Annotated in this window: 106 protein-coding genes, 1 tRNA gene, 1 other RNA gene and 1 riboswitch (2 of these 109 cut by a window edge); of the genes, 49 read left to right on the top strand and 59 right to left on the bottom strand. The window is 64.2% G+C overall.

What is annotated here, in order from left to right; genetic code table 11:
• The 8 genes from AC0IXR_RS05115 to AC0IXR_RS05080 form a co-directional block, all read left to right on the top strand.
• On the top strand, positions 1-311 hold the final stretch of the coding sequence (locus tag AC0IXR_RS05115; protein WP_471759922.1) for a peptidylprolyl isomerase. The gene continues 1591 nt to the left of window position 1, outside the view; the window shows 311 of its 1902 coding nt (coding positions 1592-1902); the start codon falls outside the window, past its left edge; the stop codon is at positions 309-311.
• A 7-nt stretch (positions 312-318) separates the two neighbouring features.
• Positions 319-1839 (top strand): anthranilate synthase component I, encoded by a 1521-nt coding sequence (gene trpE, locus AC0IXR_RS05110; RefSeq protein WP_471759921.1) that lies wholly within the window; start codon positions 319-321, stop codon positions 1837-1839.
• A gap of 99 nt (positions 1840-1938) precedes the next feature.
• The gene (locus tag AC0IXR_RS05105; RefSeq protein WP_471759920.1) at positions 1939-2859 is read left to right on the top strand and encodes an alpha/beta hydrolase; all 921 of its coding nucleotides are present in this window, start codon (positions 1939-1941) and stop codon (positions 2857-2859) included.
• 76 nt (positions 2860-2935) lie between these two features.
• Positions 2936-3550, top strand: coding sequence for an anthranilate synthase component II (locus AC0IXR_RS05100; protein ID WP_461224977.1), 615 nt, complete (start codon positions 2936-2938; stop codon positions 3548-3550).
• 34 nt (positions 3551-3584) lie between these two features.
• Positions 3585-4598 carry an anthranilate phosphoribosyltransferase gene (gene trpD / locus AC0IXR_RS05095; RefSeq protein WP_471759918.1) on the top strand — a complete coding sequence of 338 codons (1014 nt, stop codon included), beginning with the start codon at positions 3585-3587 and terminating at the stop codon, positions 4596-4598.
• Between the two features lie 11 nt (positions 4599-4609).
• The gene (trpC, locus tag AC0IXR_RS05090; protein WP_471759917.1) at positions 4610-5467 is read left to right on the top strand and encodes an indole-3-glycerol phosphate synthase TrpC; all 858 of its coding nucleotides are present in this window, start codon (positions 4610-4612) and stop codon (positions 5465-5467) included.
• A complete protein-coding gene (gene moaC, locus AC0IXR_RS05085) occupies positions 5464-5949 on the top strand; it encodes a cyclic pyranopterin monophosphate synthase MoaC (protein WP_471759916.1) in 486 nt (161 codons plus the stop codon). The genes trpC and moaC overlap by 4 nt, the downstream gene beginning before the upstream one ends.
• A complete protein-coding gene (locus AC0IXR_RS05080; RefSeq protein WP_471759915.1) occupies positions 5946-7175 on the top strand; it encodes a molybdopterin molybdotransferase MoeA in 1230 nt (409 codons plus the stop codon). The genes moaC and AC0IXR_RS05080 overlap by 4 nt, the downstream gene beginning before the upstream one ends.
• 15 nt (positions 7176-7190) lie before the next feature.
• Here AC0IXR_RS05080 and AC0IXR_RS05075 read toward each other — a convergent pair whose 3' ends face one another.
• The 4 genes from AC0IXR_RS05075 to AC0IXR_RS05060 all read right to left on the bottom strand — a co-directional run bounded on the left by AC0IXR_RS05075 (position 7191) and on the right by AC0IXR_RS05060 (position 9499).
• The gene (locus AC0IXR_RS05075; protein WP_311276462.1) at positions 7191-7649 is read right to left on the bottom strand and encodes an FUSC family protein; all 459 of its coding nucleotides are present in this window, start codon (positions 7647-7649) and stop codon (positions 7191-7193) included.
• Between the two features lie 253 nt (positions 7650-7902).
• The gene (locus AC0IXR_RS05070) at positions 7903-8580 is read right to left on the bottom strand and encodes an alpha/beta hydrolase (protein WP_471759914.1); all 678 of its coding nucleotides are present in this window, start codon (positions 8578-8580) and stop codon (positions 7903-7905) included.
• Between the two features lie 83 nt (positions 8581-8663).
• Positions 8664-9032 carry a YybH family protein gene (locus AC0IXR_RS05065; protein WP_471759913.1) on the bottom strand — a complete coding sequence of 123 codons (369 nt, stop codon included), beginning with the start codon at positions 9030-9032 and terminating at the stop codon, positions 8664-8666.
• 23 nt (positions 9033-9055) lie between these two features.
• Positions 9056-9499, bottom strand: coding sequence for an OsmC family protein (locus tag AC0IXR_RS05060; protein WP_056452135.1), 444 nt, complete (start codon positions 9497-9499; stop codon positions 9056-9058).
• A gap of 419 nt (positions 9500-9918) precedes the next feature.
• Between AC0IXR_RS05060 and AC0IXR_RS05055 the strand changes: the two genes are divergently transcribed.
• Complete coding sequence (locus AC0IXR_RS05055; protein WP_311276465.1) at positions 9919-10362, top strand: PAS domain-containing protein; 444 nt, start codon at positions 9919-9921, stop codon at positions 10360-10362.
• 125 nt (positions 10363-10487) lie between these two features.
• Positions 10488-11738 carry a formyl-CoA transferase gene (gene frc, locus AC0IXR_RS05050; protein ID WP_056427099.1) on the top strand — a complete coding sequence of 417 codons (1251 nt, stop codon included), beginning with the start codon at positions 10488-10490 and terminating at the stop codon, positions 11736-11738.
• A 159-nt stretch (positions 11739-11897) separates the two neighbouring features.
• On the opposite strand, the gene AC0IXR_RS05045 is transcribed toward frc (AC0IXR_RS05050), so the two are convergent.
• From AC0IXR_RS05045 to oxlT, 3 genes are all read right to left on the bottom strand, one after another.
• Positions 11898-12491, bottom strand: coding sequence for a DUF2867 domain-containing protein (locus tag AC0IXR_RS05045; RefSeq protein WP_471759912.1), 594 nt, complete (start codon positions 12489-12491; stop codon positions 11898-11900).
• A 22-nt stretch (positions 12492-12513) separates the two neighbouring features.
• Positions 12514-12831 carry a hypothetical protein gene (locus tag AC0IXR_RS05040; protein WP_471759911.1) on the bottom strand — a complete coding sequence of 106 codons (318 nt, stop codon included), beginning with the start codon at positions 12829-12831 and terminating at the stop codon, positions 12514-12516.
• Between the two features lie 107 nt (positions 12832-12938).
• Entirely contained in the window at positions 12939-14255 is a 1317-nt protein-coding gene (gene oxlT, locus AC0IXR_RS05035) for an oxalate/formate MFS antiporter (RefSeq protein ID WP_471759910.1), read from the bottom strand.
• A 578-nt stretch (positions 14256-14833) separates the two neighbouring features.
• Between oxlT and AC0IXR_RS05030 the strand changes: the two genes are divergently transcribed.
• The 4 genes from AC0IXR_RS05030 (at position 14834) to AC0IXR_RS05015 (ending at position 18159) form a co-directional block, all read left to right on the top strand.
• Positions 14834-15250 (top strand): CBS domain-containing protein, encoded by a 417-nt coding sequence (locus AC0IXR_RS05030; protein ID WP_471759909.1) that lies wholly within the window; start codon positions 14834-14836, stop codon positions 15248-15250.
• Between the two features lie 470 nt (positions 15251-15720).
• A complete protein-coding gene (locus AC0IXR_RS05025) occupies positions 15721-15861 on the top strand; it encodes a hypothetical protein (RefSeq protein ID WP_246748011.1) in 141 nt (46 codons plus the stop codon).
• A 67-nt stretch (positions 15862-15928) separates the two neighbouring features.
• Positions 15929-17749: a DEAD/DEAH box helicase family protein gene (locus AC0IXR_RS05020; RefSeq protein ID WP_471760241.1), complete on the top strand. Its 1821-nt coding sequence runs from the start codon at positions 15929-15931 to the stop codon at positions 17747-17749.
• 248 nt (positions 17750-17997) lie between these two features.
• Positions 17998-18159: a hypothetical protein gene (locus AC0IXR_RS05015; protein WP_200919169.1), complete on the top strand. Its 162-nt coding sequence runs from the start codon at positions 17998-18000 to the stop codon at positions 18157-18159.
• A gap of 134 nt (positions 18160-18293) precedes the next feature.
• Here the strand turns inward: AC0IXR_RS05015 and frc (AC0IXR_RS05010) are convergent, their stop codons facing one another.
• Entirely contained in the window at positions 18294-19568 is a 1275-nt protein-coding gene (frc, locus tag AC0IXR_RS05010) for a formyl-CoA transferase (RefSeq protein WP_056430911.1), read from the bottom strand.
• Between the two features lie 91 nt (positions 19569-19659).
• Positions 19660-21399: an oxalyl-CoA decarboxylase gene (gene oxc / locus AC0IXR_RS05005; protein WP_471759908.1), complete on the bottom strand. Its 1740-nt coding sequence runs from the start codon at positions 21397-21399 to the stop codon at positions 19660-19662.
• Positions 21400-22186: 787 nt separating this feature from the next.
• Between oxc and AC0IXR_RS05000 the strand changes: the two genes are divergently transcribed.
• Positions 22187-22879, top strand: a complete 693-nt coding sequence (locus tag AC0IXR_RS05000) for a GntR family transcriptional regulator (protein ID WP_056430919.1) — start codon at positions 22187-22189, stop codon at positions 22877-22879.
• A 366-nt stretch (positions 22880-23245) separates the two neighbouring features.
• Complete coding sequence (lexA, locus tag AC0IXR_RS04995) at positions 23246-23983, top strand: transcriptional repressor LexA (protein WP_471759907.1); 738 nt, start codon at positions 23246-23248, stop codon at positions 23981-23983.
• Here the strand turns inward: lexA and AC0IXR_RS04990 are convergent.
• A complete protein-coding gene (locus AC0IXR_RS04990; RefSeq protein ID WP_471759906.1) occupies positions 23977-26247 on the bottom strand; it encodes a ComEC/Rec2 family competence protein in 2271 nt (756 codons plus the stop codon). The two genes, lexA and AC0IXR_RS04990, sit on opposite strands and share 7 nt — an antisense overlap.
• Positions 26248-26425: 178 nt before the next feature.
• Here AC0IXR_RS04990 and gltX point away from each other — a divergent pair, with 178 nt between their 5' ends.
• Both gltX and gltA read left to right on the top strand, forming a co-directional pair.
• Positions 26426-27853 carry a glutamate--tRNA ligase gene (gene gltX / locus AC0IXR_RS04985; protein WP_471759904.1) on the top strand — a complete coding sequence of 476 codons (1428 nt, stop codon included), beginning with the start codon at positions 26426-26428 and terminating at the stop codon, positions 27851-27853.
• A gap of 229 nt (positions 27854-28082) precedes the next feature.
• Entirely contained in the window at positions 28083-29372 is a 1290-nt protein-coding gene (gene gltA / locus AC0IXR_RS04980; protein ID WP_471759903.1) for a citrate synthase, read from the top strand.
• Between the two features lie 254 nt (positions 29373-29626).
• Here gltA and rpsD read toward each other — a convergent pair whose 3' ends face one another.
• On the bottom strand, positions 29627-30244 hold the full coding sequence (rpsD, locus tag AC0IXR_RS04975; RefSeq protein ID WP_056430930.1) for a 30S ribosomal protein S4: 618 nt from the start codon (positions 30242-30244) through the stop codon (positions 29627-29629).
• 204 nt (positions 30245-30448) lie between these two features.
• Complete coding sequence (gene murI / locus AC0IXR_RS04970; RefSeq protein ID WP_471759902.1) at positions 30449-31327, bottom strand: glutamate racemase; 879 nt, start codon at positions 31325-31327, stop codon at positions 30449-30451.
• A 194-nt stretch (positions 31328-31521) separates the two neighbouring features.
• Here murI and egtB point away from each other — a divergent pair, with 194 nt between their 5' ends.
• Together egtB and egtD are read left to right on the top strand one after the other, a co-directional pair.
• Positions 31522-32796: an ergothioneine biosynthesis protein EgtB gene (egtB, locus tag AC0IXR_RS04965; RefSeq protein ID WP_471759901.1), complete on the top strand. Its 1275-nt coding sequence runs from the start codon at positions 31522-31524 to the stop codon at positions 32794-32796.
• Positions 32797-32855: 59 nt separating this feature from the next.
• Positions 32856-33830 (top strand): L-histidine N(alpha)-methyltransferase, encoded by a 975-nt coding sequence (egtD, locus tag AC0IXR_RS04960; RefSeq protein WP_471759900.1) that lies wholly within the window; start codon positions 32856-32858, stop codon positions 33828-33830.
• A gap of 3 nt (positions 33831-33833) precedes the next feature.
• Here the strand turns inward: egtD and AC0IXR_RS04955 are convergent, their stop codons facing one another.
• The 4 genes from AC0IXR_RS04955 to AC0IXR_RS04940 form a co-directional block, all read right to left on the bottom strand.
• The gene (locus AC0IXR_RS04955) at positions 33834-34109 is read right to left on the bottom strand and encodes a hypothetical protein (protein WP_056430939.1); all 276 of its coding nucleotides are present in this window, start codon (positions 34107-34109) and stop codon (positions 33834-33836) included.
• A 336-nt stretch (positions 34110-34445) separates the two neighbouring features.
• The gene (gene clpA / locus AC0IXR_RS04950) at positions 34446-36935 is read right to left on the bottom strand and encodes an ATP-dependent Clp protease ATP-binding subunit ClpA (RefSeq protein ID WP_471759899.1); all 2490 of its coding nucleotides are present in this window, start codon (positions 36933-36935) and stop codon (positions 34446-34448) included.
• A 23-nt stretch (positions 36936-36958) separates the two neighbouring features.
• The gene (gene clpS, locus AC0IXR_RS04945; protein ID WP_461225495.1) at positions 36959-37366 is read right to left on the bottom strand and encodes an ATP-dependent Clp protease adapter ClpS; all 408 of its coding nucleotides are present in this window, start codon (positions 37364-37366) and stop codon (positions 36959-36961) included.
• 351 nt (positions 37367-37717) lie between these two features.
• A complete protein-coding gene (locus tag AC0IXR_RS04940; protein ID WP_471759898.1) occupies positions 37718-38062 on the bottom strand; it encodes a phasin family protein in 345 nt (114 codons plus the stop codon).
• Between the two features lie 299 nt (positions 38063-38361).
• Between AC0IXR_RS04940 and AC0IXR_RS04935 the strand changes: the two genes are divergently transcribed.
• Positions 38362-39852, top strand: coding sequence for an SPOR domain-containing protein (locus AC0IXR_RS04935; protein ID WP_471759897.1), 1491 nt, complete (start codon positions 38362-38364; stop codon positions 39850-39852).
• A 146-nt stretch (positions 39853-39998) separates the two neighbouring features.
• Here the strand turns inward: AC0IXR_RS04935 and AC0IXR_RS04930 are convergent, their stop codons facing one another.
• The 3 genes from AC0IXR_RS04930 to AC0IXR_RS04920 all read right to left on the bottom strand — a co-directional run bounded on the left by AC0IXR_RS04930 (position 39999) and on the right by AC0IXR_RS04920 (position 42186).
• Positions 39999-40712, bottom strand: coding sequence for a J domain-containing protein (locus AC0IXR_RS04930; RefSeq protein ID WP_471759896.1), 714 nt, complete (start codon positions 40710-40712; stop codon positions 39999-40001).
• Positions 40709-40966, bottom strand: a complete 258-nt coding sequence (locus tag AC0IXR_RS04925; RefSeq protein WP_311275121.1) for a hypothetical protein — start codon at positions 40964-40966, stop codon at positions 40709-40711. The genes AC0IXR_RS04930 and AC0IXR_RS04925 overlap by 4 nt, the downstream gene beginning before the upstream one ends.
• A gap of 86 nt (positions 40967-41052) precedes the next feature.
• Positions 41053-42186, bottom strand: a complete 1134-nt coding sequence (locus AC0IXR_RS04920) for a S1C family serine protease (protein ID WP_471759895.1) — start codon at positions 42184-42186, stop codon at positions 41053-41055.
• A 423-nt stretch (positions 42187-42609) separates the two neighbouring features.
• On the opposite strand from AC0IXR_RS04920, the gene AC0IXR_RS04915 reads away from it, so the two are divergent.
• Positions 42610-42825 (top strand): hypothetical protein, encoded by a 216-nt coding sequence (locus AC0IXR_RS04915; RefSeq protein WP_018044781.1) that lies wholly within the window; start codon positions 42610-42612, stop codon positions 42823-42825.
• Positions 42826-43044: 219 nt separating this feature from the next.
• Here the strand turns inward: AC0IXR_RS04915 and AC0IXR_RS04910 are convergent, their stop codons facing one another.
• Both AC0IXR_RS04910 and AC0IXR_RS04905 read right to left on the bottom strand, forming a co-directional pair.
• Entirely contained in the window at positions 43045-43245 is a 201-nt protein-coding gene (locus tag AC0IXR_RS04910; RefSeq protein ID WP_056430960.1) for a hypothetical protein, read from the bottom strand.
• Positions 43246-43319: 74 nt separating this feature from the next.
• A complete protein-coding gene (locus AC0IXR_RS04905; RefSeq protein ID WP_311275119.1) occupies positions 43320-44225 on the bottom strand; it encodes a DUF817 domain-containing protein in 906 nt (301 codons plus the stop codon).
• 92 nt (positions 44226-44317) lie between these two features.
• Here AC0IXR_RS04905 and AC0IXR_RS04900 point away from each other — a divergent pair, with 92 nt between their 5' ends.
• The 3 genes from AC0IXR_RS04900 to AC0IXR_RS04890 all read left to right on the top strand — a co-directional run bounded on the left by AC0IXR_RS04900 (position 44318) and on the right by AC0IXR_RS04890 (position 48660).
• Entirely contained in the window at positions 44318-44737 is a 420-nt protein-coding gene (locus AC0IXR_RS04900) for a hypothetical protein (protein WP_471760240.1), read from the top strand.
• A 148-nt stretch (positions 44738-44885) separates the two neighbouring features.
• Positions 44886-47051: a methylmalonyl-CoA mutase gene (scpA, locus tag AC0IXR_RS04895; RefSeq protein WP_056431563.1), complete on the top strand. Its 2166-nt coding sequence runs from the start codon at positions 44886-44888 to the stop codon at positions 47049-47051.
• Positions 47052-47226: 175 nt separating this feature from the next.
• A complete protein-coding gene (locus AC0IXR_RS04890) occupies positions 47227-48660 on the top strand; it encodes a mannose-1-phosphate guanylyltransferase/mannose-6-phosphate isomerase (RefSeq protein WP_471759894.1) in 1434 nt (477 codons plus the stop codon).
• An 18-nt stretch (positions 48661-48678) separates the two neighbouring features.
• On the opposite strand, the gene AC0IXR_RS04885 is transcribed toward AC0IXR_RS04890, so the two are convergent.
• The gene (locus AC0IXR_RS04885) at positions 48679-50214 is read right to left on the bottom strand and encodes a YifB family Mg chelatase-like AAA ATPase (RefSeq protein WP_311275116.1); all 1536 of its coding nucleotides are present in this window, start codon (positions 50212-50214) and stop codon (positions 48679-48681) included.
• A gap of 146 nt (positions 50215-50360) precedes the next feature.
• Here AC0IXR_RS04885 and AC0IXR_RS04880 point away from each other — a divergent pair, with 146 nt between their 5' ends.
• From AC0IXR_RS04880 to AC0IXR_RS04865, 4 genes are all read left to right on the top strand, one after another.
• Entirely contained in the window at positions 50361-50624 is a 264-nt protein-coding gene (locus tag AC0IXR_RS04880) for a PepSY domain-containing protein (RefSeq protein WP_056430974.1), read from the top strand.
• Between the two features lie 56 nt (positions 50625-50680).
• Positions 50681-50777, top strand: an RNA gene (ffs, locus tag AC0IXR_RS04875) — signal recognition particle sRNA small type.
• Positions 50778-50845: 68 nt separating this feature from the next.
• Entirely contained in the window at positions 50846-52798 is a 1953-nt protein-coding gene (locus AC0IXR_RS04870) for a DNA polymerase III subunit gamma/tau (RefSeq protein WP_471759893.1), read from the top strand.
• Positions 52799-52864: 66 nt separating this feature from the next.
• Positions 52865-53185 carry a YbaB/EbfC family nucleoid-associated protein gene (locus tag AC0IXR_RS04865; protein WP_056430980.1) on the top strand — a complete coding sequence of 107 codons (321 nt, stop codon included), beginning with the start codon at positions 52865-52867 and terminating at the stop codon, positions 53183-53185.
• A gap of 67 nt (positions 53186-53252) precedes the next feature.
• On the opposite strand, the gene AC0IXR_RS04860 is transcribed toward AC0IXR_RS04865, so the two are convergent.
• Positions 53253-54869 carry a phosphoenolpyruvate carboxykinase gene (locus AC0IXR_RS04860; RefSeq protein WP_311275113.1) on the bottom strand — a complete coding sequence of 539 codons (1617 nt, stop codon included), beginning with the start codon at positions 54867-54869 and terminating at the stop codon, positions 53253-53255.
• A 336-nt stretch (positions 54870-55205) separates the two neighbouring features.
• Here AC0IXR_RS04860 and recR point away from each other — a divergent pair, with 336 nt between their 5' ends.
• From recR to AC0IXR_RS04835, 5 genes are all read left to right on the top strand, one after another.
• On the top strand, positions 55206-55811 hold the full coding sequence (gene recR, locus AC0IXR_RS04855; RefSeq protein WP_056430987.1) for a recombination mediator RecR: 606 nt from the start codon (positions 55206-55208) through the stop codon (positions 55809-55811).
• 121 nt (positions 55812-55932) lie between these two features.
• Positions 55933-56451 carry a peptide deformylase gene (locus AC0IXR_RS04850; protein WP_471759892.1) on the top strand — a complete coding sequence of 173 codons (519 nt, stop codon included), beginning with the start codon at positions 55933-55935 and terminating at the stop codon, positions 56449-56451.
• Positions 56452-56479: 28 nt separating this feature from the next.
• On the top strand, positions 56480-57409 hold the full coding sequence (gene fmt, locus AC0IXR_RS04845; protein ID WP_471759891.1) for a methionyl-tRNA formyltransferase: 930 nt from the start codon (positions 56480-56482) through the stop codon (positions 57407-57409).
• A gap of 25 nt (positions 57410-57434) precedes the next feature.
• On the top strand, positions 57435-58208 hold the full coding sequence (gene truA / locus AC0IXR_RS04840; protein WP_471759890.1) for a tRNA pseudouridine(38-40) synthase TruA: 774 nt from the start codon (positions 57435-57437) through the stop codon (positions 58206-58208).
• Between the two features lie 88 nt (positions 58209-58296).
• Entirely contained in the window at positions 58297-59682 is a 1386-nt protein-coding gene (locus AC0IXR_RS04835) for a hypothetical protein (RefSeq protein WP_471759889.1), read from the top strand.
• A 6-nt stretch (positions 59683-59688) separates the two neighbouring features.
• Here the strand turns inward: AC0IXR_RS04835 and dapE are convergent, their stop codons facing one another.
• Positions 59689-60894 carry a succinyl-diaminopimelate desuccinylase gene (dapE, locus tag AC0IXR_RS04830; protein WP_471760238.1) on the bottom strand — a complete coding sequence of 402 codons (1206 nt, stop codon included), beginning with the start codon at positions 60892-60894 and terminating at the stop codon, positions 59689-59691.
• Positions 60895-61006: 112 nt separating this feature from the next.
• Between dapE and AC0IXR_RS04825 the strand changes: the two genes are divergently transcribed.
• Positions 61007-61783, top strand: coding sequence for a HesA/MoeB/ThiF family protein (locus tag AC0IXR_RS04825; RefSeq protein ID WP_471759888.1), 777 nt, complete (start codon positions 61007-61009; stop codon positions 61781-61783).
• A gap of 121 nt (positions 61784-61904) precedes the next feature.
• Here AC0IXR_RS04825 and AC0IXR_RS04820 read toward each other — a convergent pair whose 3' ends face one another.
• The 12 genes from AC0IXR_RS04820 to AC0IXR_RS04765 all read right to left on the bottom strand — a co-directional run bounded on the left by AC0IXR_RS04820 (position 61905) and on the right by AC0IXR_RS04765 (position 72858).
• On the bottom strand, positions 61905-62108 hold the full coding sequence (locus AC0IXR_RS04820; RefSeq protein ID WP_207412793.1) for a hypothetical protein: 204 nt from the start codon (positions 62106-62108) through the stop codon (positions 61905-61907).
• Between the two features lie 63 nt (positions 62109-62171).
• On the bottom strand, positions 62172-63203 hold the full coding sequence (locus AC0IXR_RS04815) for a formate dehydrogenase subunit gamma (RefSeq protein WP_471759887.1): 1032 nt from the start codon (positions 63201-63203) through the stop codon (positions 62172-62174).
• 47 nt (positions 63204-63250) lie between these two features.
• Positions 63251-63847, bottom strand: coding sequence for a formate dehydrogenase FDH3 subunit beta (gene fdh3B / locus AC0IXR_RS04810; RefSeq protein ID WP_056431009.1), 597 nt, complete (start codon positions 63845-63847; stop codon positions 63251-63253).
• Between the two features lie 12 nt (positions 63848-63859).
• Positions 63860-66802: a formate dehydrogenase subunit alpha gene (locus AC0IXR_RS04805; RefSeq protein ID WP_471759885.1), complete on the bottom strand. Its 2943-nt coding sequence runs from the start codon at positions 66800-66802 to the stop codon at positions 63860-63862.
• Between the two features lie 7 nt (positions 66803-66809).
• Entirely contained in the window at positions 66810-67034 is a 225-nt protein-coding gene (locus AC0IXR_RS04800) for a formate dehydrogenase (RefSeq protein WP_056431015.1), read from the bottom strand.
• A 44-nt stretch (positions 67035-67078) separates the two neighbouring features.
• Positions 67079-67666, bottom strand: coding sequence for a TorD/DmsD family molecular chaperone (locus tag AC0IXR_RS04795; protein ID WP_405030596.1), 588 nt, complete (start codon positions 67664-67666; stop codon positions 67079-67081).
• Between the two features lie 155 nt (positions 67667-67821).
• Positions 67822-68496, bottom strand: a complete 675-nt coding sequence (locus AC0IXR_RS04790) for a DUF3306 domain-containing protein (protein WP_471759884.1) — start codon at positions 68494-68496, stop codon at positions 67822-67824.
• The gene (locus AC0IXR_RS04785; protein ID WP_419951784.1) at positions 68493-69035 is read right to left on the bottom strand and encodes a DUF3305 domain-containing protein; all 543 of its coding nucleotides are present in this window, start codon (positions 69033-69035) and stop codon (positions 68493-68495) included. The genes AC0IXR_RS04790 and AC0IXR_RS04785 overlap by 4 nt, the downstream gene beginning before the upstream one ends.
• On the bottom strand, positions 69032-70042 hold the full coding sequence (locus AC0IXR_RS04780) for a DUF6352 family protein (RefSeq protein WP_471759883.1): 1011 nt from the start codon (positions 70040-70042) through the stop codon (positions 69032-69034). The genes AC0IXR_RS04785 and AC0IXR_RS04780 overlap by 4 nt, the downstream gene beginning before the upstream one ends.
• Positions 70039-70617 (bottom strand): DUF6505 family protein, encoded by a 579-nt coding sequence (locus tag AC0IXR_RS04775; RefSeq protein ID WP_471759882.1) that lies wholly within the window; start codon positions 70615-70617, stop codon positions 70039-70041. The genes AC0IXR_RS04780 and AC0IXR_RS04775 overlap by 4 nt, the downstream gene beginning before the upstream one ends.
• A 151-nt stretch (positions 70618-70768) precedes the next feature.
• A complete protein-coding gene (locus AC0IXR_RS04770; RefSeq protein ID WP_471759881.1) occupies positions 70769-72052 on the bottom strand; it encodes an OprO/OprP family phosphate-selective porin in 1284 nt (427 codons plus the stop codon).
• Between the two features lie 77 nt (positions 72053-72129).
• Positions 72130-72858, bottom strand: coding sequence for a biotin/lipoate--protein ligase family protein (locus AC0IXR_RS04765; RefSeq protein WP_471759880.1), 729 nt, complete (start codon positions 72856-72858; stop codon positions 72130-72132).
• Positions 72859-72986: 128 nt separating this feature from the next.
• Here AC0IXR_RS04765 and AC0IXR_RS04760 point away from each other — a divergent pair, with 128 nt between their 5' ends.
• A complete protein-coding gene (locus AC0IXR_RS04760; RefSeq protein ID WP_471759879.1) occupies positions 72987-75029 on the top strand; it encodes a 4Fe-4S binding protein in 2043 nt (680 codons plus the stop codon).
• Between the two features lie 287 nt (positions 75030-75316).
• Here AC0IXR_RS04760 and AC0IXR_RS04755 read toward each other — a convergent pair whose 3' ends face one another.
• Positions 75317-76579: a c-type cytochrome gene (locus tag AC0IXR_RS04755; protein ID WP_311275137.1), complete on the bottom strand. Its 1263-nt coding sequence runs from the start codon at positions 76577-76579 to the stop codon at positions 75317-75319.
• 218 nt (positions 76580-76797) lie between these two features.
• Here AC0IXR_RS04755 and AC0IXR_RS04750 point away from each other — a divergent pair, with 218 nt between their 5' ends.
• From AC0IXR_RS04750 to AC0IXR_RS04730, 5 genes are all read left to right on the top strand, one after another.
• Positions 76798-77880, top strand: a complete 1083-nt coding sequence (locus AC0IXR_RS04750) for a molybdopterin-binding protein (protein ID WP_471759878.1) — start codon at positions 76798-76800, stop codon at positions 77878-77880.
• Positions 77877-79871: a molybdopterin biosynthesis protein gene (locus AC0IXR_RS04745; RefSeq protein WP_471759877.1), complete on the top strand. Its 1995-nt coding sequence runs from the start codon at positions 77877-77879 to the stop codon at positions 79869-79871. The genes AC0IXR_RS04750 and AC0IXR_RS04745 overlap by 4 nt, the downstream gene beginning before the upstream one ends.
• Before the next feature lie 11 nt (positions 79872-79882).
• Positions 79883-80422 carry a molybdopterin-guanine dinucleotide biosynthesis protein B gene (gene mobB / locus AC0IXR_RS04740; protein ID WP_471760237.1) on the top strand — a complete coding sequence of 180 codons (540 nt, stop codon included), beginning with the start codon at positions 79883-79885 and terminating at the stop codon, positions 80420-80422.
• Positions 80406-81659: a molybdopterin molybdotransferase MoeA gene (locus AC0IXR_RS04735; protein WP_471759876.1), complete on the top strand. Its 1254-nt coding sequence runs from the start codon at positions 80406-80408 to the stop codon at positions 81657-81659. The genes mobB and AC0IXR_RS04735 overlap by 17 nt, the downstream gene beginning before the upstream one ends.
• 163 nt (positions 81660-81822) lie before the next feature.
• Positions 81823-82524 carry a TerC family protein gene (locus AC0IXR_RS04730; RefSeq protein WP_056431049.1) on the top strand — a complete coding sequence of 234 codons (702 nt, stop codon included), beginning with the start codon at positions 81823-81825 and terminating at the stop codon, positions 82522-82524.
• 78 nt (positions 82525-82602) lie between these two features.
• Here the strand turns inward: AC0IXR_RS04730 and AC0IXR_RS04725 are convergent, their stop codons facing one another.
• From AC0IXR_RS04725 to AC0IXR_RS04710, 4 genes are all read right to left on the bottom strand, one after another.
• Entirely contained in the window at positions 82603-83151 is a 549-nt protein-coding gene (locus AC0IXR_RS04725; protein WP_471759875.1) for a hypothetical protein, read from the bottom strand.
• A 139-nt stretch (positions 83152-83290) separates the two neighbouring features.
• On the bottom strand, positions 83291-84127 hold the full coding sequence (locus tag AC0IXR_RS04720) for an ABC transporter substrate-binding protein (RefSeq protein ID WP_471759874.1): 837 nt from the start codon (positions 84125-84127) through the stop codon (positions 83291-83293).
• Positions 84100-84831, bottom strand: coding sequence for an ATP-binding cassette domain-containing protein (locus AC0IXR_RS04715; protein ID WP_056431055.1), 732 nt, complete (start codon positions 84829-84831; stop codon positions 84100-84102). The genes AC0IXR_RS04720 and AC0IXR_RS04715 overlap by 28 nt, the downstream gene beginning before the upstream one ends.
• Positions 84828-85523, bottom strand: a complete 696-nt coding sequence (locus AC0IXR_RS04710) for an ABC transporter permease (RefSeq protein WP_056431059.1) — start codon at positions 85521-85523, stop codon at positions 84828-84830. The genes AC0IXR_RS04715 and AC0IXR_RS04710 overlap by 4 nt, the downstream gene beginning before the upstream one ends.
• A 74-nt stretch (positions 85524-85597) precedes the next feature.
• Between AC0IXR_RS04710 and AC0IXR_RS04705 the strand changes: the two genes are divergently transcribed.
• Positions 85598-86578: a substrate-binding domain-containing protein gene (locus tag AC0IXR_RS04705; RefSeq protein ID WP_056431061.1), complete on the top strand. Its 981-nt coding sequence runs from the start codon at positions 85598-85600 to the stop codon at positions 86576-86578.
• Positions 86579-86643: 65 nt separating this feature from the next.
• Here the strand turns inward: AC0IXR_RS04705 and AC0IXR_RS04700 are convergent, their stop codons facing one another.
• From AC0IXR_RS04700 to AC0IXR_RS04650, 11 genes are all read right to left on the bottom strand, one after another.
• Positions 86644-87372, bottom strand: coding sequence for an amino acid ABC transporter ATP-binding protein (locus AC0IXR_RS04700; protein ID WP_196805484.1), 729 nt, complete (start codon positions 87370-87372; stop codon positions 86644-86646).
• A gap of 53 nt (positions 87373-87425) precedes the next feature.
• Entirely contained in the window at positions 87426-88118 is a 693-nt protein-coding gene (locus tag AC0IXR_RS04695) for an amino acid ABC transporter permease (RefSeq protein WP_056431063.1), read from the bottom strand.
• Positions 88119-88175: 57 nt separating this feature from the next.
• Complete coding sequence (locus tag AC0IXR_RS04690; protein ID WP_056431064.1) at positions 88176-88898, bottom strand: amino acid ABC transporter permease; 723 nt, start codon at positions 88896-88898, stop codon at positions 88176-88178.
• 28 nt (positions 88899-88926) lie between these two features.
• On the bottom strand, positions 88927-89805 hold the full coding sequence (locus AC0IXR_RS04685) for an amino acid ABC transporter substrate-binding protein (protein ID WP_311275136.1): 879 nt from the start codon (positions 89803-89805) through the stop codon (positions 88927-88929).
• A 403-nt stretch (positions 89806-90208) separates the two neighbouring features.
• Entirely contained in the window at positions 90209-91810 is a 1602-nt protein-coding gene (locus AC0IXR_RS04680; protein ID WP_056431069.1) for a porin, read from the bottom strand.
• A gap of 458 nt (positions 91811-92268) precedes the next feature.
• Entirely contained in the window at positions 92269-93774 is a 1506-nt protein-coding gene (locus tag AC0IXR_RS04675; RefSeq protein ID WP_471759873.1) for an aspartate ammonia-lyase, read from the bottom strand.
• A 563-nt stretch (positions 93775-94337) separates the two neighbouring features.
• Positions 94338-94955 (bottom strand): bifunctional 4-hydroxy-2-oxoglutarate aldolase/2-dehydro-3-deoxy-phosphogluconate aldolase, encoded by a 618-nt coding sequence (gene eda, locus AC0IXR_RS04670; protein WP_471759872.1) that lies wholly within the window; start codon positions 94953-94955, stop codon positions 94338-94340.
• A 95-nt stretch (positions 94956-95050) separates the two neighbouring features.
• Complete coding sequence (edd, locus tag AC0IXR_RS04665; protein WP_471759871.1) at positions 95051-96874, bottom strand: phosphogluconate dehydratase; 1824 nt, start codon at positions 96872-96874, stop codon at positions 95051-95053.
• Positions 96875-97023: 149 nt separating this feature from the next.
• Positions 97024-97110 (bottom strand) — tRNA-Leu (locus AC0IXR_RS04660).
• A gap of 37 nt (positions 97111-97147) precedes the next feature.
• Positions 97148-98365 carry an FAD-dependent monooxygenase gene (locus AC0IXR_RS04655; protein ID WP_471759870.1) on the bottom strand — a complete coding sequence of 406 codons (1218 nt, stop codon included), beginning with the start codon at positions 98363-98365 and terminating at the stop codon, positions 97148-97150.
• Between the two features lie 33 nt (positions 98366-98398).
• Entirely contained in the window at positions 98399-98653 is a 255-nt protein-coding gene (locus AC0IXR_RS04650; RefSeq protein ID WP_056431078.1) for a zinc-finger domain-containing protein, read from the bottom strand.
• Positions 98654-98924: 271 nt separating this feature from the next.
• On the opposite strand from AC0IXR_RS04650, the gene map reads away from it, so the two are divergent.
• The 6 genes from map (at position 98925) to AC0IXR_RS04620 (ending at position 104762) form a co-directional block, all read left to right on the top strand.
• Positions 98925-99755, top strand: coding sequence for a type I methionyl aminopeptidase (gene map / locus AC0IXR_RS04645; RefSeq protein WP_056431081.1), 831 nt, complete (start codon positions 98925-98927; stop codon positions 99753-99755).
• A gap of 25 nt (positions 99756-99780) precedes the next feature.
• Positions 99781-100500, top strand: coding sequence for a RadC family protein (gene radC / locus AC0IXR_RS04640; protein ID WP_471759869.1), 720 nt, complete (start codon positions 99781-99783; stop codon positions 100498-100500).
• Between the two features lie 138 nt (positions 100501-100638).
• Positions 100639-102078, top strand: coding sequence for a circularly permuted type 2 ATP-grasp protein (locus tag AC0IXR_RS04635; RefSeq protein WP_056431086.1), 1440 nt, complete (start codon positions 100639-100641; stop codon positions 102076-102078).
• Positions 102079-102146: 68 nt separating this feature from the next.
• Positions 102147-103091: an alpha-E domain-containing protein gene (locus tag AC0IXR_RS04630; protein ID WP_056431088.1), complete on the top strand. Its 945-nt coding sequence runs from the start codon at positions 102147-102149 to the stop codon at positions 103089-103091.
• Positions 103092-103127: 36 nt separating this feature from the next.
• Positions 103128-103955, top strand: coding sequence for a transglutaminase family protein (locus tag AC0IXR_RS04625; RefSeq protein ID WP_056431091.1), 828 nt, complete (start codon positions 103128-103130; stop codon positions 103953-103955).
• A gap of 57 nt (positions 103956-104012) precedes the next feature.
• The gene (locus AC0IXR_RS04620) at positions 104013-104762 is read left to right on the top strand and encodes a proteasome-type protease (protein WP_056431094.1); all 750 of its coding nucleotides are present in this window, start codon (positions 104013-104015) and stop codon (positions 104760-104762) included.
• Here AC0IXR_RS04620 and AC0IXR_RS04615 read toward each other — a convergent pair.
• The 5 genes from AC0IXR_RS04615 to AC0IXR_RS04595 all read right to left on the bottom strand — a co-directional run bounded on the left by AC0IXR_RS04615 (position 104759) and on the right by AC0IXR_RS04595 (position 109149).
• Entirely contained in the window at positions 104759-105391 is a 633-nt protein-coding gene (locus tag AC0IXR_RS04615) for a thiamine phosphate synthase (protein ID WP_471759868.1), read from the bottom strand. The two genes, AC0IXR_RS04620 and AC0IXR_RS04615, sit on opposite strands and share 4 nt — an antisense overlap.
• Complete coding sequence (gene thiG, locus AC0IXR_RS04610) at positions 105388-106182, bottom strand: thiazole synthase (protein ID WP_056452111.1); 795 nt, start codon at positions 106180-106182, stop codon at positions 105388-105390. The genes AC0IXR_RS04615 and thiG overlap by 4 nt, the downstream gene beginning before the upstream one ends.
• Positions 106183-106198: 16 nt before the next feature.
• Complete coding sequence (gene thiS, locus AC0IXR_RS04605; protein ID WP_471759867.1) at positions 106199-106411, bottom strand: sulfur carrier protein ThiS; 213 nt, start codon at positions 106409-106411, stop codon at positions 106199-106201.
• A complete protein-coding gene (gene thiO, locus AC0IXR_RS04600; RefSeq protein ID WP_471759866.1) occupies positions 106408-107628 on the bottom strand; it encodes a glycine oxidase ThiO in 1221 nt (406 codons plus the stop codon). Before thiO ends, thiS begins: the two co-directional genes overlap by 4 nt.
• A 74-nt stretch (positions 107629-107702) precedes the next feature.
• A riboswitch (TPP riboswitch) is annotated at positions 107703-107833 on the bottom strand.
• 65 nt (positions 107834-107898) lie between these two features.
• On the bottom strand, positions 107899-109149 hold the full coding sequence (locus AC0IXR_RS04595) for an adenylate/guanylate cyclase domain-containing protein (RefSeq protein WP_056431106.1): 1251 nt from the start codon (positions 109147-109149) through the stop codon (positions 107899-107901).
• Between the two features lie 162 nt (positions 109150-109311).
• Here AC0IXR_RS04595 and AC0IXR_RS04590 point away from each other — a divergent pair, with 162 nt between their 5' ends.
• Entirely contained in the window at positions 109312-109701 is a 390-nt protein-coding gene (locus AC0IXR_RS04590; protein ID WP_471759865.1) for a hypothetical protein, read from the top strand.
• Positions 109702-109841: 140 nt separating this feature from the next.
• Here AC0IXR_RS04590 and rpoD read toward each other — a convergent pair whose 3' ends face one another.
• Together rpoD and dnaG are read right to left on the bottom strand one after the other, a co-directional pair.
• A complete protein-coding gene (gene rpoD / locus AC0IXR_RS04585; protein WP_056431109.1) occupies positions 109842-111842 on the bottom strand; it encodes an RNA polymerase sigma factor RpoD in 2001 nt (666 codons plus the stop codon).
• Between the two features lie 197 nt (positions 111843-112039).
• Positions 112040-113748, bottom strand: the 3' portion of a protein-coding gene (gene dnaG, locus AC0IXR_RS04580; RefSeq protein ID WP_471759864.1) for a DNA primase. It continues 214 nt past the right edge of the window; 1709 of the gene's 1923 nt are visible here — the last part of the coding sequence; its start codon lies off the right edge, out of view; its stop codon occupies positions 112040-112042.

Genomic DNA, 113748 nt, shown 5'->3' with positions numbered 1-113748 from the left:
CCTCCACGGACATCGCCCGCAGCCAGTCCAAGGACGGCCTCTCGGCCGACGTGGTCAATCGCCTCTTCGCCATCCCCGTGGACAAGGCCGTCTCGGTCGAATCCGGCGAGTCGCGTGTGGTCGCCAAGGTCACGGCGGCGACGATGCCCGCCTTCGTGTCCGGCAGCCCCTCCGACGAGGCGATCTCGAAGCGGTTCCAGGCGACCCTCATCGATGACATCCTCGGCGAGTACATCGCCGACGTTCAGAAAAGCGTGGGGATCACCGTCAACCAGACGGCGTTCCGGCGCGCGATCGGCGGCGAGTACTGAACCGACCATGTTTCAGGAGCCGGATTACGCCGCGTTCGCGGAGGCCTACGAGGCAGGGCGGCCGACCCTCCTCAACCTGACCCTGGTGGCCGATCTGGAGACTCCGGTCGCGGCTTTCCTCAAGCTGCGGGCGGTCCATGCCGGGCCGGCCTTCCTCCTCGAATCCGTCGAGGGCGGTGCGGTGCGCGGCCGCTACTCGATGATAGGCCTCGACCCCGACCTCGCCTGGCGCTGTCGCGACGGCCGGCCGGAGACCGCACGGGGCAGCGACCTGTCGGTGTTCGCACCCGACGACGCATCGCCGCTGGCAAGCCTCCGGTCCCTCATCTCCGAGAGCGCCATCGGAGCCGATGACGATGTCGAACTCCCGCCCATGGCGGCGGGCCTCTTCGGCTATCTCGGCTACGACATGGTCCGGGCCATGGAGCGGCTCGGGGTGTCGAACCCGGATCCCCTTGGCGTTCCCGACGCGATCCTCGTCCGGCCGCGCGTCATGGTGGTATTCGATGCCGTGCGCGACATCATCACCGTGGTCGGCCCGGTGCGCCCGAGCGCAGGGGTTTCGGCGCGTGCGGCCTACGAGGGCGCGCTCGCCCGTCTGGAGCGCGTGGCCGATGTCCTGGAAGGTCCGCTTCCGGTGGAATCGCGGATCGACCCCCTCACCATCGCCCATCCCGAGCCGGTCTCGAACACGACGCCCGATGCCTATCTCGACATGGTCGCGCGGGCGAAGGAGTACATCGTCGCCGGTGACGTTTTCCAGGTCGTACTGTCCCAGCGTTTCGAGGCGCCGTTCACGCTGCCGGCCTTCGCCCTCTACCGGTCCCTGCGGCGGACCAACCCGGCCCCCTTCCTGTGCTACCTCGACTTCGAGGATTTCCAGGTCGTGTGCTCGTCGCCCGAGATCCTGGTGCGGGTGCGAGAGGGGCGCGTCACGATCCGCCCCATCGCCGGCACCCGCCGGCGTGGCGCCACGCCGTCCGAGGACAAGGCACTGGCCGAGGAACTGCTGGCCGATCCGAAGGAACGCTCCGAGCACCTGATGCTGCTCGATCTCGGCCGCAACGATGTCGGCCGGGTCTCGCGCATCGGCAGCGTGACAGTAACAGGGTCGTTCTTCCTCGAATATTACAGCCAGGTCATGCACATCGTCTCGAATGTCGAGGGCGATCTCGATCCGAGCCACGACGCACTCGATGCCCTCTCGGCCGGGTTTCCGGCCGGCACGGTCTCCGGCGCGCCGAAGGTCAGGGCGATGGAGATCATCGACGAGCTCGAACGCGAGAAGCGCGGCCCTTATGGCGGCTGCATCGGTTATTTCGGCGCACGCGGCGAGATGGATACCTGCATCGTGCTGCGCACCGCCATCGTGAAGGACGGGCGGATGCATGTTCAGGCCGGCGCCGGCATCGTCTACGATTCTGATCCGGCCTCCGAACAGCAGGAATGCGTGAACAAGGCCAAAGCCCTGTTCCGCGCCGCGGAGGATGCGGTGATGTTCGCGAGCCGGGCGCGGCGGGGGCAATAGTCCTTCCGCGCACCAAGGCAGTCCTTCCGCTTGGCCCGCGATTGCCGATAGACATCGAATCGGTCGTATATCGACGGGTTGCAATGGTGGAGGAACGTGATGGCTGGGACCGAGATCGATGCCATCAGGGATCTTCTCGCCGCCAGTCCACGGTCTTCGAATCTCGCCGAGCGCCGTGAACGGCTCGACGGGTTCGGCGCGCATTATCCAGTTCCCCCCGACGTGACGGTCGTGCCCGTCGATGCGGGCGGGGTGTCGGCCGAATGGACCGGGAGCCCGGGGGCGGACCCGACCCGCGTCGTCCTGTTCCTGCATGGCGGCGGATACGTGTCCGGCTCGCTCAACAGTCACCGGCACATGATGGCCGAGACGGGCCGCGCTGCCGGAGCACGGACGTTGGCGCTGGATTACCGGCTCGCGCCGGAACATCCGTTTCCAGCGGCCCTCGACGACGCCCTGGCGGGTTACCGCTTCCTGCTCGAATCGGGTGTCAGCCCCCGGAACATCGTCTTGTCCGGGGAGAGTGCCGGCGGCGGGCTTGCCGTCGCGACGGCCTTCTCGCTGCGTGATGCCGGTCTGCCGCTTCCGCGCTGTCTTTGGCTCACGTCGCCCTGGGTCGATCTGGAGATGACCGGTGCCAGCATGGACACCAAGGCGGCGGTCGATCCCCTGATCCAACGGGAATACCTGATGGAACTCGCGGAGGCCTATTGCGCAGGAAAGAATGCTGCGACCCCGCTGATCTCGCCGCTTCACGCCGACCTCGGCGGACTGCCGCCGATGCTGATCCAGGTCGGCAGCGCCGAGACCCTGCTGGACGATTCCCTGCGCCTCGCCGGGGTGGCCGCCTCGGCGGACGTCGCCGTGACGCTCCAAGTCTGGCCGCACATGATCCATGCTTGGCACATGTTCTATCCGCAGCTTGCCGAGGGGCGACAATCGCTGGCGAGCGCCGGTGCCTTCATCCGCGCGCATCTGGGGGACGGAACCGACGGCCGGCATCCGACGATCGGGGTCTGAGAGCGGACGCGGCGCGAGAACGCTTGACCCTCTCGGCTCACCTCGTCACACGAGGGGGATCAAGAGAAGCGCGATCATGGCCAACGTCCTCGTCATCGACAACTACGATTCCTTCACTTGGAATCTCGTCCATCTCATCGGGCCGCTTTGCGGATCGATCGATGTCGTGCGCAACGACCAGGTCACCATCGACGAGATCCGCGAGCGCGCGCCCGATGCGGTGGTGCTGTCTCCGGGGCCGTGCACGCCCAACGAGGCCGGTATCTGCCTCGACGTGGTGCGCGACCTCTCCGGCGAGGTGCCGATCTTCGGAGTCTGCCTCGGACTCCAGGCGATCGGGCAGGCCTTCGGCGGCGACGTGGTGCGGGCGCCAAAGCCCATGCATGGCAAAGTCTCGAGCATTACCCACAGGGCAACGGGGGTCTTTCGCGGGCTGAACGGCCCCTTCGATGCCACGCGGTATCACTCGCTCGTAGTGGAGCGCGGCGGGTGTCCGCAGGATCTCGTCGTCACGGCGGAAGCGGACGGGCTCATCATGGCGCTGGAACACGCGACGCTGCCTGTCCACGGCGTGCAGTTCCACCCGGAGAGCATCCTCTCGCATCACGGCTCGCAGATCCTGCGCAACTTCCTCGACATCGCCGCGGCGTGGAACGCGGGACGTGACAAGCGCGGGTCCGGCGTGCATTGACGCATCGATCGATTTTGATTGACGCTTCCGACCCATGGACACCTTCAAGCCGCTCCTCGCGAAAGTCGCGGCCGGGTCGAGTCTCGACCGGGCGGAGGCGCGCGCCGCCTTCGACGACCTGCTCTCGGGCGAGGTGACGCCGGTCCAGGCCAGCGCCTTCCTCATCGCCCTGAAGGTGCGTGGCGAAGCCGAGGACGAGATCGTCGGCGCGGTGGAGGCCATGCGGGCGCGGATGGTGCGCGTGGCCCCGGTTCCCGGCGCCATCGACATCGTCGGCACGGGCGGCGACCATTCCGGCAGCTACAACGTCTCGACTCTCGCCGCGATCCTCACGGCGGCCTGCGGCGTGCCGGTGGCCAAGCACGGCAACCGCGCGGCCACCTCGCGCTCGGGTGCGGCCGATGTCCTCGTTTCCCTTGGCGTGAAAATCGGTCTCGACCCAGACGGGCTGGCCCGCTGCCTCGCACAGGCCGGCCTCTGCTTCATGTTCGCCCAGACCCATCACGGCGCCATGCGCCATGTGGCGCCGGTGCGCTCCGAATTGCCGACGCGGACGATCTTCAACCTGTTGGGGCCGCTCTCGAATCCGGCCGGTGTCGAGCGCCAGCTTCTGGGCGTCTCCACCGAGGCCTGGGCCGAACCCCTGACGCGTGTATTGGGCCAACTCGGCAGCACGCGGGTCTGGACGGTGCACGGGTCGGACGGGCTCGACGAGATCACCGTCACCGGGCCGACGCCGGTGGTCACCCTGGAGGACGGGCGGATCGGCCGTTTCACCATCGATCCGCGCGACGTCGGCCTGCCGCTCTGGACCCTCGAGGATCTGCGCGGCGGCGATCCCGACCATAATGCGCACGCGCTGAATGCCGTCCTGTCGGGCGAGCGCAACGCCTATCGCGACATCGCCGTTCTCAATGCGGGGGCCGGCCTCGTCGTCGCCGGTTCCGCGCAGACCTTGAGCGAAGGTGTGGCCCGTGCCGCTTCCGCGATCGATAACGGCGCAGCGAGAGCAACCCTTGCACGCCTCGTGGCGGTCTCGAACACATGAAAGAGGCCCCGATGAGCGAGGCGAAACCCATTGCGGACGTGGTTGCGGCACCGGCCACCACCGACCGGCGAGACGTGCTCTCGCGGATCGAGGCCTACAAGCGCCGTGAGATCGCGGAAGCCAAGCTGCGCGTCCCCCTCGCCAAGCTCGAGAAGCGCATCGAGAAGGCCGCGCCCGTCCGCCCCTTCGCCGACGCCATCGCCGCCCATATCGCGCAAGGGCGTCCCGCCCTCATCGCCGAGGTGAAGAAGGCCTCTCCGTCCAAGGGCCTGATCCGCGAGGATTTCGACCCCGCCACCCTCGCCGCCGCCTACGAGGCGGGCGGCGCCACCTGTCTCTCGGTGCTCACCGACGCGCCCTCCTTCCAGGGCAAGCCGGAATACCTCACCGAGGCACGGGACGCCTGTTCGCTGCCGGTGCTGCGCAAGGACTTCCTGTTCGAGCCGTACCAGGTGTTCGAGGCGCGCGCCTGGGGCGCCGATTGCGTTCTGGCCATCATGGCGTGCCTCGATGACGACGAGGCGCTGGCCATCGTTGAGACCGCGCACGATCTCGGCATGGATGTGCTGGTCGAGGTCCATGACGAGGAGGAACTCGCCCGCGCCATTCCGCTCGGCACCCGGCTGCTGGGCATCAACAACCGCGACCTCAAGACATTCGAGGTCTCGTTCGATACGGCCATCCGCGTTGCCAAGGGCGTGCCAGAGGACCGTATCGCTGTCGCGGAGAGCGGCATCACCGGGCACGACGATGTCCTGCGCCTCGAAAAGGGTGGACTTCGGACGATCCTCGTCGGGGAAAGCCTGATGCGCGAAGCGGACGTGACCAAGGCGACGAAACGCCTGCTCTTCGGCAAGGCCGGCAAATGAGCAGCCTCACGCATCTCGATGCGGCCGGCGCCGCCAATATGGTCGACGTCTCCGACAAAGCCGCCACCACCCGTACCGCCCGCGCCGAAGGCGTGGTGGTGATGCTGCCCGAAACGTTGCGGCTGATCCGCGAAGGCGATGCCAAGAAGGGCGACGTGATCGGCACGGCGAGGCTCGCGGGCATCATGGCGTCGAAACGCACGCATGAACTCATCCCGCTGTGCCATCCGCTGCTGATCTCCAAGGTCCGGGTGGAATGCGAGCCGGACGATTCCCTGCCAGGCCTTCGCGTGACCGCAGAGGTCAAGGTGATCGGTCCGACCGGCGTCGAGATGGAGGCCCTCACCGCCGTCTCGGTCGCCTGCCTCACGATCTACGACATGGTGAAGGCGGCCGATCGCGCCATGCGGATCGAAGGCATCCACCTAATCTCCAAGGATGGCGGAAAGTCCGGCTCGTACCGGGCCGAGGGCGCTTCGTGAGCAAACTCATTCCGGTGGAGGAGGCGCTCGCGCGCATCCTTGCGAGTGCCGCCGAGCCGGTGGCAGCCGAGATGGTGGGGGTGGCCGACGCCTACGGCCGGACCCTGGCCGAGGATGTGGCCGCCCTACGGACCCAGCCGCCCTTCCCCGCCTCCGCTATGGATGGCTATGCGGTGCGTTCCGAGGATGTGGCCGCCGTTCCGGCAAAACTGACGCTCATCGGCATGAGCGCTGCCGGCCACGGTTTCTCCGGTACGATCGGCCCCGGCGAGACGGTACGGATTCTCACGGGGGCTCCAGTGCCCACGGGGGCCGACACGATCCTCATTCAGGAGAATGCCGACGTCTCGGACAATGTGGTCACGGCGAAGGAAACGGTCGCCGCCAAGCGCCATATCCGCGTTCCCGGTCTCGATTTCCGGTCCGGCGATCTGCTTCTGCGGGCGGGGGAGTGCCTGGATGCGCGCCGGCTTGCCCTCGCGGCCGCGGGTGGTCACGCTACTCTCCAGGTTCGCCGCCGGCCTCGGGTCGCGATCCTCGCCACCGGCGACGAACTCGTGGCGCCGGGAGAACCGGCCCGCTGGGACCAGATCGTCGCCTCGAATGGATTGGCGGTGGCGAGCCTTGCCCGCGAGGCAGGCGCGGAACCCATCGATCTCGGTATTGCCGGAGACAGCCTCGCCTCCCTCGAAGCCGCACTGGGCCGGGCGCGGGACGCGAAAGCAGACCTCCTGGTGACCCTGGGCGGCGCCTCCGTGGGTGATCACGACCTCGTCCAGGCGGCTCTGCATCGCGAGGGGCTGGAACTTGGTTTCTGGCGAGTGGCCCTCCGCCCCGGAAAGCCACTGATGCATGGGCGTCTCGGTCCGATGATGGTCATCGGTTTACCGGGTAATCCCGTCTCCGCCGTAGTCTGTGGCCTGCTCTTCGTCGTGCCGGCGATCCGGGCTCTTCTTGGCGACCCCAAGGCCGGGGCCGACCGCAGCGAGCCGGCCCTGCTCGGGGCGGACATGCCGGCCAACGATATCCGCCAGGACTATATGCGGGCGCGGATCGAAATCGCGGATGACGGCCGTCCGATGGCGTACGCCGAAACGCGCCAGGATTCCTCGATGCTCTCGGTCCTCGGTCAATCTGAAGCGCTGCTGGTTCGCCCACCCGGCGCTCCGGCCGCGAAGCGCGGCGATCCGTGCCGGATCATTCGCCTCGATCGAGCGCTGCTCTGAACAGATCCGGTTTCGTCATTTTCCGGTGACGTCAGGGGTCGATCTAGCCAGTCGCGTGGCGAGCCAGCCGACGATGATCGCTACGGTGACGCCCCAGCCCACCTCCATGACGCGCGAGCCGAAGATATGCTGCGCCGTTCCGTCATGGGGGACGAGCAGGATGATGGTCGCGGTGATCCCGGCGAGCCGGGCCGCACTCGCCACGTTCAGCACCCAGCAGGCCGTGAGCGACAGGATGACTGCGAGGGCATAGGCAGCCAGATGCTGCCCGAGGCCGAGCCAGATACCAAGGCCGATGAGGCCCCCCGTGGCCGCACCGAGCAATTGGTCCCGCCCGACTTTCCGTGTCGCGCGGAACTCGGTCTGGAGTACGGCGATGGCAGTGATCGCCGACCAGAACCCCTCACGCTGGTTCAGCGCCTGGGTCGGCAGATAAGCGATGATCGCCGCGCCAGCGGATAAAAGGCCGTGCACCAAACCATCGATGAGGCGGCGTCGTAGCGGCAGGCCCTTGCGAAGGCGCGCGATACGTTCGCCGAGCCGGCTGATCCTGGCCTCGTCGCGCCCTCCTTTTTCGGTTCCTGGAGGGTGTGCCTGCGCTCGCCACCCAGGGCTTCCCGGTTGCTGCTCCACGATGACACGGTCGCTCGAATCCATGATTTTTGAACGCGAGCCGAGCCTGCTTCGATCCGCCGGCGATCTTCCGGTTTCACGCTTGCCGGCTTGGTCAGCCGAACACGAACTCCACCGCCTGCGTTACGACCTCAGGCTGGTAGGCGTGTGGCCCATCATACTCCACAGAGGTCACATCGTAGCCAACGTCCCTCAGTTTGGAAGTGTGCACCCGTGCGCTGCGATCGATGGGTATCTGCTCGTCCCGTGTCCCATGTGAGATGAAGATGCGTGGTGACCCGGCCTGCAGATGTACCGACAGGAACCCGGCCGAGGAGATGATGAGGTGGGTGACCACATGGCCATTGGCGAGGCCGGAGGAGAGAGCGTAGCTCCCGCCATCGGAATGGCCGGCGAAGACGATGTGCAGCGGATCGAGCATGAAGCGTGACGCTACCTCGGTCAAAGCGAGGTCGAGCCGTTCGCGGTCCGGCCCGTGACCGCCGATGACGAGATCCCAGGTCGGGAATACAGATTGTGGAGCGAGGAGCAGAAATGCGCGCGCCTCCGCATGCTTTTCGAGCATGGGAAGGATCTTCTCCGCACTCCCGCCGCCGCCATGAAAGAGTACGACGAGGGGAGTCGGCCGTCGCGGATTGATCCCCGGCGGCACGATCAGCATGGCGTCGCGCCCGTCGAAGAGGCCGAGCGGATGGCGGCCCGGAGGCATGGGCTCCCTCGTCGGCAGACGATGCGCAAAAGCGAGACGTCCTGCGAGTTTAGGGTCGATCATGCGGCGAGCCTCGCGTCGTTCGGTGACATGGTGCGGGCGTCGGTCGTTCTCTGCGGACGGCGCCCCTTGCCTAAGCTGCCGCGTCAATCCGGCTTGGCTTCGCTCAAAGGCTTGATCTTCAGTTGATCGATGATCCACAGCCAGCCGCCGGCCTCCTGCTTCCGTGCCGTCTCCACCGAGATCGTTCCGTTCGGCAGGCGCGCGAAGGTCATCGCAATCCCCCCGTTGCGAATATTCGGCAGCGTCTCCGCGGCCGGAAACTCGGAGCGCCGTGCTAGAAGGTCGGTGTAGAACGCCCGGATCTCCTGATGTCCCGTCGCGACCACCTTTCCGGCAGCCAGCACAGCATCCGGTTCGTAGAGGGCGACCAACCCCTCCACATCGCCGGCATTGGCCCTTTCGTTGAAGAGACGGGCAAGGTCTTCGGGGGTTTCTGCTAGCACGTGGTCCATCGCGTTTTCCTCTTGTTACACGGCTACTTCAGCAGCGTACCAGCCGAGTCGCGCACCGCTACGGTGACCGGTATCCCCGCTTTGACGCTCTCGGAGACGGTACAGAAGCGCTCGAACTGCTCGAGAACCTTGTCGAGCCGTGGCATCGTTTCCGCCGGAGCGCCCAGCGCGATGCCGACTTCGATCCCGCTGATCCTCAGGCGACCATCCGCGTTGCGTTCCACGCGAAAGCTCGATCGCGCTGCGAGCCCGGTTGCGTCCTGTTTGAATTTGCCGAGGGCGAAGACCAAGCTCGCGCACAGGCAGTTGGTGACGCCGGCGACCAGGATCTGCTCGGGGTAAGGCCCCTCCCCGCCGCCATAGGGTGGCGCCTCGTCAACGGCGAGGTTCGGGAAGGCTTCCCCAAAATCGATCTCGAACCGATAGCCCTCGATCTGCCTGATCGTGATGCTGCCGTCACTGCCCATCCGGGACGTCTCCTCTCGGCTCGCCTAGCCGCCGCATGCGCACTGAAGCGGCAAAGCAACGACTGGCAAGGCAACGAACGAGAAGCGAAGGCGAGTTCCATCTCATCCCCCTCCTTGCCCGCGTGTTGACAGCCCGCCCTCATTGGCATACCAAATACCAACAGTAGACGCACAGAAAAAGCAAGTGCGCGGAACATCTCACGGACGGGGTTTGACCTTTCCGCGAAATGGAGGAAGCGATCACGATGATGCAATGCAGCATTCGCAACCGCAATATATTCCAGACGGAAGCCGAAATCGCGACCACGACTGCGGACGAAGCATCGCGCGTCTCAAGTGAAATCCCTCATCGCGTTTGACGGCCGTACCTGCTGCCTAAGTCGATGGACGACGTTTCACTCGAAGACGCGAAACAAGCCATGTCGGATCAAGCCAATTTCTTCGGTATCGACGTCTCTCAACTGATCGAAGCCGCCGGAGATGCCATCGTCGTCTCCGATCCGGACGGTGCGATCGTCGTGTGGAACGCGGCGGCGGAGAGGATCTTCGGGTTCTCGTCATCCGAGGCGCTCGGCCAATCCCTCGATCTGATCACCCCGGAACGCCAGCGCCAGCGTCACTGGGATGGTTACGCCAAGACAATGCGGACCGGCATCACCCGCTACGGCACCGAGGTGCTGCGCGTGCCGGCGCTTCACAAAGACGGCCGATCACTCTCGATCGCCTTCACCGTCGGACTCCTTCACGGTTCTGACGGCGCAGTGACTGGAATCCTCGCCATCATCCGCGATGAGACCCGGCGCTGGAACGACGAACGTCAGATGCGCAAGCGTCTGAGCGAGCTCGAAAGCGCTTCCGTTTAAGTGGAGGCGCGAAAATCTAAAGGTTTCGCCAGAATACCGGCCAACACGAGTTCCGGATCAGAACCGGACATTCGAACTATCCGATCCATTATTGTTGCATGACGATCGAAAGGGAGAACGTCGAGATGAGCAAGCCGCTTGAAGGCACCAAGATCATCGATTTCACTCACGTCCAGGCTGGCCCTGCTTGCACGCAGCTTCTCGCCTGGTTCGGCGCCGACGTCATCAAGGTCGAGCGTCCCGGTGCCGGAGACGTGACACGGACGCAGCTGCGCCACGTGGAGGATGCCGACGCCCTTTACTTCACCATGCTGAATTCGAACAAGCGTTCGCTGACCCTCGACACCAAGACCCCCGAGGGCAAGGAAGTTCTCGAGAACCTCATCAAGCAATCCGACGTGATGGTCGAGAATTTCGGTCCCGGTGCCCTCGACCGCATGGGCTTCTCCTGGGCCCGCATTCAAGAACTCAACCCGGGCATGATCCTGGCTTCGGTGAAGGGCTTCTCGGACGGCCACCATTACGAGGACCTGAAGGTCTACGAGAACGTCGCCCAATGCGCCGGCGGCGCCGCCTCCACCACCGGCTTCTGGGACGGCCCCCCCACCGTCAGCGCCGCCGCTCTCGGTGACTCGAACACCGGCATGCATCTCGCCATCGGCATCCTCACGGCGCTCCACCAGAAGAACAAGACCGGCAAGGGCCAGAAGGTCGCCGTGTCGATGCAGGATTCGGTGCTGAACCTCTGCCGTGTGAAGCTGCGCGACCAGCAGCGCCTCGACGCCCTCGGCTACCTCGAGGAATACCCCCAGTATCCGCACGGCGAGTTCACCGACGTGGTGCCGCGCGGCGGTAATGCGGGCGGCGGCGGGCAGCCGGGCTGGGTGCTGAAGTGCAAGGGTTGGGAAACCGACCCGAACGCCTACATCTACTTCACGATCCAGGGCCATGCCTGGGCGCCGATCTGCAAGGCGATCGGCCGCGAAGAGTGGATCGACGATCCGGCCTACAACACCGCCCGTGCCCGCCAGGACAAGATCATGGACATCTTCGGCACGATCGAGGAATGGCTCGCTGACAAGACCAAGTTCGAGGCCGTCGACATCCTGCGCAAGTTCGACATCCCGTGCTCGCCGGTGCTGTCGATGAAGGAACTCTCGGTCGATCCGTCGCTGCGCGCCAGCGGCACCATCGTCGAGGTGCAGCACCCGAAGCTCGGCTCGTATCTCACCGTCGGAAGCCCGATCAAGTTCTCGGACATGCCGGTCGAGATCAAATCTTCGCCGCTCCTCGGAGAGCACACCGACGAAGTGCTGCTCGACCTCGGTTACACCCAGCAGCAGATCGAGCGCCTGCACCAGGCACGCGCCGTCTAAGACAGATGCAAAGCGGCCCGTCCTCGGACGGGCCCTGGATTGAGGAAAACGGCGTGCCGCGAGGCGCGCCGTTTTCTTTTGGGATGAGACAAGGCCGCAGCAGGACGGCTGCGTCGTCGGCATCGTTGATTGAGCGCCGGCCCTGTTCGAACGAACGACCTACGTACCGGGACGCACGGCTTCCTGCCCCAACGAGTTCGTCAAACGCCGAAGGTCGGCGGCGAGGATCAAGCGATGGATCGGCGCGACCGGCACCATGTAGACCCAACCAAAGGCATTGTGGACGACGACCGACGAGGTGATCGTGAGACGGCGACCGGAGGTCGCGAGACAGATCATGACGTCGAGGCGGCGGTCCCGCACGGTGAGAACCAGCATATCCGGGGCGCTGTGTTCCACCAGGAAGAAGTCCAACGTTTCACCCGCGCGCGCTTGGATCCGGCGTTCACCGGAAAGGCCGCCGATCGCCTTCACGCCGAAACGTGCCGCGATCGAATCTCCCATGCGGAAGGCGAGCGACATGAGCGGTCGTGGCTCTGTCGTGATGAAATTCCAGTCCTGTATCGGAGTCATCGCCGAGGGGAGTACGACCGATCGCGAGTCGTCATAATCGAGTTGATCGCTCGGGCGCAGAATCCGAACCGGCAGATCGACAGGCAAGGACTTTTTCCCATCCCGTTGAGAGGACAGCCCTAGCATGACCGGCGCGGATAACCGGCGGCGCGATAGGTGAACGAGCGCGGCCTCGGCCATACCGGACCCGGTAGCCGTGCGTTTATCCTCCTAAGGAGTTGGTGCGGTCCTGTTGCCCTGCGACGGGATGCGTAACCGGGAGGCCGTGAGGCGAGACATCCAGCGAGGCTGCGTCTTTCCCCTCCGTCGCGAGTGCCTCGTAGGGTAGCCAGCCGGCGAAGGGTTCCAGATTATCCTGCCCAGCGGGGCGATACCAACGCCAGACTTGGCGTGCCGCACTCGGGGCGTACCAGCGACCGGGGCGACCCTCGGCCAGGATCGGACCGAGGGTCAGGTGGTTGAGCCAGATCCGCTCCACGATCTGCGGGGCCGTGTGCATTGGGCGCCAGGTCGGTGGCATCGGATATCTCCTGCGAAGGCGATCACGGAGGGCTGAAATGGGTGCGGGGGCCAGGACTTGGCGTCCGGCCCCCGTACTCTGTTCGTGGTCGGTGGCTCAGCCTCAGTTCACGCAGCCACTACGCGGGGGGCAGGCTTGGTCTCGTCGGTGACGGCCAGCGCCTGGGCCACCACCCGCTTGCGCCAGGGCTTCAGCACGGCGATGGCGAGGAGGGATGCGAGGATGTTGGCGCCTGCAGCGACGAGGAAGACGCCGTCCCAGCTGTTGGTGGCCTGCTGGAGGTAGTTGGCGACCGGGACCAGGAGGGCGGCGGTGCCCTTGGCGGTGTAGAGCAGGCCGGCATTGGTGGCGGCGAACTTGGTGCCGAACGTGTCGGTGCAGGTGGAGGGGAAGAGGGAGTAGATCTCGCCCCAGGCGAAGAACACGAACCCTGAGAGCAGCACGAACCACAGCGGGTCGTGGCCCCAGAGGTAGAGCATGTAGATGCCGAAGCCTTCCATGGCGAAGGCGATGAACATGGTGTTCTCGCGGCCGATCTTGTCGGAGACCCATCCGAAGAACGGGCGGGTCAGGCCGTTGAGCACGCGATCGATGGTGGCCGCGAAGGTGATGGCCACCATGGTGATGCCCATGATGGTGACCGGCACCTTGTCGACGCCGATATCGGAGGCGATGGGCTTGAGGTTGGCGGTGATCATCAGGCCGCCGGCGCCGACGATGACGAACATGAAGTACATGAGCCAGAAGATCGGCTGGCGGGCGACTTCACCGGGGGTGTAGTTGCGCCGGGTCTGGATGATGTTGGCGTTGGCCACGACCTCCGGCACCTGGCCCTTCTTGGGCGAGGTGAAGAAGAAGGCGAGCGCGCAGACGACGAGGCCCTGGCCGATGCCGAAGTTGAAGAAGGCGGCCTGGAAGCCGTGGTCGGCGATCATCCACTGGATCGGGGCGACGGTCAGCGCCGAGCCGGCGCCGAAGCCGGCGGCGATGATGCCGGCGGCCAGCCCGCGCTTGTCGGGGAACCACTTCAGGGCCGAGCCGACGCAGGTGCCGTAGACGGCGCCGGCGCCGATGCCGGCGACGACCTGGCCGAGATAGAACATGTTGAGCGAGGCGGCGTAGGAGTTGATGACCCAGCCGATGCCGCAGAGCGCGCCGCCGAACAGCACGACCACGCGCGGGCCGTACTTGTCCACGAACCAGCCCTCGATCGGGACCAGCCAAGTCTCGAACAGCACGAACAGGGTGAAGGCCCACTGGATCGCCGCCCGGTCGAAGCCGAACTTCTTCTGGATGTCGGGGACGAAGAACGTCCAGCCGTATTGCAGGTTGGCGATCATCACCATGCAGATCACGCCGATCACCAGCTGACCCCAGCGGTATCCATCGGATACTCGCCCACTCGTTGTTTCCGCCCTCGTCATTGTCGTCCTCCGCGTTGTTCTGTTTTGCTTCACTCGAGGCGTAGGAGCCGGTTGCCCGGTTTCCAGTCTTGGCGAATGCCGACCCTTGGCGTCGTCAGCATTCTGGTATGTGGAATACCAGCCTCTCTCGTACGTATCAGCCCGTCAAGACCGAGATGCAGAAAAATCGTCGCCGCAATGCAGCAAACAGGGATTAAACTCAAGATCTCGTACAGGCGATGAAGAATCTGTCTGAGCTATGCGAAAACAACATCTCGCCGACGCAAATACGGGTCTGCCATGCCCCTAAGTGCATATTGTTGCATAGGCGCAAATTTGCCGTGGAAACGAGGGGTACACCCCTCAACCACCGGGTTTTTGCTGATAAATCTGAAATCTGTACGCGATGGCGTTGCGCATGCCTTCGGGAACAGGCAATGCCATACCGGCCACGCAGTGACCGAGCCAAGCCGACGTGGACGTACATAGCCTACCCGCCTCGCCCTGGTCCGGCACCATAGTGCTCTTTCATTCATTGACAACCGGTATTTTGCATACCAGGGTCTGAACTCAGGAAGCGATCCGGAAGGGGCGACGTCATGCCGGTGAGGCAGCAGACGGGCACTGTGGCAAGTCGCCTAAACTATATCCGAATGGATCGCTCGGTTCGCGATGCATTGAACATGTTGCAGAATCCCGGGGTCGACGCTCTCGTCGTCATCGACGGTGTCCCTCTCACGGACGGTTCCATCGTCGGCATCATTACCGAGCGCGAGATCTTCCGTGCCATGGCATCGCGTGGCCTCGAAGTGCTCGACAGCCTTGTCTGGATGTTGGCGAAGCAAGATTTTGCATCTGTCGACGTCAGCACGTCAAATGCCGACCGGCTTAAGCTGTTCTGTGCATATCAGACCGACCATATCGCCGTGACCGATGGTTTCGTCCTGACGTCGATCCAGAGCATTTGGAGCTGCGTCGACGCCATGTCTGATGGGAGTACATCGGCTCACTCATGATGATCGACCAGGCATTGGGGGTGTTACAATCGAATGTAACGTCAGGTCGTCCAGAGGTTGCCGAGAGATTAAATGATGCGCAATCGATCTCGATCCTTCGTTGTTGCGCTGCGACGCGCTCTCACCGCAGGTGCAGGATAAGATATCCCGCTTCTGATCATTGACCTCCATCGTTTTTGCATTCAAAATTTCGACACGATACCCTGGTGTTTCGGCCTTCTCGAAAGGTTCGATTCAAGCCGGGGGTCGAGGCAAGGAGACGCTACGGGGCAGCGATCGTCGGTGCAACGCCGACCGCTCGCATCTCGTGGCCAACAGGGTTAGCAGCAATGCGTTACTTGGCCATTCTTGAATGCCCGGTCATCTTCAGCGGCGAATCCCCCAACGGGATGACCAGCATGGACATGTGTCCCTCGGCCGGGATTACGCGTGGACTGATCAGCCGCCATGTCAAAGTCATCGATTCAAGGGTGATCGCTGTCTGCATCTGGCAGAGCGAGTTCTGCGCCAAGCTCTACTTCAACGCGGAATGGTACGAGAAGGCCGAGGCACTCTGGGGTGACCGCTATCAGTTGCGGCTCGAGGCCATCGATGAGGAAGCGGTCGCCTGAGGCGTTCGAGGTAGCCGCCGCGATGCATGGCCGCCCTGGAATTCACTGACTCTTGGAGGGGCCGGCCATGTCCATCATGGTGCCCCCGGCTACCGGCCAAGCTGATTTGCCTCCTTGCCCGGAGTTCGGCCCCTGGAATCCGGGGTTGGAATCGACGTTGCCCAGGGCGTTTCTGTCCCTCGAGACGCTCTTCAGGCCGGACAACGTAGAAACCAGCCTCGACGATGCCCGCGAGATGAGTGACGTCAGTGGTCTGCCACTGACGCAGCTCGTACTCTTCCGTGCTCAGCGTCTCGTCGTGCACGAAGTGCTTATCAGCGTCATGGCCGATCTGTCGGTGCCGGTCGGGCGCACTTATGGCGATCTCGGCGTCAACTTTCGGGCCATCGTCAGCACAATCCTGGACACCGGGATTGCGTCTCACGCGAATGAGATCGCTGACCTGCTCGTTCAGATCCGGAGCGACGCCGCGCTCGTGCTCCAACGCGAACTGTCCGAGATGTTCACCCCGAAGGTTGTCGGAGAACCGGCCCGCGGACAACCCTCCCTCTGGCAGCTGATCCTTGGCTCTCCCGAACCGGCCAGGCGGCAAAGGGAGCACGGTACGCCAGAGCAATGGGCCCTCCACCATCTCGACGCGTGGTACGCGCGTTGCGCCACACCATCAGACTCCCTCGAAATGGCGGTTTGTGTCGCCCTGCGACAGGTGGTGACAAGCATCATCCGGCGTCGCGGCTTCCTGATCCGCGACACCGCGCTTCTCCACCGTCTCGTCTGCATCCTGGTCTCAAACCAGTACGGTAGCAGCCGGATCGGCCAGCTCATTGAACCATGGTTCCGCGAGGTCGTCGCACGGGAAGGCTACCGCTCATTGAGAGCCCAGACGCAGCCGGTGGTGATGAACGTCAAAGGTGCATCAGCTTCCGGCAAAAGCACGATCCGGCCATATCAGCGTGCGCTCGCCGGGCAAGTCGGCCTCGACGAGTCGGATTTTGCTGTCATCACACCCGACGTCTGGCGCAAATTCCTGCTCGATTACGACAGCCTCGGTGCGGCCCGCCGCTATGCCGGTACGCTGACAGGACGCGAGGTCGAGATCATCGATCGCAAGCTCGACCGTCACATGGCGGTGAAGGCTGCGGAGGGGCGCATCTCACATCTTCTGATCGACCGGTTCCGGTTCGACAGTTTCACCGTCGATCCCGGAGCAGAGGATGGCAGCCAACTCCTGACCCGCTTCGGCCATTGCGTCTACATGCAGTTCATGATCACGCCGCCGGAGGCAACCGTCGAGCGGGCGTGGAAACGCGGCGAACAATTCGGCCGTTACAAAGCTGTCGAAGATCTGCTCGCACACAACGTCGAAGCCTATACCGGCATGCCGCGGCTCTTTTTCACCTGGGCACTCAGGTCGGACAAGCGGGTCCATTTCGAATTTTTGGACAATAGCGTACCGGAAGGTGAACGTCCCCGAACCGTTGCCTTCGGCATCAACGGCACGATGAATGTCCTCGACCTGAAATTTCTCTTCGATATCGATCGGTACCGCAAGATCGATATCTCCGCGCGGTCCGCGCAGGAGGTCTATGCCGCTGCCGGTTCGATGGCGCCTTCGGACAATATGAGCTTCCTGCGCGACTGTATCCGCCGGATGACCACGATCTGCTTTGCGGATTTCGGGACGGGACACGTCTACGCCAAGCTTCACCAGGGGCGCCTGACCCATCTCGCCGCGGATATCGCGGAGCGGGCGGTCGAGAACGCGGAATTAAAGGCGACTCTCGGAGCGATAGGCGTATCGGGAGTTTCACCTCCCATGCCCGAACCCTGCGAGATCCTTCGTCGGGAAGAGGCTCAGACATTGGGCCGCTGGGGTGACGCATTCTAGGCTCTTATGGCCCTGAACGCGTATGCAACGCGTGCGATAGACGCGGCCAAGGCCTAAGCAATGCGGTGAATATAAAGTCCGTTGGGCTAGGTCCACCCGAACGGGTTGGCGGAATGAACTCAGCGTCTGCCCGAGTCCCCGACCCGCTCCGATATGCGCTAGCGACATGAGTGGTCGAAGGAATGTGGTATATCAGTTTGCGGTGCAGCATGGCATCAGGGTGATGCAATGTCCTCCGGGAGCCCGCCATGTTCGCCACTCTCTTCGCCGCCGTGATCGTCATGATCGCGCTTCAGGTCCTTCTCGTAGTGAAGGCCGCCGACCTCCTCTCGGCGCGCGCAGACAAGAGCCGCGTCGAAAACCGCGATTACGTTCCAGGCTCGGCAGGTCGCTTCACCGGTATCGCCTAAGGGATCGTCTTCGCCTGAAAGAGCGCGGCATCGAGCCTATCCGGCCGACACCGCGCTGAGTCAGGAGGAGCTTCACGTCATGCGCGCAAGCCGAGATGTTGAGACAGGCGGCCCGCGCTTCGTTCAGGGACAGATCATTCGGCTGCAATCCTCTGGATGGCGCCGATCGCCCCTGATTCCGAGATCTTGAGGCGGTCGCTCTCGGAATAACCGAGGACATCTCGCAGGATCTCGTCCGTATGCTCGCCCAACAGGGGCGAGCGCTTGACCTCGACCTGGCTCGCCGAAAGCCGGATCGGGTTTCCCACGGTCAAGTACTTGCCGCGCTCCGGATGGTCGACTTCGACCACCGTGCCGGATTTCCTCAGCGATTCGTCCTCGGCGATCTCCTTCATCGAAAGGATTGGACCGCAGGGGACGTGAAGCGCGTTGAGCGTTTCCATCGCCTCGAACTTGGTCTTCGACATCGTCCAGGCTTCGACCCGGGTGAAAATCTCATTCAGATGCGGCAGCCGCGCTTTCGGCGTCGCGTAATCGGGATGCGTCTTCCATGTCGGCTCGCCGATGACATCGCAGATCGGCTCCCAGACCGCGCCTTGCGCGATGAAGTAGATGTAGGCGTTGGGATCGGTCTCCCAGCCCTTGCACTTCAGGATGCGGCCCGGCTGGCCACCGCCGGAATCGTTACCGGCACGCGGCACCGAATCGCCGAAACCGATCCCCTCCCCGTACTGGCTGTATTCCTTGAGAGGTCCGCGCTCCAGCCGCTGCTGATCGCGCAACTTCACCCGGCATAGGTTCAGGACGCCGTCCTGCATGGCGCAATCGACCTTCTGGCCGACGCCGGAATGCGTCCGTTGGTAGAGCGCGGTGACGATGCCAAGGGCGAGATGGAGGCCGGTACCGGAATCACCGATCTGAGCGCCTGACACCATCGGGATATCGGTACGGAACCCAGTGGTGGAGGCCGCACCTCCTACGCATTGGGCGACGTTCTCGTAGACTTTGCAATTCTCATAGGCGCCCGGCCCGAAGCCCTTCACCGAAGCGAGGATCATGCGCGGGTTAGCTTCATGAATCGCCTCCCAGGTCAGTCCCATCCGGGCAAGCGCGCCGGGAGCGAAATTCTCCACGAGAACGTCACACTCCTTCACCAACCGCCACATCACCTCGATCCCCTTGGGGTTCTTGGTGTCGAGCGTGATGGAACGCTTATTGTGGTTCAGCATCGTGAAATAGAGGCTGTCCACATCGGGAATGTCTTGGAGCTGTTGGCGTGTGGCATCGCCGACGCCCGGACGCTCGACCTTGATCACGTCCGCGCCGAACCAAGCCAGGAGCTGGGTACAGGTCGGGCCGGACTGGACATGAGTGAAGTCGAGGATCTTCACGCCTTCGAGGGCATTCATAGGACTCTTCCGCGTTGAAGGGCGTTCGGCGGATATGGGCGCCGGCCGCCCCGGCGTCGCTGACGCTGGAGCGGCCGGACGGACCGACGGCCTACTTCTTCTTTTTGACTGCGCTCTGCGGGTTCAGGCTGCCGATATTGCCGCTTTCGGTGCCAGCCTCCGGGTCGATCACCGCGTTGATGAGGGTCGGGCGGCCCGAATCCATCGCGGCGTTGACGGCCTGAGAGAGCTCGTCCGGCGTCGTCGCGTTGACGCCAACACCGCCGAAGGCTTCCATCATCTTGTCGTAACGGGAATCCCGGACGAAAACGGTCGTTCCTGGATCGCGGCCGGTCGGATCCGTATCGGTGCCGCGGTAAATGCCGTTGTTGTTGAACACGACGATGCAGACCGGCAGGTTGTAGCGGCAGATCGTCTCCACCTCCATGCCGGAGAAGCCGAAGGCGCTGTCGCCCTCCACCGCGAGGACGGGCTTACCGGTCTCGACAGCGGCGGCGATGGCGAAGCCCATGCCGATGCCCATGATGCCCCAGGTGCCGACATCGAGGCGCTTGCGCGGCTGATACATGTCGATGATGCCACGGGCGAGATCGAGGGTGTTGGCCCCCTCGTTGACGAGGATGGCGTCCGGACGTTCGGCGATGATGGTCTTCAGCGCGCCGAGTGCGCCGTGGAAATCCATCGGCGTCGAATTCTTGCGGAGCTTCGACGCCATCTTGGCGAGGTTCTCTTCCTTCTTGGCAGAGATGGCATCGGTCCAGGATGCCGGCGGGGCCTGCCAATCGCCCTTCATCCCTTCGAGAAGCGCGGTGACACAGGAGCCGATATCGCCGACGACGGGCGCCACGATCTCGACATTGGAGTCCATCTCTTTCGGCTCGATGTCGATCTGGATGAACTTCTTCGAGCCGGGGGCGCCCCAGGTCTTGCCCTTGCCGTGGGAGAGCAGCCAGTTGAGGCGCGCGCCCACCAGCAGGACGACATCGGCCTCCTTGAGGACGAGCGAACGGGCAGCACCCGCCGATTGCGGATGGGTGTCGGGCAGGAGGCCCTTGGCCATGCTCATGGGCACGTAGGGGATGCCGCTGGTTTCCACGAGAGCCCGAACCTCGTCGTCGGCCTGCGCATAGGCCGCGCCCTTGCCGAGCACGATGAGGGGGCGTTTGGCGCTCTTCAGGACATCGAGTGCGCGCTTGATCGCGGAGGGGGCCGGCAGCTGGGCCGGGGCCGCATCGATGACCTTGACCAGCGATTTGGTGCCGGCATCGGCCTCCATCACCTGAGAGAAAAGCTTGGCAGGTAGATCGAGATAGACGCCGCCGGGGCGGCCCGAAACGGCGGCCCGGATGGCCCGTGCGACGGCAATGCCGATATCGGCGGCGTGAAGAACGCGGAAGGCGGCCTTGCACAGGGGCTTGGCGATGGCGAGCTGGTCCATCTCCTCGTAATCGCCCTGTTGGAGATCGACGATCTCGCGCTCCGACGAGCCGGAGATAAGGATCATCGGGAAGCAGTTAGTCGTGGCGTTGGCCAAGGCCGTGAGGCCGTTGAGGAAGCCAGGCGCGGAAACCGTGAGGCAGATGCCGGGCTTCTTCGTCAGGAAGCCCGCGATGGCGGCGGCGTTGCCGGCATGCTGCTCATGGCGAAAGGAGATGACCCGCATTCCTGCGGCCTGGGCGAGGCGACCGAGATCGGTGATCGGAATGCCGGGCACGCCGTAGATCGTGTTGATGTCATTGAGCTTCAGCGCGTCGATGACGAGGTGGAAGCCATCGGTGAGTTCCGGCTCGGCCGAAACGTCGACATCGATTCTCTGGGCCAAAGCTGACATCGTGTTCTCTCCCTGGTTCTTTGACGTTTTATTTTGATTGGCGGTCCGCAAAGTCGGCGAACCGATGACGTGAACTTTTCCGCCGCGGGATTTGGTTCTCTCGTACAGCGCAAACCCGATTGTGATGCGGCTTCGGAGACCGCGGGATTCCTCGACGTTAGATCGTCGTCCTGGCAGTGACTTTGGAGTTGGCGTTGCAGTGAAGTCGGCCAGCGGGACGTTTCATTCTCCCTCGACGGGGCGTGGATTTTCTTCAACGGGAATCCAAAAATTTATGATCTCTTTGGGTATTCCGCGCAGCTTAATCTTTGCGGTGACTTGGCGAGGTCGATGGTGGACACAACCAAATCACCATGTTTTATAATGCCTCCCGCCAGTCGAGCGGCGTTCGCCGGCTGGCGATCCCGCGCCTGCCTCGAACAGAGAAGACGCTTTGACCCGATCTAGCAGTCAAAAACTGCTGTAAGCCCTCCGACCCGGTGGGCAATTGGTGGCATACCAAATACCAACTGTCAAACGGAATTGCATGATTGTGCCGATCAGCATCGGATCACTGGAACGCGAGGCTTCGCATGGCCGGTCGACACAGGAAGAATACAACTCCTTCCTACATGGTAATCGGAAGTCTGCTCTTCGAACCGTAGCGAGGAAAGCGCCACTCAGCTTATGTTAAGAGCTTTGAGCGGGCCGAGGCATTCCTTGTATTTCAAACGCGAGTTTGGCATGCTTCACACCAAGTGTGCTCGCCCGCGTGTGCGAGTTTAAATTATTCTAGGTGGCATGAAAAATGGTTAAAACCGACACATTTCAAGTAAAGCCTATCGTTGCGACTTCAAGCTTGCGTGCATTGGCTTATGACGCGCTCAAAGAAGCAATCACGAACATGAACATTTATAATCAGCGTGAAGAGGTTCGCCTGGATGAGCGAAAGCTGTCCTTGAACCTTGGCGTGAGCCGCACCCCTGTGCGCGAAGCGCTGACGGTATTGGAGCAGGAAGGCTTCGTGCGGTTCGAGGCCCGTCGCGGTGTCTTCGTCATCAAGAAGTCGAAGAAAGAAATTGTCAGCATGATCCAGGCTTGGTCTGCCTTGGAGAGCATGGCTGCGCGCCTCGCCTGCGAGCGTGCCACCGACGAACAACTTCACTGCCTGCGTGAGCACTTTCCAGAATTCTATGAAGGACGCCCGTCGGATCATCTCGACGAGTATTCGGAGGCCAACATTCGCTTCCACCAGAAGATCATTTCGCTCGGCCAGTGCGACGTGATCAAAGACATCACCAGCAACCTGCTGATGCATGTCCGCGGTATTCGCAACACCGCGCTGCGTCAGGGGGAACGCGCGGCCAACTCGATCAAGGAACACGTGGCGATCATCAAGGCATTGGAAGCGCGCGATGCAGATCTGGCGGAACGCCTCGTGCGCGAGCACGGCCTCGGCCTCGCCAGCCATGTTGAGAAATATGGTGACTATCTCGACTGATCGACGCTGCCCCCAGAGTACCCGCCATATCGCATGGCTCCCCGGCCGTCGGTGACCGACTAAGTCATCGGCGGGGACTGGGCGCGCGGCTCCGCCGGACACCGCGAAGGCCCGCCATACAGGGGCGGGGTAAGCCCCCGCGGCACGACGCCCCTTCGGATGCTTGAAGGGCCCGGCGGGTGATACCGGCGGACGCCAAGCCGGCCAGCGGCAAGGCCGCTTGAACGAAACATTGCGCCTCAGGAACAAACTCTACCACCGGGTTAACGGAACCCTTGCAGAACACTTGCGGAACGTCTACCGTGTTCGTGTTTTGTTTCAGCGGCGTTAGTCGCGGCCATTGGCTTCAGTGGAAGAGTGATCTGTATGTTGACGCGTAAGCAGCTGGATCTTCTCCAATTCATCCAACAACGGATGCAGGAGAGTGGCGTCCCGCCCTCCTTCGACGAGATGAAGGACGCCCTCGATCTCAAATCGAAGTCGGGGATCCACCGGTTGATCACAGCCCTCGAAGAGCGCGGATTTCTGCGTCGTTTGCCGAATCGCGCCAGGGCGATCGAAGTGATCCGGATGCCTGAGAGCCTGACCGGTGCACCGGCGCCGAAGCCCGCTCCCACCGGTGAAGTTCGCCGCTTTACGCCGAGTGTCGTCGAAGGCGGTCGATCCAAGGCGATGCCGTCCCTGCGCCAGCCAACGACCCAGGCCCAGGACGAGAGCGGAAGGTCGATCACGATCCCGGTCATGGGACGGATCGCGGCCGGCACGCCGATCTCCGCCATACAGAATCAGAGTCATTCCGTGACGCTATCACCGGACTTCCTGGCCGGCGGCGAACATTACGCACTGGAGGTCCGCGGCGATTCGATGATCGAAGCGGGTATCCTCGACGGTGATCTTGTCGTGATCAAGAAGCAGGACACTGCGAATACAGGCGACATCATCGTTGCCCTCATCGACGATGAAGAGGCCACATTGAAGCGCCTGCGTCGCCGCGGTTCCTCCATCGCTCTGGAGGCGGCAAACCCCGCCTACGAGACGAGGGTTCTGGGACCGGATCGTGTTCAGATCCAGGGGCGGCTCGTCAGCCTGGTCCGTCGTTACTGAAGCCCGTCCGGCTGCGTTTCGGATGACGGATCGCCGTCGTCGGCCTCGGCTTCTATGGGTTTCGCACTCGGTCCCGATTCCTTCGGAGGCGAAGGGGACGGCGTGACGACGGCGACCGCCCGCCGCCATGGCGGACGAGAATGAGGTTGGTGGGCGGACGTGACCTGCGGTCCTTCGGGGCCGAAACGGATGGCGGTAGCGCCGCGTAGGGCCAGGTATGCGCGATCGATGACGAAGCCGGCCCGGCAGTCTTTGGGGGCGTCACGGCGGGCGATGATCACACTCGCCCGTTCGCAATCCTCCGCGAAGGCCCGCTTGTCCTTGACCAGGGCGACGATCCGACCCGGCCCTAACTCGACGACGCATCCGACGGTATCGCATCGGCTTCTCGGCGAGGCTGCGACGGCGGCGACTTTCCGCGAATCGCCATCCGCCTTGAGCCATTGTTCGAGGACGAAGGCCGGCGGGCTGCCGAGAATGCTCAATCGGCCGTCCCCGTCGCGGAAGGCTGCACCGCCACCCTCACGGTCGATGTAGACGTCGTAACGCGGCGGCATGGTAGCGAGCACGACACCGAGAGCGGCCGGAGCAAGGCCGATCCAGCGTAAGCTCGAGACGGGAAGTGTCAGCAGGAGCAGGGCGAGAGCAAGCAGGCAGAGTGCCGTGCTGCCATAGGCCGGGACGACGAGGGTGGCGTGTCCGAACCCGCTGATCCAGCCGGAGATCGTGAGCATCCCGCGTACGGCGAGCCCCATCGCCCACCAGACCGGCTGGTCCAGTGCGAAGGGATAGGCGAGGATCCCAAGAACCGCCGCCGGCATCACCGCCAGGGAGACGAGGGGCAAGGTCAGGGCATTGCCGACGATGCCGAAGGGCTGGACGGTCTGGAAATGATAGGTTGCGAAGGGTGCCGTGGCGATCTGGGCGATCAATGTCGTCGCCAGCGTGCCAAGGACCGCGACAGCCAGAAACCGCCAGATCCGGGCCAAGAGGCCCGCACCTTCGCGTGGCGGCATCCAGCGATTGAGCGCACCGGCGCAAGCGATGAGGCCGGCTACCGCGCCGAAGGACATCTGAAAGCTCGGGCCGAGAATCCCGTCCGGCTCGCGCGCGAGGGCGATGAGGGCAGCGAGCGCGAGGTTCCGCATGCTCAAAGCCGGGCGATCCACCAGGATCGCGCCGAGCATCACCAACGTCATGATGAGCGAGCGTTCGGCAGCGATATCCCAGCCCGAGAAGACGCAATAGGCCGTGACACCCACCATGGCGAAGCCGGCGGCGATCTTCTTGATCGGCCAAACCAGGGCGAGCCCCGGAACGAGGGCGAGCAGCGCGCGGACGAGCCAGAACACGACGCCGGCTGCGAGCACCATGTGGAGGCCGGAAATCGAGACGACGTGGTAGATTCCCGCCGCACGCAGAACCTCGTTGGTCTCGGCATTGATGAGGCCGCGCTTGCCCGTTACCAGGGCGGCGGCCACCGCGCCGGCCTGCCCGCCATTGGCGTCGGTGATGCGCCGGGTCAGCGCGTTGCGGGCGTCGTCTACGGCGGCTGCCAGCGCTACGGAGCGGGGCAAAGGCCTGGGCGGAGCCTTGACGTCGATCTTGCCTACCAGGGAACCGACGGCACCGATCCCGCGAAAATAGGCATCCCGGGCGAAATCATATCCGCCGGGGCGGGCCGCGTCGGGCGGCGGCAGGAGCCGTGCCGTCGCCGAAATGAAATCGCCCGGCTTCAGCGCGAGGGCCTTCTTGTAGGAAACGCGGACCCGCCTGGGCCGGCGATCCGGCGGGAGGTTGCCGAAACTCTCCACGAGGACGATCAGGCGGGCGCCGACTTCCCGTTCGTCGAGGGCTTCGACCAATCCGGTGAGCGGGGCAATCGTCGTCCGGGCCAGGACGGGTGCCGCTACGACCTGCATCCTCAGGGTGGCGGCCGCGAAACCCAGGAAGGCTACGGCAAGTCCGAGAACCAATGCCAAGGCCACGGGCCTCGAACCGAGGCGAAGTGCGAGGGCAGAGAGTGCGGACGCGACGAGGAGGGGTGCTGCCAGCGCCGGCTGACCATCCGTGGCGGTGAAACAGACGAGGATGCCAAAACCGAACGTGACGGCAAGCCAGGGAAACAGGCGCCTCTGTTCGGATTCCTGAACCAGCCCGTCGACGATCCAGCGTCTAATCGCGCCGATCAGGATCGCGGGTGAGCGTGACGAGGCCAAGGCGGCACCCGTCGCACCCGTGGCTCGCGCACTGGCCTGCGCCATCTCCGGCTGCGTCTCTCCTCACGGCTCACGAAGCGCGAGAGATGCCGCCCGCGCGAAATCGTCCCCGTTTCGCGACTCGGCGCCACGCTTTCTTAACGTCATCGAAAACGCATGCTACATGCGCCGATCCGGGCCGGTCGATCCGCCCTCTCACTTCACGCACAAGTTTAACCGCCCGATGTCGTCACCCGTCGTTACGCGCTTTGCCCCCTCCCCTACGGGGTACCTGCATATCGGGGGAGCGCGCACGGCGCTCTTCAATTGGCTCTATGCCCGTCATTTCGGCGGCAGGATGCTGCTGCGCATCGAGGATACCGATCGGGAGCGCTCGACCCAGGGCGCCATCGATGCGATCCTCGACGGGCTCCGCTGGCTCGGGCTCGATTGGGATGGGGACGTCGTCTACCAGTTCGCCCGCGCCGCGCGGCACCGCGAGGTAGCGGAAAGCCTGCTCGCTTCGGGCAACGCCTATCATTGCTACGCGACGCCGGACGAACTCACCGCCATGCGCGAAGCCGCGCGGGCCGAGGGACGTCCCATGCGCTATGACGGGCGTTGGCGCGACCGCGATCCTTCGGAGGCACCTGCGGGAGTGAAGCCGGTCATCCGCCTGCGCGCCCCATCAGAGGGCGAGACGGTGGTGGAGGATCAGGTTCAGGGCCGCGTAACCTGGGCCAACAAGGATCTCGACGACCTCGTCCTCCTCCGTTCCGACGGCAATCCGACCTACATGCTCGCGGTCGTCGTCGACGATCACGACATGGGCGTCACCCATGTGATCCGTGGCGACGACCACCTCACGAACGCCGCACGGCAGGGCCAGATCTATGATGCGCTCGGTTGGTCCGCACCCATCATGGCCCATATCCCGCTCATCCACGGTGCTGACGGCGCCAAGCTCTCGAAGCGCCACGGCGCGCTCGGGGTCGATGCTTATCGCGACCTCGGCTACCTGCCCGCCGCCTTGCGCAACTACCTCGTCCGCCTCGGCTGGAGCCATGGCGACCAGGAGGTGTTCTCGACGGAGGAGATGATCGCTGCCTTCGATCTCAAGTCGATCGGACGCTCCGCTGCCCGTTTCGACTTCGCCAAGCTCGAGAACCTCAATGGGCTCTACATCCGCGGCGCGGAGGATGCCGTACTGATCGATGCGATCGAGACGATCCTGCCGGCCCTCGCCGCCGACCGCGGATTGCCCACGACCCTATCCCCCGAGCTTCGTGACAAGCTGCGGGCGGCGATGCCCGGCCTGAAGGAACGCGCCAAGACTCTGGTCGAGCTTCTCGACAGCGCCTATTACCTCACCGCCTCCCGGCCGCTCAATCTCGATGACAAAGCGAAGACACTGCTGAGCGAAGAGGCCCGCCAGCGCCTCGCCGCGATCCTGCCGGCTCTCGGCGACCTTCCGGAATGGAACGCGGCCTCCACGGAAGGCGCCGTGCGCCGGTTCGCGGAGGAAAACGCGCTCAAACTCGGCCTGATCGCGCAGCCCCTGCGGGCCGCGCTGACCGGGCGCGCGACCTCACCCCCGGTTTTCGACGTCATGGCCGTACTCGGACGGGATGAATGTCTGGGTCGCTTGGCCGATCAGGTGGCGTCCGCCTGATCGCATGCATCGAACCGGTGACAGATCGGCCCGGTTTTCGCTTGAGGGATAGCGTGGAGAGGGGGATCGGTTGAAGGCGGTGGGCCGATCCGCTAACCCGATAGATGTGTGAGCACTTGCAGCATAGGTCTGCCCGTGCGCTCCGGGCCGAAGTGGTGGGTGTCGCCATGCGGACCGGCGCTCCCCTCTGCCAAGGTCTGCCTTCTGCCAAGAAAGGGTCCACGTCTCCATGAGCGCCTCCAGCACGATCTCCGTGGGCGACAACCAAGTCGAGCTTCCGATCAAGTCCGGTACGATCGGACCTGACGTCATCGACATCGGCAAGCTTCACGCCAAGACCGGCATGTTCACCTTCGATCCGGGCTTTACCTCCACCGCGTCCTGCGAATCGAAGATCACCTATATCGACGGCGATGCCGGGGTGCTCCTCTATCGCGGCTACCCGATCGAGCAGATCGCCGAACAGGGCGACTTCCTCGAGACGTGCTATCTGATGCTGTTCGGCGAATTGCCGACGCCCGCCCAGAAGGCGGATTTCGACTACCGGGTCACGCGCCACACCATGGTGCATGACCAGATGAACCGCTTCTTCCAGGGGTTCCGCCGCGACGCCCACCCGATGGCGATTATGGTGGCCTGCGTTGGCGCGCTCTCGGCCTTCTATCACGACTCGACCGACATCTCGGACGACAAGCAGCGGATGATCGCCAGCTTGCGCATGATCGCCAAGATGCCGACGCTCGCAGCGATGGCCTACAAGTATTCCATTGGTCAGCCGTTCGTCTATCCGAAGAACGACCTCGATTATACCTCGAACTTCCTGCGGATGTGCTTCGCGGTGCCGTGCGAAGAGTTCGTCGTCAACCCGATTTATGCGCGCGCGCTGGACCGGATCTTCATCCTCCACGCCGATCACGAGCAGAACGCCTCGACCTCCACCGTTCGTCTGGCCGGTTCCTCGGGCGCCAACCCCTTCGCCTGTATCGCCGCCGGCATCGCTTGCCTGTGGGGCCCCGCGCATGGCGGCGCCAACGAAGCAGCGCTCAAGATGCTGGAAGAGATCGGAACGCCCGACAACGTCGCGAAATACGTCGCCAAGGCCAAGGACAAGAACGACCCGTTCCGGCTGATGGGCTTCGGTCACCGCGTCTACAAGAACTACGATCCGCGCGCCCGCATCATGCAGAAGACCACGCATGAGGTGCTAAGCCAGCTCGGCATCAAGGACGATCCGCTTCTCGAAGTCGCTGTGCAGCTCGAGCAGATCGCCCTGAAGGACGAGTACTTCATCGAGAAGAAGCTCTACCCGAACATCGATTTCTATTCCGGCATCACCCTCAAGGCGATGGGATTCCCGACCTCGATGTTCACGGTGCTCTTCGCTTTGGCCCGTACCACCGGCTGGATCGCCCAGTGGGCCGAAATGATCGAGGACCCCTCGCAGAAGATCGGCCGTCCGCGCCAGCTCTATATCGGACCGGACAAGCGCGAATACGTGCCCATCGGCCAGCGCGGCTGATACTTTCGTTCAGGCCGTCCGCCGTATTCGACCTCGCTTTCGAGACGAACGTCACGGAGGGTCAAGATCTCATGGGTAGAGGAATGAATGAAGGTGGGGTGGCCGACAGGCTGCCCCGCCTTTTTTGTGCCCCTCTTCGCGTCGTGGGTCGCAGGAGAAGCGAGGAGTGATCAATTTTCGATCGATCCGATCAGGCAAACAAAAAGGCCGCCCTCTCGGGCGGCCTTTCTCGTCTCGGAGATGATCCGGTGGGATCAGCGCGAATAGAACTCGATCACGAGGTTCGGTTCCATCTGGACCGGGTAGGGAACCTCGGTGAGGCTCGGCACGCGGGTGACGCGAGCCGTCATCTTGGAGTGATCCACCTCGATGTAGTCCGGCACGTCACGCTCGGCGAGCTGCGAAGCCACGACGACGATCTCGAGCTGCTTCGAGGAATCCTTCACCTCGATCACGTCGCCCGGCTTCACGAGGAAGCTGGCGATGTTCACGCGACGGCCATTCACCTTGACGTGGCCGTGGTTCACGAACTGACGGGCAGCGAACGGGGTCGGTACGAACTTGGCGCGGTACACGACCGCGTCGAGGCGACGCTCCAGCAGACCGATCAGGTTCTCGCTCGAATCGCCGCGCAGGCGGATCGCCTCGGCGTAGTAACGGCGGAACTGCTTCTCGGTGATGTTGGCGTAGTAGCCCTTGAGCTTCTGCTTGGCGCGCAGCTGCGTGCCGAAGTCGGACATCTTGCCCTTGCGGCGCTGGCCATGCTGGCCGGGGCCGTATTCGCGGCGATTGACGGGGCTCTTCGGGCGGCCCCAGATGTTCTGGCCCATACGGCGATCGAGCTTGTGCTTCGCCTGAATACGTTTTGACATCGCGGTTCCTCTCAGCGAGTGAGATTGGTCGAGGAACGCGCCCTCCTCTTTCCGAAGCGGCCCGGGGCCGAAGCGGAACGACAGAGCGGACATTGCCGCTCACGGGTGCGCTTGAAAAAGCTGCGGGGCCCCTCTCGGAGCCCCGTAACTCTGCGCTGCATAAGCGAGAGATGCCCAAGGGTCAATGCCGAGGCGGCAACACATCTATTGCAAGGCGAGCGGCATCATCTCCACGGCGACATCGCCGACACCTCTTGCGTCGAGAGAGCGACGCAGGGAAGCCGTGACGCCCGCACCGCTGGTGAAGGCCGTGAGTCCCGGGGGGATGTCGTCCAGGGGCTTACGACGGGATGGACCGAGAAGCTGTGTCACCCGGCGGGCGATGGCCGGCGCCGGGTCGATCCAGCTCACTTCCCATGGGGCAAGGCGCTGGAACCGCGCGAGCAGCAGCGGATAATGGGTGCAGGCGAGGCAGACCACATCCGTGCGCCGACCATCCTCTCCCTCGACGAAGCAGGGTGCGATTTCGGCGGCGAGCAGCGCGTCGTCGACAGGATGACCCGCAAGTTCGGCCTCGGCATAGGCCGCTAGATTCGGCGATCCGACGAGCGTGACCACGCAATCGCCCGCATAGGTCTCGATCAGGTCGTGGGTGTAGGGCCGCGCAACCGTCCCCGGCGTCGCCAGAAGAGTGATCCTGCGTGAACGCGTCGCTTCCGCCGCTGGCTTGATCGGTGGCACGACGCCCACGAAGGGGGTGGAGAAACCTGCCCGAAGAGCGGGAAGCACGAGGGTCGATGCGGTGTTGCACGCGATGACGATGAGGTCGGGCGCGTGGCGCGCGATCAGTCGCTCCATCACCGTCGTGACGCGGGCGACGAGGATGGTCTCGGAGAGGCGGCCATAGGGAAAAGCCGCATCGTCCGCCGCATAGACGTAACGCGCGTCGGGACGGGCCCGCCGCACCTTTTCGAGAACCGTCAGCCCCCCGAGCCCCGAATCGAAGACGAGGATCGTCGGGGTCGGCCGGATTTCGGCAACCAGGGCCGCTGTCATCGCTCCCGCCATCAGATCGATCCGCATACGAGCCTTGCCTGGACACAGTGCGTGGATGGCAGAGTGTCGGGCGACAGGGTTAAGGCCGTGTCACTGCGGCATGAAAAAGGCCCGGCATTTTCAGCGCTTGTGCGCCGCGGCGATGGGCGCAGACGAAGGGCCGTTGCCGAATGGCAGCGGAGCCATATTTCCGCATCATGGATGCGAGTGGAGTGATCGACATGGCAGCGACAGCGGCAATTCGCGAGACCTCGCACCATCAGGCGGACGGCGCAGCATTCCCGCCGCCTAACGTATCGGCGCGACCGGTGGATCGCGCAGCCTGGATCAGAGCCTTCCGCGCGGTACGCGACGAAACGGAGCGCCGCGCCGCGCCGCTCTCGCCGGAGGACCAGCAGATTCAGTCCATGGCGGATGCCAGTCCGACGAAATGGCATCGGGCCCATACCACGTGGTTCTTCGAGCAATTTCTCCTGCGTGATCACGTCCCCGGCTACCGCATCTATGACGAGCGGCTGCACTACCTGTTCAATTCCTATTACGTCGCGGCCGGCCCCCGGCAGCCGCGAATCATGCGCGGCCTCATCACCCGCCCGACCGCCGACGAAGTCGCCGGGTACCGTGCCCATGTGGACCGGGCAGTGGAAAGCCTCCTATCGGATGCTACCGACGCGACCCTCGAGACCGTGTTGCCGATCCTCGAAATCGGCCTCTATCATGAGCAGCAGCACCAGGAATTGCTGCTCACGGACATTCTCCATGCCTTCGCGCAGAACCCGCTGAGCCCCGTCTACGATGCCGGATGGCGATTTCCCCGTCCGGTATCGCGCGGCGGAGCCGCCGAACTGCGGTGTGGGGTGGCGAAGATCGGGCATGAGGGCGAAGGCTTTTCGTTCGACAACGAATCGCCGCGACATGAGACTCTGATCCTGCCGTGCCGGATCGACAAAGGCCTCGTCACCAATGCGCAATGGCTCGCCTTCATTGAGGATGGCGGCTACGCGCGTCCTGAACTCTGGCTCTCGGATGGCTGGCTCGCGGTGCAGGCGGAGGGCTGGGAGGCCCCTGGCTACTGGCAGCGCAACGATGCAGCGCAATGGTCGAGCATGACCTTTGCCGGGCAGGCAGGCATCGACCCAGCCCTGCCTGTCACCCATGTGAGCTATTTCGAGGCGGATGCCTTCGCCCGATGGGCAGGGCGCGACCTGCCCACCGAATTCGAATGGGAGATCGCCGCCAAGGAGGGCCTTCTCGACGACGCTTTCGGCCTCGTCTGGCAATGGACCCGCTCGGCCTATTTATCCTACCCGGGCTACAGGCCGGTCTCCGGTGCGCTCGGCGAATACAACGGCAAGTTCATGTCGAACCAGTTCGTTCTGCGCGGTTCCTCCGTGGCGACATCGGAAGGACATGCCCGCATCGGCTATCGCAACTTCTTCTATCCCCACCAGCGCTGGCAATTCACGGGACTGCGGCTGTCGAACTATCGCGACTGAGCACCGTTTCCCACACCCGCGTAACCCAGCGTCCTTTGGCGTCCTTCGGAGACTTGCCCGTGACCATCAATCCCGTCTTCACGGACGCCACACCCCTGTCCGCCGTCAGCCCGGAAGAACAATTCCGCGATGACGTCCTGGTCGGACTCTCGGCGGCACAGAAATTCATTCCGGCGAAGTATTTCTACGACGAGGTCGGCTCGGATTTGTTCGAGGCGATCACCCGCCAGCCGGAATATTACCCAACCCGAACAGAGATCGGTATTCTGGATGAATCGGGGCCGGACATCGCCTCGCTTCTTCCCCCGCGCGCGAACCTCGTGGAATTCGGCAGCGGCTCGACGGTGAAGGTTCGGCGTCTTCTCGTTCATCTGACTGATCTGGCGGCCTACGTGCCGGTGGACGTTTCCGAGAGCTTCCTGAGGAGCGAGGCCGAGACTCTGTCTCGCGATTTCCCTCGGCTGTCGATCCAACCGGTGGCTGCGGATTTCACCCGGCCCTTCACTCTCCCCGACGGGCTTTCCAATAGCGCCGTGGCGGGGTTCTTTCCGGGCTCGACAATCGGAAATTTCGAGCCGCCCCAGGCGGCCCATCTCCTCGCCCATTTCGGGAGGGTTCTAGGTCGCGGGGCATCTCTCGTCGTCGGCGTCGATCTCGTGAAAGACAAGTCCGTGCTGGACGCGGCCTATGACGATGCGGCGGGAGTGACGGCGCGGTTCAACATCAACTTGCTGCATCGGATCAATCGCGAACTCGGCGCCGACTTCGACCCGTCAGCCTTCGCCCACCGGGCCTACTTCGCCCCGGAGGCTTCGCGGATCGAGATGCATCTCGTCAGCCTGCGCGCCCAGCAGGTATCACTCGCGGGCCGCCGGTTCAGCTTCTCGGAGGGAGAAACGATCCATACCGAGAACAGCTACAAGTACACGGTCGACAGCTTCCGCGACCTCGCCAGCCAAGCCGGATGGAACGTGGCCAAGAGCTGGACCGACGGCGAGCGCCTGTTCTCGGTCCATGCCCTCACGCGCGGATGAGGATCAGGCTTTCTTCTCGAGCATCTGCTTGACCTGCATCAGCTGGTCCCAGACGGTCCCAGGAGTGGTGCCGAGCACGTCGAAACCGGCACTGATGCCCCAATAGATCCCGTAGCAGATGATCGGAACGAGGATCCACCCCAGGATTTCCTCGCCCCGGCGACGGCGCATGCGCCGGCGTCGACGCTCTTCTCGGCGGGTCAGTTTCTGCGGGCGGGCCGCGACGTGCGTGCCTTGGCTGGAAAGTGGCGTCAGGGGGCCCTCTTGCAGATCGCTCATGGATACTCCCCTGTTGTCGCGAGTGGCTATGACGATCACAGGCTCGATGCTCCTGCCGACGATCTGAACCGTCGCCGGACACCTGAACCTGTCATGTCGCTCGGCGAGCCCCCTCGCAGGATTCACGACCGGACGGGCGCCTATGCACCCATTCGAACGCGGTTGCTAACGACCGATCATGCCCATGTCGACCACGGGACCGACGTTTTCGTGGCACGATACGAAGTCTCGATCACCCAACCCCGTGGGTCTGACCCATTTGTGCATGGCATAACGCAGAAGGGGCGCATCTTCCGTTGAGGAAGACGCGCCCCTTTTGACCGATGCCTCGTGCGATCAGGCTCGAACGAGAGGAACCTTAGGAACGGTGCGGACACCGCCCGAACCGCCGGAACCGCCCTTGTCGTCCTTCTTCGCCTCGTCCTTCTTCCGCGGAGCAGCCTTCGCCCGGCTACGCTTGCGCTTGCTGCCACCGGCGTCGGTGACGTCCTTTTCCGGCTTGGGCGTCACCGGGCCGGCCGGGAACTCGAAGGCCAGTGCATCTTTCTGCGCCAGCGCCTCGCCGTCCTCGGCTTTCTTCAACACCACCCTGACCGCGCCGCCATCCTTGAGACGTCCGAAAAGCACCTCGTCGGCGAGTGGAGTCTTGATCGTGGTCTGGATCAGGCGCGCCATTGGCCGCGCGCCCATCGCCTCGTCGTAGCCATTCTCGGTCAGCCACTCGCGTGCTTCGTCGGACAGCTCGATCGTGACGTTGCGATCGGCGAGCTGGGCCTCGAGCTGAAGCACGAACTTGTCGACGACTTTGGCCACCACGTCCTTCGGCAGATGTCCGAAGGAGATGATCGAGTCGAGGCGGTTCCGGAATTCGGGCGCGAAGAGCTTGTTGATCGCCTCCACGTCGTCTCCCGTGCGCTTGGTCTGAGTGAAGCCATAGGCGGACTTCGCCATGTCAGACGCACCCGCATTCGTCGTCATGATGATGATGACGTTGCGGAAATCGACCTGCTTGCCGTTGTGATCGGTGAGCTTGCCGTGATCCATCACCTGCAACAGGATGTTGAACAGGTCGGGATGAGCCTTCTCGATTTCGTCCAGCAGCAGCACGCAATGCGGATGCTGGTCGATCCCGTCCGTGAGCAGCCCGCCCTGGTCGAAGCCGACATAGCCGGGCGGTGCGCCGATCAGGCGGCTCACCGTATGACGCTCCATATATTCCGACATGTCGAAGCGGATCATCTCGATGCCGAGCGATGACGCCAGTTGCTTGGCCGCCTCCGTCTTACCGACGCCGGTCGGGCCGGCAAACAGGTAGGAACCGATCGGCTTGTCAGGGTCACGCAGACCGGCACGGGCCAGCTTGATCGCCGAAGTCAGCGCCTCGATGGCATTCGACTGGCCGTAGACGACCCGCTTCAGGTTTTCGGTGAGGTTCTTCAGAACCACGGCGTCGTCCTTGGAGACGGTCTTTGCCGGGATGCGGGCCATCGTGGCGATGGTCGCCTCGATCTCCTTGACGCCGATGGTCCGCTTGCGGCGGGCTTCCGGCACCAGCATCTGCGAGGCGCCGGTCTCGTCGATCACGTCGATCGCCTTGTCCGGCAGCTTACGGTCGTTGATGTAGCGCGCCGAGAGTTCCACGGCCGCCTTCACGGCCTCGGTCGTGTACTTGAGTTTGTGGAACTCCTCGAAATAGGGCTTGAGCCCCTTCACGATCTCGATAGCGTCCGGGATCGATGGCTCGTTCACGTCGATCTTCTGGAACCGGCGCACCAGGGCGCGGTCCTTCTCGAAGTACTGGCGGTACTCCTTGTAGGTGGTCGAGCCGATGCACCGAAGCGAGCCGTTGGCGAGAGCCGGCTTGAGGAGGTTCGATGCGTCCATCGCGCCGCCGGACGTCGCACCGGCGCCGATGACCGTATGAATTTCATCGATGAACAGCACCGCGTTCGGATGCGCCTCGATTTCCTTCATCACCTGCTTGAGGCGCTCCTCAAAGTCGCCGCGATAGCGCGTGCCGGCAAGCAGCGTCCCCATGTCGAGGGAGAACACCGTCGCATCGATGAGGACTTCCGGGACTTCCTTGTTGATGATCTTGCGCGCCAATCCCTCGGCGATGGCAGTCTTGCCCACGCCCGGGTCGCCCACGAGCAGAGGATTGTTCTTCTGCCGGCGGCAAAGGATCTGGATGGTACGCTGGACCTCGCTCTCACGTCCGATCAGCGGATCGATCCGACCATCCCGGGCCTTCTTGTTGAGGTTGACGCAATAGGCATCCAGCGCGTCCCCCTTCTTCTTCGTGCGGTTCTCGGCCTCGTCGCCGCTCGGGCGCTCGGACGAGGGCTCCTCTTCCGCACCGCGAACCGGCTTCGCCTCCGAAGCGCCCGGGCGCTTGGCGATGCCGTGGCTGATGTAATTGACCGCGTCGTAGCGGGTCATGTCCTGCTCCTGCAGGAAATAGGCGGCATGGCTTTCGCGCTCGGCGAAGATCGCCACGAGCACGTTGGCCCCTGTCACCTCTTCCCGGCCGGATGATTGCACATGGATGACCGCCCGCTGGATGACCCGCTGGAAGCCCGCCGTCGGCTTGGCATCCTGCCGACCATCCCCGATCAGGTTGGCGAGTTCGGTATCCACATACTCGACCAGGCTGCGTTTCAGCGTGTCGACCTCGACGTTACAGGCGCGCATGACGGCTGCGGCATCATGGTCGTCCACCAGGGCGAGGAGCAGGTGCTCCAGCGTCGCGTATTCGTGCCGGCGCTCGCCGGCGAGCGCCAGGGCGCGGTGGAGAGCTTGTTCTAGGCTGCGAGAGAAGCTGGGCAAAAGCGGGTCCTCGTGTGGGGTGCCTATTTTTTTTCCATGACGCACTGGAGAGGATGTTGGTGTTTACGCGCGAAGTCCATGACCTGCGTCACCTTGGTCTCCGCCACTTCGTACGTAAAGATCCCGCACTCGCCGACGCCGTTCTGATGCACGTGCATCATGATCTGGTAGGCATCGGCCTGTGATTTATTGAAGAACTTCTCGACCACGTGCACGACGAATTCCATCGGCGTGTAATCGTCGTTGAGCAGGAGGACGCGGTACAGGCTCGGCCGTTTGGTCTTGGGCTTGGTCCGCGTGATGATCGCAGTCCCCGAGCGACCGTCGTCGGTGCCACCCGGTCCAAGGGGATCAGCCGCGCGCGGCACCGTGGGACCGGCAGAATTCGCGCCATCACGTCCGATGGTCGCGGCGAAACTGCCGTGATCCATGACGGAAGAGACCAGACAACGCATCGGGTCGTCGAACATCGGAATAGCATCGACCCCATTTGTGGCAGCGGAGTCCGGACGCGGATATGTAAGAACCGACCGGTTTCCCGACTGCACGCTGGCGCGGCGCACCTGCTTCTCGTCCAATCTATAGGCCGTTTCCCGACTTCGCCAGTCGCCTGCGCGCACTTGTCCGGTCACTCGACGCCACGGATGCCTACCGCCGGGCGGACATCGCCCGGGCCCGGCGCCGGAAGGTGCCGTGGCGCACGAAAAAGGGCGACCGAGCCGTCGCTCGATCGCCCTTCGGAATAGCTTTTTCGGTCTCTCGGGCGCTGGCGCCGGGGGAGCTCAGTTGGTGGCGGGAAGCTTGATCTTCGTCAGGCCCTCGAGCGGCTTGCCGATTTCCTTAGCGAGTTCGGCATACAGGCCGCCGACCAGCTTCGCTTGAGCGACCATACGCTCGTAGGACGCCTTCATGAACTCGGCCTGGATTTCCATGGCGCTCTGAGGGGTCTTCGCCTCGGCCAGCTTCTTAATGGTGGCGGTGCCATGCTCGAACGACTGCTTGGTGTAATCCGCCATCTCGGTTCCGACGGTCTGGTTCGTCCGCGCCACCAGCGACACGTTCTTCATCACCGAGTCCATGCCGGATTTGTCGAAAGCGGGGATCTTGTCGAAAAGCTGACTGGTCATGGGATGCGAGATACCCTTTCGGGCATTCCTCTGGGGCCGGATGTCGACAAGGCCGGTTCCCCGACCCGCGGAAGCGACCAATGCCGTCTCTATGTGCGATGCAACATGGAACGTCAAGATCATGCTGCATCGCAGCAAAAACGGTCAAATCAATCGCTAGGCATTAACCGGGCCGTAACCGCGTCGACCTAGCCTGATTGACAGATGTTGCGAGGTCACGGCGGCACGTTCGCCGGCTTTGCAGTGATGATGCAGTGCAAGCCGATCTCACGATCGGTTGTCGAGGACACCCCGTCGCGATGCGTAGCGTTCCGAGTCGCTCCCGGACGACCCATGGACTGCCGGCCCTCATTGCGGCCGCAGCCGTTCTCACGGCCATCGCCTCGCCCGCCGACGCGCGTCGCGGGCACCATCACCGGGGCGGCGGCGGGGGCTACAACCCACCCTACGCCGCCATGGTGATCGACGTGAAGACCGGCCGCACCCTGCATGCGGTCAACGAGGATTCCCTCCGGCATCCCGCATCGATCACCAAGGTGATGACGCTCTACATGCTGTTCGAGCAGCTCGAGCGCGGCCGCTTCAATCTCGATTCGCCGCTGACCATCTCCGCCTTCGCAGCCTCCCAATCCCCGTCCAAGCTCGGGCTCCGGCCTGGCTCGACGATCGAGGTCGAGGACGCGATCAAGGCCATCGTCACGAAATCCGCCAACGACGTGGCTTGCGCCATCGGCGAGAACATCGCCGGCTCCGAGTCGAAATTCGCCGAGATGATGACCCGCAAGGCGCAGGCTCTGGGCATGACCAGGACCAACTACGCCAATGCCTCGGGCCTGCCCGATGCGGACCAGATCACCACGGCGCGCGATCTGACCATCCTCGCCCGCGCGATCCAGGACCGGTTTCCGCGCTACTACAAATATTTCCAGACCCGCTCCTTCGCCTTCCGCGGCCGGGTCATCGGAAACCACAACCGCCTCCTTGGAAATGTCGAGGGCGTCGACGGTATCAAAACCGGCTACACCCGCGATTCGGGCTTCAACCTGATGACCGCCGCCAAGTCCGACGACCGCCAGATCGTTGCGATCGTGCTCGGCGGAAAGTCGGGCGCCAGCCGCGACCGGATCATGGCCGATCTCGTCCGGGCGAACCTGCCCCGGGCCTATGCCGGCAACCGGCAGACGCCGGCCGTGACGGAAGTCGCCGAGCGGGGCCGTCCCGCCGTGGTCGCGGACGCCACGTCGCGGACCCGCACGCAGGTGGCCTCGGCCGATGACGAGGACGTGGAGGTCGAAACCACCGCTTCGACCCAGCCCCTCGACATCAGCCCGCGCCAGACAACCACGCCCGGAAGCGCCGGCGCCAAGTGGCGGAGCGGCGCCCTCCCTGCCTCGGCTCAGGCTTATGCCCCGAGCAGCGCGCCCGCCGCGTTCCCGGGAGCCAAAGCCTCGCCCAGCGGCAAGTCCGACGCCCGCCTCGCATCGGTCGACGGCGCTCGGTCCGACCCCGCACCGAAGGCAGCATCCACGAGCCGCGTCACGCCCACCGCCTGGGTGATCCAGCTCGGCGCCATGGACGACGAAGACAAGGCCAAATCGATGCTTTCCGAGGCTCGCAGCCGGGCCGGCAGCGCGCTCTCCAAGGCGTCACCTTACACCGTGCGGGTCGATCACGGCGGCGCCACCCTTTACCGGGCGCGGTTCTCCGGCTTCAGCGAACAGGAAGCTGCCCAGGATGCCTGCTCGACCCTGAAGCGCAACGGCTTCAACTGCTTCGCCACGCGAAGCTGAACTCCACCAACGCGACGGCTTCCCTCTTCAGGAGGCCGAAGCCGTCCTGACAACGGCGACGACGCCCTTCGCGTCTTCGTCGAACCCCGACGGCTGTTCGCCGGTCGGGTCTGATCGAGCATTTTTCTGGCAACGCGCGTGGAGTATCAGCGATGTCGGCTCACAAGCCTGTCTCGGGCCGCGTTGATACGCGAAGCCCCCTCGACCGTTCCGCCCTGGTCGGGATGCCACCGTTTCATCAGCGTCCGATGAGCCGTGCGGATCTGCTGCAAGGTCGCCCCGCTCTGAAGCCCCAGGATCTGGTGAGCCTCCTCCTGCGTCATCGACCCTGGATCCGGCGGACGGCGCGACCGCGCGTTGGCATCTCTCTCAGCGTCTACACGCCCGGCGGCCGTCCTGCCGTCGAGATACGTCTGTAGCCGGCGGGCGGCGATGCGATCCACCTTGCGGCAGACCGCGAAGATCTGCATCAGCGCCGCATCCGGAAGCTGTGAAAGGCGACGCCCGGCATAGGGACCGATCTGAACGATCCCGTCAGCGGTCCGTCCGTCCGGCATCACCTCGAACAACACGATCGCGGGCCGTGCGACGGCAACACGCCCGACCAGTCCGCGCAGCCGGACGACGAGGGCATCGACACCGTCGAGAAACCAGAACGCGATGCCTCCGAACAGGATCGCGAGTTCGACCCGTCCGCGAATTGCCGCCACAGCTGCCAGGGCGAGCAAGACATAGCCTCCGCTGCGTCTCACGACACGCGGCGTGATCAGGCGCCGCAAGCGCCGAACGAGTTGGGGCTTCGCGTTCTTCGCGTACCACCACAGGACGAACAGGGCCGCGAGGGCGGCGAGGATCGTCATCGGCGGATGTCGTGATCGAGCGAGACCCGTCCGGCGATCCGGATCTGGACCTCGCCAATCCGGTGCGAACCACTCCGCGAGCCGGTCTCCTCAGTAATACGGTCCGGGCAACGCTCACGAGACGGCGGGCGAACTCCCTCGGGAGCGTCGCCGGGGCATAAGCGCCGCGCCCTGTCGCTCGCTTCGGCCGGCATCGTGCCGAGCGCCAGCGCGACGCAGACGAGGGATCGGGACAGGCTGGCCTTCGTCGTCATTGCGTGTCTTGCGTGTTCTCGTGCGGCGCGGTTCCGTCCCTACTGCACCGGAAACGGCCAATGTGACAGCCCGAACCGGGAAAGCCTTATTGCCGCGTCTCTGCGACATCCGCCGTGGTGACCGTCACCTTGCGGATGCGCCCGTCCCGCTCCACAGCGAGCTCGATGGACTTGCCGATCCCCGCCGCTTCCATTGCCGCGGTGAGGTCGGCCAGGCGGTGCACGGACTGGCCGGCCGCTCCGACGATGATGTCGCCTATCGTGCCGGTCTGAACGTCGACGCCACGCAAGCCGGCTTCGGCGGCCGGCGATCCGCGCAGAACCCGCAGGACCACGACACCGTCGATCCCGAGGCGCGCGGCGGTGGCCTCCTGCCCGGCGATGATGCCGATACCCGGATTGCGGGTGCGTCCGTTGCGGATGAGTTCGGGGACGACCCGGTTCACGACATCCACGGGAATCGCGAAACCGATGCCGGCGCTGGCACCGGAGGGAGAATAGATCGCCGTGTTGACGCCCACGAGGCGTCCGGCGGAATCGAGGAGTGGCCCGCCCGAATTGCCGGGATTGATCGCGGCGTCGGTCTGGATGACGCCGGACAGCTCCCTCCCCTCCCCCGTCGGGAGGCGGCGGCGAAGCGCGCTGATGACACCCGTCGTCAGGGTATGGTCGAGACCGAATGGATTCCCGATGGCGAAGGCCGATTGCCCGACCTTGAGATCCGCCGAGGTACCGATGGCGAGGGGCGGCGGAACGGCGCCGGTGCCGCCGAGGCGAAGTACGGCGAGATCGTAGCTCGGCGCAGTCCCGACGATCGTCGCCGGACGGACTTCACCCGAGGAAAGACGGACGGACACCGACCCGCCCCGCTGGGCAGCCGATGCGACCACGTGATTGTTGGTGACCACATGCCCTGCGCCATCCCAGACGAAGCCCGTACCCGTCTGCGCGCCGGTGCCGCCCTCGCCCTCCTCGGCATCGGGGCTCATCAAAGAGCGCCCCTGGGCGGCGGCCTGGGCGAAGACATGCACGACCGACGGGCTCGCACGCTCGAACAACGTCGCGGTGGACACTTCCGCTTGGGCCAGATCCCCCCGCGCCGTGATCGCCCGCGGGGTTTCGGCCGAGAACAGGAGGGCCGCCACATAGGGCTGCCCGACATAGAGGGCCATGAGCACCAGGGCCGCCGTGATCGCGATGCGGCCAAAGCGGTCCGACATGTCACATCCCTTTCGCAGCTTTGGAAAAATTCTGGACTGCGTCTGTCGCATTAACTGGTCGGTCACGCATCTCCGTTCAACTGTTTTGACGGGCGGCACGATCCGGGTGCGCAGGCACACGGTTCCGCCCCAACGTTCAAGCTACAAGTATGACAAGCACTGCCACTCCCAACTCTTCATCATAAAAAGAGGGCCTCCCAGAGCAGCGGCTGCAAGCTTTGTGTCCAAAACATGATGCTTAAGGCAGGGGATAAAGGATTGGGTCTGCCATACTCATCATGGCAATGCCTAAATTGATCGCAAAGCTGCCCTAGAGATGCTTCCATTCTCACGGAAACACATCCCGCGCTGGCTGCGCCAAGTGCTGGTTCAGTCGCACAGACCCGCGGGGAATGACCCTCTCAGGTTTAAGGAAACATTGTTATGGAAACCGAAGCCCTCGAACGTCCTGCCGATCTGACGATCTGGCGGACCACTCCCGTCCCGGCGCCGCTGGCCCAGCCTGCGCGCTACGGCACCCTTCGCGAGGCGATCGAGGCCGCCGCAGGCGCCCTGACCGACCCGGCAAAGCAGCCATGGATCATCACGGAAGAAGGCGAAATTCTCTCGCCGAACTGGATCCGCACCTATCTCAACTAATCCGCTACGGCTTCTGTCAGCCGACTGACGAGCTCTTTTAAACCCAGCCGCCGGCGCGGAACCGACCGCGCCGCGCAGCGGGCGTAACGATGATGTAGCAAGTCGGACCCGCCTGTCCGATGCATGCGTCATTCTTTGCGGGCTACCCGAACCGTCCTACAGCATGGCCTGCGTCGATGCGGGCAATCATCGGGCCCTGTCGCCGATGGTGACCGAGGCTCAGACCTGTCGGTCCACGACCGCACCTTGGCCTTCGGGAAGAACGGCCTTCTGCTGATCGGCGGATTGCTGCAACATCTGGGAAATGGCCCGGTCGCTCTCGCCTTGCTTGCGTATGAAAGTCGTCTGCATCGACTCTCGCGTCGCAGCCGTCTGGTTCGACACGATCGACTGTGCAAGGCCGGCGATGGAATCACTCATGAACGGGGTTCCTCATGGCTCGAACGGGCATAGCCCGTTCGATCTTGCCAAACCTTGAAGAAGGCCGATCGCTATTATCTCGAATTTCTCCGCTCGATCCCGCCGTGTCGATAAATCTCCGGTTTGTTCACGAGGGTGACCAGCACGTAGGAAATGATCATCAGCAAATACCAGGCACCCAGTTTCTGCCAGGAAACCATCGCCCAGGTCGATGTCTGGTTCGGATAGAGCCAGACCCGCGTCCCCGTGCCGATATTTTCGGCAAACCAGATGAACAGTGCGACGAGCAGGAAGCCCAGGAGAAGCGGCATTCTCCGGTGCACCCGCCAGACTTTGAAATGCACCCAGGTTCGGCCGAACAACACGGCCGTTGCCGCGAACAACCCGAGGCGGATGTCCGTCGCGTAGTGATGGGTGAAGAAGTTCACGTAGATCGCCGCGGCCAGCAGGAGCGTCACGCCGGTGCCGGGATGATGGGTGAAGCGGAAGTCGAACAGGCGCCACACCCGGGCGATGTAGGAGCCGATGCTCGCATACATGAAGCCGGTGAAGAGCGGCACACCCGCAATGCGGAGCAGACTGGCCTCCGGATAGATCCATGACCCGACGGCAGTCTTGAAGATCTCCATCACCGTCCCGACCACATGGAAGAGCGCAATCACTTTCGCCTCCTCCCAGGTCTCCATGCGCAGGGCGAGAAGCGCTATCTGTATCGCCACCGCCGACAGCGTGAGAAAATCGTACCGACTGATCGCCGCATGCGGCGGATAGAGCAGGTAGCTCGCGATGAGCAGGGCGCAGAGCAAACCGCCGAACAGGCACGCCCACCCCTGCTTGATGCCGAACCTCAGGAATTCGTAGAGTCCCGCCGCGAAAGGTCCCCGCCCCAGGGCCCATGCACCGAGACGTGCCTCAATGCCGGCGAACCGGGCGATGGGCGGCCAGGTGCGGGCGGCGCTTTGGGTCTGGATGTCTGTCACGTAAGCGGTTCCGGCAGTGGCGCAGCCCGCCTTAGCGTAGCCGAGGGTGAAGCTCGACCTTATCGATAGCGCGGGAGGGCAATCGCTTGCCGATGCGGACGACCGAGCAAGACGCCGATTGGGAATCGGAGCGTGTGCGACGCGATCTGGCCCGCTTGCAGAAGCTCTTGGCCCGGCGTCGGTTTCGCGCCATCGCCATGCGCGTGTTTCGAGGCGTTCTTGGTAGCGGCGCCAGCTTCGCGGCGCTGATCAAGCTGAAGCTTTCCGGCTCGCTCGTGCTGAAGGGCGGTCTCGCCCTCCTCGTCGGGCTCAGCCTCGCCTGGCCGATCGTATTTGGAATCCTGCTTGCCCTGGCTTTCGTCGTCCTGGCGATCGTCGGAATCATGGAGGGTGAAACCCCCAACTGCCCGGACACGTGCTGGGAGGCCTCGAAGCGACGCGACAGGCTGCGCGAACTGATCGACGAACGCATCGAGTGGCTCGAAAGCCGATCAGGAGGCGCCGAGAACTGAACGATGCCGCAGTCTGAGGATGTGCCGGAAGCCCCCCTCCGCGGAGTCGGGATCGCGGTTCATCCTCAAAATGAATTTGAGAGGGATAGCCCGAAGCCGGCGCTTCACTATAATGCTTCGCCATACGCCGCCGCACGAGTTCGATCACATGACGTCCCGTATCCCTGATTTCGCGAACGTCCCCTACGCGGCAGATGCCTTCACGGCGCCCGTGCCGCCGGCAGGCGAGCCCTGGATGACGCCGGAAGGCATCCCGGTGAAGGGCGTCTATGGGCCGGAGGATCGCGAGGGGATCGAGTTTCTGCACACTTATCCCGGTGTCGCGCCTTATCTGCGCGGCCCCTACCCGACGATGTACGTGACGCAGCCCTGGACGATCCGGCAATATGCCGGCTTCTCCACGGCTGAGGATTCGAACGCCTTTTATCGGCGCAACCTCGCGGCCGGACAGAAGGGCCTGTCGGTGGCCTTCGATCTCGCCACCCACCGGGGCTACGATTCCGATCATCCGCGCGTCTCGGGCGATGTCGGCATGGCCGGCGTGGCGATCGATTCGATCTACGACATGCGGACGCTGTTCTCGGGCATCCCGCTGGACGAGATGACCGTCTCGATGACGATGAACGGCGCGGTGCTGCCGATCCTGGCGCTCTACATCGTGGCGGCCGAGGAGCAGGGCGTGCCGCCGGAGAAGCTCGCCGGCACGATCCAGAACGACATCCTCAAGGAGTTCATGGTCCGCAACACCTACATCTACCCGCCGGCGGGTTCGATGCGGATCATCGGCGACATCTTCGCCTACACGTCGGCTCACATGCCGAAATTCAACTCGATCTCGATCTCCGGCTACCACATGCAGGAAGCCGGTGCGACGAACGACCTCGAACTCGCCTACACGCTCGCCGACGGCGTCGAGTACATCAAGGCCGGTCTCGCGGCCGGGCTGACCATCGACAAGTTCGCACCCCGCCTGTCGTTCTTCTGGGCCATTTCCACCAATTTCTTCATGGAAATCGCCAAGATGCGGGCCGCGCGCCTGATCTGGGCCAAGCTCGTGAAGGAGTTCGAGCCGAAGACCGACAAGTCCCTGCCCCTGCGCACTCACAGCCAGACGAGCGGCTGGTCGCTGACCGCCCAGGACGTGTTCAACAACGTCACCCGCACCTGCATCGAGGCGATGGCCGCAACGCAGGGCGGCACCCAGTCGCTCCACACCAACGCCCTCGATGAGGCGCTAGCGCTGCCCACCGACTTCTCGGCGCGCATCGCCCGCAACACCCAGCTCTTCCTGCAGCAGGAGAGCGGCACGACGCGGATCGTCGATCCGTGGGGCGGCTCCTACTATGTCGAGAAGCTGACCCAGGACATCGTCGCCCGCGCCTGGGAGCATCTCCGCGAAGTCGAGGAATTGGGCGGGATGGCCAAGGCCATCGAGGCCGGCATCCCCAAGCTGCGGATCGAGGAGGCTGCGGCCCGCGCCCAGGCGCGGATCGATTCCGGCCGCCAGACCATCGTCGGCGTCAACAAATTCAAGCCCGAGGATGACCGCGCCATCGAGCTGATGCGCGTCGACAACGGCAATGTCCGCATGCTCCAGATCGACAAGCTCAAGAGGCTGCGTGCTGAGCGCAACCAGGCCGACGTCGATGCGGCCCTTGCGGCACTGACCGCAGCCGCTAAAGGCGAGGGCAATCTCCTGGCGCTCGGTGTCGAGGCTGCCCGCGCGAAGGCGACGGTCGGAGAGATTTCCGACGCGCTGGAAAAGGCCTGGGGCCGGCATCGGGCGGAGATCCGCTCGATATCGGGCGTCTACAAGCGAGAGGTGGGTGGCATGTCGCCGGTGGTCGAGACCGTTCGTCAGCTCGTGGAGACCTTCGAGGAGAATGACGGGCGGCGCCCGCGTATTCTCGTCGCGAAAATGGGCCAGGATGGACATGACCGAGGTCAGAAGGTGATCGCCTCGGCCTTCGCCGATCTCGGCTTCGACGTGGATATCGGACCCCTCTTCGCCACTCCCGCCGAAGCCGCACGTCAGGCTGTGGAGAACGACGTCCACATCGTCGGTGTGTCGTCTCTTGCCGCCGGCCACCTGACGCTGGTGCCTGAATTGAAGGCAGCCCTCACAGAACAAGGCCGGGGCGACGTGATGATCGTGATTGGCGGGGTCATCCCCCCGGGCGATTATCCCGCCCTCCATGCCGCTGGCGCATCTGCAATTTTCCCACCCGGCACGGTCATTGCTGACGCTGCGGTGAAATTGATCGAAGAACTCAACGGAAGGCTCGGTTACAGCACGCGTCAGGCCGCCGAATAGGGCGTTCATGTTACACGACCGTAGTGCAAGAGATCGGCTTCGACGCTGGCCTCAAGCGCTTGCCTAATGCATTTATCGTTTTTGCCGCATTTTTCATCCCACGCCGGGTTGGTTGCGGTGCATCAAAATTGTATTTCGCGGCAACGTACTGAACTGAAATTGTGAGTTGACGCCGATGGCCTCAGGATTTTTCCCTCTCATCCATCCGGTCATCCTCTGCGGAGGCTCCGGTACGCGTCTCTGGCCTGCTTCCCGCGAGAGCATGCCGAAGCAGTTCACTCTGCTCGTGAACGCGGACAGTTCGACCTTCCAGGACACGGCCCGTCGGGTCACCGACGGAACCGCCTTCTCGCGGCCGACGATCATCACCAGCAGTGAAGCCCGCTTCATCGTGGCGGAACAACTTCTGCAGGCCGAGGTCCAAGCCGACATCGTGCTCGAGCCGGAGCGTCGCGATTCCGCCGCGGCCGTTGCGGTAGCCGCCCTCCATGCCGCCCGCCGCGACCCGGAGGCCGTGGTGATGATCCTGGCGGCCGACCATGTCATCGGTGACACCGCGGCCTTCGTCGAGGCTGCACGCGCCGCCGCGGTTGGTGCGCAGGCGGGCCGCATCATGACCCTCGGAATCGAGCCGACCGCTCCATCCACCGCCTATGGCTATATCCGCAAGGGCGCGCCCATCGACGGCGTAGAGGGTGCCTATGATGTCGGGCGCTTCGTGGAGAAGCCCAATCGTCATGGCGCGGAAAGCCTGATCGCCGACGGGGCCCTGTGGAACAGCGGGTACTTCCTGTTCCGGGCCGACGTCATGCTGGCCGAACTCGAGACCTATGTCCCGGAGATCCTGGCCGCGACACGCACGGCCCTCGACAAGGCGACGAGCGATCTCGATTTCCTGCGCCTGGATTCCGCCGCCTTCGCCAGCGCGCCGAAGACCTCCATCGATTACGCGGTGATGGAGCGGACCGATCGCGCCGGAGTCCTGCCGGTCTCCTTCCCCTGGTCCGATGTCGGCACCTGGGATGCGGTCTGGGACGTCCTGCCTCGTGATGCGTTGGGCAATGCTGTGCGCGGCCGCGTGGAACTCGTCGAGACCCGGGGCAGCCTGATCCATAGCGAGGGCGAGCACCTCACTGCGGTGGTCGGCGTCGACGACATCGTCGTCGTCTCGACCCCGGATGCCGTACTCGTCACCTCGAAGGCCAAGGCCGGGCTCGTCAAGGAGCTGGTCACGCAGCTGCGCGAGAAAGCCCATCCGGAGGCGGATGCCCATCGCCGGATGTTCCGCCCCTGGGGCTGGTATCAGCGCATCGATATCGGCGAGCGTTTCCAGGTGAAGCGCATCATGGTGACGCCGGGCGGGCGGCTCTCACTGCAAAAGCACTTCCACCGTGCCGAGCATTGGGTCGTGGTGCGCGGCACGGCCGAGGTCACCGTGGATGACCGTGTCGTGCTGGTTCACGAGAACGAGGCGGTCTACCTGCCCATCGGATCGATGCATCGCCTCACCAACCCGGGCAAGATCCCCCTCGAACTCATCGAGGTCCAGGTCGGATCCTATACCGGCGAGGACGACATCATCCGCGTCGAGGACATCTACGGGCGTTAAAACGAGAGACGGTCGGCCTCAGGCGGCCACAGGCCGCTCGGCCCGGCCGCGATAGGACAGGGCCTCGGCGAGATGGATGCGGCGCACCCGCTCCTCCCCGTCGAGGTCCGCCAGGGTGCGCGCCACGCGCAGGACGCGGTGAAAGCCGCGAGCCGAAAGGCGCATGGTTTCCGCCGCGTCGCGGATCAACGCCGTACCGTCGGCATCCGGCGCGGCCATCTCTTCGATCATCGGAGCCGGACATGTGGCGTTGGTGACGACGCCGGTGAGCCCCTGCGCGGTGAAGCGCTCGGTCTGCAGTGCCCGAGCGACTGCGACCCGCGCCGCCGTTTCGGCCGAGCCTTCGGCGGGAGGCGGTAGGATCAGATCGGCCGCCGTGACTGCCCCAACCTCGATTCGCAGGTCGATCCGGTCGAGGAGCGGCCCGGAGATACGGGCGCCATATTGCGCGACACAACGCTCGTTGGGTCCACGTCGACAGGCATAGCCCGGCTCGAGGGCCTGACCGCAGCGACACGGATTCATCGCGGCGATCAGCTGGAACCGCGCCGGATAGGTCACCCGGTGATTGGCGCGCGCGATCATGACCTCTCCGGTCTCCATCGGCTGGCGTAGGGAATCGAGCACCTGGGGTGTGAATTCGGGAAGCTCGTCTAGAAACAATACGCCGCCATGCGCCAGGGAGGCCTCGCCAGGGCGGGCATTCATTCCGCCGCCCACCAAGGCCGCCATCGAGGCCGAATGGTGGGGCTGGCGGAAGGGGCGCCGGTTCGAGAGTGCACCGCCTTTCAGCTCGCCGGCCACAGACTGGATCATCGAGACTTCGAGGAGTTCGCGCGGACCTAGCGGCGGCAGAATCGAAGGAAGCCGCGCGGCGAGCATGGATTTGCCCGCGCCCGGTGGGCCGTTCATCAGCAAGTTGTGCCCTCCGGCGGCGGCAATTTCGAGGGCTCGCTTGGCGCCTTCCTGGCCCTTGATGTCGCGAAGGTCGGGCAGGCGTCCCGTGCTCGTGGCCACGGCCGGTTCGGGCCGGGCCATCACCTGGCTTCCCTTGAAATGATTGGCCAGTTGAATCAGCGAACGCGGGGCCAGCACGTCCATATCGCCGCCGGCCCAGGCTGCCTCGGGTCCCGTCGCCGCTGGGCAGATCAGGCCAAGTCCTCGCGCATTCGCCGCCATCGCGGCGGGCAGGACGCCGTTCACCGCCGTGATCGTGCCGTCGAGAGCGAGCTCACCAAGAACGCAGTACCCGGCGAGCGCATCGGGTGGGATCGCGCCGATGGCGGCCATCACCGCGAGGGCGATGGGAAGGTCGTAATGCGAGCCTTCCTTCGGCAGGTCCGCCGGAGCGAGGTTGACGGTGATGCGCTTTGCCGGAAGCGCCAGTCCCGATGCGATCAGCGCGGAGCGCACGCGCTCGCGCGATTCCGCTACGGCTTTGTCCGCCAGCCCCACCACCATGAACATCACCGCCCCCGGGGCGATCTGGACCTGGACGTCGACGGCGCGCGCCTCGATCCCCTCGAAGGCGACTGTGGCGACGCGGGTGACCATGGATCCAGACCCCTAAGCTTATAGCCAAGGTTAGGATGCGCCATGGCTCATGACAACCAGCGCGTGCGCCCTTGCTTACGTGTCATGGAACTCCATTCCCGATTCTCCGTTCGAAAGTGTCACTTTCCCGACCAATGAATTCCACCATGTCGATCAAGACTGCGAGCCTCGCTGCCATCGCCCTCGGTTTCGCCCTCACTGGCACCGCCTTCGCCGACCGTGCGCCGACCCCCGAGGAGCGTACCAAGATCGAAGCCACCTTGAAGAAGGAAGGCTTCACCAAGTGGGGCAAAATCGAAGTCGAGGAGCACGAGATCGACGTGGACGACGCCATCGATGCGAATGGCAAGCAGTTCGACCTCGAACTCGACCTCAAGACCTACGCGATCACCACTCGCGAAGCCGAATAAGCGCTTCGTCCGTCCTGGCGCTTGCGTTCCAGCAAGGCGCCGGCCATATAGCGCTCGGGAGGTTGGCGAGGGACGTTTCACTCGCCAACCGGGTCAGGTCCGGAAGGAAGCAGCCCTAACGAGACCGAGCGGGTCTTCGTCCAGCCTCCCACCTTCGTTTCTTTTGAGGTCCGCGTGGCGGCATCCCCCGACCCGGGGCCGCTCGAACCACGCAAGGCGGCATGGACGCGACCTCCGGCACTCCGAGCGATTTTCCCGGCCTTCCGGGTCTTCCCGAGCCCGTACCGGCGGCCACGCCCTACCGGGTGCTGGCGCGCAAATACCGCCCCCAGAATTTCGATGATCTGATCGGCCAGGGCGCGATGGTCCGCACATTGGCCAACGCGTTCGCGGCCAATCGCATTCCACAAGCCTGGATGCTGACCGGTGTGCGCGGTGTCGGCAAGACGACGACCGCCCGCATCCTCGCCCGTGGCCTGAACTACCTGCGCGACGGGCATCCCGATACCGGCCCCACCATCGCCATGCCGGAGCTCGGCCGCCATTGTCAGGCGATCATGGAATCACGGCACATGGACGTGCTGGAGATGGATGCCGCCTCGCATACCGGTATCGACGACGTACGCGGCATCATCGACGGCATCCGCTATTCGCCGGTCTCCGCCCGCTACAAGGTCTACATCGTCGACGAGGTGCACATGCTGTCGGAGAAGGCGTTCAACGCCTTTCTAAAGACGCTGGAAGAACCGCCGCCCCACGCCAAATTCGTCTTCGCCACCACCGAGATCCGCAAGGTGCCGGTGACGATCCTGTCGCGCTGCCAGCGTTTCGACCTGCGTCGGGTCGAGGCCGACACCATGGTCGCCCATCTGGCCAAGATCTGCGCGGCCGAATCCGTCGAGGCCGAGCCGGAAGCCCTGGCGGCGATCACCCGCGCCGCCGAAGGTTCGGTGCGTGACGCGCTCTCGCTCCTCGACCAGGCCATCGCCCATGGCGCCGGCCTGGTCACCGGGGCGAGCGTGCGCGACATGCTCGGCCTCGCAGACAGGGGGCGGATCGTCGACCTGTTCGAGGCGGTGATGCGTGGCGACGTACCGACTTCTTTCGCCGAGATCCGCAGCCAGTACGAAGCGGGCGCGGATCCCGCCGTCGTCCTGTCGGACCTGGCGAGCTTCACCCATTTGGTCACCCGGCTGAAGCTCGTCCCCGATGCGGCGGCGGCCGACCCGACCTTGAGCGCCGACGAGCGCGGTCGCGGAGGTGAGTTCGCGGCCAAACTGTCCATTCGCGCCCTGTCCCGCGCATGGCAGATCCTGCTGAAGGCGATTCCCGAGGTCCAGACCGCCGCGAGACCGCTCGCCGCCGCCGAAATGGCTCTCGTTCGCCTGGCCTATGCCGCCGATCTGCCGACGCCGGACGAGGCCCTACGACAGTTGAAATCGGATGCGTTCGCCGCAACCCCGATGACATCGACGGGAGCTACACTGCCGAGTGCATCCACGCCGAGCGGAGTGTCATCTGCGCATGCCGGAGCAGCACACTCGGCCACATCGGGCCCGCCGCCGGGGGCTTCGCAGTCATTGGCCGCACAATCGATGGCCTCGCCATCGATCGACTTGCCATCGATCGACTTGCCCCCGCCGCGTCCCGCGCTGACCCTCGCGGCGAGCGGCGGCGCGCGTGTGAATCTCGTCCCGGCCCCCGCGCCGAAAGCAGCGCCCCGCGAGGCTGGTCCGCGCCTGACCTGTTTCGAGGATATCGTCGCCCTCGCCGACGAGCGCCGCGACATCGGTCTCAAGATGGCGCTGGAACGGGAAGCGCATCTCGTACGGTTCGAGGAAGGGCGGATCGAGTTCCGCCTGGCGGAGGGGGGCCGGCAGAGCCTGCCCAACGATCTTGCCCGTTCGCTGGATGCCTGGACCGGCCGACGCTGGATCGTGGCGCTGTCGAAGGAGGAGGGAGAGCCCACCCTTGCCTACAAGGCACGCGCCGCGCTGGAATCGCGCCATGAGAACGCGGCGGCGCACCCTCTGGTGAAGGAAGTGCTCGCGCGCTTCCCCGGCGCTCAGATCATCGACGTGCGGGACAAGGCCCCCCCGGTGGAATCGGCTGGCAGCACGGATCTCACGCCGGTCGACCCCGAAAGCACCGGAGATCCGGACGACGAGGCATAGCGCTTCGCCGCTGCCGACCCCAGATGCCGTCCTGTAATCGTCTCACTTCGTTTTGAAAGCTCAGCCATGCGCGACCTCATGGGAATCATGAAGCAGGCCCAGGCCATGCAGGAGAAGATGGCGACCCTGCAGCGCGAGCTCGATACCGTCGAGGTCAGCGGCGCGTCCGGCGGAGGCGCGGTCGCCGTGACGATGACCGCCAAGGGCCTCGTAAAGGGCGTCACCCTCGATCCTGGGCTGATGAACCCCGACGAACGTGAGATCCTGGAAGATCTGATCGTGGCCGCGGTCAATGACGCGCGCGGGAAAGCCGAGCAGGTGGCGGCCGAACGCATGGGCGAACTGACCAAGGGATTGCCGATCCCGCCGGGGCTGAACCTGTTCTAGGTCTTCGGCCGGTTCTTCGTCGTAGGGGCCGATCCCGGCACGAGCCGGGATCGGATGATGATCTGTCTCAGGCCGCGATGACCTGAACCGGCTCGGCGGCGCGCACGTCGGCGTCCACATGGGCCTCGAAGCGCTTGAAGTTCTCCCGGAACATCGACACGAGGCGCGTCGCCGTCTCGGCGAAAGCCGTCTTGTTGCCCCAGGTCTTTACGGGCTGAAGAATGTGCGGCTCGACCCCCTGAACGAAAGCCGGAACCGCGAAGCCAAAATACGGATCGCGACGGAACTCGGTCTTCGACAGCGACCCGTCCAGGGCGGCACCGAGCAGGCGACGGGTCACGCGGATCGGCATGCGCCGTCCGGTGCCGACACCGCCGCCGGTCCAGCCGGTATTCACCAGCCAGCAATCCACATCGTGATGGGCGATGAGATCACGCAACAGGTTGCCATAGACGCTCGGGTGCCGGGGCATGAAAGGTGCGCCGAAACAGGTCGAGAACGTCGCCTCGGGCGCCGTCAGGCCGCGTTCCGTTCCGGCCACCTTGGCGGTGTAGCCGGAGAGGAAGTGGTACATCGCCTCCGCGCCCGAGAGCTTGGCGATGGGTGGCATCACCCCGAACGCGTCGCAGGTGAGCATCACGATGTTCTTTGGGTGAGCGGCCCTGCCCGTGGCGCTGGCATTGGCGATGAAGTCGAGCGGGTAGGCGCAGCGGGTATTCTCGGTCAGCGACGCATCGTCGAAATCGGGGCGACGCGAGAGCGGGTCGATCACCACATTCTCCATCACCGTGCCGAAACGCTCGGTCGTGGCGTAGATCTCGGGCTCGGCGTTGCGGGAGAGACGGATGGTCTTGGCGTAGCAGCCACCCTCGAAATTGAAGATGCCGTCCTTGCTCCAGCCATGCTCGTCGTCGCCGAGCAGCTGCCGCGAGGAATCGTTGGAGAGCGTGGTCTTGCCGGTGCCCGAGAGGCCGAAGAACAGGGCGGACTCGCCCTCGGCATCCAGCGCCGCATTGGCCGAGCAATGCATCGGCATCACGCCCGCGCCGGGCAGAACGTAGTTCAGATAGGTGAAGACCGACTTCTTCATCTCGCCGGCATAGGCGCTGCCGCCGATGAGGACGATCTTCCGGGTGAAGTCGATTGCGATGACGGTCTTCGAGCGGCAGCCGTGACGGTGCGGTTCGGCTTGGAAGCTCGGAAGATCGATGATCGTCAGACCGGGGACGTAATCCTCAAGAGCCGAACGGTCGGGCCGGATCAGCAGGTTGCGGATGAAGAGCGAGTGCCAGGCGAGTTCGGTGAAGACCCGCGCCTGGACACGGTGGGCCGGATCGGCACCGCCATAGAGGTCCTGGGCGAAGAGTTCGCGCCCTTCGGCATGGCTGAGGAAATCCTGGTACAGCGTCTCGAATTGCTCGGGCGTAATCGCGCCGTTGTTCTCCCACCAGATTTCGTTCTCGGTGTTGGCGTCACGGACGATGAACTTGTCCTTCGGCGAACGACCGGTATGGCTGCCCGTGGTCGCCACGAGGGCGCCGCCATGGGCGAGCTGCGATTCACCACGGCTCAGGGATTCCTCGTAGAGCCGTGGGGGTTCCAGGTTCCAATGAACCGCCTTCAGATTGCGCAGGCCGATTTTTTCGGGTCCATGGCTGGCGTTGAAATCGCCGAAATGTGTCACGTCCGCTACTCCTCGAACACCTGATCGCTTTGAGGTCTGGCTTGGCCGGAATCTCCCATTCGTCTTCCGGACGGTCCGATGGAGCGTCCACGCGGTCGTTCAGGTCCGCCGCGCACAGGTTCACCACTCTATCGAATGGACCTGCTTATTCTCCGGCAGCCATCGGTCAATTGAGACGGCAACGGTTTAAAAGACGAACGAACGGATCTGTCAGAGAAACAAAGGGGTATCCGGAGCGGCGTCGGAACGCATGCGGCGGCGGCGATTCCCGACTACAAGACGACGAGATCCGACTCCATTTAACGAACACGGCTGCGGCCGTCTGACGGAACACGTATGGCCCAAGCCGTTGCCGGCCCCGAAATCGAACGCCTGATCCAGCTCCTCGCGCGAATGCCGGGGCTCGGCCCGCGCTCGGCCCGGCGCGCGGCGCTGCATCTCATCAAAAAGCGAGAAGCTCTGCTCGCTCCGCTGGCGGAGGCGATGCAGGTGGCCTCCGAGCGCATCGTCGTGTGCCAGGAATGTGGCAACGTCGATACAAGCGACCCATGCACCATCTGCCGGGACGCGTCGCGCGATCCCTCCATCCTGGTGGTGGTCGAGGATGTCTCCGACCTCTGGGCCTTGGAGCGGTCGGGCGCGGTGACGGCGCGCTATCACGTCCTCGGTGGCGTGCTCTCCGCACTCGATGGTGTCCGGCCGGAGCATCTCAACCTCGCGAGCCTGGTGGACCGGGCCGGGAATGGCGATGTCCGGGAGATCATCCTGGCGCTGAACGCCACGGTCGATGGTCAGACAACCGCGCATTACGTCACCGAATCCCTGGCGCATCACGGGCTGAAAGTGACCCGCCTCGCCCATGGCGTGCCGGTGGGGGGAGAGCTCGATTATCTCGACGAAGGGACACTCTCGGCGGCCATCCGAAGCCGGACGGCGTTCTGAGCCGCATTGCTCCCCCCGGCCGATTTGACCGGCCATCCGCCAAACCTTATCTGCGGGTCCGGCACGGCGGACCCGGGAGACAGGGAGCCGGGCCCTTTTCATCGACAGATCCGGCCGCGCCATGACCATCCGCCCCCTCGTCATCCTGCCAGACGCCCGCCTGCGTCAGGTGTCGACCCCCGTCGGTACCATCGACGACGAGATCCGCACCCTAGCCGCTGACATGCTGGAGACGATGTACGATGCCCCGGGCGTCGGCCTCGCCGCCATCCAGGTCGGCGTGACCAAGCGTGTAGTCACGATCGACACGTCGAAGGACGAGAACGCGCGGCAGCCGCAGGTCTTCATCGACCCGGAGATCGTCTGGGCTTCGGAGGAGAAGCGCGTCTATGACGAGGGCTGCCTGTCGATCCCCGAATATTACGGCGAGGTCGAGCGGCCCGACCGGGTGCGCGTACGCTTTCGCGACCTTTCCGGTGAAACCCGCGAGATCGAGGCGGACGGGCTTCTGGCCACCTGCATCCAGCACGAGATCGATCACCTCGACGGCGTACTCTTCATCGATCACCTGTCGAAGTTGAAGCGCGACCGGGTCATCAAGAAATTCGTCAAGGCGGCCAAGCGCGGCGAGGACGTCTGATCCCATCCTTCAACAGAGAGCGCGCGCGATGAAGCTCGTCTTCATGGGGACGCCCGATTTCGCCGTGGCGACCCTGGCGCGCCTGGCGGAAGACGGTCACGACATCGCCGCGGTCTATACCCGCGCCCCGGCGCGGTCCGGGCGCGGCATGGCTTTGCGTCCGTCCCCGGTCCATGCGCTGGCGGACAGGCTCGGCCTGCCGGTTCATACCCCCACGACGCTGAAGACGCCGGATGCGCTCACGCTGTTCCGATCGCACGGATGCGATGTCGCCGTGGTCGTCGCCTACGGGATGCTGCTGCCTCAGGCGATCCTCGACGTGCCGCGCCACGGGTGCCTGAACCTCCACGCCTCCCTGCTGCCCCGTTGGCGCGGGGCGGCACCGATGCAACGCGCGGTCATGGCGGGGGATACGGAGAGCGGTGTCGGCATCATGCGCATGGAGGCGGGCCTCGATACCGGCCCCGTGGCCCTGGAAGAACGGGTCGCCATCACCCCCGGCATGAGTGCGGGAGACCTTCACGATACGCTGATGCCCGTTGGCGCGGCGCTCATGAGCCGGGCCCTCGGCCAGCTGGAATACGAGCCCCTCCCCCTCACGCCCCAATCCGAGGAGGGTCTCGTCTACGCGCACAAGATCACCAATGACGAGGCGCGCATCGACTGGTCCAAGCCGGCGAGTGAGGTGGCGAACCATATCAACGGGCTGTCGCCCTTCCCCGGAGCCTTCTTCGAGGCCGATCTCGGCAAGGGGCCGGAACGGGTGAAGGTGCTGCGCGCCCTGCCAAAGGAGGGACAGGGCACGCCCGGCACTCTGCTCGATGCGGCCGGAACCGTCGCCTGCGGCGAGGGCGCCGTGCAGCTCACAGAGTTGCGCCGGGCCGGCAAGGGCGGCATCGTCACGGGTGCGGAATTCGTGCGCGGTGCGCATGTCGCGCCGGGAACGCGCTTCCCGTGAACTCAGAGACCAGGGGCCGTCGCTGATGCCCCGCTACAAACTCGTCATCGAGTATGACGGCGCTCCGTTCTGCGGATGGCAGCGGCAGGCCGAAGACATCACCGTCCAGGGCGCCATCGAGGACGCCGTCAAACGCTTCACAGGGGAGGACCTGCGCTTGACCTGCGCCGGTCGGACAGATGCCGGCGTCCACGCCATCCATCAGGTGGCCCATCTGGACCTCATCAAGGACTGGCGCACGGATACGGTGCGCGACGCCCTGAACGCCCATCTCCGCCCGCTACCGGTCGCCATCGTCAGCGCCGAGCGGGTCGGGCCCGGTTTCGATGCGCGCCACTCCGCCATTCGACGGCATTACCGCTACCACATCTTCAACCGGCGCAGCCCGCCTGCCCTGACACGCGACCATGTCTGGCACGTGCCATGGCCGCTCGATGCCGAGGTGATGCACAGGGCCGCGCAAGGTCTCCTCGGTCGCCACGACTTCACCGCCTTTCGCGCCGCCGAGTGTCAAGCGAACAGCCCGATCCGTACCCTCGAACAGCTCGACGTGGCCACGGTAACGATGGGCCTGTTCGAGGAGATCGTGATCTCGACCTCGGCGCGCTCGTTCCTGCACCATCAGGTCCGCGCCATGGTTGGAACGCTGATGATGGCCGGCTGCGGACGATTCGGCATCGCCGAGGTCGCCGACATCCTGGCGAGCCGCGACCGCGCCCGCTGCGGCCCGATGGCGCCCGCCAAGGGACTGACCTTCGTGGGGGTGGATTACGGGCCAGACCGGGAATCTACTGAGTAAGCAATTTCAGATTGTATTTTGCCAGCGAAAAGGCATCTTCAGGCAACCTCGACGATCTTCGACATCGTGAGGCCTGGAGCCTTCGCCCGTGGAAACGCCATTCCAGATCATCCTCGTTCTCGCGACTGTCTTCGCGGTCGTCTCGCCGCTGATCTTCGTCGCCATACGAGAGGCGATCAAACTTCAGAGGCAGGAGATCATCACGGATCTCGCAACGGTCTTCGATAGATCGGATCAGCCGGGGCCGATGCTGATCCCATCCTTCGAATTCGTGAAATACAAGTATTTCGTCGGGGCCAAGCGCAGCAGCGACCCGACCGCAGGATTCGGTGGCGATGATCGAACGAATGCCATGGCGCGGGAGGCGCATCGCAAACGCGAGGATTTCTCGAAGGTCTCCTGGCTCATCGGCTGCGCTCCCTTCAGCGCATTCGCGGGGATCGGCATGTTCTACGGATTGTCGCTGCTCCTCTGGATGTTCGCCGGACAACCGACGACACCGTCCGGTTTCAGCTGGCCGGGCGTGACGTATCCGACGCCGGGTAGCCTGGGGCTGGTCTGGCTCCTGGGAATCTGCGCGGCCTTCGCCGGAAGCTACGTTACGGCGTTGCGCAGTTTCTACCGCGCGATCAAGAACTTCGACATGAGCCCCGGGACGATCGTCGGCGAGAGCATCAGGATGCTGGTCAGCATCGCGCTCGGGCCGATCCTCGTCATTTCCATCCTCTGGATCGGGACGGACGTGGTCTCCGCACTGCTGAAAGCAGATTCCCTCGCGACTGCGCCGGCCACCATCGCTGCAGTGGTCGTTGCCTGTTTCGTCGCCGGGATCATGCCAGATGTCGTCATGCGGAGCATCGTGCAAAGAGACCAGCTGAAGAACTTCAAACGCGAGGAAGAGGACGTCTTCCGGGCCTTCAAGATCACACCCGTAGAGATCATCGACGGGATCGACAGCAACATCCGCGTCAGGCTCGACGATCACCACATCCACTCGACACAGAACCTAGCGACCGCCAATCCGCTGATGCTGTTCGTAGAGACACCGTTCGGCGTCTACCAGATCATGGATTGGGTGGCGCAGGCGCAGCTCTGCTGTTCGGTCGGCAGAGAGAGGGTCATCCGGCTTTGGCCCCTAGGCGTGCGGACCCTGTTCGACCTCGAACGTCTCGCGGCTTCCACCGACGGCACACACGAAAACCTGCTACTGGAAGTCGGGCGCATCATCCTCGGTGACAGTCTCGTTCCGCTCAGTGTCAAGGATCCCAAGGCTGCGGCCGCGCTGACGAGAGCCAGTATCGAGCTCCGCCTGGACGATCCGCATGTCCACCGCCTTCGGCAGATCTACATCGCCGTCGGGGAAAGATTGGGCCCGCGCAATCGCCGCTTCACCTTGCACCGGCATCGCCTCCAATGCCGGTATCGCATTCGCGATAGCTGGGTTCGACGGTCGATGATGTGCAAGGCGTCGTGATGCCCATCAGGCTTTGGCTGGGTTCGCTGTTTCCCCGAAGTAAGCCGCCAGCACCCGCTCATAGATCGCGGTCAGCCGATCCAGATCGGCGATAGCCACGCATTCGTCGGTCTGGTGCATGGTCTCACCCACGAGGCCGAACTCGATGACCGGACAGGCATCCTTGATGAAACGGGCATCCGACGTGCCCCCGGTGGTGGACAGGACCGGGCGCAGCCCGGTCTCGGTCTCGATCGCCTCGACCACGAGGTCCGTGAACGCGTCCGGCGCGGTGAGGAAGGCCGGGGAGTTCGAGGGCTGAAGGTCCAGGGTGAACCGGACGGTGTTGCCGGCGGCCGCCTCCAGCCGCCGTTGGATCTCGGCACCCAGGGTTTCCGCCGTCCAACCCTCGTTGAAGCGAATGTTGAACGTCGCGCGGGCATCGGCCGGGATGACGTTGGTGGCCGGATTGCCGACATCGATGGTGGTGAATTCGAGGTTCGACGCATCGAAATGCGCGGTGCCGCCGTCGAGGGGCTCGGCGAGAAGGGCAGAGGCGAGGCGCAGCAGGCCGGGGATGGGGTTCTCGGCCTTGTGGGGGTAGGCCACGTGGCCCTGGCGGCCATGGACGACGAGCTTGCCGGTGAGAGACCCGCGCCGACCGATCTTGATCACCTCGCCGAGGCGCGCCGGGTTGGTAGGCTCACCCAGAAGGCAATGGTCGAATCGCTCGCCCCGCCCCTTCGCCCATTCCAGGAGCTTCACCGTGCCGTTGATGGCTGGCCCCTCCTCGTCGCCTGTAATTAGGAACCCGATGGAGCCGTTGAACGCCCCTCCCCGCTCGGCGACGAAAGCGAGCGCCGCCGAGAGCATGCAGGCGATACCGCCCTTCATATCGACCGCGCCGCGGCCGTAGAGCATGCCGTCCGCTACCGCGCCATCGAACGGCCCGTGCCGCCACGCTTCGACGGAGCCTGGCGGGACGACGTCGGTATGGCCCGCGAAAAGGAGATAGGGACTGCCTGTCCCGATCCGCGCGTAGAGATTGTCGATATCGGGCGTTCCCGGCTCCGAGAAGCGCGGGCGATCGACGGTGAAACCTGCCTCCTCCAGGACGCCACCGAGCCATTGCAGGGCACCGCCCTCCTCCGGCGTCACTGACGGACAGCGGATGAGGGCCTGGGCGAGGGCCAGCGGCGAGTGATCGGCGATAACGGGAGAGGACACGGGCATCGTCTCGTCGAGATGGGACATTCCACCGTCGCGAATAAGCGGCACGGCATCGGGACGCAAATACCGTCCCGATGGCCTTTCGGCGCTTCGCCGCACGGGCTATCTCACCGGGATGGCCTTCTCCAGCGACGAAGTCGAACGCTACGCCCGCCACCTCGTCCTGCGCGAAGTCGGCGGACCGGGACAGGCGCGTTTGCAGGCGGCGCGGGTGCTCGTCATCGGCGCCGGCGGGCTTGGCGCTCCACTGATCCAGTATCTGGCAGCGGCCGGCATCGGCACGATCGGCATCGTCGACGACGACACGGTCTCGCTCTCCAATCTGCAGCGACAGGTCATTCACGGCACGCCCGATATCGGTCGTCCGAAGATCGACAGCGCCACCGATGCCGTGGCGCGTCTAAATCCGCATGTGCGGATCGAACCGCATCTCATGCGGATCGACGCGGACAATGCCGTCGCGTTGATTGGCCGATACGATATCGTCGCCGATGGGTCGGACAATTTCGCGACCCGCTATGCCGTCTCCGATGCCTGTTTCCACGCCAAGCGTCCGCTCGTCACGGCCGCCCTCGGGCAGTTCGACGGCACACTGACGACGATCCGCGCCCATGAGACTGGAAAGGACGGCCGCCCGAATCCGACCTATCGTTGCCTGTTCCAGAACCCGCCTCCCCCTGGCAGCGTGCCCGCCTGCGCCGAGGCCGGTGTGCTCGGTGCTCTGGCCGGGGTAATGGGATCTCTGATGGCGATGGAAGTGATCCGCGCGGTAGCGGATTTCGGCGAGCCGCTGGTGGGACGGCTGCTCATGGTCGATGCCCGATCCATGCGGTTCGAGACGCTCGGCTATGGATGGGACGAGGGAAATGCGTTGAACGGATCGGCGAATTAGGGACCGGAAAGTCGCTTTCGCCGTCCTTTACCCACCGAATACGGTACCGCGCATCCGGCGAGCGGTGGCTGCTTTCGTGACCCTGAACCAACTCCGTTGGCGTTCCGTGAGATTCCGGAATTCAGGATTTAGAGGGCTTCTCCGGATCGGGCGTGACGCCGTTCCAATGCGGCCCGACGAGATTGCTATGCCCCGCCGGGTCGGAAACCCGCGTGCCGGACGTCGTGAACGCCTGGTAAGCGAAGCGCTGCTGCTGATTGAGAAGCATGGCGGCCAGCGTGCCGAGGGCGACGGCAACGACGAGGGCGATGATGAAAGCTTTCATGGACGTTGTCCGATCCTCGACATGCCGGCTCCGGTCGCCGAACGCCTGTATTAGTCCGTCAGGTTACTCGGCAGGCACCTGATGGCGCCCTAGCTGCGGGCCGCTGGCGTTCTTGGCCTGCTCTTCCTCTACCCAGAGGTCGTGGTGGACCTTTGCCCAGCCGAGATCGACCTTGCCGCTGCCCATGGCGTCGTAGGCACCCTCCATGCCGAGGGTACCGATGTAGATATGGGCGAGGATGCCGGCGATGAAGGCGATGCCGATGAGGGCGTGGATCACCTGCATCAGCTGCATTCCGGTGATGTCGGTGAGGGCGAAGGGAAAGATCATCATCAGGCCGGTGACGCTCATGGCCGTGCCGAAGCCAATCACCATCCAGAACACCATCTTTTGGCCTGCGTTGAAACGGCCAGCGCTGGGATGCTTGTTGCCGATGAAGCCGCCGAAGGCCTTGATCCAGGCAATGTCGATCTTGTTCGGGATGTTGTCTTTCAGCCAGAGCACCAGCATCAGCGCGACGCCAATCATGAACGGCCAAGCGAGGTAGATGTGGCTGAACTTCGCGTATTGCGCCACCACGCCGAACGCATCCGCACCGATGAGCGGCATCAGCAGGCGCTTGCCGAAGATGTAGTTCAGGCCGGACAGGGCCAGGATGATGAAGCAGCTCGACGTCATCCAGTGCGCGAACCGCTCGAATCCATTGAAGCGCAGGATCTTGCGGCCCGTATCGGGACCGGGCTCCATCAGGATACGGCCCCGGAAGAAGTAGAACAGGCCGAGAAGCGCGACGGCGCCGAGGACGGCGAGCGCGCTGAGCCAGGGCAGCCACCGTTCCCGGAACTCGCGGTAGTCGCGGCCGGCGGGCTGGATCAGGTGCGCCGCCTTGCCGTCGGGGATGCTGATGCGGCCGGTGATCTTCGGGTCCTGCTTGAACAGGAAATCCTCGTTGACGGATTCAGCCGTCGGGTTCTGCCCGGTCGGGTTCAGTCCGTCGCGCGTCTGCTGCGCGAAGGAGCCCGACGAGGCGCCGAAAGCCGCCATGAGGATGGCCGCTGCGACCAGCGTCCTGAAAGTCGTCAGTGTCCGCCGCATCGGCGTTTCCTTCCTGAAGTCTCGACCCCGGCAGTCCAGTCCGTCGCCTAGATGGCGACGGTTTCGCGATAGGCGGTCTTCCAGCCCCAGGCGCCGGAGCCGTAGCCGCGCTTGATCACGCGCTGCTTGTAGATCTGGGCGATCATCTCACCGTCACCCGCCAGCAACGCCTTGGTCGAGCACATCTCGGCGCAGAGCGGCAGCTTGCCCTCGGCGAGACGGTTCGAACCGTATTTCTCGTACTCGATGGTGGAGAGATCGGATTCGGGACCGCCGGCGCAGTAGGTGCACTTGTCCATCTTGCCGCGCGAACCGAAGTTGCCGACCTTTGGATATTGCGGCGCGCCGAACGGACACGCGTAGAAGCAGTATCCGCAGCCGATGCAGATGTCCTTCGAATGCAGCACCACCGCGTCGGCCGTGGTGTAGAAGCAATTCACCGGGCACACCGCCGCGCAGGGCGCGTCGGTGCAGTGCATGCAGGCCATTGAGACCGAGCGCTCGCCGGGCTTGCCGTCATTGAGTGTGACGACACGCCGGCGGTTGATGCCCCACGGCACCTCGTGCTCGTTCTTGCAAGCGGTGACGCAGGCGTTGCATTCGATGCAGCGGTCCGCGTCGCAGAGGAATTTCATGCGAGCCATGGCGATTATCCCTCAAACGGCCCGGATCTGACACAGGGTGCACTTCGTCTCCTGCATGCCCGTCACAGGATCGAAGCCATAGGTCGTCGTGTTGTTGGAGCTCTCGCCCAGCACCACGGGGTCGGTGCCGTGCGGATAGAATTTCCGCATGTCGTCGCCCTGGTACCAACCGGAGAAGTGGAACGGCATGAAGGCGACGCCCTTGCCGACCCGGTCCGTCACCAGCGCCTTGACCTTGGCCTTGGCGTTGTTCTCGGGGCCGGAGACCCAGACGAACTGACCGTCCTTGATGCCGCGATCGGTGGCATCGCCGGTATTGATCTCGACGAACATGTCCTGCTGCAACTCGGCGAGCCAAGGGTTCGAGCGCGTCTCCTCGCCGCCGCCCTCGTATTCCACGAGACGGCCGGAGGTGAGGATGATCGGGAAGTCCTTGGCGATGCCGCGATCCACCGCCGCCTTCTGCACCGAGAAGCCGATATTCGGCATGCGCAGCTGACGTTCGTCGGGGCGGGTCGGGTACTGGGCTACGAGATCGGGACGCGGCGTATAGATGGGCTCGCGGTGCACCGGCACGGGGTCGGGCAGGTTCCAGGCATTCGCCCGTGCCTTGCCGTTGCCGTAGGGCGTCACGCCGTGGTCGAGGCAGACGCGCTGGATACCGCCCGACAGGTCGGTCGCCCAGCTCACCGTATCGATGTTGGCCCCACCGATCTTCGTGATGGTCGCCATCTCCTCGGCGGTCAGGTCCTTGTCCCAGCCGAGCTTCTTGAACACCGCCATGGTGAATTCGGGGTAGCCGTCGGTGAGCTCGGAGCCCTTGGCGAAGGAATCCTCCGCCAGCAGGGTCACGCCGTTACGCTCAGTGCCGAAGCGGGCCCGGAACGTTCCGCCACCGTCCTTGATGTGGAGGTTGGTGTTGTAGAGGATATGCGTGCCTGGATGGCGGAGCTCCGGCTTGCCCCAGCACGGCCAGGGCAGGCCGTAATAGTCGCCGCCCACTTCAGGGTCGTCCTTGGGCGCCCGCAGCGTCACCAGATCGAACTTGGCCTGGTTGCGCATATGCGCCTTCAGGCGTTCCGGGCTCTGGCCGCAATAGCCCGTCGACCAGCCGCCGCGGTTGATCTCCCGCAGGATATCCTCTGCGTCCGGCACCGCGTCCACGACCTTGATGTTCTTGAACATCTTGTCGGCGAAGCCGAGCTTCGCCGCCAGACGGTAGATGACCTCGTAATCGTTCTTCGATTCGAAGGCGGGCTTCACGATCTGCTCGCCCCATTGAAGCGAGCGGTTCGAGGCCGTGCGGCTGCCATCCATCTCCAGCGAGGTGCAGATCGGCAGGAGGTAGGTGTTGTCGCGCCGCGCATCGAGGGCGGCGAAGGTGGTGGGATGCGGGTCGGCCACCACGAGGAGGTCGAGCTTGGTCAGGCCTTTCACCGCCTCCGGCAGGCGGGTGACGGTGTTGCCGCCATGGCCGAACACCATCATCGCCTTGATGCCGGTGCGCTGGTCCACCTGTTCTTCGGGCAGGTTCACGCCGTCGAACCACCTCGTGGAGGTGATGCCGGGTAATTCCATGCTCTCCTTGCGCGTACGGGCCTTCCGGCCGCCCTTGGCCGGCACCTCGTCGAATCGCGACTGGAGCCAGTCGTATTCCACGTCCCAGACGCGCGCCCAGTGCTTCCAGGCCCCTTCGACGAGACCGTAATAGAGCGGCAGCGACGTCACATCGAGGCCCAAATCGGTGGCCCCCTGTACGTTGGTGTGGCCGCGGAAGATGTTCGCGCCCGTGCCCGGCTTGCCGACATTGCCCGTGGCGAGACACAGGATGCAGAGCGCACGGACGTTGGCGGTGCCCACCGTGTGCTGGGTCGCGCCCATGCACCAGATCAGGGTGGCGGGCTTCTCCTTGGCGAACTTCTCGGCCACGCGGTGCAGCTGCTCGCCCGGCACGCCGGAGACGCGCTCGACCTCCTCGGGATTCCACTTGGCGACTTCCTTGCGGACGTCGTCCATGGCGTAGACGCGCTGGCTGATGAACTCCTTGTCCTCCCAGCCATTCTGGAACACGTGCCAGAGGATGCCCCAGACCACCGGGATGTCGGTGCCGGAACGGATGCGGACATATTCCGTGGCGTGGGCGGCCGTGCGGGTGAAGCGCGGATCGATGACGATCATGTTCGCGCGGTTGATCTCCTTGCCGGACAGCAGGTGCTGAAGGGAGACCGGATGCGCTTCGGCGGGGTTGCCGCCGAGAATGATCATCGTCTTGGCGTTGCGGATGTCGTTGTAGGAATTGGTCTGCGCGCCGTAGCCCCAGGTATTGGCAACGCCGGCCACCGTCGTCGAATGGCAGATCCGCGCCTGGTGATCGACCGAGTTGGTGCCCCAGAAGGCGCCGAACTTACGCAGGACGTAGGCGGCTTCGTTGGTGAATTTGGCCGAGCCGAGCCAGTAGACGGAATCCGGGCCGTATTTGTCCCGCAGGCCGGTGATCTTGTCGCCGATCTCATCGATGGCCTGATCCCACGAGATGCGGGTCCACTGCCCGTCGACCATCTTCATGGGGTATTTCAGGCGGCGGTCGCTGGAGACGAGCTCGCGGATCGCCGCGCCCTTGGCGCAATGGGTACCCCGGTTGATCGGGCTGCTGAAGGAGGGCTCCTGGCCGACCCAGACGCCGTTCACGACCTCCGCCGTTACCGTGCAACCCACCGAGCAATGGGTACAGATGTTCTTCTTGATCGTCACCTCGGGGCCGATCGCGGAGGCGCCCGCCGCCTGGGCCTTGCGGACCGAGCCGAGCTGGATCGAGCCGGCAGCCGCGAGCCCCCCGGCGACGAGGCCGGAATTGCGCAGGAAGGCGCGACGGTCGAGGGCCTTCGGCGTCTCGCCGATGGTGACGGCCTGATGGAAGGTGCGGCCCGGGCCGCCTGTCTTGCGCTTGATCAGCATGGCGCCCTCAATTCTTCTTCAGGGTCTCGTAGCCGTTGGTGCGGTAGAACGCCTTGACGTGGTCGGACTCGCGGTAGCGGGCCTTCGTCTCATCCGCGCCGGGGTCGTAAGCCTGCGCGGGCGTCGCAATCATCGGCTGGGCCGTGATCGCGGCAGCGGCCGCCACCGATCCGCCGCCGAGGGCGCGGAAGAAATGGCGCCGTCCCATCTCGTCCTTTCGATCGTCCCGCATGCTCGTCACTCCTGAATGCGACCGATGTTTCAATGATCCCCGCCTCACGCGTCGAGCGCGTAAGCCCGGGTCTCGATGTCGATGAACGTCCGGCCGAGGTCGCCCACGGCACGGTAGAAAGACGAACGGGTATTGGCCGCCACATCGTCGAACAAACGCCCGGCCCAGGGCTTTAGATGCCGCTCGAAGAAGACGCGGTCCTCGCCGGCTCCCGTCTCGAAACGGCCCGAGACGAGACCCGCCATGGTCTCGAGCAGCATCGCCACATGGTCTTCCGGCTCGCTCATGCCGCCCGAGGCTTCGATGCCGAGCCGGGCCAGATCCTGGCGGATGCGCGCCAGCGGGCGCTCGTTGAGAAAGCCGGTCAGGTAGTAGGAAGCGTGCGGCACGACTTCGCCGCGTCCGACGCCGACGAAGAGATCGAAATACTCGCGCCCGACCTTGGCCAGATCCGCACCGGCCGCTTCGCGAGCGAGGGCGGAGCTCGCCTTACCCAGGGGAGTCTCATCGCCACCCGAGCCGGCAAGAAGCGACAGGATATCATCGGACGGGACCCGGCCGGTCAGGGCCGCGAGGAGATCGTAGAGATGAGCGCGCAGAAAATCGACGTCGTCCACGACCGGCTGCGTCATGCCGGGCGCGCCGGAAGCGAGTTTCGCTTCGTCTTCGCGCAACAACTCAACCGAACGCATACCATCCTCAAACCGCGACCCGATCGCGGGCGAAGTGAATTCACTTCGTCCACAATACCGCGGAATGGGACGTGCGCAACGTAGTTTTTAATTGCTCAAAGTGGGATGGCGCTGCCATGTCGTCGCGGTCTCGGCATAGCCGTGTCCACGGGGGCAGAACGTGGCGGCGACAAGGCCAAGCTTGGCTCGTCAACCTGCACGACAGTGAGACGCGGTTCTTCACTGCCCCGATCCGTCTCTTCGGTTTTCACCGGTTCGGATTCCTCCGCCAGCTCCTCCGCTTCGATCAGCGTGACCTCTTCGCTTTCCTGCTCAGGCTCAATTTTTTCGTCGGGCGTCCCGTCGAAGATGTCCCGCAGCATGGCCTTGATGTCGTCTGTGGGCAGAAGAGGGCCGTTTCCCGGCACACCGCCCACCACATTCCAGTCATAGGCGTATTCCCGCGCCTCGCTGACATAGTCGCGGATGTTGATGTCGAGGGACCACATCCGGCGCAAAGCCGCCTTGCGCATCACCATCGGAACGCCAGCCCGAAGGAACTGGGTCAGGTCGGTCTGTGCCGTCAGGCTGTCCAGGGAGGGCAACTTGGCGAGTTCCTCGGGCGACAGGGTCTCACCCTCGGAGAGTTCTCCCGCGAGAGGCGCCGATTCGCTCTCGACCGCCTCGCCCCCGACCGCCTCGCTTCCAACCGGCACGGTCGTGGGCGGGTTCTCGCGGACGATAGCCCGCTTACGCTTCGACCAGCGGGAAAAGAAATCGCCGCCGCTCATCCTTCGTCCCCCCGTCTGCGCGTACCGGTCCCCTGTCGCGCCAGGGCCTCCGGATCGGCCCGGTCGCGCTTACGCTTGTGGAACACCTGTTCGACGTGGAAGGCCTCGAAGAAAGCCAGGACCTTGGCCTGCACTTCCAGCGGCATCGGCACCGCCTCGACCACCTCGCCGATACCCTCGGCCATGGATTCGCCCTCATAGGGATCGGCCGTCACATTGGCGACTTCATAGCTGCCCTCCGCGATCTGCCGCAGGGCGACCCAGAGCGAGGGCCGGCCCGAGATCAGGTTGTCGCGGTAATGCGACGTCTCGGCGGGGTGGAGCGAGACCTCGTAGGCGCCGGCATAGAAAGTTTCCTCCTCCGGCGTCGACGACAGCACGGTCCAGGGCGAGGCGGCCGGGATCGCCGGAAGGGCCGCGACCGGTAGCCAGGCATGGCTTGTCCAACGGCTCTTCAAGGCCCGTTTGACGACAATGATCCCGACGTCGAAACGGTCATCGGGCGGCGTCGGTGCGGAGGTCGGATTCTCTTCGGTCATGCGGCCTCCGCGCCGTCGGCAAGCGGCAATCCCGCCACGAGGTTCTGAGGTTTGAGAAAAAGGCGCTTGTCGGGGTCCATGGCCATCAGGAGATAGACCGGCCGGCCCGCCGCGCGCGGGTCGATCCGCCGGTCATCGGCGAAGGTGAGGCGGAACAGGGCCAGGATGCGCATGCGGCTCGCCTCGTCCAGGGTCTCGCCGTTCCAGAGGGCGTTGCCGATTCGGGTCGCTTGAGCGTCGAGCCCGACGAACCAGCGCCAGTCCGGATCGTCCATGGAGGCGATCGGCTCCACTTTCGCCTCCACATGCAGAAGGTGTCGTACCCAGGCCTCGATGGCGCGCGCCAGACCGTCGCGGCTCTTCGGGTTGCTCCCGAGGTTGAGCGCCATGGTGAATGCGTCGGAGCGGCTCCAATAGGTCCAGGCCGTCTCGTCCGTGAGCACGTCGAGCTCATTCGCCGGCTCCTTGCCCAGCATGGCGACGAGGGGCGACTGCGCGGCCCCGGTCTCCCGCGCCTCGATCACCTCGGCATCGGCCAGCAACGCCGCGCCATCGACGAAAGAGACGCGCTGCGGCCGGAAGAAGAGCTCGCCGGCGCGGAGCGTGTAGGGGTCATCACATCCATCGAGGGCATTACGCAGGATGAGATGCGCCAATTGATTGAGGAAGATCGGCGGCGTGCCGTTCAGCCCCCTGCGAACGAGGTCGAGATAGGCCGCCTCCACCGACCGCGCGGCCATCAACCGGTCGCGGAAGGCGAGCATCATGGTCCAGTTCTCACGCGCATCGGCATCCACCATCGCGGCGATCTCACCGGGGGAGACCGGCCGGCGCGGCGCCGTCACGAGGCCGCGGTGGAGCGCCCGCTCCGCCATGCAGGCTTCGTCGGGCGGCACGAGCTCGGGCCGTGCGAGATAGGCGAGGATCAACTCGTCGGTGACGGCAAGGCCCCCCCCTTCCGTGCGCCCGGCGAGGTGGTGTCCGCTGGAGACCCAGAACTCGGTCATCGTCCGTCATTCCCGGAAACAGGTGCGTTGGCCATGCCGATGAGGTCCGCCCGTTCCTCGGGTTCGTCATCGGTCTCCTCGAAGGTGAAGGCCCTGGCATGGGCATGCAACTTGTCCGCCCCGGCGACGCCCAGCCCACGCTGATGCAGCGTCCGGAACGCTTCGCGGATCGCACCGTCCTCGAAGGTCCGATGCAGCGCGATCACGCTTCCCACCGCCGGCTGACACAGGGTGGCGGCGAAGGCGATCTCCTCGTCGGCCGCGATGCGGGCCACATCGAGGGTAGGCGCGCCGAGGCGCTCGCAAAGGTGATGCGCCAGCTGCTCGACCGCTTTGTCCCGCTCGGCCATCGTCGCCTCGCTGACCACTGCCAGGGTCGAGAAGCCGAGGGAGGTCACCCCGAGGAACCCGGAGCGAAACGCCGTACGGTCCTTACCTTCGAGAAGCGGAACGTCGGCGTCCCAGAACAGGAACGAGCCCGTGACGGCCCATTCGCCGGGCTCGGCCGCCTTCGCGAAAACGAAGGTATCGGACGGATCGAGGCGGATCGTCCGGGGAAGTTTGAGACTGCTCATCGAGGCCTTCGCCTGTTCATTCCGTCGTCACCACCCGAACCGGCCGAGAGGTGGTGGCGAAGACCTTCGTGTTCGAGGCACCTGTCCGGCGTCCACGGCACGTATCTGGGGTCGGCTCGCGGAAATTGCTCACGACTGGGGGAGACGCCCTTCACCAATACAATTGAAACCGGCCGATGAACGTATCCGCGTCGATCGTCCGTCCGTTCTGAAGCGCAGAGGGAGACGTATGGGACCGGACGTAATCGGCCATGATGCGGATGTTGGTGTCGGGATACCAGGATAGACCCACCGTGCCGTCCCGCTCGATGCCGCCGCGCACGCCGCCATCGTCGAGATCGATGGCCGAGAACCGCAGGCCGAGTTCGAAGACGCCGAAACCGCCACGGGTGATGCGCTGCTCTTCGGCGACTTTGACGCCGCCGAAGACTGCATAGCCGGTGCCATTGAAGTCTGGCGCCATGCGATAGGCCCGATTGTCGCCGTTGAGCACCCAGCTCGCCTGGACGTATCCCCCCTGGAAGCTCAGCGGCGATCCGCCATCGAACCGGCCGATCTCGGTTCGCGTGTATTCCGCGCTCACCAGCAGCGGACCGGAGCGATAGGCCAGTTCCGCACCGAGGCGGGCGATGCTCGCCGCATCGCGGATATCGCCGGTATCGACGAATCCCCTCGTGTAGAGGAACGCTTCGGATCGGCTCGAGAGCGAGAGGGGGCTCTCGTCGCGCGGCAGGCTGCGGTAGCTCCCGGCGAGGCCGAGATGGAGCGTCCGTTTCTCATCGTTGATCGGCGCGTAGGTCACCCGGCTCGTCGAGGCCAAGCCCTCGCTGCCGATACCGGTATTGGCGTTGCCGCCGAAGATTCCGGTGACGACGCTCCAATCCTTGCCGTGCCTCCCCACGGCGAAGCCGAAGTTCCGCGCCGGAACGAAGGCGTCGGACAGGGCCCGTTCGGTGAACAGGATGTTGTTGTTGGAAGCGAGCTGGTCGAGGCCGAACGGCTCCTTCTCGTTGCCGATGCTGAAGAGCATGTCCGGCACACCGCGATAGACCAGGACCGCATCGTTGATCGGCGTCACCGGATCGGCGAAATCGTACTGGAAGCCGAGCCCGACATCCTTGCCGAGGCTCAGAGTGGTCTCGATCCATGAGCGGCGCACGGTGATGGTGTCGCTGAACGGGTCGCCGAAGCCCGATTGGCGGATGGCGGCCGCACCGAAATCGAGGTGGAGCCGGCCGCCGATGCGCAATGTCGCGGCATCGTCGGGAAAGGTCAGGGTGATGCCCTTGTCGTCGATGGTGAGCCGCTCGCCATAGGGGCCGGGCACGCCCTTCGCCTCGATGGCCGGGCCCCTCGGAGCCTCCTCGGCCCGAAGCCCACCCGGCAGGGATAGAAGTGCGGCCAGCGCGGCGAGGCAGGCGATGCGGGTTCTCAACGACGTTTTCTCTCTGGGGATCGCCCTCACCACGGGCGATCTCGACCGACATTCCCACAATCCGGGCATCGCCACATTCACAGATGAGGCTCGCCCGTCTGCGGATCGCCCCAGCGCATCGCGGCCAGGGCTTCGACGAGATCGCGGCGATCGCCGTCGCCGCCGATCAGGTCGCCGCCAGCATCGATCCGTGCCACCGGGCCGCCCTCGGCGAGCCGCCGGAGATAGCGTCGTTCGATTCCCGCGAACCCGTCTTCCTCCCAGATGGCGAAGGTCTTCATGAGATGACGGGCGAAGCTCTCCACGAGGATTCCGTGGCCATCCTCGAAACTGAAACCCTCGTTTTCGAGGGAGGTCGAATCTGGCGTCAGGCCCGGATCGCCGGCCCGTGCCTTCGAGGCGATGATCGTGGCGGAGAAGACGAGCCAGTCCGGCACGTCGCCCTCGCCACAAGTTGCGGGCCATCCGAGACGCCCGCCGCCGAGGCGCGCGCCGTCGAAGCGGAGCGTATCGGGCCAGCCGAACGTCACCGGGACCTCGGGCGGACCATGCGCACCGATGGCCTCGGCAAGCGCCACCATGCCGGCGAAGACGGCGCGGCGCGCCGTGGCGAGAGGCTCGTCCGGCTCCAGGATCACCGCAAAGTCGAGCAGTTCCGCGTTCTTTCGCCAGACGAGACGCCCGGTCCGGCCGCCGGATGCGGCCGCGTCGCGGGCTTCGTCGAACGCGCTCGCCGGCCCGGCTGAGATGGCGAGAGAAAAGACGGGCGGCAGGATCAGGTCCGGGTCGTCGGAGCTCGGCGCCATGCGTTTCGGTTCTACCTGCGCCCGTATGTCGGGTCCTAGTTTCGAGCCGTTATAGTATACGATGCACCAACCTGAGCGCGAGTGGGCTGGTACCCTCGCCGCTGTGACCAAACGTTCGGGGTAAATCATTGTCCGACCGGATCGTGTTCGCGTGCTCCTGCGATGAGACCGTCGCCCTCGACAGGCCGGCGATCGGCAAGGCGTGCGGTGGCCGCCTGGAGACCGCCGATCAACTGTGCGGGCGTGAGATCGCCCGGTTCGAGGACGCGCTGGCACAGGGCGCGCCCGTCACCGTCTCGTGCACGCTGCAGGCCCCCCTCTTCACCGACATCGCCGCCGGGGCCGGGGCGGAAGCCCGCGTGACCTATGCCAATATCCGCGAGAACGCGGGCTGGTCGAGGGAGGCCGATGCGGCCGGACCGAAGATCGCGGCCCTGCTGGCCGCCGCGGCCGAGACGACGCCCGCGCCGGGCACCGTCGCGATGGTGAGCCAGGGCGTCGCCCTCATCTACGGACGCGACGAAGTCGCCATCGAGGCCGGGCGGCGGCTCGCCGACCATCTCGACGTGACGGTTCTGCTGAGCCGCCCGCGCGATGTACCGGTGCCGCGCCGGCACGAGTTTCCCGTGCTTCAGGGGAGTGTCGTTTCGGCGAGCGGGCATCTCGGGGCGTTCTCCCTGCGTATCGACGATTACGCGGTGCCGAGCCCCTCATCCCGTCAATCCCTGTCCTTCGGCCCGTCGCGCAACGGCGCCACCTCCACCTGCGACGTGGTGCTCGACCTGACGGGGGGCACGCCCCTCTTTCCCGCGCATGACCTGCGCAGCGGCTATGTCCGGGCGGATCCCGGTGACCCGGCCGCCGTGGAGCGGGCGATCTTCACGATCTCCCACCTCGTCGGCGAGTTCGAGAAGGCGCGCTTCATCGATTTCCAGGCCGATCTCTGCGCGCATTCGCGCTCGCGCATCACCGGCTGCACGCGCTGCCTCGAAGTCTGCCCGACCGGCGCCATCGCGCCCGCAGGCGATCACGTCGCCATCGATCCCTATATCTGCGCCGGCTGCGGCTCTTGCGCCTCCGTGTGCCCCACCGGTGCGGCGGCCTACGCCCTGCCGGCCGCCGACGGGCTGATGCGCCGCCTCAGGACCCTGATGCGTGCCTATCACGAGGCCGGGGGACGGAACGGCGTGGTGCTGTTCCACGATTCCGAGCACGGCGAGCCCCTGATCGAGGCGCTGGCCCGCTACGGCGACGGCCTGCCGGCCAACGTGCTTCCTGTCGCCGTCAACGAGGTCACGCAACTCGGCCCGGAGGCCGCCGCGGCGCTCCTGGCCTACGGCGCCGTGGGCATTCGGCTCCTCGTCCGTGACCGCCCCAAGCACGACATCGCGGCTCTGCGCCGGATGGCTCACCTTGCCGATACCCTCGCTGGGGCGCTGGGCTACGGTTCGGCCGATGGGACGCCCGTCGTCTCGCTCATCGAGACCGACGACCCGGATATCCTGGGCTCCACGCTGACAACCGGCGGTCTCGGCACAGCCGCGCCGGTGCCCGCGGCCTTCATGCCGGTCGGCCCCAAGCGCAACGTCCTGCAATTCGCCTTCCGCGAGATGCATGTCGCCGCCCCGGCCCCTGTCGCCGTCGTCCCCTTGGAAGCCGGTTCGCCGTTCGGTGGTCTCGACTTCCGCACCGAGGATTGCACCCTGTGCCTCGCCTGTGTCGGCACCTGCCCGACCCATGCCCTCAGTGACAGCCAGGACCGGCCGCTGCTAGCATTCGAGGAAAGTCTCTGCGTGCAATGCGGGCTCTGCGCCGCCACCTGCCCGGAAGATGTCATCTCTCTGAAGCCGCAAGTGGATTTCGCCGCCTGGAGCCAGCCGCGCCGTATCGTCAAGGAGGAAGAGCCGTTCGATTGCGTCTCCTGCGGCAAGCCCTTCGGCACGCGCAGCAGCATCGAGCGGGTCATCGAGAAGCTTCAGGGCCGCCACTGGATGTTCAAGGGCAGCGCCGGCGAGGCCCGGATCCGTACCCTGATGATGTGCGACACCTGCCGCGTCGAAGTCGTGGTGAACGAGGCTTTCGACCCGCATACGGTGCCGGAGCGGTCGAAGCCGAGAACCTCCGAGGATTACTTCCGGGCGCGGGAAACGAGTGGGAGCGGCGGCGCCTGAGAAATAGTTCGGTCGGATTTCCCAGCGGGTGCTCCTGCCAGAGTCGATCATCCCATCCAGTCATCTCATCCCGAGATGCCCGCGTCAGCGGGCCTCGAAGGAGCCCTCCAGTTCGCTCAGTGGGTTCTGGAGCGCTCCTTCGAGGCCGCTACGCGGAACCTCAGGATGAGGTAAAGCCTTGGAGAAACAAATCAAAAAGTGTCTTATAAATAGCCTGCTGCACCGTCTTGCTCCGGGCAAGAACCGACCGAGACGGGAAGATTCATGATGCGTCTCCCCCCCTTTGATCAAGGCGTCTTCGTCGCCCTCTCGAGGAAACGCACCAGGGCCTCGCGGTCGTCCGGGTTGTTGATCGTCTGCTCGGGCATCTTGGTGCCGGGCGTGTAGCGGGATGGGCCGATCTCGAACAGTTTCGAGATAGTCCGCGCATCCCAGACGATGTCGAGGCCCTTCAGGGCCTGCGAGAACGTGTATCCCTCGGCGGTGGCGACACGCCGACCGAACACGCCGCTCAAGGTAGGGCCGGCTCGCGTGCCGTCCTCCGGCGTCAGGGTATGGCAGGCGACGCAGGCGCGAAAGACTTCGGCCCCGTGATCGCCCTTGAAGGCCGCCAGCGAATCCACCGGCCGCGGCATCGACAGCGAGCCGATGGGCTCGCCCGTCCCGGCATTCCATCGACGGACCAGCCTGTCCCCGCCCCCGGTCAGCAATTCGGTTCCGTCCGGCCGGAAGGCGAGCGACCAGACCGGCAGTCCCGGCCCTACGAGGCTGAACGCCACCTTGGCCGCGCCCCGGTCGATCATGGCCACGGTGCCGGCCACCGTGGCAGCGGCGACCCGGCGCCCGTCTGGAGACAAAGCGAGACCGATGACAGGGTTGGTCGCGAGGTCGACCGACGCGCGGATGGTGCCGTCGGCGGACAGGAAGCGGACCACGCTATCCGCACCGGCGGCGACGATCTCGCCCTCCCCGGCCACGGCCACGCTGTTCACCGGCGATGGGAGTTGAACGATGCGCGGTGGCTCGTCGGTCTCGGCGAGGGGCCAGACTCGAAGTGTGGCGTCATAGCCCCCGGTGACCAATCTGCCATCGGGCAGGAAGGCGACGGCGTTCACGTTGCCCGCATGTCCCCGCAGCACCCGCACCGGCCCGCCGGCGAGGAACCGGATATGCGCCGTGCCATCCCAGGAAGCGGAGGCGAGGCTCGCCCCGTCCGGCGAGACCGCGAGGGCCGCGATGGGTCCGGCATGGTCGGAAAAGATCTCGACGGGCTCCGGGCGTCCGGCCTGCCAGAGGGCGATGCGCCCGTCCTCGCTGGCTGTGACGAAGCGGCCGCCATCGAGGGCAGCGACGGCATTCACCGCACCGTCGTGGAAACGAAGGACCGAGAGGGCCGTCCCCTGGTCGATCGCCCATAGAATGCCGGAATGGTCGAACCCGCCGGAAATCGCGATGCGTCCGTCCGGGGCAATCGCCAGCGCCCGCACCGGGCCCCCATGACCGCGAAGCTGCGCTGAGCCCGGAAGCGGTGCGGAGAGGACGAGGAGCATCGCGCAGATCGGCCAGACGCGGCGGATCGTCTGTCGAGAGAACCGAGGTCGAACCGACAACCCTGATATCCGCGCCACGCCGTCGCTCTCTTACGGGATCGAGGATGTTGAGAAATAGTCGCGGCGACGCAACCTGTCTTCCCTTCCGGCTACCACTCGGCTGATGCGCCGCAGGCGGGGTTGCTCACCCGCTCGCAATGCCGCATCCGTCACGGCGCATGTCGATCCGGTCCGCGACTTCGGCCTTGGTGCCCCTCGACGACGCCTTGGCGCAGCTTCTGGTCGCCGAGCCGGTAAGCGCCATTGTCGTGCCGGTGGGCGATGCGATCGGCTCCGTTCTCGCGGCGGATGTCGTCGCCCCCGCCGACTTACCCACGCATCCGCGCGCGCTGCGGGACGGCTGGGCCGTGGCCGGCAGCACTGTGACGGGTGCCTCGGCCTATGCGCCGGTGACGCCGCTCTCGCCTCCGCCCTGGCTGGACGCGGGCGATGCGATGCCGCCTGGCACCGATACGATTCTGCCGCCTGACGCAATCGACACCGACGGGGACATCGTGGCGGATGCGGCACCGGGCGGAGGTGTCTCCGGCAGTCAAGAGATCGCACGGGGAGACGTTCTGGCGCGATACGGGGAACAGCTGACGCCGCTCGGTGCTCTCGCACTCGGTGCCAGTGGGATCGACACAGTCGCGGTCCGCGTGCCGCATGTTCACATCCTCGATATCGGGGGCCATTCCGCATCCACCATCGCGGCTTTGGCGAAGAAGGCGGGCGTTCGGGTGACGTCGAGCCGATGCTCGCGCGAAAGAGAGTCCATCGCCGATGCGCTGCTCGTCCCGGGGGCGGACGCGGTGTTCGTCGTCGGCGGCACCGGTTTCGGCCGCAATGACCACAGCGCCGAGGCCCTGGCACGGCGAGGCCGGCTCGGCGCGCATGGCATCGCGCTTCGTCCGGGAGACAGCGCCGGTTTCGGCTCGATCGGGTCTGTCCCGGTCCTGCTCCTGCCGGGCAGGCCTGACGCCGCCCTCGCGACATTCCTTGCCCTTGGGCGTCCCCTACTGTCGAGGCTCTCCGGAGCGAGCCTCCCCGGCAAGGCCAAAGGGCGTCTCGCCCGCAAGATGTCCTCGACCATTGGAATGAGCGACATCGTCTTTATCGGGCTGAAGAACGAGCGGGTGGAGCCTCTCGGCGGAGCGGATCTGCCGCTGCGACGGTTGATCCACGCCTGGGGCGCGGTTCTGGTGCCGCCGGAGCGGGAAGGCTATCCCGAGGGGGAGTGGATCGAGGTCATGCCCCTGTGAAGCGTCTCGACGCATCGGAGTCGAACGAGGATTTCCTGGCGAGGCTGTCGCGCGCGGCCCGTCAGGAGCAGTTTCTTCATGTGGTCAGCCGAGACGAGGCCGCATCGCGGTTTCGCGCGGCGGTGCCGCATGTGGCGCTGCCATCCGAGAGTGTGCCGCTCGCCGCAACGCTCGGCCGCGCGCTGGCGCGGGACGTGGCCTCGCCCATCGACGTGCCTCCCTTCGACCGAGCCCTCGTCGACGGGTTCGCACTCCGCTCCTCCGACACGCTCGGCGCGAGCGAGGCCGAACCGGCCCGGCTCGGACTCAACCACGAAATCCTCGCCTGCGGCGTCGCTCCCCGATTGGCGGTGGAGCCCGGCACGGCGACAGCCATCGCCACGGGCGGCATGATTCCACGCGGCGCCGACGCGGTGGTGATGGTGGAGGCGACCGAGATCGCGTCCAGCGAAGGATCGATGGCGATCGACCTCGACCGGGCGGCCGCGCCCGGACAGTTCGTCGGTTATGCCGGGTCGGACATGGCGCGCGGCGAGACCGTTCTCCGCAAGGGCACCGTCATCACCGCGCGCGAGATCGGCATGCTGGCCGCCTGCGGCCTCGATGCGGTCGAGATGGTGCGCCGGCCGAGGGTCGCCGTGCTCTCCACCGGCGACGAGTTGTCGCCGCCGGGCCAGCCCCTGCCGGCAGCCGGCATTTACGATTCGAACGGCGCCATCGTGTCCGCTTCGGTCACCGAGAATGGCGGCGAACCCGTGCCCTTCGGCATCGTCGCGGACGATGAGGCCGCTCTCGAAAGCGTCATCCGCGCGGCGCTTTCGGAGTGCGACGTCGTCGTCCTTTCGGGAGGGACGTCGAAGGGGGCGGGCGACGTGTCCCACCGCATCCTCTCCCGCCTGGGCGAGCCGGGTATCCTCGTCCACGGCGTCGCGCTCAAGCCCGGCAAGCCCCTCTGCCTCGCCAAGGCTCAAGGCAAGGCCATCGTCGTCCTGCCCGGCTTCCCGACCTCGGCGATATTCACCTTCCACGAATTCATCGTGCCCCTGATCCGCTCGCTGGCTGGGCTTCCCCCGCGCGAGGAAGAGAGCGTCGAAGCTGTGCTGCCCCGGCGCATCCCCTCAGAACTCGGGCGCATGGAATTCGTGATGGCCTCCCTCGCCCATGGGCGGGACGCTCCGGTCGCCGTTCCGCTGTCCAAGGGTTCCGGCTCGGTGACGGCCTTCTCGCAAGCCGACGGCTTCTTCGCGATTCCCGCCGCGCGCGCCGGGCTGGACGCCGGCGAGCCGGTGCGCCTCTCGCGGATCGGCGCGGGCACCCGCGCCCCCGACCTCACCATCGTCGGCAGCCATTGCGTCGGGCTCGATGCCGTCGTCGGACGCCTGGCCGAGCGCGGCATCCGGGCTCGCACCATCTGGGTCGGGTCCTCCGGGGGGCTCGCCGCCCTGAAGCGGGGCGAGTGCGAGATCGCCTCGATGCATCTCTTCGATCCCACGACCGGCCGCTACAATGCGCCCTTCCTGACCCCAGCCTTGCGCCTCGCCGAGGGCTGGACGCGGATGCAGGGATTGGTGTTCCGCCCCGGCGACAGCCGGTTCGCGGAACGCGACGCGGCGGGTGCCGTCGCGGCGCTCCTCCTCGACCCGGACGCCATCATGGTGAGCCGCAACACCGGCTCGGGGACGCGCCTCCTCATCGACGGGCTTCTGAACGGGGCGCGCCCTCCCGGCTACTGGAACCAGCCACGTTCGCACAACGCCGTGGCCGCCGCCGTGGCCCAAGGCCGAGCCGATTGGGGTGTCGCCATCGAGAGCGTCGCGAGTGCCTATGGCCTCGGCTTCCTGCCACTGGTGAGCGAGCATTACGATTTCGCCTATGCCGAAGATCGGGCGCAGGAGCCGGCTCTCGCCGCCTTCCTCGCGCTGCTCGCCGAGCGGGAAACGGGGGCGCTTCTCGCCGAGCTCGGATTTTCCTTGCCGGAGGCCCGGCCATGACGGACCGGACCATGCGGGTCATCGGCTTCGCCGGCTGGAGCGGGGCGGGCAAGACCACGCTTCTCGCCAAGCTCATTCCCGAACTGATCGCCCGCGGCTTCACGGTCTCGACGATCAAGCACGCGCACCACGCCTTCGACGTGGACCAGCCGGGCAAGGATTCCCACCGGCACCGGCAGGCCGGCGCATCCGAAGTGCTGATCTCGTCGGCGGCCCGGTGGGTGCAGATGCACGAAGTGCGCGACGGAGCCGAGGCGAGCTTGGCCGACCTGCTGCGCCGCCTCAGCCCCTGCGACCTCGTGCTGGTGGAAGGATTCAAGCGCGAGGGGCATCTCAAGATCGAGATTCATCGGAACGCCAACGGCCGTCCGCCGCTTCATCCGCAGGACGAGAACATCGTCGCCGTTGCGACGGATGCGGAATTCCCCGACGCTCGGATTCCGGTGATAGGCCTCGACAATGTCGGTGGAATCGCCAGTCTCGTGGCGGTCATGGCGGAGCCGATCGAGGTCGTCCTGAACAGGCTCGGAGGCCATGGCGCAGCTGACTGACGATTGCTTCGCCTTCGGTGGGCAGCTCATGAGCGTGGACGACGCCCTGGCGCTGATCGCCGAGCGGCTTCCGGTGGTCGCCGGGATCGAGACCGTACCACTTAACGAGGCGGACGGACGCATCACGGCGGAGGACGTCATTGCTGGTATCGACTTGCCGCCATTCGATAATTCCGCCGTCGACGGCTACGCGTTGCGCCACACCGACCTCGCTCCCAACGGCGAAACGCGGCTGCCCGTGGAAGGCCGGATCGCCGCTGGCCACGCCGGCCTGGAGATGGGAAGCGGGCCGAGCGCGGTCCGCATCTTCACTGGCGCCAGAATGCCGGACGGCGCCGACACCGTCTTCATGCAGGAGGACGTGACGGTCGAGGGCACCGAGGTGGTCCTACCCCCCGGTCTGAAGCGCGGATCGAACCGGCGGCTCGCCGGTGAGGATGTCGCAAAAGGCACCACAATCATCACAGCCGGCTGTCGACTCCGCCCGCAGGATATCGGACTCGCCGCCGCCATAGGCCGCCCGCACCTGACCGTCCGGAAAAGCCTGAAGGTGGCGGTGTTCTCTACCGGCGATGAACTGGCCGAGCCGCAGGGCGCCCTGTCGCAGGGGGCCATCCACGATTCCAACCGGGTGATGCTGGTCGCCCTGCTGAAACGCTTCGGCGCCGAGGTGAGCGACCTCGGCATCCTACGCGATGACCGAACTCTTCTCGCGGCACGCCTCACGGAGGCGGCGTCCGCCCATGATCTCCTTCTTACATCCGGCGGTGTCTCCACCGGTGAGGAGGATCACGTGAAACCGGCCGTGGAGACCGTCGGCAGCCTCGTTTTCTGGCGCCTTGGGATCAAGCCGGGCAGGCCGGTGGCTGTGGGCCTCGTGCAGGGGACACCCTTCGTGGGATTACCGGGCAATCCCGTCGCCGCCTACGTGACTCTGCTCTTCGTAGTACGTCCGCTTCTGGCGCGGCTCGGTGGAGAAGATTTCGTTCCGCCATTGGGCATTCCCGTCCGCTCCACCTTTGCCTATCGCAAGAAGGCTGGCCGCCTGGAATTCATACGGGTAAGCCTGCAGCGCGCCGCCGATGGACTGCTCGAAGCGGTAAAATTCCCCCGCGATGGGGCCGGTATCCTCTCGTCACTCACCGACAGTGATGCACTGGCTGGCCTCCCGGGCGAGATTACCCGAATCGAGCCTGGCGATACGATCGAGGTATATCCGCACAGGATGCTGTACTGACGCGGAATCGCCTGTCCTTATACCCGTAAGCGTGACTGAAGCTTGCATTGCACGGGCTTCGGTACGATGTGCCGGGTGCCCTTCGAGACCGCATGCTCCCCGCTTTCGAGCGGGGGGCCGCTCGTTCCGACTCCCTGCCCCTCCGACCTGATCGAAAGCGCCGATGGATTTCCTCGACTCGCACTTCCTCGTCTCGGTGCTGCAGATCGTCTGGATCGACCTGCTCCTTTCCGGCGACAATGCGGTCGTCATCGCCATGGCCTGCCGATCCCTTCCCCCGGAGCAGCGGCGCACCGGGATCCTTCTCGGGGCCGGTACGGCAGTTGGGCTTCGCATCCTCTTCGCCGTCATCATCACTCATCTTCTGGCGGTACCGTTCCTTCGGATCGGTGGCGGGCTGCTTCTCCTTTGGATCGCGGTGAAGCTCGCGCTCGGCGAGGATGACGAGGCACATGCCGTCGGCGACAGCAAAACCTTATGGAAAGCGGTACGGACCATCGCCATCGCCGATGCGGTGATGAGCCTGGACAACGTCGTTGCCATCGCAGCCGTTGCGAAGGGCGAGGTGTCGCTATTCGTCTTCGGTCTTCTGCTCTCGATCCCTCTCATCGTCGCGGGCGCATCGCTGATCACGACGTTGCTGAAGCGCTTCCCCTTGGTGATCTGGGCGGGCGCGGCGCTTCTCGGGTGGATCGCCGGGGAAATGATCGTCACCGATCCCTACATTGCCGAACACGTGGCCTCGGTGCCCCACGCCCATCAGATCGCGGCTGCGATCTGCGCCGTCATCGTCGTCGCCGCGGCCTTCATCTGGAAGCGCATCGCGGCACCGGCTCGGACAGTCGCCGGCCACGGCCATCTGTGAGACGCATCACGAACGAGAAGAGGCCCCTGTCAGGGGCCTCTCATCTCGCAAAGCTCCTAAATTCTGTTTGGCGTGACCTCAGTTCGCTGTCTCGAGGATTTTGAGATCGAGGGCAGCCAGCGCCATTAGCGGGGGTGGCATGACGACCCCGTCGCGGCGAATCTGCCGGGCGACCCGCTGGCAACCCGCAATGTCATTGGCAGCCGCAGCGGTATTGCCCTGCTCGATGAACTCGGCGCTCGCAGCCTTGGGCGGTGGTGCGGCGGGGGCGGCTGCGGGCGCTGGGGCCGATGCGCCCGAAGGCGCAGCGGCATTCTGCGTCGCTCCCTGTGGGCCGGCAGCGCCAGGGCCATTCGGGGCGGTCGGCCCGCTGAGGCCCGAATCCTTCTGTGTCTCACTGCCAGAAGGTTTCTGCGATCCGGAGCCGGGTGCCGTGACCGCTGTGCTAGTCTGGCGCGTAGCTTGACCGGATGGTGCCGCCCCAGCGGGCGCATGCAGGAACGCGGTGAGTTCCTTGCAGATATTAGCGGGCTTGCCCGTCGGTTCGGCCAGGGCAACGACCGGCAGCAGAGACGCCATCGCCGTCCCCGCTGCGGTGGACAATGCTACGATACGGAAACTCATCATGTCACGGCCCTCCCAAGGCCAAGCCGTCGCATACGTGACGAAACACTTAGTAGGAGAAAGTGCGACGGCCGAGAGGGGTGTCAAGGGCGGGCAATGGCGGTTCGACCGATCGCACTGCGCATTTGATAGGAGCCAAGGCTCATCTGGCTCCCGCGTTAGGGAAGAAGAGTTGTTCCCCCCCGATCCGGTATGCAGCGATGGCGTTCTGCCCCGGGGTGGAAACGAGCCAGTCGATGAAGGCCTGTCCCGCCTTCGCCTTCACGTGTGGATGCTTCTCGGGGTTCACGAGCATCACGCCATATTGGTTGAAAAGACGCTTATCGCCTTCGACCAAGATCTTGAGAGCACCACGATTCTTGAATGACAGCCAAGTGCCCCGGTCGGTGAGCAGATAGGCATTGGAGGCCGATGCGGTATTGAGCGCCGGCCCCATTCCCTGACCCACATCCTTGTACCAATCGCCGCGTACCGCGCCGAGATCGAGACCGGTTTCGTTCCAGTAGCGCAGCTCGGCGGTATGGGTGCCCGAGCGATCACCGCGAGAGACGAAGGGTGCCTTGGCGGCGGCGATCTTGCGCAGGGCCTCGACGACGCTGGCGCCGGCCGCGCCGGCCGGATCGTCCTTCGGGCCGACGATGACGAAATCGTTGTACATCACGGGATAACGCTTCGTACTCCATCCCTCGCTGACGAATTTCTCCTCGGCGGTGGTGTCGTGGACGAGGGCGACGTCGGCATCACCGCGTCGGGCGGCATCGAGTGCCTGTCCGGTGCCGAGGGCGACGACCTTCACGGCAATCCCACTGGCCAGCGTGAACTTCGGCAGCAAATCCTTGAACAGGCCGGATTGCTCGGTGGACGTGGTGGACGCCACCGTGATCGTCTCCTGGGGGGTGGCCAGAACTGGGCCTGTCGCCAGACCAAGGACGGCAATGAGGAGCCCGAGGCTCAGGGTAGAGCGGCGAAGGCGGTCCATGGCATTTCTCCAGCGAGGTAAGCTCGCGCCTGCGGCGAGTGTGGGGATGAGAGAGTGCTGCGGACAGGCCCGTGCTCAACGGCGAGTCCAGCGGCAAGGACGACGACATCTTCGGCGAGACGCATGACCTGGCCGAGATTGTGTGAAACGAGGACCACCTTCGTACCGGCTTCGGCCATCGACACGACGAGATGCTCGATGGCGTGAGAGGAGGCCGGATCGAGATTGGCGGTGGGCTCATCGAGAAGGAGGAGATCGGGCGCTGTTGCCCAAGCTCGCGCGAGGGCGAGCCGCTGCTGCTCACCCCCCGACAACCGCGTAGCAGGTGCTCCGGCCTTCTCCGCAAGTCCGACGTGATGCAGTGCCGCCCGCACACGGTCGTGTCGCTCGCGCCGGCTTAGCTTGAGTGGCGCTAGAGCCAGCGAAACGTTCGCGGCGGCGCTCGCCCTGATGAGACCGGGCCGCTGGAAGACGAATGCGGTACTTGGTCGAGGATGCGCAGATACGCCGATGCTGATCGTGCCGCTCGTGGGCGCAAGCAGCCCATCAATGAGGCGCAAAAGCACGGTCTTTCCCGCACCGTTCGCACCGATGATCGCCGTGATGCCGGGCGCTGTCACCGCCACATCGACACCGTTGAGGATCGGCATATTTCCGGCTCGGTAGCACAATCCGTCGATCACAAGAGGAAGTGCGGCGCTCATCCATAGGCCCGCATCGCGTAGGACCTGAGCAACGAGGCAACGGCACTGACGGCGATGACGACGGCGATGAGGACGACACCGAGCGCCAGCGCGAGGGGAAGGTCTCCCTTCTGTGTCTCGAGGGAGATCGCCGTGGTCATGGTACGGGTATGCCCGTCGATGTTCCCACCGACGACGAGGACGGCGCCAATTTCCGATATGGCACGGCCGAAAGCGGCAAGAAGCGCTGTCACCAGCGAGAAGCGCGTATCGAAGATCAGGATCGCGGCGCGCTGTGCTCCATTGAGGCCAAGAGAGCTGAGTTGCTCGCCAAGGTAATCTTGCGCATCCGCCACGATTTGGCGCGTGAGTGCAGCGATCAGTGGGACAACCAGGACGGTCTGTGCCGCGATCATCGCACTCGGCGTGAAGAGCAAACCGAGACCGCCGAATGGGCCGGAACGAGACAGGATGAGGTACAGGACAAGGCCGATAACTACCGGCGGTAGGCCCATGGCTGCGTTGAGCAGACCCACAACGAGCCTTCGCCCCGGGAATTGAGACACGGCGACAAGGGCACCGAGCGGCACTCCAAGCAACGTGCCAAGACCGACCGCCGAGAAGCTCACGCGGAGCGAAAGACCGGCGATGGCGATTACGGCTGGATCAAGGGCTGCGAGCCGCGAGAGCGTCTCCTGGAGGGTTTGAAGCATGGCTCTGATGCTGTGGCGACCGAACCCCTCATGCTATCGCCGGGGAGTATAGTTCAATAGGAAACGACGTGCCTATGAAGGTCGAGTTGTTTGTCGATGGCATCATCTCGGTGGCGAAGGGGCGCATCGCGTTTGGCCCCACGCTGGCGCTCTTGGATGCGGTCGCCTCGGAAGGCTCGCTTCAAGGCGCAGCGATGCGACTGCACGTGTCCTATCGCTCCGCGTGGGGCCGTCTCACCCTCTTGGAGGATATCCTAGGACAGCCGGTCATCAGCAAGACGAAGGGCCACGGTACCGTTCTGACATCTTTCGGCACTGTCTTTCTCGAGGCACTCGGTCGTGCGTCGCGAGCGAGCCAGGAAATCATCGGGCTGGAAGAGAGGCGATTGGAGATCGCCCTCGCCGTTCTGTCAGGCCTTGCGACCGCACCCCTGGCATTGGCAGTGAGCCACGATTCAGTGTTGCTGGATGCGCTTCACTCCATGGGCGACATAACGGTTTCGATTGCTGGGAGCACGGATGCCCTCGCACAATTGAAAAACGGTCAGGTCGATGGTGCGGGGTTTCATTTCGGCGCGGCGGTCCCAGAGCCGGGCACGATCTTCGCTGACGTTCTGGCCGATCCGAACCTGATCGCCCTTCCGGTTCTACGGCGGGAACAAGGCCTCATGATGGAGGCGGGCAATCCCTTCGCCATCTCCGGCATCGTGGACTTGGCAGCGACCGGTCTCCGCTTTGTAAACAGACAGCGGGGTGCGGGCACACGGATATGGTTTGACAGATTATGCGTGGAAGCCGGCGTCAACGGGCCGGACATCCAAGGCTACCAGACGGAAGAGTTCACGCATCAGGCCGTCGCGGCCTTGATCGCTTCAGGTGCAGCGGACGTTGGAATGGGCACCCGCGCCATCGCGAAACGCTTCAGTCTCGCATATCTGCCCCTCGGTGAGGAAACCTACTTCCTCGCCGTGAGGTCGTTCGTTGGCCTACCACGCTTGGAGGCGATCAGAGCAGCAATAAACCATCGTGCTGCAATCACACCGGGTTATGCGTGAGCGAGATCATTTGAGTAATCCTAGAGGGACGAGAGTCGATGCGGCCCTCGCCCTTCGTCTGCAGGTCAGTGAGCCAGGATCTTTGAGAGGAAGGTCTGAGCCCGCTCCGAGCGAGGCTTGTCGAAGAAGTCGTCCTTCGTAGCGTCTTCGACGATCTCCCCACGATCCATGAAGACGACGCGGTTGGCGACTTTCCGAGCGAAGCCCATTTCGTGGGTGACGACCATCATCGTCATACCCTCGCGGGCGAGCTCGATCATCACATCCAGCACCTCTCCGACCATCTCGGGGTCGAGAGCCGAGGTCGGCTCATCGAACAGCATGACGATGGGGTTCATCGACAAGGCGCGGGCGATGGCGACGCGCTGTTGCTGACCACCGGAAAGCTGGCCCGGATATTTATGCGAGTGCGCCGAGAGACCAACACGACCGAGGAGCTTGAGGCCGCGATCGTGTGCATCGTCCTTCGACCGTCCGAGGACTTTGCACTGGCCGAGCATGAGGTTGTCGATGATCGACAGGTGTGGAAACAGCTCGAAATGCTGGAACACCATGCCGACGCGCGCACGAAGCTTGGGAAGGTTGGTGCCCTTCGCCTGAACACCGATACCATCGACGGTAATGGCCCCTTTCTGAATCGGCTCCAGAGCGTTGACGGTCTTGATCAGGGTGGATTTGCCGGAGCCTGAAGGACCGCAGACCACGACGACTTCGCCCTTGGTGACCTGGGTCGTGCACCCGTTTAGAACCTGAACCGGGCCGTACCATTTGCTGATGTTGTCGATGGCGATCATCGGCTTTGCCGAAGCCTGGGGATCGATGGCGGACATGGCGGATCCTCGAAAGCTTAGCGAATGATGGCGACACGGCGCTGCAGGCGCCGGACGAGAGTCGAGGCGGTGATGCAAATCACCAGATAGATCGCAGCCGCGAACAGATACATTTCCACGAGACGCCCATCGCGCTGAGCCACCTTGGATGCGGCACCGAGGAAATCGGTAAGCGAGATAACGTAGACGAGGGACGTATCCTGGAACAGTACGATGGTCTGGGTCAGCAGCAAGGGCAGCATGTTGCGGAAGGCTTGAGGCAGGATCACTGTCCGCATGGTCTGCCCGTAGGTGAGGCCGATGGCCTGGGCCGCGGATGTTTGCCCCTTCGGAATTGCCTGGATGCCGGCGCGCATGATCTCCGAAAAGAACGCCGCCTCGAACAAGGTGAACGTTACGAGCGCTGAGGTGAAAGCGCCGACCGAGATCGGACGCGAAGCACCCGTCATCCACTGTCCGATATAGGGAACGAGGAAGTAGAACCAGAAGATCACCAGCACGAGCGGCAGCGACCTCATGAAGTTCACGTAGATCTTGGCCGGGATCGCCAGAGCAGCGATCCCGGAAAGTCGCATCATCGCTATGACGGTGCCGAGAATGATGCCGCCCGAGGCGGCGAGTGCGGTGAGCGTCAGCGTGAACACCATTCCCGTACCGAACAGGTACGGCAAGGATGAGAGGACGACCCCGAAGTCGAAATCCGTAAACATCGGTCCTCTAGTCCCGTCTGGCGGTCGCGAAGGATGGGAAGGCGGATGGTGCGGGCATCAGCGCGATCCCGGGACAGCGATACGTGTCTCGAGCTTGCTCGACAGGGTCACCACGATCAGGCTGATGCCGAGATAGATCACCGTGGCTGCCGTAAAGGATTCGAAGACCTGCGAAGAGAATTCCTGCATCGAGCGCGCCCGCGCGGTCAGTTCGAGCAGACCGATGGTGAGCGCCACCGACGTATTCTTCAGGTTGTTCAAGAACTCCGATGTCAGCGGGGGTAGGATCACCCGGTAGGCATTGGGCAGCAGCACGTAGCGATAGGTCTGCCAAGTGGTGAGACCGATGGCGGTGCCGGCCATCCGCTGGCCACGGGGCAAGGTCTCGATGCCGGTTCGGACCTGCTCAGCGACTCGTGATGCGGTGAAGAAGCCGAGACAGATGACCGCCGTGTAGAACGATGCATTGGGCAGCTGTTTCAGCCAAGTCCCCCAGGAGCCGGGAAGGAGCTCCGGCACGACGTAGAACCAGAGGAACATCTGAACCAGCAGGGGAATGTTCCGGAAAAGCTCCACATACATGGTGCCGATCCGCTGAGCCCCCCGGCTCGGAAGGGTGCGCAGCACCCCAATGAGCGAGCCGAGGGAGAAGGCGATGATCCAGGAACAGAGCGCCGTGGCGATCGTCCAAGACAGGCCAGAGAGAAGCATGTCGGCATAAGTACCGGTGCCTTCCGGCGACGGGTCGAAGAAGACCCGCCAGTTCCAGTTGTAATTCATCGCCTGTCGTCTGCTCCCGTGCGGCGGCTTAGTAAGCGGCCGGGTCGGCGCTGTCGCTCGGCGACGCGAAGGCCTTGATCATCGGCTCGCTCATGGGCAGGTTCAAATTGATGCCGCGCGGCGGGATCGGCTTGGTGAACCAGGTCTCGTACAAGGCTTTGCCCTCGGGGCTCTTGTAGAGCTTGGACGTCGCCTCATCGACCACGGCCTTGAACGGCGCGTCATCCTTGCGGAGCATGATGCCGTAGGGCTCGGGCTTCGACAGGGCCTCGCTGGAGATGGCGTAGGCACCGGGCTCCTTGGAACTGGCGGCCAGCGAGGCAAGCAACACGTCGTCCATCACGAAGGCAGCGGCGCGGCCGGTCTCGACCATCAAGAATGCTTCAGCGTGATCCTTGGCTGGCAGAATCGTCAGGCCGAGGTTGCGCGCGGTATTGGCCTCGTTGATCTGACGGATATTGGTGGTGCCCGAGGTGGAGACGACGGTCTTACCCTTGAGATCCTCGATCGTGTCGAGTTTGGCCGACTTCTTCGCGACGTAGCGGGTCGCGGTGAGGAAGTGGGTGTTCGTAAAGGAGACCTGCTTCTGGCGATCGACGTTGTTCGTGGTCGAACCGCATTCGAGATCGACGGTGCCGTTGGCGATCAGCGGGATGCGTGTGGCGGAGGTGACGGGATTGAGCCTCACCTCGAGCTTCGTGAGCTTCAGGTTGGTCTTCACCGCTTCGGCGATCTTCTTACAGATCTCGAAGGCGTATCCGACCGGCTTCTGATCACCGTCGAGGTAAGAAAACGGAACGGAGGCGTCACGATAGCCGATCGTAATTTCACCGGTCTCTTTGATCTTTTTGAGGGTGCCGGTCAGTTCCTGGGCATTGGCGCCGGCTGCGCCGAGCGTGAAGCTCATTGCCGATGCAAGGACGACCGTCGCCTTCAGAGCGACGGACCTGTGATGACCAAAATGCATGTGAAGGCTAACTCCCGAAGGGGTTTCCGCCGACCGAATGATCGGCTCTCGAGGCTCAACGTAGCAGCGGTCGCGCCCATCGCAATCGGTGAATAAGGGACCACCGGAGATGTCAACCGCTCAGGAAGACTATAGCAATCAACGTGCCGTGCGAGCGGGCTAGATCGCTTTTGGCGAGACAATGCCCTGCGTTTGAAATCACCGGATCCAGAAGGAAGAGGCCGATTATCGATGTGCGGCAGTCATGAAAAAGGCCCGGCTTTTCAGCCGAGCCCATTTTGAACCGTTTCCTTGCATCCCCCAGGGTCGGCGCACGAAGCGCCAACCCCAAGATCGCAGAGGCTTAGAAGTCGCGCTGGACGCGCATACGCACCTGGTAGGTATCGTCGGCGGTCACGGTGCGAACGGCGCCGGAGGCGATGTTCGCAGCGTTGACGGTGCCGCTCGACTGGGTGCGATCCACGACACGGCCGTTCTGAACGCCGACCTTGGTGTAGAAGCCCTCGACACCGATATCGAGGTCCTTCACCGGCGACCAGATCAGGCTTGCGCCGGCGACGATCTGGTAGGTGTCACGGAGAACCGGGCTCACGTCGAACGAGACTGTGCCGGGAGTGCCAGTGAACTGAGTGGTGGCACCATTCGTCTGGAAAGCAGCGGCATTGGCGGCGCGAGCGCCACGGGCGAAGGAGAGCTCGCCGTAGCTGCCGAACACGGCCGAACGCCACTCAGGCGACCAGTAGTGCAGGAACGAGCCAACCACCGTGAAGCTGGTGGAGGTTTCGATCTTGCCGGTGAGAGGGTTCAGCGTGGCGTCGGACATGAAGGGATCGAAGGCAGCGCCGTTGATGGTGCTGGCAATCGCGGTGTAGCTGCCGTTGTAGGACGAGTAGCCCGTGTAGAGGGTCGAACCCTCACCGTAGGCTCCCTGCAGGTACAGCGTATCGCCCGGAGCGATGAACGGGGTGTTGATCTTCACGCCACCCTGGACAGCCCAGCCGTACTCGCTCGAGGGATGTCCGGTCACAGCAGTCCCACCAAGACCGGGAACCGAAGCCACAGCGAAGGTAGATCCAACGGGATTTTGGACGTTGATTTCCTTGACGGCAGCTGAGATCTGAGCCGAACCCCAGGCAGCATCGTAGCGCAGAACGCCGACGAAGTCGGGCATCCGGTTACGCTGCGACACGTCGAAGTTCTGGAACGTGTTCGTTGCGCCGAGTCCGACGAGAACCGGAGACGGAGCGCCGGTCACGCCAGTCGCCCCGAAGGTCTGCGAGTAGACGGTGTTGCGACGGAAGGTCGGGTCTTCGAGCGAGACCGTGGCGGAGAAGCCTTCGCCGAACTTAGCCGAATAGGCGAGCAGGTTGGTCGACTGAACGTCGGAGTTCAGGGTCGCGCCAGCAAACTCGAAGTCGTGAGCGTAGAAGTCGAAGAACGAGGAGGCGCGACCAGCGGTGAGGCCGGCGAACTGAATGAACGCCTTATCGGTGTTCACGAACTGCTGAGCGCGACCAGCCTGATCCTGACCGGTTGCAGCGAAGGCGGAGCCGATGCGCTCTTGGGTGCCGGAGCGGAGGCCGCCGGTGCCGCCGGTGCGCGAGGCGAACTGGATACGGGTGAAGGCGCGCAGGGTGCCGTAGGCCGTCTGGGTGCGGGCATCGACGTTGATGCGAGCGAGGCCGATATAGCCGGTCGTGTCACCATTGCCCGAGCCGGAACGGCTGTCCGTCGGCTGGTAGCCGATGTCGAGGCGGGCACGGCCCGAGAGACGGATGCAGGTGTCCGTTCCGGGGATGTAGAAGAAGCCGGCGCCGTAGGCGGAGCAGACGCGGACGTATTCGATCGGCACGGCCTTCTTCACAGGAAGATCGGCGGCATGCGCTCCAACGACCGACGCAAAACCTGCGGCGGTACCGAGGAGTGAGCTCTTCAAGAGCTTCATTGATATCTCCAAAAGCTTCGAGACCCGAGGGATAGGCAACTTCAACACGGCGTCGACCGATGTTCGTTTGCCTTTATTTGTTAGCCAGGGGAGCGTTTCATCGCCCCGTTCCGGCTGTGCCCCGGGGTTTCCCCAGTGCGTTTTCACTCTGTGCGAGCGGGTCCCGCCGGGCAACTCGGAATCGTGAATGCCACGGCGGTTGTGAACCGCTGTGGCGGCGTTGCAACGTTTGTCAGGCGGCAAACCATGTCATCGCTGAGGTCGCATGCTGTGCAGAGGTTGGCCCCGGAGAAGAAAAGCAATGCATCGCGCTGCGCTAATGGCATTACTTGTTCACGCCAGCGCACCCTTTGCTTAGTTTTTGTGCTCTGCACCGTCACTGAACCGTCATGAAGAGAGCCAGGACCCCGTTCCAGCGCCTGTACCGGAACGACGGGGCAGTCGGGACGCGTTAGCCGTCAGGCCCCCTGATTGGTCCGTCTCACACGCGAAGGACGTGTCATGGCTTCGAGCTCCAACAGATGCTCGAGCTGATTCTCCGTCAGCAATCCTTCCTCCAACACGATCTCGGCGACGGGGTGATTCTCTGCCAAGGCACGTTGGGCGACTCTGGAGCAAGCCTCGTACCCCAGGGCCGGCACAAGGGCGGTAACGAGGCCGATCGAACCATGGACGAGGGAGCGGCAGCGTTCGCGATCCGCCTCGATCCCTTCGATGCACCGTTTCGTGAGGGTATCGACCGCGGCGGTAAGCATGCGCAGGGAGCTGAGAACGCAATACCCGATCGTCGGCTCGAAGGCGTTGAGCTGAAGCTGGCCTCCCTCTGCGCAGAGGGTCACGGTGAGGTCGTGGCCAATCACCAGGAAGGCGACCTGGTTGACCACCTCAGGAATCACCGGGTTGACCTTACCCGGCATGATCGATGAACCGGCCTGGACGGCCGGCAGCCGGATCTCGCCGAACCCAGTGCGCGGGCCGCTGGAAAGCAGGCGCAGATCGTTGCAGATTTTAGAGAGCTTGACCGCCACGCGTTTCAGCACGCCGGAGAACAGAACGAACGCTCCGAGATCGGATGTCGCCTCGATCAGGTTCGATGCAAGGACCATGGGGTGCCCGGAAATGCGTGACAGCTCTTCCACCGCCAGGGATGCGTAACGAGGATCGGCATTGATTCCGGTGCCGATGGCTGTGGCACCGAGATTGACCTCGCGGAACAGCCCGACGATCTCATTCAGCCGGGCCACGTCCTCTTTCATGGTGGCGTGGAACCCATCGAATTCCTGGCCGAGGGTCATCGGTACCGCATCCATGAGTTGGGTGCGGCCCATCTTGAGGACATCGGCGAACTCAACGGCCTTGCCCTTGAAAGCGTAGGCGAGGTCGTCGAGCGCCTTAATGAGCGGCTGGGTGGCGAAAATGACCGCAAGTCTCAGCGCCGTCGGATAGGCGTCGTTGGTGGATTGCGCCATGTTGACGTCGTCATTGGGGTGGAGCGCCTCATAATGCCCTAGCGGGTGCCCCATCAGTTCCAGGGCGACATTGGCGATCACCTCGTTGGCATTCATGTTGGTCGACGTGCCAGCGCCGCCCTGAATCGCATCCACCACGAAGGATTCGGCAAAGCGCGGCTCAGTGGCGACGAGAATACAGGCGCGGTCGATGGCGTCGGCCTTGTCGGCGGCCAGGTAGCCAAGTCGCCGGTTGGCGCGCGCAGCGGCCTGCTTCACAAGAGCGAGGCTTCTTACGAATTCAGGAAAGTGCCCCACCGGAACACCCGTGATGGGGAAGTTCGCGACCGCGCGCTTGGTATGGATCCCCCAATAGGCGTCGGCGGGGACTTCGCCGTAACCGAGAAGGTCGTGCTCCGTGCGAGTCCGTGCGCCCTCCATCTCGACGGTTCGCACTGTTGCGACAGCGATGTTCTCGGTCGGTATCTCGGTGACCGTCTGCGTGTCCGTCGCCATCGATCTTCTCCCTCGCCCTGCGCTCGCAGCGGCTCTGCGGAAGGCCACACGCGGCGGCACGACCGTCAAGCGCTTTGGAGGTCCAATCCTGACATCGGCTCAGTCCTGAAGCCGCATGAATAGCCGCCGACCTCAGGTTATCGACTCATTCCGCGTCGCTGCAGACGCCGATGCAGCGATGATCGGATGAGGTGCGAGGCGGCTACCCGGAGCGCGTAGAAACAATCGTCGAGCGACAAAAGCTTGTGCCGGTGGAAGGTGACGATGACCGCCGCTTCGTTGGTCGCAAGCACGGAAGAGAGTGGCGTCTTCGACCCCGTCGCCGCGTCCTCCAAGAAGACACGCTTTCACCACATCACGACGTCTTGGAGGTCAGTCCATGCTTTGCGGCGAGATATTTAAGTGAAGCTATCGAGCGCTTTAGCGCTGCTATGATTGCCTCAATCGTTGTGGCGCAGCGGTGAAGATCCTGTCCAATGACGCCTCCCGGATGCGGCGGCCTTAGCTGAACCCATGCCGCCACACCGCAGGACTGCGCATCCGAGAGTACTCCTCTTGGCGGGTCATTTCCTTCGTAGGCCTGACGCGACCCTTGCTGCCCTACGGATTGCTTCAGGCTGCGGCTCGCCGGCCGGCACGACCCAACTGCCGCCGACGCAGAGGACTTGGCCGACGGCCAACCAGTCCGGTGCCGTCGCTTCGGTGATTCCACCCGTCGGGCAAAAACAGACCTTTCCGAACGGGCCGGTGAGGGCCTTCAGCGCCTTGACGCCCCCGGCGGCCTCGGCAGGAAAGAACTTGAACCGGTCGAGCCCGTGATCGAGGCCGCGCATGATGTCGGCGGCATTGGCGATCCCCGGCAGGAAGGGAATGCCGCGGTCTAGCGCGGCTTTCGTCAGCGGATCGGTGAGACCCGGGCTGACGATGAACTGCGCGCCCGCCTCCATCGCCGCATCGAGATCCCGCTCGTTGAGCACGGTGCCCGCGCCGACGACGGCCCCCTCAACCTGCGCCATGATGCGGATCACCTCGAGGGCAGCAGGGGTCCGCAGGGTGACCTCCAGCGCCGTCAGGCCGCCATCGACGAGGGCCCTGGCGATCGGCTCAGCATGGGCGGCCTCTTCGATCACGAGGACGGGAATCACGGGAACGGAGCGCATCAGCGCGTCGATGGTCGTCATTGAGAACCGTCCTTGGCGAAGGGTAGAGTGTTCGGTCGGTCGTGGAAGCGTCATTCAGAGAGCCAATGCGCCCTCCCCGGACCGGACAGCGTTGGCTAGAGTCCGGCGGCGCTGAGCATCGCGGAAGCGCCCTGCTCGGCGCCATCCGCCCCATGGCGCATGAAGGCAAAAAGCTCCCGCCCGGTACCGAAAGCCGGCGGAGGCGCTGTCGCATCTCCCCGCGTCTCCCATTCGGACGGATCGACGAGCGCTTGAAGCGTACCATCCTCGGCGCTCAGGCGAACGATGTCACCGTCGCGAAGCTTTCCGAGTGGGCCGCCTCCGAGGGCCTCCGGGCTCAGATGGATCGCGGCCGGCACCTTGCCAGACGCACCGGACATGCGCCCGTCGGTCACGAGGGCGACGCGGAAACCACGATCCTGAAGGACACCGAGTTGCGGCGTCAGCTTGTGGAGTTCGGGCATTCCGTTGGCTTTCGGTCCCTGGAACCGCACTACCACCACGACGTCCCGCTCCAGTTCACCCGCCTTGAAGGCGGCCATGACGTCGTCCTGATCGTCGAACACCCGAGCCGGAGCCTCCACCGTCCAGCGCGAAGGGTCGACGGCGCTGGTCTTGAAAGTGGCACGGCCGAGATTGCCCTTCACCAGCCGCATCCCGCCATCCGGCTGGAAGGCGTTGGCGGGGCCGCGCAGGATGCTCTCGTCATGCGAAGCCGCCGGCGCGTCCTCGAACACTAGCTCGTCCTCGATCAGCTTCGGGTCGCGGGCATGGTCGCGCAGGCGCCTGCCGGCCACGGTGAGGATGTCGTCGTGAAGCAGGCCCGCGTCGATGAGGCTGGCGATGACGTAGGACATGCCTCCAGCGGCGTGGAAGTGGTTCACGTCCCCGGAGCCGTTGGGATAGACCTTTGCCACCTGCGGAATGACCGCCGAGAGCCGGTCGAAATCCTCCCAGTCGACGATGATCCCGGCGGCCCTGGCGATGGCCGGCAGGTGGATAGCGTGGTTGGTGGAGCCGCCGGTGGCCAACAGGCCGATGATCGCGTTGACGATGGCTTTCTCGTCGACGCAGCGCCCGAGGGGCCGGTAATCGTTGCCGGAGGCACCGATCTCCGTGAGCCGGTGGACGGCCGCGCGGGTCACCGCCTGGCGCAGCTTCGTGCCGGGATTGATGAAAGAGGCGCCGGGCATATGCAGGCCCATCACGTCCATCATCATCTGGTTGGAATTGGCGGTGCCGTAAAAGGTGCAGGTTCCCGCCCCATGATAGGAGGCGGATTCCGATTCCAGCAGCTCGTCGCGGCCGACCTTGCCTTCGGCATAGAGCTGGCGGATGCGCTGCTTCTCCTTGTTGGCAAGGCCCGAGGGCATCGGCCCGGCCGGGATCAGGATCTGCGGCAGGTGCCCGAAGCGCAGGGCGCCGATTAGCAGGCCCGGCACGATCTTGTCGCAGATGCCGAGCAGGGCCGCCCCGTCGAACATGCCGTGACTGAGGCCGACCGCCGTGGAGAGCGCGATGGTGTCGCGTGAGAACAGCGACAGTTCCATGCCGCGCTGCCCCTGGGTGACGCCGTCGCACATGGCGGGGACCCCGCCTGCAACTTGCGCCGTTGCCCCGACCTCGCGGGCAAACAACTTCATCTGCTCAGGGTAGCGGCCATAGGGCTGATGCGCAGAGAGCATGTCGTTATAGGCGGTGACGATGCCGATATTCATGCCCCGGCCGGCCTTGATCACCGCCTTGTCCTCGCCGGAGGCCGCGAAGCCATGGGCGAGGTTGCCGCAATTGAGCATCGGCCGGTGCACGCCGCCGTCGCGTTCGCGGGCGATCAGGTCGAGATAGGCGCGCCGGCTCGCCTTGGAGCGCGTCACCACGCGCTCAGTGACGGCTGCGACTTCCGGGTGAAGTTCGGTCATGGCAGATCCTTCCCTCGCTGATGCGAAGCCACCTGCTGTCAGGAACGTAGAGGGCTCGTCCCGCAGGCGATAGATCGGTCGCCGCGCGGTACGATCAATGACCGGATCGGCTCAGCACGTTTCAGGCCATCGCGGTTCGAAGCGGGTGATGGTGCGGACGGCGGGACTCGAACCCGCACAGCCTTTCAGCCGCAAGATTTTAAGTCTCGTGCGTCTACCGGTTTCGCCACGTCCGCATTACGAGATCAGCGGTAACGAGGCGAGGCTCCGAGATCAAGGCGCCCAGCCGTAGAGCCAGTCGTAGCGGCGGCCCATTCCGGTGGGACCGAGCCGGCGCATCACGGTATTACGGGCAAAACCGAGGAGCGCCCCGGCATGATAGGTCCGGCCGTTGCCGCGTGCCGCCGCTTGCACACGCTTGGTACGAGGCACGCGTCGTTTCGCGTAGGCCACCATCGATCCCGCTACGTCATCGGCTCGCAGCGTCACGGCGAGGACGGCTGCGTCCTCAATGGCGAGCGCTGCGCCCTGAGCCAGGAACGGTAGGACGGGATGGGCCGCATCGCCTAGCAGGGCCACCCGCCCCCGCGCCATCGGTCGCGCAGTCGGCCGGTCGACGAGCGACCAGACCAGCCAGGAATCAGGTGCAGTCAGAAGCTCGGCAAGAACAGGGGTCGCGTCCGGAAACTGCGCTCGCAGGACCGCAGACTCGCCGAGCTGCCCCCAACCCTCGCTGCCGATGCGCTCGGGCACGACCGCCACGATGTTGATGCTCCGTCCACCCTGGATCGGGTAATGCACGACGTGCCGTCGACGCCCGAGCCAAAGACCGGTCTCGTCGCCCTGTAGTTCCGGCGGGGCGGAATCGATCGGTATCGTCGCCCGCCAGGCAGCCTCTCCGCAGGACCGCAAGGGCTTTCCGTCGAAATGGCCCCGCAGCGTGGATCGCACACCGTCGGCGCCAACCACGAGATCGACCGCCAGCGTGTCGGTTTTCGAACCCTGCCCGCTTTCTAGTGTCAGTTCGACGGAGGAGGCCGACTCGGCCAGCCCTCGCACATCCCGCCCCATAAGCAACCGGATTCCCGGCCGGCTACGGACGGCATCGAGAAGGAGCGTCTGCAGATCGGCCCGGTGGATGACATAATAGGGGGCGCCATGGCGACTGCGCAGATCGGCACCGAGTTCGACACCGCCGATCTCGCGGCCCGTCCCGAGGGCATGCACCACGACCCTTGGCGGTTCGCTCGCCGCCCTGCGAAGGGCCGCACCGAGGCCCAACCCAATGAGAACGCGGCTCGCATTCGGAGAGAGCTGCAGGCCGGCCCCGACCTCACTGAACCCCGTCCTCCGCTCGACGAGCGTCACTTCATGCCCGGCGGCATCGAGAGCGAGAGCGGCAGTCAGGCCTCCAATGCCCGCGCCGACGATAGCTACAGAAAGGCCAGTCCTGACTGAAGGGATTCGAACGCCATGAGAATCGTCGGACACCTGCGGGTCTCGTCGCTACGAAACTCTACGCGATCAGGCCGCCTTCGCCCCGTGGTCATCCCAGACGGCGGCGGCCGGATCGGCAGTCCCAGCTTTGAGGGTCGCGCGGTAGCGGTAAAGCGTCGAGCAGTACTGGCAGATGATCTCGTCATCGCTCCCCATATCGAGGAACACGTGCGGATGATCGAAGGGCGGCTTGGCGCCGATGCACATGAACTCCTTCGAGCCCACTTCGATGAGGGCGACCCCGAGGTCGTTGTGGAAATGCGGCACCGCCTTGTCAGCCATCGCCCGATCCTGCCTCCGGCCCGCCGAGGTGACCCCCGACCGGGCAACATTGGTCCATCGCAGGCATTCTCTAGCCCCTCGGCGGCGTGAAGCCTAGCGCCGACGATTCCCCAGGCCCAGCAAAAAGCCAGCGGCGGATTGCCTTCACCGAACACGAAACCGGAAAAGCAGTCGCTGCCGGCAAAACCGTCTACCGTCTAGGGTTGGCCTCCAGCGCATGCCGCCGTAGATAGATGGTTCTCACCGCTGCTTTTACGAAACCACACTTGTCATGACCCAGAACGAACAGGCCGTTGTCGAAGGCGGACGCCGCGCGCCTCGGCCGCCGATTCACGGTCCCGAAGGGTTCGAGGGCATGCGCAAGGCCGGTCGCCTGACGGCGGAAGCCCTCGACGTGCTGATGGAAGCCACGGCGCCGGGTGTGACTACGGAGGCGCTCGACCGCCTGGCCTACGAATTCGCCATGGATAACGGCGCTTACCCGGCCTCGCTACTCTATCGAGGCTACCCGAAATCGATCTGCACATCGATCAACCACGTCGTCTGTCATGGGATCCCCAACGACAAGCCCTTGCGCGAGGGCGATATCGTCAATCTCGACATCTGTTTGATCGTCGACGGATGGCACGGGGATAGCAGCCGCATGGCCTATGTCGGCGAGGTGCCGCGTAAGGCGGCACGCCTGTGCGAGATCACCCACGAATGCCTCATGCGTGGCATTGCGGCGATCAAACCGGGAGGCTCGACTACGGATATCGGCCGCGCGATCCAGGCCTATGCCGAAGCGGAGCGCTGCTCGGTGGTGCGAGATTTCTGCGGGCACGGTCTGGGTCGCACCTATCATGATGCGCCGACCATCCTGCATTATGTCGAGCCGAGCTACGACGTGGCCTTTCAGCCCGGACAATTCTTCACGGTCGAACCCATGATCAATCTCGGTAGGCCGGCGGTGAAGGTTCTCTCGGACGGCTGGACAGCAGTAACCCGAGATCGATCGCTCTCGGCTCAGTTCGAGCACACCGTAGCCGTGACGGAAACCGGGGTAGAAGTGTTCACCTTCTCGCCCAAAGGCCTGCATCAGCCAATCAATCCATCTGCCTGAAAGCGATCGATCCGGAGGCAACACGATGACGCGCCTCCCCGTCGCATCGGCGAGCGAGACCACAGGATCGCTGGAACCGCATTATCTCGGACATCGCGACCGGTTGAGGGCCCGATTCGCCCAAGCCGGCGCCGATGCTCTGCCCGACTATGAGCTGCTCGAACTCGTTCTCTTTCGAGCGATCCCGCGGCGGGACGTAAAGCCCCTGGCAAAGGCTTTGATTCAACGGTTCGGCAGTTTTGCGGAAGTCGTGAGCGCAGAGCCGAACCGCCTCGCGGAGGTGGACGGTGTCAGCCAGGGCGTGATCGCCGATATCAAGCTGATCGAGGCGGCCGGCCATCGCCTCGCTCGGGGTGCCATCGCCGCGCGCCCCTTGCTGTCCTCCTGGGCTGCACTCCTCGAGTATTGCCGCGCGACCATGGCCTTTTCGCCGCGCGAGCAGTTCCGCGTGCTGTTCCTGGACAAACGCAACCACCTCATCGCCGACGAAGTTCAAGGTCGGGGCACCGTCGACCATACTCCGGTCTATCCACGTGAAGTCGCCCGCCGCGCCCTCGAACTCTCGGCCACCGCCATCATCCTTGCCCACAATCACCCATCCGGTGATCCGACACCGTCGGCGGCGGATATCAAGATGACGCGGGAGATTGTTGGAATCCTCGATCCACTGGGAATTATCGTCCACGACCATGTCATTCTCGGACGCGATGGACACGCGAGTCTGAAAGGGTTGAAGCTGATCTGAACGTGCTACTCTGACGTTGGGATTAGGCGGATCGTTTGGCGGACGGCGATCGGGAGACAACGTCGGCCTGATGTGACGTGCACATCGACCCGGTGGCGCGCCTCTTGCGACGATGCCGAGATAAAAGGGGAGGCGCGAATGGCGCTCGCTGCGTTCGACGAGATGAATGGGATACCCGGCGCCGCAATGGGCGATTCCGCGGTACGAGAAGCCTATGACAGTCTGAAATCCTGGCTCGACACGACTCCGCCCGAGCATTTCAATACGCGTCGTAGTCAAGCCGAAATGTTGTTTCGGCGGATCGGCATCACTTTCGCCGTTTACGGTGCAAACGAATCCACTGAGCGACTGATCCCTTTCGACATCATCCCACGGGTTATCACCAAGCCGGAATGGAGCTTCCTGGAGCGCGGGCTGAAACAGCGCGTCACCGCGATCAATGCCTTCCTCAGCGACATCTATGGCGCGCAGGAATGCATCAAAGCCGGGATCATTCCGGCTGATCTGGTCTATCGCAATCCGCACTACCGGATGGAGATGCGGGCCTTCAAAGTCCCGCACGATCTCTATGTGCACATCGCCGGTATCGATATCGTCCGTACCGGCGAGAACGACTTCTTCGTGCTCGAGGACAATGCCCGCACGCCGTCCGGCGTCTCCTACATGCTGGAGAACCGGGAAGTGATGCTGCGGCTCTTCCCCGAATTGTTTTCGCGCCATCGCGTGGCGCCGGTGGAAAATTATCCGGATTCCCTGCTCGCGACCCTACGCAGCCTGGCCCCGCAGACGGCGACCCGAGATCCCTCCGTCGTATTGCTCACCCCCGGTCGCTACAATTCGGCTTTCTACGAACACTCCTTCCTGGCCGACAAGCTTGGCGTCGATCTGGTGGAGGCATCTGACCTCTTCACCAAGGACGACGTCGTCTACATGCGCACCACGGAAGGCCCGCGCCGAGTCGATGTCATCTACCGCCGCCTGGACGACGATTTCCTCGACCCCCTGGTGTTTCGCCCCGATTCGGTTCTCGGTGTGCCCGGCCTCATGAATGCCTATGAGCGCGGGACGGTAACCCTTGCCAACGCGGTCGGCACCGGTATCGCGGACGACAAGGCGGTCTACAGCTACATGCCGGAGATCGTGAAATTCTTCACCGGCGAGGAGCCCATCCTTCACAACGTGCCGACATACCGGTGCCGCGAAAAGGAGGCCTTCTCCTACGTGATGGATAATCTGGCCGATCTCGTCGTGAAGGAAGTCAACGGGTCGGGGGGCTACGGCATGCTGGTCGGTCCGCATGCCACGAAGCGGGAAATCGAAGATTTCGGGCGCAAGCTCCGCCACTCACCGGATGGGTTCATCGCCCAGCCGACCCTTGCTCTCTCAACGTGCCCAACATTCGTTGCATCCGGCGTCGCACCGCGCCACGTCGATCTGCGACCGTTCGTGTTATGCGGCTCCGACGAAATCAGGATCGTTCCCGGCGGTCTGACACGTGTTGCCCTCAAGGAAGGGTCGCTCGTCGTCAATTCGAGCCAGGGCGGTGGCACCAAAGACACTTGGGTACTCGACGCCTGACATCACGTTCGAACTCACCTCGCGCGAGAGGTGGATCGTTTTCTCGTCTATCGCCTTAACGGAAGCCCATGCTGTCCCGGACCGCCGACAATCTTTACTGGCTCTCGCGCTACGCCGAGCGGGCCGAATTCGTGGCTCGCATCCTCGATGCGGCTCACCGGCTCGCGGCCCTGCCGTCGAGCTATGGCGGTGGCGAGACCAACGAATGGGCGTCGGCACTGGCTTCGGCGGGAGATCCGGAAGTGTTCAAGACGCTTTATGACAGCGTCAACGAAGCGACCGTGTGCAACTTCCTGGCTTTCTCACCGCACAACCCTTCTTCGATCCGCTCCTGCATCGAGACGGCGCGAGAAAACGCGAGGTCCGTGCGTACTGCACTGACCACGGAAATGTGGGACGCGATCAACGGTGCCTGGCTCGAACTGCGCAACTACGAAGGTCGTGACCTCACTCGCGATGAGTTCAGCCGTTTCCTCGAATGGGTGAAAGGTGTGTCCCTCGCGTTCGACGGCTCAGCCTATCGTACGATGCTACGGAACGACGCCTATTGGTTCACAAGACTCGGCACCGCCATTGAGCGGGCGGATAATACCGCCCGTATCCTTGATGTGAAATACCGTATTCTTCTGCCGGCCACTGAGAAAGTCGGTGGAAGCCTTGATTATTTCCAATGGACTACGATCCTTCGTGAGGTTTCGGCTTTTAACGCTTATCATTGGGTTTACCGTGAAAGCGTCAAACCGCTTCTGGTCGCCGACCTGCTCATTCTGAACCGGCAGATGCCGCGCTCCCTGACAAATTGCTACGGCATGCTGGTGGAGCATCTCGATCTCATCGCCGACGCCTATGGCAGGCGTGGGGCTAGTCAGCGATTGGCCAGCAACACTCTCGCACGCCTTGAAAGCGAGAATATCGACCGGGTCTTCCGGTCGGGGCTACACGAGTTTGTCACCGCCTTTATCGTCGAGAACAATCGCCTCGGCGCGGCCGTCATCGAACAATATCTGGTGTAGGGTTCCGTCGAATCCTGAGCTCTGCAAGAGACGTCCATGCGCATCCGCGTTTTCCATGAGACCAACTACACTTACGAGCAGCCCGCTCGCGGCCTGATCCAACTCTTGCGTCTTCGTCCGCGTGACCATGACGGGCAATACGTCCGTCGCTGGCGGATCGAGCCGTCTGTGGATGGGCGGGTCAGCGAGCGCGAGGACGGCTTCGGTAATGTCACGCACTGGTTCACGGCGGACGAGCCTGCGGATGCCCTGACCATCCGGGTGACCGGCGAAGTCGACACCAACGAGATGCACGGGATCGTCCGCGGCACGGTGGAACGCCTTCCAGACGTTTTCTACCTGCGCGATTCCGATTTGGCGGTGGCCAATACCGAGCTTCAGGCGTTTGCCAAAAGCGTGGTCGACGAAGGGGATTCCTCAGTGCTCCCCTGCCTCCACCGTCTCCTTGCCGCTGTCTTCGACACGGTCGCGTTCGAGCCGGGTCCGGCCAGCGCCAGCACCACCGCGGCGCAATCCTTTGCCGCCGGAAAGGGCGTCTGCCAGGATCTCGCCCATATTTTCATCGCGGCCGCGCGACATCTCGAGATTCCTGCTCGCTACGTCTCGGGCTATTTCTTCCACGCCGAAGGCGGGGAGGACCAGGGAGCGGGGCATGCTTGGGCGGAAGCCCTGGTGCCCGGCCTTGGATGGGTAGGTTTCGACCCTGCAAATGGTATCGCTACGACCGAGGCGCATATCCGTGTCGCCATCGGGCTGGATTATTTGGGTGCGGCCCCGATCAGAGGCAGCCGGATGGGTGGCGGGACTGAAACGCTCGAAGTAAAGCTTCGCGTCGAACAGGTCCAAGCCGCCGTCCAGGTTTAATCTGTCGCATCGTGAGGCATGGCTCGAGATTCTCGGGCCATCGGGGGTATCGGTATCATGACCTATTGCGTCGGGCTCCTCGTCGAGGAAGGACTCGTGATGGTTGCCGATACCCGCACGAATGCGGGACTCGACGACATCTCGACCTATCGCAAGCTGCATCATTTCAACGTGCCGGGCGAACGGGTGATGATGCTGGCCTCGGCTGGCAATCTGTCTGTGACGCAGTCGGTACTCAGCATGTTGGCCGAGGGCGTCTCTGGCGATGACGGCGAACCTACACTGAAGATCACCGAAACCACGACGATGTTTCAGGCGGCCCAGCTCATCGGCAAGGCGATCCGCCGTGTGCGTGCCATCGAGAAGGCCGGGTTCGAGGCAGCGAACCTGCGATTCTCCATCTCGCTGCTGTTCGGCGGTCAGATCGGCAATGAGCCGATGCGCCTGTTTCTCATCTACTCGGCCGGAAACTTCATCGAGTGCAGCACCGACGCACCGTTCCTTCAGATTGGTGAGCATAAATACGGCAAGCCCATCCTCGATCGGGCCGTGAAGTTCGAGACGGACCTCTATGACGCCCTGAAGGTGGGCCTCGTTTCCATGGATTCGACGATGCGTTCGAATCTGGGTGTGGGTTTGCCGATCGATATCGCCGTGTGCCGACGCGATGCCCTCGACCTTGAGGTGAGCCATCGGATCGAGGCGGGAGAGTCATATTTCCACGATTTGCGGGAGCGGTGGTCGGCCGCTCTGCGCGCGGCGCACCGGGCTATCCCACGTCCTCCCTACGGGCCTGCCCCGCGCTAGCCCGGAGCCTCCCAGGCTTCGCGATAGGCACGTACCGCCCCCTCCGGATCCTTGGCCCTCATGACCCCGCCCATGATCGCAATTCCGGCAAAGCCGGCATTGCGGCAGGCGCGGGTATTCAGCGGGCTGATTCCCCCTAGGGCAAGGACCGGTATCTCACGCCTACGAGCAGATTGGAGCGCAGCCGGCCCGAGTGCGGGCCCGTATCCCGGCTTGCTTTGCGTCTCGAAAATTGGGCTAAGGGTCGCATAGTCCACGCCCAGTTCGGCGGCCCTGTCGATCTCGGCTGGAGAATGGGCCGAGATGCCAATCAGGCATACGGATGGAAGTTGTTGCTTTGCGGAAAGGATATCCTCTCGCTTGGCGCCACCACCGAGATGGACACCGTCTGCTCCGATCGCACAGGCGAGCGCCACGTCTCCCCCCACAATGAAAGCGGCACCCATCCTACGCACCGGAATGATCAGGTCTTCGGCAAGGGATTGGCGAGAGGCCGCGTCGAGATCGCGGTCCCTGAACCAGATCCAGCGGACACCGCCGGCGAGGGCCGCCTCGACCCTTTCAACTAACGGGATGTCACTCCCCGTCCGGTCCGTTACGACGAGTAGACCTGATGGTTTCAGCGTCACGAGCCCACGAGACCGAGCTGTGGGCTCGACGGATCGGCGCGGCCTCGCTTAGGGATTCGCCCAGCAAGATGGGCGAGGCGACCGGCCTCGACCGCATGACGCATGGCGCGAGCCATGCGAACCGGATCGTCCGCTTTGGCCACAGCGGTATTGAGAAGACAGCCCGCCGCGCCGAGCTCCATGGCGACCACAGCATCGGAAGCGGTGCCGATTCCGGCATCGACAATGACCGGCACACTGGCCCGACGACAGATCAACTCGAGATTAGCGGGGTTGGCGACCCCCATACCAGACCCGATCAGGGAGCCCATCGGCATCACCGCCGCGCAGCCGATATCAGCAAGCCGCTGACATACGACGGGGTCGTCATTGCAATAGGGCAGGACGACGAACCCATCATCGACGAGATGGCGACAAGCTGCCAGCAATTCGGACACGTCCGGATAGAGCGTTTCCCGGTCACCGATGACTTCGACCTTTATCCAGTTCGTATCGAGGGCTTCACGGGCGAGATCGGCGGTCATGATCGCATCGCGAGCAGTCTCGCAGCCAGCAGTATTGGGCAGGAAACGATAGCCCTTCAGGCGCCGCACAGTATCCGAACCATGGCCTTGCAGCGAGACGCGGCGAATCGAGGCGGTGACGACCTCTGCACCGGATGCTTCGACCGCATCAACCATGATGCTCTGCGTTGGATAACCAGCAGTGCCGATGAAGAGGCGGGAGCTCAAGGCCACGCCGGCGATGACCAATGCATCGTCCGCAGCGGTTTCGATCGTACGTCCGTTCATGATGATTGTCCTCCGGCTATCCGCCCTGCATGGCACGCACGATCTCGACCTTGTCGCCTTCCGTGATGGCAGTCGTCTCCCAATCCCGCCGGCGAACGACCGTGCCGTTCACCGCGATGGCAATGCCCTGCGGGCTTTCAATACCGGTTAGCTCCGCCTCGAGCCGGAAGAGCGCCGACACATCTCCGGCCTCGATCTCGCGAGGCTGTCCGTTGATGCTGATCTTCATGCGAAGGCCCTCCTCTCGCGCTGCTCAGATCGGTGGAATCGAGCGAGACCGAAACTGCTTGCGATATCGGGCAACGCGCCGGTGGTAACGAGCTCGGCCACGCAATCGGCCGTGGCTGGAGCGAGAAGATATCCGTTGCGGTGATGCCCGGTGGCGACCACGAGGCCAGGAGCCAGAGTATCGATGATCGGCGCATCGTCGTCGGAGGTTGGCCGAAAACCACTCCAGACCGCCTCGACCTCCATCTCCTCAATGCCGGGTAGAACCCGACGCGCTCCCTCTAACAACGCATAAAGACCACCGGCGGTGACGCCGGGGACGAAGCCGCAATCCTCGACCGTGGCGCCTATGATGAGATGGCCATCTGCCTTCGGGGCCATATGGACCTGCTCGGTCCAGACCATGTGCGAAAGATTGCCCGTCCGTGTTGTAGTCTTCAGCGCCAGAGATTGACCCCGCAAGGGTCTCACCGGCAAAGCGAGTTCATCGGGAAGAAGGCTGGCATCGCCGCTCCAGGCACCGGTTGCAAGGATCAGGGTCGCCGCCGAGATATGCCCGCGAGACGTGGCAGCACCGCAGACCCGGTGGCCTACCCAATCGAGCGCCTCAACTGCGCAGTGCTCTACGATGGTGACACCGGCAGCCTGAATGGCGCGGGTGAGCCCGGCCATGACGAGACGTGGATCGACCTGATGGTCGTCAGGGCAGAACAGACCAGCCGTCACGGAGGGGCGTAGGGTAGGCTCCAAAGCACGAACCTCCGACCCCGGCAACCAGCGGGCGGAAAGTCCGGACCGGATCTGCAGGTCGTGCCGAAATCGAAGGCGGTCGACCTCATCGCGACCGATGGCTACGACGAGAGTCCCCTCCTCCCGGTAGTCGATGCTGATACCCGAGGCGGCCTGGAGTTCGTCGCGAAAGCCCGGCCAGCGTGCCAGGCTCTCAAGCGCCAGAGGCAGTAGAGGATCCGAACCCGGCTCATGCTCCGCAGCCGGTGCCAGCATCCCCGTTGCGGCGAGGCTCGCGCCGACGCCGACGGTGTCGCGCTCGATGACCGTGACGCTCAGCCCGGCTTGAGCCAGACGCCACGCACAAGAGAGACCGATCAATCCGGCGCCCACAACGACGACATCGCTTCGGGTTGGCAACGCTTTGCTATCAATGACGATACCCGTCGCTCTGCGGGAACCGATGGTCGGGTTAGCTGAGACGTCCAAAAACAACCTCCGCGATGCTTCGCAAAGATTGGTGTCCTTCAGCTCCGATCCGAAGCGTGCCGAGCTCCCTTCGAGAGAAACCCGCGGTCCAATCCCTACGCCGGTATGAGCCGGTTCAGGTTCAAAGGATTTCCGCGCCGCCCAGGCTCATGGCCAAAGCTCATAGGTTTCTCAGCCCCTTGACGGGGATCTCCCTGGAACGAGCATCATGTGGGTAACGATCGCGCCTCGGTCAATCCCCAGGGGAGCCTCAGGATACAAGAACCCGTGTCAGACGGGCACAGGTGTTCTCCCGGGCCGATAGACGCCCATTGGTTCGGCGAATCCATCGAGGTCGTGTTCGCCGAGAGCTTCCGACTCGTCCCAGAGGAAATCGACGAACGGTTTCGACATGAGAAGCGGCTCTCCAAGCGTCTTGTTCAGGCGCGCGAGGCGGCTTGCAAGGTTCACATCGCGGCCGATGACGGTGAAGTCGAGCCGGGCGCCCGATCCGACATTTCCATAGGCCGCCTCGCCATGGTGGAGAGCGATACCCGCAACGACGGGTTGAGCGAACCGACCAATGGCATTTGCCTCGTCGAGTGCGGCTAGGGCCGTTCGCGCTGCGATGAGTGCGCCTTTAGCGGCTCCGCCAAGGTCGTCGCCGCGTTCGCGGAAGATCGCCAGCAGCCCATCGCCGAGGTATTTCAACACTTCGCCACCTTCGCGCTCGACGGCCGGCACAAGGCAATCGAAGAAGATATTGAGGAGGTCCACAGCCTCCTCTGGTGTCATATTTGCCGAAATCTGGGTGTAGTCACGCATATCTGCAAAAAAAATCGCAGATCGAATACGCTTGACTTGCCCCCGGCGGATATCACCGGAGAGAATAGCTCGGTGAGGCTCGTCACCGACATAAATTCGTAGAACCTGATCCAGCGTCTTGTTGACGATCCGCATCTCCATCACTGCCGCCAGCGTGGGCATGACGAAACGGAGGATCGCGATGTCTTCGTCTCGAAAGCCGCCGACCGCGCGAGTTGCGAAGGTGATGCCGTTACGCGTGCCATTGGTAAAGAACAACGGCGCAACGATATAGTGAGTGTAACCTTCGGCCTTGAGTTCGGGAATGATCGAGTACCGTAGATCCTTCGTGTCATTCAGATCGACGATGAGCCATTCACCGGTCTCGTGGACGGTGAAGAACGGACTATCTCGATAGGCACGGTCGGATGCATCGCCGTGCGGGAACAAGCGGACCGTCGAGCCAGTCTCGCGCGTCCAAAAACGACCCACGCCTGAATACTCGGAGTGCAACGTGTCGATGGCGGTCGATGCGCGATCGACAGGGACACCGAGAGCGATCAACCGCTCAGACATCCCGGCCAGAAGATCATCCGCCTGCGGCAGACGAGCCCCCTCGCTCAAAAGCCAATCCCTGAGGGCGACACTCTCCTGCAGCGACCCGAACGGTACGTCATTCGCCTCCGACCCGTCTGCATCGGCAGTCGGCGGAGGATGGGGCGGACTAAGATCGAGCATGATGCCAAAGTGGGTCGGAGTGGGCGGGGCGACAACAGGTGCCGTCAAGTTCGTCACGAGTTCCCACGAAAATGTCGTCCTATTGGTGCCACGGTAATATGGAATTGGCCATCACCGGCCGATCGTGACGCCGATTTTCTATCTCTACCATCGGATCAGCCCATGCCTTTCGCACATCGCGTTGTCGCCCTCGTGATCGCCATGACGTGTACCGGGGTGGCAAAGGCCGAGCCTGTATCGCTTCCGGCCGCGAACACGCCATCCCGCGCGCAGGCTGCAGCAGGCGACGAGGCTCATGCTCGGACAACATCGAGCTTCTCCGAATCGAACGAAACCAGCAGCCGGCGCCAGGCAACCTTCAATGAACGGATCGCCCGGCGCGGTGAACGGGCTATCGCGTCCTTGTGCAATGGCTGTGGAACGGACGCATCTCGGCAAAAGCTTAGGGCCACCAATCCCGTAAATCCTATGGCGGGAGCCATCATGCCGAATGCAGAAAGTATCTATTCGCGCAAGCGCGGCTTCGACCCATCGCGTGCGGCAAGCTATTGACGCGTAGGTGGCCAAGGCCGACGAGCCGTCGCGTCCCTTATTTACGGGTCATAGGCCCTGAACGAGAATGGCGCACCGAGGGATGCGCCATTCTAGATTCTGAAAGATGATCGTCGCCTGAAACGCGGAACGATCCGACCTCAGTTGTCCAAGAAGCTTCGCAACTTCCTGGAGCGGCTCGGGTGCTTCAGCTTCCGCAGCGCCTTGGCTTCGATCTGACGGATACGCTCACGCGTGACAGAGAATTGCTGACCGACCTCTTCGAGGGTGTGGTCGGTATTCATACCGATGCCGAAGCGCATGCGCAGCACACGCTCCTCGCGCGGCGTCAGCGAGGCCAGCACGCGAGTGGTGGTCTCGCGCAGGTTCGACTGGATCGCCGCATCGATCGGCAGAACGACGTTCTTGTCCTCGATGAAATCGCCGAGATGCGAATCCTCCTCGTCGCCGATAGGCGTTTCGAGGGAGATCGGCTCCTTGGCGATCTTCAGGACTTTCCGGACTTTCTCCAAAGGCATGGCCAGCTTCTCGGCCAGCTCCTCGGGAGTCGGTTCGCGGCCAATCTCGTGCAGCATCTGGCGCGAGGTCCGGACGATCTTGTTGATCGTCTCGATCATGTGCACCGGAATGCGAATGGTGCGCGCTTGATCGGCGATCGAGCGAGTGATCGCCTGCCTGATCCACCACGTGGCATAGGTCGAGAACTTGTAGCCACGACGATACTCGAACTTATCGACAGCCTTCATCAAACCGATATTGCCTTCCTGGATCAGATCAAGGAACTGCAGGCCACGGTTCGTGTACTTCTTGGCGATCGAGATCACGAGGCGGAGGTTGGCCTCGATCATCTCCTTCTTGGCCTGACGGGCTTCGCGCTCGCCCTTCTGAACCATGTTGACGATCTTGCGGTATTCGCCGATCTCCAAGCCGGTCTCCGACGCGAGCGTAAGGATCTGCTCACGCAGATCGGCAACTTGCTTGGCGCCCTTCTCGACAAGGTTCTTCCAGCCCTTGCCACCGAGCTTGCCGACACGCTCCATCCAATTCGGATCGAGCTCCCAGCCCTGGTAGTGGCGCAGGAACTCGTCGCGGGCGACGCCGTGGCTCTCGGCATAGCGCATGAGGCGCCCCTCATGGCTGATGAGGCGCTTATTGATGTCGTAAAGCTGCTCGACCAGCGCTTCGATGCGGTTCGAGTTGAGTGACAGCGACTTCACGTCGGCGACGACGGTATCCTTGAGGTCGGACTGCTTTTGACTCTGAGCGGAGGTCTGCGTTCCGCCACCCGCCTTGAGATCGGCATGCTCGTTCTGGAGCTTGCGCAGCTTCTTATAGTTGTTGGCGATGTTGTCGAATGTCTCGAGAACGCGCGGCTTGATCTCAGCTTCCATCGCCGCGAGCGAAACGTTGTTCTCCATGTCGTCTTCGTCGTCGCCGCCCTCAGAGGGTATCGGCGCCTCGGCCTCGGCCTCGTCCGCATCCTCGCCCTCGGTGAGCTGAGGAGCGTTCTTCGCGTCCGGCCCGGCATAGGTCGCCTCTAGGTCGATGATGTCGCGCAGCAGCACGCGTCCGTCGACGAGCTCATCGCGCCAGATGATGATGGCCTGGAAGGTAAGCGGACTCTCGCAAAGGCCCGCGATCATCGCCTCGCGGCCGGCCTCGATGCGCTTTGCAATGGCGATTTCGCCCTCACGGGAGAGTAGCTCCACCGAGCCCATCTCGCGCAGGTACATGCGAACCGGATCGTCGGTACGATCGGTTGGTTCCTTCGCCGTCGTCTCGCGAACGGCGAGCGGCTTAGTCGGGGCGATCTCGGCGACTTCCGTGCCTTCGGCGGCGTCATCGTCGTCGGACGCTTCACCGTTGGCGGGCTTGTCGCCCCCAGCATCCTCGGTCTCTTCGGCCTCGACGACGTTGATGCCCATCTCGGACAGCTGTGACAGCACGTCCTCGAGTTGATCCGGATCGGACTGCCCCTCAGGCAGCACCTCGTTGATCTCCTCATAGGTGATGTAGCCGCGCTTCTTAGCGAGCTTCACCATCCGCTTTACCGAGGCATCGGTCAGATCGAGGAGCGGTCCGTCGGTCTGTTGCTCAGGAGCAGCATCCGCATCGTCCCGTTCCGTTGCCTTCGTCGCCATGTTCCGCCTATTGTTGCCCTGGTCGCGTTGAGCGGGAGCGTTCGGCTCACTCCGCGTCGTCCACGCCACCATTCTGTGATGTGCGGCGCGCACGAGGCGACCGCGTCGATATCTCATATTTCGGTGTACAAGCACGACGCTTGACCGATTGTTAACCATGCGCCGCAAGCGGCACCCTAAATCCTGTTTCGTCGTGGTTACGCGGCCGCCGTATCGTCTGATTCTGGCACGTCGGCGTCTGCCTCTGCCCCTGCGACTACGGCCATACGTTCCTTGACGTCGCAAAGCCAAGCGAAGTTGGCCTCGGATTCATCCTCGACCAGTGCGCGCTCGGCAGAGCGAAGCTCGCTATTTAGCGCGCCAGACTTCCGGTGCAAGATCACGGCCTGACGCAATGCGTCTTCCAGCCGCATCCGGTCCGCATGCGGATCGAGCGTCCAGCGGTCACCAGGCCGGACATGGGAGGCGAGCCGTATCGCTGCCTCGCCGAGCCCAGCCCTGCGCAAACGAGTTTCCAGCACCTCCACATCCGGCTGATCGGCGTCCGCGGCCTGGTCAAGCAGCAGGGACCGTAGCGCCTGTGCGTCGGGATCGTCGAGTTCCAGCGCTGCCAGATCCTCGGCTTCTATCCCCAATAATTCCGGGTGAGCCAGCAAGCTCGAGACGATCATAGCCTCACGATCGCGAAACATTGCCGTCCCGCCGGAATTAGTCGATCCAGCAAAGAGCGGGTTGAACTTCGTAGTGATTCGCGGTGATGGCGGCGGATCACCAGGTCGCGGTTTGCGCTGAAACGTCGATACACCACCGTTCCGGGGCTCATAACCGGTCCGACGCTGGCCACCGCTACTAGCGGGTGAGAGGCCACGAAGGCGCCCCTCTATCTCATCCTTATAGAACCGTCTCACTGTCTCGTCGCGGATCGAAGCGACCATCTCGCGAAGCCCTTTGGCGAGACCAGCCTTGCGTTCGGGCGTATCCGCTGGCGTGGATTCCGTAGCGCGCGACCATAGAACGTCGACAAGGGGGCGGGCGCCTTCGAGAACGCGATCGATGGCCGAAGCGCCGGCCGAGCGGAGCAGGTCATCGGGGTCCTGCCCCTCCGGTAGAAGCGCGAAGCGCAGCGACTTTCCAGGCGTCAATCCCGGCAGGGCCACGTCGAGTGCCTTGAACGCCGCGCGCTGGCCGGCGCCGTCTCCATCGAAGCACAGGATCGGTTCGTCGGCATGGCGCCAGAGCAGTGCCAGCTGCTCCTCCGTCAAGGCCGTCCCGAGGCCGGCGACGGCGTTCGGGTGTCCGGCCATGGTCATGGCGATGACGTCGACATAGCCTTCGACCGCGATGATCGTCCCACGATCATGGGCCGCTTTGCGGGCGCCATGCAGGTTGTAGAGCACCTGCCCCTTGTGGAAGAGCGGGGTCTCCGGCGAATTCATGTACTTCGCCTTGGCGTCGGCCTGCATCGCACGCCCGCCGAAGGCGATGACCCGGCCCCGGCTGTCGGTGATGGGAAACATCACCCGGTCGCGGAACTTGTCGAAGGGGACGGCGATGTCGTCGCCACTGACGAGCAGTCCGAGTTCGGCCATCAGCTCCTTGTCCACGCCCTTCGCGGCCAGATGATCGCGCAGGCCGTAGCGCTCCGACGTGGCGTAGCCGAGCCGGAAACGCGAGCGGATCTCGGGGCCGAGTTCGCGCCGGTCGAGATAGGCGCGGGCGCCGGTGCCGAGGCGGCCCTTGAGCTGGTCCTCGTAATAGGCGGCCGCCAGTTCCATGACCTCGAAAGCGCCGGTGCGCTTGGTTTCCATCTCCCGCGTGTCGGCGCTGGGCGCGGGCAGGGTCACCCCCGCCTCCCCGGCCAGGCGCTCCACCGCCTCGGGAAAGCTGAGGCCTTCGGTCTCCATCA

The organism is Methylobacterium sp. AC832 (genome assembly GCF_979256025.1).
Note: the sequence above shows the minus strand (reverse complement) of the source record. Positions and strands in the feature narration are given on the sequence as shown.

Excerpts from the sequence above, each read along its gene's own strand:
- trpD (WP_471759918.1), top strand. The coding sequence starts at position 3,585 with ATGGACACCTTCAAGCCGCTCCTCGCGAAAGTCGCGGCCGGGTCGAGT.
- AC0IXR_RS04800 (WP_056431015.1), bottom strand. The coding sequence starts at position 67,034 with ATGCGGGACGATCGAAAGGACGAGATGGGACGGCGCCATTTCTTCCGC.
- AC0IXR_RS04595 (WP_056431106.1), bottom strand. The coding sequence starts at position 109,149 with ATGCTCGATCTTAGTCCGCCCCATCCTCCGCCGACTGCCGATGCAGAC.
- AC0IXR_RS04820 (WP_207412793.1), bottom strand. The coding sequence starts at position 62,108 with ATGAAAGCTTTCATCATCGCCCTCGTCGTTGCCGTCGCCCTCGGCACG.
- frc (WP_056427099.1), top strand. The coding sequence starts at position 10,488 with ATGAGCAAGCCGCTTGAAGGCACCAAGATCATCGATTTCACTCACGTC.
- murI (WP_471759902.1), bottom strand. The coding sequence starts at position 31,327 with ATGCGGATCGATCTGATGGCGGGAGCGATGACAGCGGCCCTGGTTGCC.
- oxc (WP_471759908.1), bottom strand. The coding sequence starts at position 21,399 with ATGTCAGCTTTGGCCCAGAGAATCGATGTCGACGTTTCGGCCGAGCCG.
- AC0IXR_RS04900 (WP_471760240.1), top strand. The coding sequence starts at position 44,318 with ATGCGGACGACCGAGCAAGACGCCGATTGGGAATCGGAGCGTGTGCGA.
- trpC (WP_471759917.1), top strand. The coding sequence starts at position 4,610 with ATGAGCGAGGCGAAACCCATTGCGGACGTGGTTGCGGCACCGGCCACC.
- lexA (WP_471759907.1), top strand. The coding sequence starts at position 23,246 with ATGTTGACGCGTAAGCAGCTGGATCTTCTCCAATTCATCCAACAACGG.
- AC0IXR_RS04710 (WP_056431059.1), bottom strand. The coding sequence starts at position 85,523 with ATGCTTCAAACCCTCCAGGAGACGCTCTCGCGGCTCGCAGCCCTTGAT.
- AC0IXR_RS04690 (WP_056431064.1), bottom strand. The coding sequence starts at position 88,898 with ATGAATTACAACTGGAACTGGCGGGTCTTCTTCGACCCGTCGCCGGAA.
- thiG (WP_056452111.1), bottom strand. The coding sequence starts at position 106,182 with ATGAACGGACGTACGATCGAAACCGCTGCGGACGATGCATTGGTCATC.
- AC0IXR_RS04725 (WP_471759875.1), bottom strand. The coding sequence starts at position 83,151 with ATGATGAGTTTCCGTATCGTAGCATTGTCCACCGCAGCGGGGACGGCG.
- AC0IXR_RS04735 (WP_471759876.1), top strand. The coding sequence starts at position 80,406 with ATGGCGCAGCTGACTGACGATTGCTTCGCCTTCGGTGGGCAGCTCATG.
- AC0IXR_RS04850 (WP_471759892.1), top strand. The coding sequence starts at position 55,933 with ATGACCATCCGCCCCCTCGTCATCCTGCCAGACGCCCGCCTGCGTCAG.
- AC0IXR_RS04625 (WP_056431091.1), top strand. The coding sequence starts at position 103,128 with ATGCGCATCCGCGTTTTCCATGAGACCAACTACACTTACGAGCAGCCC.
- scpA (WP_056431563.1), top strand. The coding sequence starts at position 44,886 with ATGACGTCCCGTATCCCTGATTTCGCGAACGTCCCCTACGCGGCAGAT.
- AC0IXR_RS04870 (WP_471759893.1), top strand. The coding sequence starts at position 50,846 with ATGGACGCGACCTCCGGCACTCCGAGCGATTTTCCCGGCCTTCCGGGT.
- AC0IXR_RS04815 (WP_471759887.1), bottom strand. The coding sequence starts at position 63,203 with ATGCGGCGGACACTGACGACTTTCAGGACGCTGGTCGCAGCGGCCATC.
- AC0IXR_RS05030 (WP_471759909.1), top strand. The coding sequence starts at position 14,834 with ATGCCGGTGAGGCAGCAGACGGGCACTGTGGCAAGTCGCCTAAACTAT.
- AC0IXR_RS04680 (WP_056431069.1), bottom strand. The coding sequence starts at position 91,810 with ATGAAGCTCTTGAAGAGCTCACTCCTCGGTACCGCCGCAGGTTTTGCG.
- rpoD (WP_056431109.1), bottom strand. The coding sequence starts at position 111,842 with ATGGCGACGAAGGCAACGGAACGGGACGATGCGGATGCTGCTCCTGAG.
- AC0IXR_RS05060 (WP_056452135.1), bottom strand. The coding sequence starts at position 9,499 with ATGGGCAGTGACGGCAGCATCACGATCAGGCAGATCGAGGGCTATCGG.
- AC0IXR_RS04630 (WP_056431088.1), top strand. The coding sequence starts at position 102,147 with ATGCTGTCCCGGACCGCCGACAATCTTTACTGGCTCTCGCGCTACGCC.
- clpS (WP_461225495.1), bottom strand. The coding sequence starts at position 37,366 with ATGGATCACGGCAGTTTCGCCGCGACCATCGGACGTGATGGCGCGAAT.
- AC0IXR_RS04940 (WP_471759898.1), bottom strand. The coding sequence starts at position 38,062 with ATGACCAGTCAGCTTTTCGACAAGATCCCCGCTTTCGACAAATCCGGC.
- AC0IXR_RS04620 (WP_056431094.1), top strand. The coding sequence starts at position 104,013 with ATGACCTATTGCGTCGGGCTCCTCGTCGAGGAAGGACTCGTGATGGTT.
- AC0IXR_RS04750 (WP_471759878.1), top strand. The coding sequence starts at position 76,798 with ATGTCGATCCGGTCCGCGACTTCGGCCTTGGTGCCCCTCGACGACGCC.
- egtB (WP_471759901.1), top strand. The coding sequence starts at position 31,522 with ATGGCAGCGACAGCGGCAATTCGCGAGACCTCGCACCATCAGGCGGAC.
- AC0IXR_RS04720 (WP_471759874.1), bottom strand. The coding sequence starts at position 84,127 with ATGGACCGCCTTCGCCGCTCTACCCTGAGCCTCGGGCTCCTCATTGCC.
- AC0IXR_RS04730 (WP_056431049.1), top strand. The coding sequence starts at position 81,823 with ATGGATTTCCTCGACTCGCACTTCCTCGTCTCGGTGCTGCAGATCGTC.
- gltX (WP_471759904.1), top strand. The coding sequence starts at position 26,426 with ATGTCGTCACCCGTCGTTACGCGCTTTGCCCCCTCCCCTACGGGGTAC.
- thiS (WP_471759867.1), bottom strand. The coding sequence starts at position 106,411 with ATGAAGATCAGCATCAACGGACAGCCTCGCGAGATCGAGGCCGGAGAT.
- AC0IXR_RS04755 (WP_311275137.1), bottom strand. The coding sequence starts at position 76,579 with ATGCTCCTCGTCCTCTCCGCACCGCTTCCGGGCTCAGCGCAGCTTCGC.
- AC0IXR_RS05040 (WP_471759911.1), bottom strand. The coding sequence starts at position 12,831 with ATGCCACCGACCTGGCGCCCAATGCACACGGCCCCGCAGATCGTGGAG.
- frc (WP_056430911.1), bottom strand. The coding sequence starts at position 19,568 with ATGAATGCCCTCGAAGGCGTGAAGATCCTCGACTTCACTCATGTCCAG.
- moaC (WP_471759916.1), top strand. The coding sequence starts at position 5,464 with ATGAGCAGCCTCACGCATCTCGATGCGGCCGGCGCCGCCAATATGGTC.
- AC0IXR_RS04590 (WP_471759865.1), top strand. The coding sequence starts at position 109,312 with ATGCCTTTCGCACATCGCGTTGTCGCCCTCGTGATCGCCATGACGTGT.
- AC0IXR_RS05055 (WP_311276465.1), top strand. The coding sequence starts at position 9,919 with ATGTCGGATCAAGCCAATTTCTTCGGTATCGACGTCTCTCAACTGATC.
- AC0IXR_RS04990 (WP_471759906.1), bottom strand. The coding sequence starts at position 26,247 with ATGGCGCAGGCCAGTGCGCGAGCCACGGGTGCGACGGGTGCCGCCTTG.
- edd (WP_471759871.1), bottom strand. The coding sequence starts at position 96,874 with ATGACCGAACTTCACCCGGAAGTCGCAGCCGTCACTGAGCGCGTGGTG.
- AC0IXR_RS05045 (WP_471759912.1), bottom strand. The coding sequence starts at position 12,491 with ATGGCCGAGGCCGCGCTCGTTCACCTATCGCGCCGCCGGTTATCCGCG.
- AC0IXR_RS04825 (WP_471759888.1), top strand. The coding sequence starts at position 61,007 with ATGGCCTTCTCCAGCGACGAAGTCGAACGCTACGCCCGCCACCTCGTC.
- rpsD (WP_056430930.1), bottom strand. The coding sequence starts at position 30,244 with ATGTCAAAACGTATTCAGGCGAAGCACAAGCTCGATCGCCGTATGGGC.
- AC0IXR_RS04765 (WP_471759880.1), bottom strand. The coding sequence starts at position 72,858 with ATGGCGCCGAGCTCCGACGACCCGGACCTGATCCTGCCGCCCGTCTTT.
- AC0IXR_RS04880 (WP_056430974.1), top strand. The coding sequence starts at position 50,361 with ATGTCGATCAAGACTGCGAGCCTCGCTGCCATCGCCCTCGGTTTCGCC.
- AC0IXR_RS04635 (WP_056431086.1), top strand. The coding sequence starts at position 100,639 with ATGGCGCTCGCTGCGTTCGACGAGATGAATGGGATACCCGGCGCCGCA.
- AC0IXR_RS04935 (WP_471759897.1), top strand. The coding sequence starts at position 38,362 with ATGCGTAGCGTTCCGAGTCGCTCCCGGACGACCCATGGACTGCCGGCC.
- AC0IXR_RS04790 (WP_471759884.1), bottom strand. The coding sequence starts at position 68,496 with ATGAGCGGCGGCGATTTCTTTTCCCGCTGGTCGAAGCGTAAGCGGGCT.
- AC0IXR_RS04685 (WP_311275136.1), bottom strand. The coding sequence starts at position 89,805 with ATGAGCTTCACGCTCGGCGCAGCCGGCGCCAATGCCCAGGAACTGACC.
- AC0IXR_RS04715 (WP_056431055.1), bottom strand. The coding sequence starts at position 84,831 with ATGAGCGCCGCACTTCCTCTTGTGATCGACGGATTGTGCTACCGAGCC.
- mobB (WP_471760237.1), top strand. The coding sequence starts at position 79,883 with ATGCGGGTCATCGGCTTCGCCGGCTGGAGCGGGGCGGGCAAGACCACG.
- AC0IXR_RS04955 (WP_056430939.1), bottom strand. The coding sequence starts at position 34,109 with ATGAGCGATCTGCAAGAGGGCCCCCTGACGCCACTTTCCAGCCAAGGC.
- eda (WP_471759872.1), bottom strand. The coding sequence starts at position 94,955 with ATGACGACCATCGACGCGCTGATGCGCTCCGTTCCCGTGATTCCCGTC.
- gltA (WP_471759903.1), top strand. The coding sequence starts at position 28,083 with ATGAGCGCCTCCAGCACGATCTCCGTGGGCGACAACCAAGTCGAGCTT.
- radC (WP_471759869.1), top strand. The coding sequence starts at position 99,781 with ATGACGCGCCTCCCCGTCGCATCGGCGAGCGAGACCACAGGATCGCTG.
- AC0IXR_RS04695 (WP_056431063.1), bottom strand. The coding sequence starts at position 88,118 with ATGTTTACGGATTTCGACTTCGGGGTCGTCCTCTCATCCTTGCCGTAC.
- AC0IXR_RS04785 (WP_419951784.1), bottom strand. The coding sequence starts at position 69,035 with ATGACCGAAGAGAATCCGACCTCCGCACCGACGCCGCCCGATGACCGT.
- AC0IXR_RS04930 (WP_471759896.1), bottom strand. The coding sequence starts at position 40,712 with ATGACGATCCTCGCCGCCCTCGCGGCCCTGTTCGTCCTGTGGTGGTAC.
- dapE (WP_471760238.1), bottom strand. The coding sequence starts at position 60,894 with ATGCCCGTGTCCTCTCCCGTTATCGCCGATCACTCGCCGCTGGCCCTC.
- AC0IXR_RS05065 (WP_471759913.1), bottom strand. The coding sequence starts at position 9,032 with ATGGACCACGTGCTAGCAGAAACCCCCGAAGACCTTGCCCGTCTCTTC.
- AC0IXR_RS04890 (WP_471759894.1), top strand. The coding sequence starts at position 47,227 with ATGGCCTCAGGATTTTTCCCTCTCATCCATCCGGTCATCCTCTGCGGA.
- AC0IXR_RS05015 (WP_200919169.1), top strand. The coding sequence starts at position 17,998 with ATGTTCGCCACTCTCTTCGCCGCCGTGATCGTCATGATCGCGCTTCAG.
- AC0IXR_RS04705 (WP_056431061.1), top strand. The coding sequence starts at position 85,598 with ATGAAGGTCGAGTTGTTTGTCGATGGCATCATCTCGGTGGCGAAGGGG.
- AC0IXR_RS05000 (WP_056430919.1), top strand. The coding sequence starts at position 22,187 with ATGGTTAAAACCGACACATTTCAAGTAAAGCCTATCGTTGCGACTTCA.
- recR (WP_056430987.1), top strand. The coding sequence starts at position 55,206 with ATGGCCCAAGCCGTTGCCGGCCCCGAAATCGAACGCCTGATCCAGCTC.
- AC0IXR_RS04795 (WP_405030596.1), bottom strand. The coding sequence starts at position 67,666 with ATGACGCAGCCGGTCGTGGACGACGTCGATTTTCTGCGCGCTCATCTC.
- AC0IXR_RS05100 (WP_461224977.1), top strand. The coding sequence starts at position 2,936 with ATGGCCAACGTCCTCGTCATCGACAACTACGATTCCTTCACTTGGAAT.
- AC0IXR_RS05105 (WP_471759920.1), top strand. The coding sequence starts at position 1,939 with ATGGCTGGGACCGAGATCGATGCCATCAGGGATCTTCTCGCCGCCAGT.
- map (WP_056431081.1), top strand. The coding sequence starts at position 98,925 with ATGACCCAGAACGAACAGGCCGTTGTCGAAGGCGGACGCCGCGCGCCT.
- AC0IXR_RS04865 (WP_056430980.1), top strand. The coding sequence starts at position 52,865 with ATGCGCGACCTCATGGGAATCATGAAGCAGGCCCAGGCCATGCAGGAG.
- AC0IXR_RS04700 (WP_196805484.1), bottom strand. The coding sequence starts at position 87,372 with ATGATCGCCATCGACAACATCAGCAAATGGTACGGCCCGGTTCAGGTT.
- AC0IXR_RS04650 (WP_056431078.1), bottom strand. The coding sequence starts at position 98,653 with ATGGCTGACAAGGCGGTGCCGCATTTCCACAACGACCTCGGGGTCGCC.
- AC0IXR_RS05020 (WP_471760241.1), top strand. The coding sequence starts at position 15,929 with ATGTCCATCATGGTGCCCCCGGCTACCGGCCAAGCTGATTTGCCTCCT.
- AC0IXR_RS04910 (WP_056430960.1), bottom strand. The coding sequence starts at position 43,245 with ATGAGTGATTCCATCGCCGGCCTTGCACAGTCGATCGTGTCGAACCAG.
- AC0IXR_RS04920 (WP_471759895.1), bottom strand. The coding sequence starts at position 42,186 with ATGTCGGACCGCTTTGGCCGCATCGCGATCACGGCGGCCCTGGTGCTC.
- truA (WP_471759890.1), top strand. The coding sequence starts at position 57,435 with ATGCCCCGCTACAAACTCGTCATCGAGTATGACGGCGCTCCGTTCTGC.
- fmt (WP_471759891.1), top strand. The coding sequence starts at position 56,480 with ATGAAGCTCGTCTTCATGGGGACGCCCGATTTCGCCGTGGCGACCCTG.
- trpE (WP_471759921.1), top strand. The coding sequence starts at position 319 with ATGTTTCAGGAGCCGGATTACGCCGCGTTCGCGGAGGCCTACGAGGCA.
- AC0IXR_RS04915 (WP_018044781.1), top strand. The coding sequence starts at position 42,610 with ATGGAAACCGAAGCCCTCGAACGTCCTGCCGATCTGACGATCTGGCGG.
- AC0IXR_RS04885 (WP_311275116.1), bottom strand. The coding sequence starts at position 50,214 with ATGGTCACCCGCGTCGCCACAGTCGCCTTCGAGGGGATCGAGGCGCGC.
- AC0IXR_RS05070 (WP_471759914.1), bottom strand. The coding sequence starts at position 8,580 with ATGATCGACCCTAAACTCGCAGGACGTCTCGCTTTTGCGCATCGTCTG.
- AC0IXR_RS04675 (WP_471759873.1), bottom strand. The coding sequence starts at position 93,774 with ATGGCGACGGACACGCAGACGGTCACCGAGATACCGACCGAGAACATC.
- fdh3B (WP_056431009.1), bottom strand. The coding sequence starts at position 63,847 with ATGGCTCGCATGAAATTCCTCTGCGACGCGGACCGCTGCATCGAATGC.
- AC0IXR_RS04780 (WP_471759883.1), bottom strand. The coding sequence starts at position 70,042 with ATGACCGAGTTCTGGGTCTCCAGCGGACACCACCTCGCCGGGCGCACG.
- AC0IXR_RS04925 (WP_311275121.1), bottom strand. The coding sequence starts at position 40,966 with ATGACGACGAAGGCCAGCCTGTCCCGATCCCTCGTCTGCGTCGCGCTG.
- AC0IXR_RS04775 (WP_471759882.1), bottom strand. The coding sequence starts at position 70,617 with ATGAGCAGTCTCAAACTTCCCCGGACGATCCGCCTCGATCCGTCCGAT.
- oxlT (WP_471759910.1), bottom strand. The coding sequence starts at position 14,255 with ATGACGAGGGCGGAAACAACGAGTGGGCGAGTATCCGATGGATACCGC.
- AC0IXR_RS04805 (WP_471759885.1), bottom strand. The coding sequence starts at position 66,802 with ATGCTGATCAAGCGCAAGACAGGCGGCCCGGGCCGCACCTTCCATCAG.